Here is a 115103-nt window from a genome sequence, read left to right on the forward strand (position 1 = left end):
AAGCCCGACGGCTCGCCCGCGATCGCGGCGGTACGCGCCGCGCTCGAGGACGCCGGCGCCGATCCGTCCGACATCGGCTACATCAACGCGCACGGCACCTCGACGCCCGAGAACGACAAGATGGAGCATCTGTCGCTGACCGACGTGTTCGGCGAGGGCCTGGGCGGCGTGCCGATCTCGTCCAACAAGTCGATGATCGGCCATACGCTGACCGCCGCCGGCGCGATCGAGGCGGTCTTCTCGCTCCTGACGATCCGCACGGGCACATTGCCGCCGACCATCAATCACGACAATCCCGACCCCGCGCTCGACCTCGACTGCGTGCCCAACGTCAAGCGCGACCGGCAGGTCACGCGCGTCCTGTCGAACTCGTTCGGCTTCGGCGGCCAGAACACCTGCCTTGTCATCGCCGCCGAACCCGCTTAAGCGGACGCGATCTGCTCAAGCTTCAGGACACGACAATGCGCGCGCTTCAACTCGTTGAAGACAAGAGGCTCGAACGCGTCGAGATCGACCCGCCGCCCCCGCCGAGCCATGGCGAGGTCCGGCTGCGCGTCAAGGCGGTCGCGCTCAACCATATCGACGTGTGGGGCTGGCGCGGCATGGCGTTCGCCAAGCGCAAGCTGCCGCTCGTCATCGGTGCCGAGGCCAGCGCCGAGGTCGACGCGGTCGGCCCGGGCGTGGCGGGGCTCGTGCCCGGCCAGCTCGTCGCCATCTTCGGTGCGCGCACCTGCGGGCTGTGCCGCCCCTGCCGCGACGGCCGCGACAATCTGTGCGAACATGTCGGCGGCGTGCACGGCTTTCATCTGGACGGCTTTGCCGCCGAGATCGTCACGATGCCGGCGCGCAACTGCGTGCCCGCCCCGCCCGGCGTCGACGCGGTCGGCGCCGCTCTCGCGCCGATCACCTTCGGCACGGTCGAGCACATGCTGTTCGACAATGCCCGGCTCGAACCCGGCGAGACCATCCTCATTCATGCCGGCGGCTCGGGCATCGGTTCAGCCGCGATCCAGTTCGCCAAGGCGATCGGCTGCACCGTGATCACCACGGTCGGTTCGGACGCCAAGATCGAGCCGGCCCGCGCGCTCGGCGCCGACCATGTGATCAACTATCGCGAGGACCGCTTCGAGGGCGTCGTCCGCAAGCTGACCAGGAAGCGCGGCGTCGATGTCGTCTTCGAACATGTCGGTGCGGACACCTGGGCCGGCTCCATGCTGTGCCTGAAGCGCGGCGGGCGGTTGGTCACCTGCGGGTCGACCTCGGGCGTTTCGGCGCAGACCAACCTGATGATGCTGTTCCAGCAGCAGCTTCGCCTGATCGGCTCGTTCGGCTGCACCATGGCCAACATGGCCGATGCCATGGAGAAGATGGCGCGCGGCCTTGCCCGCCCCGTCATCGACACCGAGCTCGACTGGGACGGCATCGATGCCGCGCTTGCGCGGATGGAAACCCGCGACGTGTTCGGCAAGATCGTCCTCAGGCTCGACGGCTGATCGGCCATGTCGCCCGCCAAGCTATGGCTGCTGAAGCTGTCGCAGCGGGCCAAGCGAGCCCGTTACGCCGTCGAGGCGGCCTTCGCCTTTGGCGTTCTGGCGCTTTTGAAGCCGCTGCCGGCCGACGCGGCCATCTCGACGCTCGCCGCCGTCCTGCGCCGCATCGGTCCCTTCCTGCCGCGCCAGAAGGTGGTGCTCGACAACCTCGCCCACGCCATGCCCGAGCTGGACGAGGCCGAGCGCAGGGCGATCGCCCGCAGCATGTGGGAGAACCTTGGCCGGCAGGTCGCCGAGTATGTCTTTCTGGACCAGCTTTTCGACTACGATCCCGACGCCGAGACGGTCGGCCGCATCGAGGTCAGCGGCCGGGACCTGTTCCAGCGCATCCACGCAACCGGTGAGCCGGCGATCTTCTTCACCGGCCATACCGGCAATTTCGAACTGCTGCCGATCTGCGCGGCGACGTTCGATCTGGAGGTGACGGCGCTGTTCCGGCCGCCCAACAATCCCTATATCGCCCGGCGCGTGCTGGCCGCGCGCACCACCACCATGGGCGCGCTCGTACCGTCCAAGACGGGCGCCGCCGCCGGCCTCGCCAAGGCGCTTCAGGACGGCGCGTCGGTCGGCGTGCTGGTCGACCAGAAGTTCCGGCGCGGCCGGCTCGGCACCTTCTTCGGCCAGCCGGTGCGCACCAACCCGCTCCTGCCCAAGCTCGCCCGTCAGTTCGAATGCCCAGTCTATCCGGCGCGTTGCGTGCGGTTGCCCGGCAACCGGTTCCGGCTCGAACTGGAAGAGGCGGTGGAGCTGCCGCGCGGCGAGGACGGCCGCATCGACGTCGACGCGAGCTGCCAGATGCTCAACGACATCGTCGAGCGCTGGGTCCGGGACTATCCGGACCAGTGGATGTGGCTGCACCGGCGCTGGGACCCGACCTCGCTGGTCGACCCGCGCGCCGGCGCCGCGTCGCAGAAGGCTTGAGCCGGCGGGTAATTCGCCGACGTCAGTGCCGGATGCGCACCCGCATGTTGCCCGGACCGACCTGGCGGGTCAGGTCGAAGAGCCGCTTGGCGTTCGACGTGTGCAGACGCACGCATCCGGCCGAGGCCGGGCTGCCGAGCCGCGAGACCGCGCTGGTGCCGTGGATCGCATAGGGTCCGCGGAAAAAGATCGAGTACGGCATGTTCGAGCCGTAGATCGTCGAGCGCCACTTGCGATGCATGCGCTGCGGACGGAACGTGCCGACCGGCGTTACCTTGCCCGGCCGCGCGGTCGAGACCGGCCACCTGTAGAGCACCCGGCCGTCCTTCTTGACGGTCATGGTCTGGCTGGAGAGATCGACGTCTGCGATCAGCCTTGCGGCCATCGCTTCGCCAGCGGCAGGAAACGCGATGGCGACCGCCAGCGCAAGTGTCAGAAGATAGTGTCTCATCGGAAACGCCCCCCGATAGAACGCGGCACAATATGAGGACTTTCAGCGTACTGCCAAGTCTGACGGGCGTCAAAGTCCGCCCGCCATCGTCTTGCCGTTAGTCTTAACCGCGCGCTGTGCGTTCGGGCACGGACAGGGGCGCAGAACCGGTCCTTGAGGTGCGCGATATCGCTTGCAAATCGCAGTCGCCGGCGCACTATGGCGCCATGTCCGATCGATTGCGCAGGGCCGTCGAGGAGCGCCGGGACGAACTGGTTGCGCTGACGCGCGATCTCGTCCGGTTGCCGACCGTCAACCCGCCCGGCGATGCCTATGGCCCATGCGCGGAGTTCATCGCGCGGCGTCTCGCGCGGTCGGGCTTCGAAACGAGGCTGATCGTCGCCGAGGGCGAACCGGGCCACACCGACCGCTATCCGCGCGTCAACGTCGTCGCCCGGCGCGAGGGCAGGCATCCCGGCCGGACCGTGCACTTCAACTCCCATATCGACGTGGTCGAGGCCGGTCACGGCTGGACCGTCGATCCGTTCGAGGGCGTGGTGAAGGACGGCAGGGTCTACGGACGCGGCACCTGCGACATGAAGGGCGGGCTCGCCACCTCCATCGTCGCGGCCGACGCCTTCATCGAGGTCTGTCCCGATTTTCCCGGCGCGATCGAGATCTCCGGGACGGTCGACGAGGAATCGGGCGGCTATGCCGGCGTCGGCTATCTGGCCAAGCAGGGCCTGTTCTCGCGGCCGCGCGTCGACCACGTCATCATCCCCGAGCCGCTCAACAAGGACCGCATCTGCCTGGGCCATCGGGGCGTATGGTGGGCCGAGATAGAGACGCGCGGGCGCATCGCGCACGGCTCGATGCCGTTTCTGGGCGATTGCGCCATCCGCCACATGGGCGCCGTGCTCGAAGCCTTCGAGCGGGACCTTTTTCCGGCGCTCGCCGCCCGCCGCACGCAGATGCCGGTCGTTCCCGAAGGCGCCCGCGCCTCGACGCTCAACATCAACGCCATCCACGGCGGCCAGACCGACGATTTCACCGGCCTGCCCTCACCGAACGTGCCCGACCGCTGCGCGATGACCATCGACCGGCGGTTCCTGCTCGAGGAAAAGCTCGAGGAGGTCAAGAAGGAGGTCACCGACATTCTCGACGCGCTTGTCCGCGACCGGCCGAAATTCGCCTATGCGATCCGCGACGTGATGGAGGTGCTTCCGACCATGACCGACCGAGAAGCGCCGGTGGTCCGCGCGGTCGCCGCCGCGATCGAGGCCGAGTTCGGCCGCGCGCCGGACTATGTCATCTCGCCGGGCACCTATGACCAGAAGCACATCGCCCGGATCGGCCATCTGCACGACTGCATCGCCTACGGACCGGGCATCCTCGACCTCGCCCACCAGCCGGACGAATGGATCGGCATCGACGACATGGTGCAAAGCGCCCATGTGATGGCCGGCGCTATCGACGCCCTGCTGAAAGGGGCGGCCGAACCCGCCCGGCGCGACAGTCAGCTCTCCTGATCGAGCAGTTCGGCGGCGACCCTGGTCCGGAACTGGGCCGGCGCGACCTCGCGCATGCCGACCATGAACGAGCAGGCGATTACGTTGGCGTCGGTCGCGATCTCGTTGACCAGCAGGCGCGAGAACTCCCTGATGGAAGCGCCGGTCGGATCGAAAAGCCGTTGCCCCAGCGAAACGATCCGGAAGTCGCTGTCGCGCCTGGCCATCTCTTCGAGAATGCCCGGTGACTCCTCCACAAGGGCCAATTTGAAGGCATCACAGGGCCGCGCGGTCCCGTAGACGCTGTTCATGTAGAAGATCGAAAGTCCCGCAATCGCGACGATGACAATGATCTCGCGCATCAGGTTCCCTCCCCGCTTTTTTATTGAGGGCGAAGCATAAGCCAACGACGGCGACAAACAAGCAACCGGCGCAAATACATTCCCGGACAAGGAAAGGGATGTGCCGTCCCCGGGTCACTCGGGACAAAAGCGGACGCGATCGACGCCGTGCTGACAGAGGCGGCCGAACCTGCTTAATTGTGCCGGCAATCACGGGAGACCCAACACATGATCGCACGTTTCGCCCTGGCCGCCTCCGCCGCCTTCGCCATGACCGTCTCCGCCAGCGCCCAGCGCACCGATCTGACGCTCGGCATGGTGCTCGAACCGCCCCATCTCGACCCGACCGCGGGCGCGGCGGCGGCGATCGACGAGGTGGTCTACGCCAACGTGTTCGAAGGGCTCACCCGCATCGCCAGCGATGGCGCCGTGCAGCCGGGTCTGGCCGAGAACTGGGTGATCTCCGATGACGGTCTGACCTACACCTTCGAGCTGCGCGAGGGCGTGACCTTCCATGACGGCACCACGCTGGATGCGGGCGATGTGGTGTTCTCGCTCGACCGGGCGCGCGGCGAGGCATCCGTCAACGCCCAGAAGGCGCTGTTCGAGCCGATCGAGAACGTCGAGCAGATGGACGAATTGACCGTCGAGATCACGCTGTCGAGGCCAGCCGGCGACTTCCTCTACAATATGGGCTGGGGCGATGCCGTCATCGTTGCGCCCGAAAGCGCCGAGACCAACAAGGAGAACCCGGTCGGAACCGGCCCGTTCCGCTTCGCCGAATGGCAGAAGGGCGCCGCCGTCACGCTCGAACGCTTCGACGGCTACTGGGGCGAGGCGCCCGCGCTCGAGCAGGTGACGATCCGCTTCATCCCCGATCCGGCCGCCGCGACCGCCGCGCTGCTGGCCGGCGACGTGCAGGCCTTCCCCAACCTGCCCACACCCGAATCCATTCCCCAGTTCGAGGCCGATCCGCGCTTTGAGGTGGTGATCGGCTCGACCGAGGGCGAGACGATCCTGTCGACCAACAACGCCAAGGCGCCGTTCGACGACATCCGCGTGCGCCAGGCGATCGCGCACGCCATCGACCGGCAGGCGATCATCGACGGCGCGATGTTCGGCCTCGGCACGCCGATCGGCTCGCACTTCGCCCCGCACCACCCCGCCTACATGGAACTCGTCGAGACCTATCCCTACAATCCCGAACGGGCCCGCGAACTGCTGGCCGAAGCGGGCCATGGCGACGGCATCTCGGCGACGCTGAAGCTGCCGCCGCCCTCCTATGCGCGCCGCGGCGGCGAGGTGATCGCCGCGCAATTGCGCGAGGTCGGCATCGATCTGGAGATCATCCCGGTCGAATGGGCCCAGTGGCTCGAGCAGGTCTTCACCAACACCGACTACGACCTGACCATCGTCTCGCATACCGAGCCCAACGACATCGGCATCTATGCGCGCGAGGACTACTATTTCAATTACGACAATGACGACTTCGACGCGGTGATCGACGAACTGTCGGTGACCGCCGGCGAGGACGCGCGCTACGAACTGTTCCGCAAGGCCCAGCAGATCATCGCCGAGGACGCCGTCAACGGCTATCTGTTCCAGCTTCCCAAGAACGGCGTCTGGGACGCACGGCTCGAAGGCCTGTGGGAGAACTCGCCCGTGCAGGCCAACGATGTGACGGGCGTGAGGTGGACGCAGTGAGGGGCTTCAATCCCTGATCGAGCGCTAGGCGCGTGCGCTGGTAAAGCTGGTCGACGAACAAAACTCGCTCGGTCTTGGCGTCAGCGATGGGCGGATGGCGGAGTTTCGTTGCACACGCGAGATCGCGCTGCGTCTGTTGAGGAAGCAGACATTCAGGTGGCTTTTGGCGGTTTTCGGCTCTGAAGCCACAGGGAGGGCGAAAAGTGGCCGTTTGCCATCACATCAAACAATCTAGCAGGGTCCCGATTGCCGACGCTCGAAATTCATGGTCAGGCAGCACCATCCCTTTGAGTCAACGCTGACGACAACAATTCGCCGCCTTGGTTTGAAATTGTTCGGAACTTCATTCCAAATCGACATTGCTTTGATATTGCTTTCGTTTGCGCTCGTTGCAGAAGCTATTATGATTCCGTTTTGTGGAAAAAGAATACTTCGATCAACGGAGGTGATGTTGAATGCCAGATAGGAAGTCACTTACGGTTCACTATCGGCGAATGGAGGACCCTGTAGGCGCGCTCAACGGCGGGACACTGGAAACGCGTGTTCGCGGCGCGCTCAATCATGTTGTCGAAGGCGGCCTGCTATCGGAACACTGGAAACGCCGGGCATGGGTCGTTCCGCCCGAAAACGCCGACACGCTTCTGATGAATGTTTTTCACGACGACGGCGTGAGCTTCTTTGGCGACCTTACAGTGTACACTCGAGGTTTCATGCAGGCCCTTCTTCGGAATGAGCCTGATGTTGCTGTCCTTCCAGTTGAACAGAGGCCACCCCCTGAGGGTCGAGAGTACATCCACTCGATGATGTACTGGATGGTTCTCGGCAATCACGTCCTAACAATTCAGAGTCGCTCACTGAACACGAAGCACCTCGAACAATACCTAACTTGGCTACTGAAGGAACAGACTGCCCAGATGGCTAACAACGGCCAAGTACTGCTCACCGCCAAGTTTGACAGCGAGGAAGTCGGGGGCGACCTCGAAGACCTTCGCGAGATAATCGTCGGTGGGACCGGTGTCGTGGATGCTGCGCCGACACGGCTACCAGAGCAACCGGCGGAGCAGGTGCAAGAGGTAGCTGAGCACGTGGATGTAGGCGCGCGGCGTCCTTGGGGCGAGCGCGCACTGGATGTCCTTCGCGCGGTGATGAACAACGAGGCGGATGTTCAAGAGCTACTGGAGAGCATACCCGATGAGGCGGACTTGGATGTGTCTGTCCACATTGGCTACAAGGCCAAGAAGCGCCGTGTGACGCGTGCACCGATGCAACAGGCTCTTAGAAATCTCCCCGAGGGAGAAATCACCGCTATCGGCAAGCATGGTAGAATGACCGGAAAGGACATTCGGTTGAGCTTCCCGGTTCGGGTGCTCTGTGAGGGCAGCTTGTTGGAACCCAATGACGTGCGTGCGAAGCTCAAAGCAGCCTTTGATTACTTTGTTGAGAACGGAAAGATCGAGGCATAGGACTGCGCCTAATGCGAGCCATCTTGAGGAAATGGGACTTTGTTTTGGCTGCGGCTCTCGCAGCGGTCGGGGCCTATTTCCTGCCGGCTGACGCCGTTAAAGAAATAACAACGGAGTTAATCGCATTCTTCAGCATTCAGTCCGCAGTGATTTTGCCGGCAATGATTTTCACCGCTGGGATACTGAAACCCGATGGCTTGGAACTATCGGAAGCAGGGCGTTATTACAAGGCCTTGAAATCGCAGATGCTCTTTTGGGTAGTGCTGCTCGGGCTCGACTTTGTTGCGGTCACGGCCGTTATTGCGGGGAAAGCGATGCAGTGGACGTTAACGCTGCCAATCCCCGGCTCCCCAGACATTTTAGATGTGAGTTGGGTGTTTCCGGCGATCCTGTTTTTTGCTGGATCGCTGGCGATCCTCAGAACAATTCCCTTTGTTCGCGGTGTTCTAAGCCTTTTGGACCTCAACAGTGAAATGACCCAGAAAGCAATCGCTCGCCGCAATCGGATCGAAGCTGAGGCGAAGCGGGAGAAGGCGGATAGCAGCCCAATGGCGCTCCCAGAGGGCTACGGCGAAGTCGTTCAAGAAGAGTTTGACAGCAAATAGAGACGACCGAGAAAGAAGTGTAAAAGGAGAATACTCTCATGAAAATCACCCTTGATGTTTTTCAAACAGAAATCGAGGGAGACAGTGGGTATCCAGTTGATGGCCTTGAACTTCAATGTCCTCGATGCGGCCATGGCGTCGAAGTATTTGGGACTCACGATGGCTCTGCAAAAAGAGGTGCGGTAATGATGAGAGAGGAATGCCCTCGTGGGGAAAACAACTTCTACGAAACCGATTGGTAAAAAAGACAGCGATTCTTGGCGACATCCGCAGTCGGAATCGACTCGCTAGCTGAATGGCTGCTTTGAGGTTTTCAATTTGGTCTAATTCCAACGGCCGCTAAGGGCCGAAGGCCGCCCCGGCTGGCCAAAGACTTATCCAACCGCCTTTCGCCTCCCCCATACTCCTGCCACCGCGCCCTTCGGAACGTCGGATGGCCACCTACCTTCGGCGGGTGCGGCGGTGGACCGGTTGGGTGCGGCAGCGGTGTCGCGCCCGGGTGATGAGCCCCCAAGCCGGTGCGGAACGAAGGTGGGATGCGTGCGCGCGATCCGGTTTCGGCAATGGCCTGCCGCAGCCACGGGATCGCAAGCGGACCCGAACCGGCCGAGAGTCGGTGCGGCGGCCATGCCGTGCGGCAGATGAAGGTGCCACAACGGTTCGGGACAGCGGGCAGGGCGACTTGCTCCGGCGCGTTCCATGGCGATCACCGCAAGCCCACCGGACGGGCGGTTTGGCGACCGCAACTTACATGACTTCGGATCGCGGCTCACCAAACCGCCCGTTGTTCTGGCCTTCCTTGCGCTCACGCCAGTCCCGCTGGCGCGGGACGGCTGCGCGTGCGCGCCGAAAAGTCGGCGGGGACGGAGTCCCCGCCAGCGAGCGCGGCAGCGCGACGCTTAAGGGCGGGGCAGAGGAGATCGGCCTTGCGGATTGCGCCCGAGGTCAGAGGAAGGAAAGCCCGGCGCCAGCCCCGCACGCCGTCATCCCGGAACTTGATTCCGGGCTCCATGGTCCGGGTCCGCGCCGCTGGACTCCGGAATCAAGTTCCGGGATGACGCCCTCTGGAATGACGGTGAAGGAAACGAAAGGGCCCGGTGATGACGCCGCACGGACGAGCTTGGGCAAACCCCGAAGGTGCGCTAAGCCTTGCCCATGCTCGCCTACACCGCGCGTCGCCTGCTGATCGTCCTCGTCACGCTGCTTGCGGCCAGCGCCATCGTGTTCTTCGTGCTCGAGATCGTGCCCGGCGATCCGGCGCGGCTGATGCTCGGCCTGAACGCCTCCGAAGATGCCGTCGCCGCCCTGCGCGAGCAGATGGGGCTGAACCAGCCGGTCATCACCCGCTACCTCGCCTGGCTCGCCGGCATGGCGCGCGGCGATTTCGGCGAAAGCCTGACCTATTCGGTGCCGGTGATCGAACTGATCGCCGACCGCATCGTCGTCTCGCTGCCGCTGGCGCTGCTGGCGCTGGCATTGTCGACCGCGATCGCCATCCCCGTCGGCATCTTCACCGCCGCCCGGCGCGGCCGGCCGGCCGACACCGCCGCCATGGCCGGCACGCAGCTCGGCATCGCGATTCCCAATTTCTGGTTCGCGCTGCTGCTTGTCTACGTCTTCGCCGTCACGCTGCAATGGGTGCCCGCCGGCGGCTTTCCCGGCTGGGACGACGGGCTGTGGCCGGGCCTTCGGGCGCTGATCCTGCCGGCGATCGCGCTCGCCCTGCCGCAGGCGGCGATCCTGGCCCGCGTCGCCCGCTCCGCCCTGCTCGAGACGCTCGCCGAGGACTATATCCGCACCGCGCGCGCCAAGGGCCTGCCGGCCGAAAGGGTTCTCTGGCGCCACGCGCTGCGCAACGCGATGATCCCTGTGCTGACCATCATGGGCCTGCAGTTCGCCTTCCTGCTGGCCGGCACGATCATCATCGAGAACGTCTTCTACCTGCCCGGTCTCGGCCAGCTCATCTTCCAGGCGATCAACCAGCGCGACCTGATCGTCGTCGAGGGCGTCGTGGTCCTGCTGGTCGGCACGGTCGTGCTCGTCAACTTCCTGGTCGATCTGGCCTATGCCTGGGCCGATCCGAGGCTGCGCCGCCGATGAGCGATCATCTCGTCGCCGCCGAACATGAGGACTGGCAGCTTTTCCTGCGAAAGGCGCGCGCCAACCGCTCGTTCCAGGCCGGTGCGCTGATCACGCTTTTTATCGTCGCCATGGCCGCCGTCTCGCTTGTCTGGACGCCCTACGATGTCGGCAAGCTGTCGATCCCCGACCGGCTGCAGGGCCCGTCCTGGAGCCACTGGTTCGGCACCGACCATTTCGGCCGGGATATCGTCTCGATGATCATGGAAGGCAGCCGCAACTCGATCGCCGTGGCGCTGATCGCCGTCGGCATCGGCATCGTCATCGGCGTGCCGCTCGGTTGCTGGGCGGCGGCGAAACGCGGCTGGGTGGACGAGGTCTTCATGCGCACCTCCGACATCATCTTCGCCTTTCCCGCGCTCCTGTCGGCGGTGATGATCACCGCCATCTTCGGACCCGGCGCCGTCAACGCGATCATCGCCATCGGCATCTTCAACATTCCAGTCTTCGCCCGCGTCGCGCGCGGTGCGGCGCTGTCGCTTTGGCCGCGCGAGTTCATCCTCGCCGCGCGCGCGTCCGGCAAGGACCCGGCGCGGATCACGGCCGAGCACATACTGCCCAACATCGCCAACCTGCTGCTGGTGCAGGGCACGATCCAGTTCTCGCTGGGCATCCTCGCAGAAGCGGCGCTCAGCTATGTCGGCCTCGGCGCCCAGCCCCCGGCGACCAGCTGGGGACGCATGCTGTCCGAGGCGCAGACCATGATGGCGATCGCCCCGCAGATGGCGATCGCGCCGGGCATCGCCATCATCGTCACCGTGCTCGGGCTGAACCTGCTCGGCGACGGGCTGCGCGACGTGCTCGACCCCAGGCTGCGGCGCGAGCGATGAGCGCGCCGATCCTCACGATCGAAAAGCTCGATCTCGCCATCGGCGGCGCGCCGATCCTGCGCGGCATCGATCTGACGGTGGAGGCCGGCCAGGTGCATGCGCTCGTCGGCGAGAGCGGATCTGGCAAGTCGATGACCGCGCTGACGACGATGCGGCTCCTGCCGAACGGCGCGCGGGCGTCCGGCCTCATCCGGTTCGGCGACGAAAACCTGCTCACCGCGTCCGAAACCCGCATGTGCGCGCTGCGCGGCGACGAGATCGGCATGGTCTTCCAGGAACCGATGACCGCGCTCAACCCGGTCAAGACGATCGGCGAGCAGGTGGCCGAAGGCATCAGGTGGCACACAGGCGCAAACCGCGCCGATGCCGAAGCCCGCGCCGCGCGCATGCTCGAGCGGGTCGGCCTGCCGCGTGCGCGCTTTCCGCTCGACCGCTATCCGCACGAACTGTCCGGCGGACAACGCCAGCGCGTCGTCATCGCCATCGCCTGCGCCTTGCGGCCCAAACTCCTGATAGCCGACGAGCCGACCACCGCGCTCGACGTGGTGCTGCAGGCGCAGATCCTCGATCTGCTGCGCGAACTGGTCGCCGAGGACCGGATGGGCCTGATCCTGATCAGCCACGATCTGGGTGTTGTCGCCGGCATGGCCGACGAGATCACGATCCTGCGCAACGGGCAGGTGCAGGAGGCCGGGCCCGCCGTCGAGGTGCTGCGCGCGCAGAAGCACCCCTATACGCGCCAGCTTGCCGAAGCCTCCGCGCACGTGCCGATTTGGGAGACACGCGCCCGGCCCGCCGAGCACTGGGCGCTGCTGGAGGTGAAGAACCTCGTCAGGGACTATCCCGGCCCGCGCACCGGCCTTTTTGCGCGCGGCGCGCCGTTCCGCGCGGTCGACGATGTCAGCTTCACCGTGCCGCCGGGCCGCTCGGTCGGGCTCGTCGGCCAGTCCGGCTGCGGCAAGTCCACCCTTGCCCGCATCGTGCTGGCGCTCGACAAGCCGACCTCGGGCATCGTGTCCTTCGACGGCATGGAGACCTCGCTGCTAGACGACCGCGACCTGCGCCCCGCCCGCCGCGAAATGCAGGTGGTCTTTCAGGATCCCTATGGCTCGTTCGACCCGCGCCAGACGGTCGAGCGGCTGGTCGCCGAACCGCTGCATCTCGAAGACAGGCTGCTCGCCCGCTCCGAGCGCCGCGACCGCGTTGCCGCCGCGCTGACCGAGGTCGGCATGCCGACCGACGCCATGTTCCGCTATCCGCACGAATTCTCCGGCGGGCAGAGACAAAGGCTGGCCATCGCCCGCGCCATCATCACCCGGCCCAAACTCGTCGTCTGCGACGAGCCGGTCTCGGCGCTCGATGTGTCGATCCGCGCGCAGATCCTCGATCTGTTCGCCCGGCTCAACGACGAACTGGGCCTTGCCTACCTGTTCATCACGCACGATCTGACCGTCGCCCGCGCGATCACGCACGAGGTCATGGTGATGGATGCAGGACGGATCGTCGAACGCGGTGCGACGGCCGACGTGCTCGACGACCCGCAGACCGGGGCCGCGCAACGGCTGGTCGCCGCCGCTCCGGACTTAACCAGGGCGATCGAGAGGCGGCTGGGAAGCGCTGCGCCCCCTTCTCCCCGCGGGCGGGGAGAAGGTGCCCCGTCGTGATCCGAAGGATTAGGACGGGGCGGATGAGGGGCCGCGCCCCCTCACCCAACTGCGACCAGCGCCCGCTTCGCGCGCGCGGTCTCGTATCCCTCTCCCCGCGTGCGGGGAGAGGGATCAACCCGCCAACACAGCCAGAACACCGACCACCGCCGTCAGCGCCGTCATCGTCCGCCAGAAGGTGACGAGCGCCGCGTCGATATCGTCCGGCCCGGCGTCCTTGCGGCCCGCATCGTTCATGAACGGCTCGTCGGCGACGTCGTCGCGGTAGACGCGCGGACCGCCGAGCGAAAGGCCCGTGACCACCGCCATCGCGCTTTCCGGCCAGCCGGCGTTCGGCGACCGGTGCAGCTTCGCATCGCGCATGACGAGGTCCCAGCGTGTGCGAAACGCCGACCATCCGCCGGCGATGACGATCAGCAGCGCCGTTAGCCGCGCCGGCAGCCAGTTGCCGAGATCATCGAGCCGCGCCGAGGCCCGGCCGAAGGCGCGGTGGCGCTCGGTCCGGTGCCCGATCATCGAGTCGGCCGTGTTCAGCATCTTGTAGGCGAAAAGGCCCGGCAGGCCGAACACGGCATACCAGAACGCCGGTGCGACGACGCCGTCCGAGGCGTTCTCGGCCAGCGTCTCGATCGCCGCGCGGCTGACGCCGGCCTCGTCCAGCGTTTCGGGATCGCGCCCGACGATCTGCGCCACGGCGCGCCGGCCGCCTTCGAGCCCGCCGCCACGCAGGCCGCGCGCGACCGCGCCGACATGGTCGGCCAGCGATTTCTGGGCGAGGAAGACCGCGACGATCAGCGTTTCGGCCACCAGCCCGAGACCGCCCCAGCCCTCAAGCACATCGTCCATGAGCGAACCGAGTACCGCCGCGCCGACCAGCAGCGCCGCGATCGCGATGAACCCGTACTTCTCGCGCTGGCGCTCGGCGGTCGCGGGATCGTTGAACCGCGCGTCGGCCCAGCCGATCAGCCTGCCGAAACCGACGACCGGGTGCGGCACGCGCCGCCACAGCCAGTCCGGATCGCCGACCAGGCGGTCGACGACGAGCGCGGCAAACAGGATGATCAGCGTTTCGCCCATGGCGGCGTGATGGCCGGATCAGAAGGCCGCCGCAAGCGCCTTTTCGAGCCGCGCGAACCCGGCCTCGTCGCCGGGCAGGCCGAACCGCAGCCAGGAGGCGTCCTTGTCGAAAGCGCGCAGCCATATGTGCTGGCGGGCAAGCTCGGCGGCAATGGCCGGCGCGCGATCATGACTTGCCAGCACGAACAGATCGGTATGGCCGACGATGGAAAACCCGCTCCGTTCGAGCAGGCCGGTCAGCCGCTGCCGGTCGCGCGCAAGCCGGGTCCGCGTTTCGGCGACCCAGGCGATGTCGCGCATCGCACGGCCGCCGACAAAAAGCGCCGGTCCGGGCACCGCCCATGGCCCGAGCAGCCGCCGCAGCCGGGCCATGTCGGCCTTCGGGCCGATGGCGAAGCCCAGGCGGATGCCGGCCAGCCCGAAGAACTTTCCGAACGAGCGCAAGACGATCAGGCCATCGGCCCCGCATTGCGGCACGTAGGACGCTTCGGGCGCCACGTCGGCGAACGCCTCGTCGACGATCACCGTGCCATTGTGCGCAAGCAGCGCGTCGACGGCCTTGCGGTCGGCCTCGCCATCGTGCCGGGCGCCATCGGGATTGTTGGGATTGCCGAAGACGACGCCGTCATAGCCATCTTCGTAGGAGGGAATCGCGCGCACGGTGCCAACCACCCGGTCGGGCGTCGAAAGGCACCAGTCATATTCGCCGTAGGTCGGCGTGACGATGCCGATGCGGCGGTTCGTGCCGACCAGATCGCCCAGCCGCTGGATGATCGCCTGCGTGCCCGGCGCGGCGACGATGGCCGCGCCCTCCGGCACGCCATAATAGGCGCGGGCCGCGTCGAGGCAGTACTCCTCGAGGCTCGGCTCGGGCAACCGTTCCCAGGCCTCGGCCGGGATCGGCGGCACCGGCCACGGCACCGGGTTGATACCGGTCGACAGGTCGAGCCAGTCCGCGTGCGCGCCGCCATGTTCGGCGACGGCCCGGTCGAGCGATCCGCCATGGCGCGGTGGTGACACGATCAATCCGCCCTGTCGATCACATGGCACCATGATCCCGACACGGTGCCGACTCGCCGCCCATAATGCCCCAGATCGGCGCCGCGCGCATCGCGCGCCGCAAAAAGCGCGTCCCCCAGCCCCTCGCGCAACACCGTCGCATAGTGGAACTCGTGCGCGGTCAGCGGCATCGGCCATGGCGCGCCGGCGAGCGGGTCGAGCCGGCGATAGCCCAGATGGCGCGTGCGCGTCGCAAAGCTCGTCTCCACCGGCAGGAAACCCAGCATCGCATGGCGCGCGCCATCGGCGTCGACCAGCCCCTCGCCCAGCGCCATGTAGCCGCCGCACTCGCCATAGATCGCAGCGCCCCGGTCGCGCGCCGCCGCCATGCCGGCGCGAAACCCGTCGGCCGCCGCGAGCGCGCCCGCATGCAATTCCGGATAGCCGCCGGGCAGGAACACCGCATCGGCGGACGCATCGGGCGCTTCGTCGCCCAGCGGCGAGAAGAACGCCAGTTCGGCGCCTTGCGCCCGCCAGCCATCGAGCAGATGCGGATAGGCGAACGCGAAGGCGATGTCGCGCGCCACTGCGATGCGCTGGCCGAGCGGCGGGATGGGCGAGACGGGATGGTCTTCCTCGGCGTCCCGCCGATATCCCTCGTCCTTCGAGGCTCGCCCCACATCACCCTCATCCTGAGGAGCGAGCATAGCGAGCCTCGAAGGGTCAGGGTGATGTTGGCCTCGCGCCTCAGGATGAGGGATATCTACCGCCCCACCGTCCTCGACCAGAGCCACCCCGCTGCCCTCACCCTGAGCCTGTCGAAGGGCGAGGCCGGCGAGCGCCGGCAGGTCGCAGCACCGGGCCATCACCGCGCCGGCATGGGCGATGAACGCCTCGAGTTCTTCATGCTCGCCCGCCTGCACCAGCCCCAGATGGCGTGACGGAAGGGCCAAGGCAGCATCGTGCGGTACCACGCCGAGCACGGGAACGCCCAAGGGCGCGAGCGCGTCGCGCAGCATCGTCTCGTGCCGCGCGCTGCCGACCCGGTTGAGAATGATGCCGGCAAAGGCGACATCGGCGCGATGGAAGCGATAGCCCGAAACGAGCGCGGCGACCGATTGCGCCATGCGCGAGGCGTCGACGACGAAGACCACCGGCAGGCCGAGCAATGCGGCCAGATCGGCCGCCGAGCCGGTGCTGTCGGCGGCGCCGTCGAAAAGCCCCATCATCGCCTCGGTGACGAGCAGCCGCCCGGCCCCGTGCCCGGTGGCCAGTGCGCCCAGCAGCGCCGGCCGCATCGCCCAGGGATCGAGATTGACGCAGGACTGACCGCTTGCGGCGCGGTGAAAGGCCGGATCGATATAGTCGGGGCCTGCCTTGGCCGGCGCGATCGCATGGCCGGCATCGCGCAGCGCCCGCAGCAGGCCGAGCGTGACCACCGTCTTGCCGCTGCCCGAATGGGGCGCGGCGACGAGGAAACCGGTCATCCCGTCTCGTCCTGCCGGCGCAGTCCGAGCGGATCGGGATCGAGCGCGCGGCCCGCCGTCAGCGCTCCGAGCCAGTCGAGCCCGGCGCGCAGGCGGACGACCTCGCCGACCACGACGATCGCCGGTGGCTCGAGCGAAGAGGCGGCGACATCGGCTTCAGCGCGCGCGAGCGTGGTTTCGAGCACCTGCTGGCGGCCGGTCGCCGCGTTGCAGACGAAGGCGAGCGGCTCGTCCGGTCCCCGCCCCGCCTCGATCAGCCGGGCCGTGATCGCGCCGATATGCTTCATCGCCATGTACATGACGAGCACCGGCGAGCCTTTGGCCACATGGTGCCAGTCGATCGCATCGGGCACGACGCCGCTCGAATCGTGGCCGGTCAGAAACGTCACGGCGTGGTTGGTGTCGCGGTGCGTTGCCGGAATGCCCGCATAGGCAAGCCCGCCGATCCCCGCCGTCACGCCTGGCACGATGCGGAACGGGACGGTGTGGGCGACGAGCGTCAGCGCCTCCTCGCCGCCGCGCCCGAAGACGAACGGGTCGCCGCCCTTCAGCCGCAGCACCCGCTTGCCAGCGCGGGCGAGTTCGACCAGCCGCAACGAGATGTCGCGCTGTTTGGGCGAGGGCTTGCCGCCGCGTTTGCCCGCATATTCGAGCGTCGCGCCCGGCCGCGCCAGCGCCAGACAGGCCGGATCGACCAGCGCGTCGTGGACGATGACATCGGCATGGGCGAGCGCATGCGCCGCGTGCAGCGTCAGAAGGCCGGGATCGCCCGGCCCCGCACCGACGAGCCAGACATGGCCTGGCTCGAACGCCGGCAGGGCCGGCATGCGCGCGTTGGGGTCGGCGGAGAATTTGTCTGTTTCGTCGGCCATCACCGCTCCCCTATAAGACAGCGATGACCGCCGCGCCACATCAGGACGAACCCGATGCCGGCAGCCGCAAGCCGGGCGGCCCGCTCCGGCGCGGCTGGACCACGGGCGCCTGCGCGACGGCCGCCACCAGGGCCGCCCTCACTGCGCTTCTGGATGGTGATTTCCCCGATCCGGTGACGATCACCCTGCCGAAGGGCGAAACGCCCGCCTTCGCGCTCGCGCACGAAAAGCGCGGCGACGGCTTTGCGGAGGCCGGCATCGTCAAGGATGCCGGCGATGATCCGGACGTGACCCATGGCGCCATGGTGATCGCGCGCGTGGCGCGCGGCAAGCCGGAAAGCGGCACTGTCTTTCGCGCCGGCGACGGGGTCGGCACGGTGACGCGACCGGGCCTGCCGCTGGAGCCCGGCGAGGCGGCGATCAACCCCGTCCCACGCCGGATGATGACCGACGTGGTGAAGCAACTCTGTGCCGATAATCGCCTGCCACCGGACATCACGGTGACGATTTCGGTGCCCGGCGGCGCGGCGATCGCCGAAAAGACCTGGAACCCGCGTCTGGGGATCGTCGGCGGCATCTCGATCCTCGGCACCACGGGCATCGTCCACCCCTTCTCCTGCGCGGCGTGGATCCACTCCATCCATCGCGGCATCGATGTCGCCCGCGCCGCCGGCCTCGACCATGTGCTTGGCTCGACCGGCTCGACCTCGGAGACCGCTGTTCAGGCGCTCTACGGCCTGCCCGACATCGCCCTTCTCGACATGGGCGATTTCGCCGGCGGCCTGATGAAATATCTGCGCGCGCACCCGGTGCCGAGGCTGACCATCGCCGGCGGGTTCGCCAAGATCACCAAGCTCGCCCAGGGCGCCCTCGACCTTCATTCGGCACGCAGCCAGGTCGATATGGGTTTCCTTGCGGACCTGACCGGAGACCAGGTGAATCAGTTTCTCAGGGACCGGATTCTCAATGCCAACACCGCCGCGCAAGTGCTTGAATTATCTCGCGACGCCGGCCTCGACCTGCCGCTTCACGTGGCTCTCAGGGCGCGCGCCACCGCGCTGGAGACGCTGCGCGGCGCGCCCGTTTCGACCGAAGTGATCATCGTCGACCGGCAGGGCGCGATCCTTGCGCGCACGGGCTTTGCATGACCCGGACCGTCCTCATTCTGGGCGGCACGCGCGAGGCGGCGATGCTCGCCGCCGAAATCGTGGCGGCCCATCCGGACTGGCGCGTGATCACCTCCCTGGCCGGCCGCACGCAGGCGGCCGAACCGGTCGCGGGCGAAACGCGGACCGGCGGGTTCGGCGGCCCCGAGGGGCTTGCCGCCTATCTGCGCGCCGAAGGCGTCACCGATCTGATCGACACCACCCACCCCTATGCGCGCAGGATTTCGGCGAACGCCGAGAGGGCGGCCGCCATCGCCGGCGTGCCTCTGGAGGTGCGGACGAGACGGCCATGGGAACGCCAACCGGGCGATGACTGGATCGAGGTGTCGTCCGAGGCCGAGGCGGCCAGCGCCCTGCCGGCCGGCGCGCGTGCCTTGCTGGCGCTCGGCCGGCAGCATCTGAAGCCGTTCGCCGGCCGCGACGATGTCTTCTTCCTGGTGCGCATGGTCGACCAACCGGCCGCGCCGCTCCCGCTCAAACACCACGCGATCATCACGGGCAAGCCGGGACAGGCGGACGAAGAGGCCGCGCTCCTGCGCACCCATGCGATCGACCACATCGTCTGCCGCAACTCCGGCGGCGACCGGTCCCATGGCAAGATCGCCGCCGCCCGTACGCTCCGCATTCCGGTGATCATGATCGGGCGGTGAGCCTGCCGCCCGTCCTCTGCAAGCCACACCATTGCCCCGCACTCGATAGCCTTCGCCTCTCCCTCATCCTGAGGTGTGAGCGCAGCGAGCCTCGAAGGATCGGGAGGAAATTCGGACGACGGAGACGCGGCCATTGCACTTGTTTAGCATTCGTGTTAATTAACTCATATGCTAAATACATCTGACCCGCACATTCTCGACGCCACCTTCGCCGCCCTCGCCGATCCGACCCGACGTGCCGTTCTGGCGCAGCTTGCCGACAGGGGCGAGGCGACGGTCACCGAACTGGCCGAACCGTTCGACATGTCGCTGCCCGGCTTCTCGCGCCATCTGAAGGTGCTCGAGAAGGCCGGGCTGATCGAGCGTTCCCGCCAGGCCCAGTTCCGGCCCTGCAAAATCAATCCCGAGCCGCTGAAGGAAGCCTCGGACTGGCTCGCCGAATATCGCAGGCTCTGGGAGGCGCGGTTCGACCGGCTCGATGCGCTGCTCGCCGAACTGCAATCGGCACCCGAGGGGGTTCCGGGAAAGGACGAGGACGATGACCCATCGCACTGAACTGAGCCTGCCGGCGAACGAGCCGGTCATCCTCGTCAGACGCCGGTTCGACGCCCCGCCGGCGCTCGTCTTCCGCGCGTGGACGGACGCCGAACTGCTGCGCCAGTGGTGGCTCGGCCCACCCGGCATGGTGATGACGAGATGCACGATCGAGCCGCGCGAGGGCGGTGCATGGCGCATGGAGCAGATGGATCCGGGCGGCACCCGATACGCCTTCTTCGGCGAGTATCTGCGGTTCGACCCGCCACGCCTGCTCGAGCAGACCTTCCGCATGGACATGGAGGGCCTGCGCGACGAGCCCCCGATCGTCGAGACGATCACCTTCGAGGCGGCCGGGGACGGCACCCAGGTCACCGCCCGTTCGCAATGCCCGACCATCGAAACGCGCGATGCGATGGCGGCCTCGGGCATGGAGGAAGGCATGAACGCCAGCTTTGCCCGGCTGGTCGACCTGCTCGGCGAGGAACAATCGGCCACGAGCTTCACCATCGACCGCGTGTTCGACGCGCCAGTCGATCTCGTCTGGCGTTGCTTCACGCAGAAACGGCATGTCGATGTCTGGATGCTGCCCGAGCGCTTCACGCTGATCGAACAGGACGCGGACGTTTCGGTAGGCGGGCAATGGTGGTCGAAGATGCGCGATCAGGCCGACGGCGCCGAATGGCACGTCGGCGGCACCTATCGCGAGGTCGTCGAGAACGAACGGCTCGTCTTCACCCATCGCTGGACCCATTCGCCCTTCGGCACGAGCAGCGAGCATCTGATCACGGTGACCTTCGAAGACCGCCACGGCAAGACGCACATGCGCTTTGCGATGTCCGGCCTGCCCGACGCGCAAAGCCGCGACGGCCACCGCGAGGGATGGCAGCAGACGCTTGGTCACCTCGAACAGCATGTGGCAAGCCTCAGGGAGACCGCGTCATGACCGTCGCTCACGAGAAGATCGAGATCGAACGCAAATTCGACGCACCGGTTTCCCTGGTCTGGCGCGCCTGGACCGAGCCGGCGCTGCGCCAGCGCTGGCAGAACCCCTCCTCCACCTGGACCATGGTGTTCGACAATTACGACCTGCGTCCCGGCGGCACCGAGGTCTGCCATTGCGGACCGGGCGAGGAGATGACGGTCCACTTCACCGCGCACTATCCCGAAGTCGTGCCCGAACGGCGCATCGTCTTCACAACGATCACGGCCGATAACGAGAATGTCGCCTCGGTCGCCGCCACCAGCGTCGAGTTCGAGCCGGATGACGGCCGCACGACGATGCGGTTTGTCGAATCGATCGCCTTCATCGACGGGCGCGAGACGGTCGCCGACCGGACCATGGGCACCAAGACCTCGATCGACAAGCTCGCGGACGTCGTCGCCGCCGAAGCCGCGAAAAGATAGGCGATGACCGCCGGGACGTCCCCCACGACCGTCGAAACCCCCGATGCCGATTTCGTCATGATCCGCGAATTCGACGCGCCGCCGGAGCTGATCTGGCGCGCCTGGACCGATCCGGACCTGCTCGCCCGCTGGTGGGGCCCCGAAGGCTTCACCAATCATGGCTGCGTGGTCGACGCGCGCCCCGGCGGCCGCTGGCGCGTGATCATGCGCGGGCCGGCCGGCACGGACTTCGACCAGGACTATCCGGTCGATTCGACGATCGTCTCCATCGAGCCGCCGCGCCGGCTCGTCATGACCAGCGGCGGCGAGAACTATCCGGACGACTGGCTGGAGCAGTAAAACAGGTTCGTTTCCGAAGAGAGCGCGGACACGCAGGTCGAAACGGTGATGGAGATGACGCTCGAACCGCTGCCGGGCGATCGGACGCGACAGACCGTCCGGCAGACCTTCAAGTCCGCCGAGGCGCGAGACGCGATCCTGAAGATGGGCGCCGAGCAGGGCTGGACCGGCAGCTTCGCCAAGCTGGACGGGCTCGTTGCGGAGCTCGCGCGCTGAGCCTGAAGGGACTGGCCGCGCCTATCCCGCCTTCGCCTTCTTGCCCCGGTTCCGCAGCACATGGGCGAAATCGGCGTTATAAAGGTCGCTGTCGCGGAACTCGGCCTTTCCGAACACCGGCCCGACGAGCACGAGCGCGGTGCGCGTGATCTTGGCGGCGCGCACCTCATCCTTCATCCCGGCGAGCGTGGTTCGGATATAAAGTTCGTCCGGCCAGGTGGCCCGGTAGGCGATCACCACCGGACAGTCGGCGCCATAATAGGGCTCCAGCGCCCGGCGGATGTAATCGAGATTGCGGATCGACAGGTGGATGGCGAGCGTCGCGCCCGACCGGCCGAGCACTTCGAGCTGCTCGCCCTCGGGCATCGCCGACGCCTTCATGCCGGTGCGCGTGGCGATCACGGTCTGGGCGATTTCCGGCAGGGTCAGTTCCGTCTTGAGCGCGGCGGCGGCAGCGGCGAACGCCGGCACGCCCGGCACCACCTCGTACGGGATTTCCAGCGCGTCGAGCCGGCGCATCTGCTCGGCGATCGCCCCGTAGATCGACGGATCGCCCGAATGCACCCGCGCCACATCGTGGCCGGCCGCATGCGCCGCCTCGATCTCTGCGATGATCTGGTCCAGATGCATCGGCGCGGTGTCGAGCACGTGCGCGCCTTCCGGGGCCGCCGCGACGATTTCGGCGGGCACCAGCGAGCCGGCGTAAAGGCACACGGGGCATCGCTCTATCAGGCGAAGACCGCGCACGGTGATCAGATCGGGCGCGCCCGGCCCGGCGCCGATGAAGTGAACGGTCATGGTCTCAGGCGGCCTCGCCGGTTTCGTTGGAGACGGCGCTGATCTCGGCGGTGATCTTGTCCCAGGGCACGAACACCCTCTTCGCCGCGTTGCGTGTCACCAGATCGTATTCCATCAGCTTGACGACATCGGCATGCACGCCGCGATAGTCGCGCTCGAGCAGCTTGGCCAGCGCCCGGATCGATATCGGCCCGGCCTTGTGCAGCGTCTGGATCAGCTTCCACCGGTTCGGCGTCAGAACACCCAAGAGCTGGTCCATGGTGGCGAAACCCAGATGCGAGGGTTCGTCGGGATCGATGCCGGCATCGATCTTCCGGGCCGCCTCGCGGATCCTCTGCCATGCGATTTCAGGCTGTACCACCGCGATCTGAAGCTCGGATTCGGCTCTGCTCTTTCCTGACATCGGCATCGAAGTCCTCCAAAAGCCTGTCGAGCGACACGAAGAGAAATCGCTCTTCAATTGGGCCGTAGTGGCGGTGGTCGCCCTTGCCGCGCTCATTGTCGTAACCGACGATGCGTCTGCCCGGCCGACCGAAGAACAGCGAGTACTTCAGACCATGCGGCCGCTCCGCCGTAGGGGCAGGCAGACGCCAGACCCGAACTTCGCGAATGGTGCCATCGGCGAACGTGCTCTTTTCATCGAGCAGCAGCGTCGCCCTGCCTGATGCTTTCCTTATCATATGCGCATCATGGCATCAATTGCGATCACCGTTGCTTGCCCGCATAGCCGCGCGGCGTGTAGATCCACTCTCGGCCGTCGCCGGTTCGCACGGTGCGCGTGTCAGACGAGCCGACGATCACCACCGTCAGCATGTCGACATCGTCCACTTCGAGATCAGCCAGCGGCACGGTGCGCACCATCTCCCCGTCCCGGCCAAGATTGGTCGCAAGGATCACCGGCGTATCGGCCGGACGGTGGTTGAGAAGTTCGTCGCGCGCCCAGGCAAGCTGCGTGCGGCGCTTCCTCGAGACCGGATTGTAGAACGCGATGACGAAATCGCCCTCGCCGGCCGCGCGCACGCGCCGCTGGATGTCCTCCCATGGCGTCAGGAGGTCCGACAGCGAGATCGTGCAGAAATCGTGCCCGAGCGGCGCGCCGGCCCGCGCCGCCGCGCCCTGCAGAGCCGAAATGCCCGGCGCGACGGCAATCGCGATGCGCTGAGCGGCATCGCTCAGGCCACCCCTGTCGAGCAGTTCGAACACAAGCGTCGCCATCGCGTAGATACCCGCATCGCCCGAACAGACCAGCGCCACATCGCGGCCCTCGCCCGCCAGTTCCATGGCGTGCCGCACCCGGTCCTCCTCGCGACCGAGGTCGAAATCGTGTCGCGCCTTGCCGTCCGCGAGCGGCCCCAGCAGGTCCAGATAGAGCGAGTAACCGACCAGGTCGGTCGCGGCGCGCACCATGGCGGTGACCTCGGGCGACCGCCAGCCCTCACCGCCCGGCCCGATGCCGACCACCGACAGGCTGCCCCGCGCCCGGCCGGGCATGGTCCCGGCCGTGAACACGTCGGGCGCCCGCGCCACCCCGCAGGTCGCCCGGCCGCTCTTCTGCTTTTCGACGACGAGCGTCCCCGTTGCTCCCGTTGCCGCGAGCGCCGCCGCCTCACAGACGCCATGACAGCCCACTTCCCGGAAGACGACATCGGAAGGGTTGGGGAGGCGCGGCGTCTCGGCCTCGAGCGTCGTCGCATCGAAGAACCGGGCCGGCACGCCGAAATGCGCCGCCACCGCGTGCACGGCGGGCTCGTCGGCCTTCACGTCGAGCGAGACGACGCAGCCGACCGCCCCTTCGGCGAGACCGGCCGCATCGAGCGTCTGTCGGGCGAGCGCCAGCGTCTCGACCGGATCGCAGCCGCGTTCGCAGCCGAGCCCGAGCGCCAGCCGGCGCGGATGGTAGACCAGCGTGTCCGCCCCGCCCGGATGGGCCTTTTCGGTGACGATGATGTGATGGTCGGCATTGGCGGCGACCAGAAGCCGGGAGCCGGCGAGCCAGTCCGCCTCACCGTCGATCGCCACCGGCGCGCCGGCGACGAGATCGGCCATGAAGCGCGCTGCATTGGCCGGATTGCCGAGCGCGTAGCCGTCCGGCGGCGCATCGAGCGCCACGCCGAACCTCAGATCGCCGGCCGTCGTGATCGCTGGGATGGCGCCGATCGCGCCGGCGATGGTCCGCGCCAGATCGTTGCCGCCGCGATGACCGCCAAGAACCGGGACCACCACGCTGCCGTCCTCGGCGAGGGCGACGACCGGCGGTTCGCCCGCCTTGTCGGCGAGCAGCGGCGCGAGCAGTCGCACCAGCGCTCCGGTCGCCATCACCGCGACGATCGGCCGGCCGGCCTCAAACAGGCCATGAAGATGAGAACGCAGATCGTCGAACGTCGCATCGGCCCGGTCGGCGGCCACCCGGCTTGCCGCCGCATGCACCGCGCCGCCGACGGCCTCCCGCACAGCGCGCGCCACATCGAGCCCGCCCTCCGAAAGGACGACGATCGCGGGATCAACGTTGGCGGTCATCGCTTCGGCGCCGGCAGGGACCATCCCTCGCCGCCCCTGTAGACGAGGATCATCGAGAAGTAGGGCGCGGCATCGTCGTCGGTCATGGCGTCCAGCGGCACGAGCTTCTGCGTCTCCAGCGTAAGCCGCTCGGCATAGCAGCATTGCCCGGTCAGCCCAAGCTTACCGAGCAGCGCCCGGATGCGCCCGAAATGCCTGCCGACCTTGATGATCGCCGCACCCTCGCAGGCGTGAAGCTGGGCCTCGATGCGGTCATCGTCGAGCGGGGCGGGAATGACCGAGAAGACCTCGTTGCGGGCAGCCAGCGGCCGCGCGATCGCCGCCCCGCCCGCCATGACGGACGACACGCCCGGCACGATCTCGAACGGATAGCGGCCCGACAGGCGCTGAAACAGATACATGAACGAGCCGTAGAAGAACGGATCGCCCTCGCACAGGACGGCGACATCGCGCCCCGCGTCGAGATGTTCGGCGATTTCGCCCGCCGCCCGGTCATAGATTTCGGCTGCCGGAAAGCGCTCGGTGCGCATCGGCACGCGGATCGGGATCTCGACATGATCGGCGCGGATGCAGCCGGCGACGATCGAGCGGGCGAAGCTGTCGCCGCCCTCGGGCGCCGGCCAGGCGATCACAGGCGCCGCCGTCAGCAGCCGGTAGGCGCGCAGCGTGATCAGGTCAGGCGCGCCGGGGCCGACGCCGATGCCGTAGAGCGTCCCGCTCATGGCTTCTTCACCCAGGACCATTGCGTGACTGGCATCGCCGGCCGCCAGCCCTTGTAGGGACCGACCGGGGAGGCGCTTTCGACCGAGATGCGCTGCAACTCGCCGCCGAACTCGCCATAGGCGGCCTGCAGCACCGATTCGCTTTCCAGCGTCACCGCATGGGCGACGAGCCGGCCCAGCGGCTTGAGCGCGACCATGCACGCACCGATCACCGCCCGGTTCACGCCGCCGCCGACGAACACCGCGTCCGGCGCATCGAGCCCTTCGAGCGCCGCCGGCGCCTCGGCGTCGACGAGTTCGAGCTTCGGCGCACCAAGGACCAGCGCGTTCTGCGCGGCCATGGCGCGGCGTTCGGCGTTCGGCTCGATGCCGATCGCCCGCGCTTCGGGCGCCGCGCGCATCCATTCGATGCCGACCGAACCGCAGCCCGCGCCGACATCCCACAGCACCGCGCCGCGATGCGGCGCCAGCTTGGCGAGCGCCACCGCGCGCACGGTGCGCTTGGTCATCTTGCCGTCATGGGTGAACGCTTCGTCCGGCAGCCCTGTGCGCGGATGGATCACCGCCCCTGCCCCGCCGATGCACTCGATCGCGAGCGTGTGGAAATCGGGCACATTCTCGGGCGGCTGGTCGGCCGAGCCCGCAACGATCCTCTCGTCCGCCCCGCCCATCGCCGCAAGCGCCGTCATCGGCGAGGCGCCATAGCCCCGATCGCGCAGGAGCGCGGCGATCGTCGCCGGCGACGTGGCGTCCCTGGTGAGCACGAGCAGCCGCGCGCCCGGCGCAAAGAACGGCACGATCTGTTCGGCCGCGCGGCCATGGACGGTGAGCGTCTCCACATCGGGGATAGACCAGCCGAGCCGGCAGGCGGCGAGCTGGAACGCGGAAAGCTGCGGGTGGAAGACGATCTCGTGCGGGTCGAACCCCTTCAGAAGCCGCGCGCCGACCGAATACCAGAGCGGATCGCCGGTCACGAGCACCACGACGCGCTTGCCCTTCTGCGCGCGGATCGTGTCGATCATCGCATCGAACGGCGAGGGCCACGCCATGCGTTCGGCCATGGTGTTGACAATCAGATCGTGATGCCGGTCGCCGCCGACGATCACCTGCGCATCCTCGACCAGCCGCCGCGCGGCCGGCGCCAGACCGGCCATGCCGTCCTCGCCGATGCCGATCACGTGGAGCCAGGCGAGCGCCCTGTCCGGAACACTCATGTCGCAAGCCCTCCGGCGAGCGCGTTGACGGCCCCCTGCGCCATCGCCGTGCCGCCGCGCCGGCCAAGAACGGTGACATAGGCCATGCCGCGCGGATCGCGCACCAGTTCGGCCTTGCTTTCGGCCGCGCCGACGAAGCCCACGGGCAAGGCGATCACCGCGGCCGGCCGGCCGACGCGCCCCTCGTCGAGCAGTTCCAGGAGCCGGAACAGCGTCGTCGGCGCATTGCCGATCGCGAGGATCTGCCCGTCGAGCCGGTCGCCCCAGAGATCGACCTGGGCGGCCGCCCGCGTCATCCGGTGGGCCTTCGCATGGGCCGCTACGTCCGCATCGCCGATCGCGCAATGCAGCACGCATCCCTTCGGCAGCAGGTGCCGCATCACGCCGTGCCGCAGCGTCTCGACATCGCAGAAGATGTCCGCCCCGGCATCGAGCGCCGCCCGCGTCCGGCCCGCGATATCGGCACTGAACCGCAGATCGCCGACCACGTCGGGCATGCCGCAGGCATGGACGATCCGCGTCGCCAGCGGCCGGACCGGTTCCGGCAGCGCCTTGAGCGTATCGATCCGCGCGATCTCGGCGAACGATTGCGCATAGATCGCCTCGGGATCGCGGACATAATCGATCATCGCACCCATCACCCCCGGCACGGCGCGAACCGGTCAGGAACCGGTCTTGGCCATGCTCCTTGGTCCGAGCGGGTGGTCGGCCTGCGGATAGGGATGGTGATGATGCCCATGGCCGTGGCCGTGATCGTGACCGTGATGATGGCCATGCCCGTGATCGTGCGCATGATCGTGATGATGGTCGCCGTGGGCGTGGCTGTGCACCGGGGTCCATTCGAGCCCGTGTTCGCGGCAGAACGCCTCGTCACGGCAGCGCGCGTCGCAATCGCCGTTGCACGGGCAGTTCTCCGGCGCGCCGCCGACGCCCTCGACATGATGGTGATGGCTTTCCTGCGCCAGTCCCACCTCGGCCTCGAAGCCGAGCACCTGCTCGCGATATTTGCACATCTGGCAGTTCATGTTGTTGGTGCCCTCGACGATCTCGCGCACCCGTTCGGTGAGCGTATCGATGACCAGATCATGATCGTTCAGATAGCCCGCCTTGACGAAGTCGATCTCCGGATGGGCCTCGGCCACCTCGTCGGTGTGGGCATAGATGCGCTTGACCAGAACGCCGGTGAACAGGAAGTAGGGAAACACCACGATCCGCCGGTAGCCGAGCTTGGCTGCGTGTTCGAGCGCCGGCTTGACCAGCGGGAAGGTGACGCCCGAATAGGCCGTCTCGCCCCAGCCGAAGCCCATGCCCTCCCACAGCATGCGCATCACCTTGGCGACGTTGGAATTGGCATCGGGGTCCGAGGCACCGCGCCCGACGACGACGAGCATCGTGTCGTGCAGCGGGTCGCCCTTCTTCCAGCCCTGCGCGGCAAGCGCCTCCTCGATGCGCGCGCCGGCGGCCCGGATCATCCGCAGGTCGATGCCCAGTTCGCGGCCATAGTCGACCGTGATGTCGCGGTTCTGCGCCTGATAGGCGTTGAGCACCGAGGGGATGTCGTTCTTGGCGTGGCCGGCGGCGAACAGCATGCCCGGCACGGCGAGGATGTGATTGACCCCGCGCGCCTTGAGCGCATCGAGCCCCTTGTGAATCACCGGATTGGCGAATTCCAGATAGCCGTAATCGACCGGCACGTCCGGAAAGCGCTCGCGCATGCGCTCGGCGAGCCGCGCGAACTGGTCGACGGCGTTCCTGTTGCGGCTGCCATGGCCGCAGATCATTACGCCATAGCGGGTGCCGTTCGGGGCGTTGTCGAACATCACCGGTTACGCCGGCTTGCCGCGCGCCAGGCGAAAAGGCCCGCACCGGCGGCGATCAGCAGCGCGGCGCCGCCGGCGCCCCAGCTCAGCCAGTGCGTGTGGCCGGCCACTTCGTCGACATGGCCGGGATGGGCGATGGCGGCGGTGGTCAGAACGGAAAGGGCGGCGGCGAGAGGGAGGCGAAGAAAGTGCATCGGAGTGTCCTGCTGGTTCGAACGCGTGCGTCACCAACAGGTCCCGTCCGGCCGCAAGCGGCGGACGATCCACACGGCAGTTCCGGCCTTGCGCCCCCGGATTGGGTCGGCGTGGACGGACACCGCTTCGGCCATCCACGATGGCACTGCCGGCAACGGCGCGACGTTATGGGTTTGCGCGGTGCCGGTCAATCGCGGGCACGGCACCGTGCGCAACAAACGCGACATCAGCCGCCGCGCGTTTCGCGCAGGTCAAAGCCCAGCATGTCGGCGGTCCGTTCGATCAGCCGCAGTTCCTTGTCGTCGACCGCGTGATCGGATTCGGCGATCGCGATCATGTGGTCGAGCAGCGCCTTGCGCCGTTCGAGCGGCATTTCCAGGAAGACCGCCGAGGACTGGGCGTCGGTCGTCTCGTAGGCATAGTCCTGAAGATACTGGTAGACCCCGTCCATCGCCTCCGGATCGAGTCCGAAGGCCTCGGCGCAGATGCGCTTGAACATGGCCAGTTCCTCGCCGCGCACGTCGCCGTCGGCGAGAATGACCCGGAACAGCAGCAGCAGTTCGGCCGTCAGCGCCGGGTCGCTCGCCACCAGCCGCACATTGCGCTCCCGGTCCAGCATGGACCGGATCGTGTCGATGATGCCGCCGGCCATCCGCGCGCCCTCTTCCAGCCCCGTCCTGTCATTGGCGCTACACAAAAGAATGGAAAGGGACCGTCAGTCAATCTTGGGAGACCAGACCGATGAACCTTTCCGCTCCGACCCGGCTCGTGTTCATCCTCGCGGCGGTGATCGCGCTGGTCGCGCTGCTGATGGCGATGAACGTGATCGCCTTCGTTCCAGTCGCCTCGGTCTGGGTGGCGCTGCTTGCCTTCGTGGTCCTCGCCGCGGGCAACCTCCTCAAGGGCATCTGACCCGGTCACCCGGCGGCGAACCGCGCCGCGCGGAACGGCGCCGGATCGAACCGGCCGCCCTGCCCCAGCATCATCCTGGCGAGATGGTCGCCGGCGACCGGGCCAAGGGTGAAGCCCTGATGGCCATGGCCGAAATTCAGCCAGAGCCCTGCAAGGCCCGGCGCTTCGTCCATCACCGGGCGCATGTCGGGAAAGACCGGCCGCGCGCCCAGCCATGGCGTCTCTTCGACCGCCTCGCCCAGGGCGAACAGTTCGCGGGCACGCGGCATCGCGCGTTCGAGTTGCACCGGCGTCGGCGGCGCGTCGTGCCGGGCGAATTCGGCGCCCGAGGTCAATCGTATGCCCCGGCGCATCGGCGCCATCACATAGCCGTTGGCGTCGTCGATCACCGCGCGGGTGAGGAACGCGTTGCCGACCGGGGCGTGATGGCGATGATAGCCGCGCTTGATGCCCATCGGCAGGCGCAGCCCGAGCCCCTCCAGCAATGCCTTGGACCACGGCCCGGCGGCGAGCACGGCGCGGTCGGCAATGAGATCGGGCGCGTCGCGCAACGCGGCGCGCCAGCCGCCCGCCGCGCCCGAAAGGCCTACCACCTCGGCCTGGACGATCCGCCCGCCGAGCGATTCGAGCAGCGCCGCATAGGCCGAAACCAGCGCGCCCGGATCCTGGCAGGTCCACGGCTCCTCGTAGTGGACCGCTCCGGCCAGCGCGTCGGTGTTCAGATGCGGCTCCAGTTCCGAAAGAGCTTTGGCATCGGGTGTCGAGACCGCCATGCCGAGCCCGCGCAGATCGGCCAGTTCGCCTTCCAGCGCCCGCAGCGCGGCTTCGCTTCGAAGGACGCGCAGCAGTCCCTTCTTCGTCAGCAGGTGCGCGGCGTCGGCCTCCTCGGCCAGTGCCCCGTGCGCCTCCACGCAGCCGTCGAACAGCGTGATGTTCGCCTCGTAGGTGCGCCGCGCCCGGTCTGGCCGTGAGGACCGGAAATAGCGCCAAAGGAACGGGGCGACGTGGGCCAGCGAGGAAGGCTGGTAGTGCGCCTCCACCCGGCGATTGAGCGCATAGCCGATCAGCCTCGTCACGCTGCGCGGAAACATGTAGGGATGAACGCCCTCGGGCTGGATCACGCCGGCATTGCCGAAGCTCGTCTCGCGTCCCGGCGCGCGCCGGTCGACGAGCACCACGTCGGCGCCGGCCCGCACAAGCGCGATCGCCGTGCACACGCCGACCATCCCGCCGCCGACCACGGCAACATCATATCTGTGATCCAAGCCGACCCCCTATGCGCCGCATCCGGGGTTGGCCTTATCAGGCCCGTCTTCGGATCGTCCAGATGGTCGCTCTATGCGGCGCTTCGGATCGTACGGCGGCGCAGCCTTGCAAGGATGCCGCGCAGCAGGCCGGCCTGCCGGTCCGGATCGGCGAGCAGGTCGAAGGCGACCGGCTCGGCGTCGGGCACCACGGTCGCCGGCGGCTCGGCGATATCCGGAAGCTCGAAGGCGACCGGCTCGGCCTCGGGCAGGGTCGCGGCCGCGGCGTTCGGGGCGGAATCGCTTGCCGACGCGTCGGGTGCCGCCGGTCGGTCGTTGCCCGCATCGTCATCGGCCGGCACGGTCCGCTCGACACCGGTCCGCACGAAACGGGGCGGTTCGGCCGCCGGTGTCGACGTCGGCTGGCTCCGCTCGCGCGGCGACGGCATCGTCCCGCCATTGGCGATCCGACGCAATTCGGAAAGCGCGAGTGCCTGGCGTCGCGCCGGCGCGGTCTGAAGGTCCTCGGGTTCGGCTGCCCTGAAGGGCACCGGCGTTGCCGGCGCGCGCGCGACGACAGGCAACGGGTCGGGCGCAGCGGTTGGCGCGGCAGCCCCGGTGTCCGGCACGGGCGGCGTCCCGGCGGCCTTGTCCTGCGTCCCGTCGCGTCCGGAACGCTCGGCCAGCAGCGTCAGGATCGCCTGGTCGATCTCGTCGTCCGGGTCGAGTTCGGCGGCCGGGCGGCCCGCCAGCGCCTGGCCCGCCGGACCGGATCGCATCTCCGCCACCGCCTCACCGATGCCGTGGCGTTCCGACCGGACCGCGACGAGCCTGATCTGCCCGGCCGGCGCCTCGTCGGTCGGGGGCAGATGGTCGACGCGCACGAGTTCGGCATCCGCCGCGCCGACCGTCTCGCCGTCGGGCACGATCCCCCCGCGCTGATGGCAGGCAAAGACGAAGTCGACGGCCCGGTCCGCCATCCAGCCATAGGGCACGTCCTCGGGCGCGACCGAGACCGGAACGCCGACCAGATGCTCGGCGCCGGCCACCGCTATGCCCCTTGCGGCGTTCTTGTCGTCCTCCGCGTTGCGCAGAAGATGCGGCCGCACGAACAGGCCGTAGGGGGCCTGCGGCGCCTCGCCCTGGGCCGCCTCGCGCAGCACCGATTGCGACACCAGATGATCGCTTGGCCGCCAGTGCACGGCGCTCGCCCGGTTCTTGCCGGCGACATAGTCGGCAACCAGCAGGCACACCATCATCGCGCTGCGCGCCTGGCGCCAGTCCTCGAACGCCGGGGGCTCCGTCGCATCGCCCTGCGCGGCCTCGGTCTCCGCCGTATCCAGCCGTTCGGCGGAGATCAGCGTGCTCGCCACGTGCCGGCCGGCGATCGCCCTGGCCTCGGGCATCATCAGATGGGTGACCGGATAGTCGAGCGCGGCCGCCAGCGATTTCGGCGAAACCGGCTGGGCGGCCTGGCGCACCGTCACGCGCACCGCGCCGAAGCGTACGTCGAGGTCCTTTTCGGTGGATTCGGGGCCGGTGACGGCCCGCGCCGACAGACCGGCCCGGGCGGCCGCCAGACCGATGAAATCAAGAAGCTGCAGCCCGTCGACCGGGTCGTATCGGTCGTGCAGCAGCACACAGGTGACGGCTTGGATGGGTCTGATCTGCATCCGGCGACCTCGTCATCGTCGATCGCGCGGATTATGGAGAAGCAGGGTTAACGAACCTGAAAACGCGCCGGCGAGCCGCCAGGCTACCACTCGACCCCGATCTGCGCCTTGATGCCCGCCCGGAACGGGTGCTTGACCAGTTCCATCTCGGTGACCAGGTCGGCGAGATCGACGAGTTCGTCCTTGGCGTTTCGGCCGGTGACAACGACGTGCGTCATCGGTGGCTTCGCGTCGCGCAGGAAGGCGACCACCTCGCCGACGTCGACATAATCGTAGCGCAAGGCGATGTTGATCTCGTCGAGCAGCACCATCGTGTTGGACGGATCGGCGATCAGTTCCTTCGCCTTGGCCCAGGCGGCCTGCGCCATCTCCATGTCGCGCCTCTTGTCCTGGGTCTCCCAGGTGAAGCCCTCGCCCATCGTGTGAAACTCGCACAGATCGGCGAAATGGCGCTCGATCAGGTCGCGTTCGCCGGTCTGCATGCCGCCCTTGATGAACTGCACCACGGCGCATTTGCGGCCATGGGCGATGTGCCGGAAGATCATGCCGAAGGCGGCGGTCGACTTGCCCTTGCCCTTGCCGGTGTGGACGATAATCAGGCCCTTCTCGTCGGTCTTGGTGGCCATGATCTTGTCGCGCGCGGCCTTCTTCTTGGCCATCTTCTCGGCGTGGCGGTCATTGTCGTCAGGTTCGGCCATCGCCGTTCTCCCCGTCGTTTCCGGCGGCATCGAGCCGCTTGCAGTACCAGATGCGCTGCGGAGCATCGCCCACGGCCGGCAGCCGGCCGATCTCCGCATAGCCCATCCTGTCGTAGAAGCCGGGTGCCTGAAAGTCGAACGTGTCCAGATAGACCCCGGCAAGGCCGCGCTCGCGCGCGACCGTCTCGATCCGCGCCATCAGCGCGGCGCCGATGCCGCCCCCACGCGCGTCCGCGCTGACGCCGATATAGGCCACATAGACCCAGCCCTGCATGATCCGGCAGAACGCGCCGCCAAGGAACCGGCCGTCATTGCCGACCGCGCGCAGATGGAACGGCTCGATCTCGAAAGGCCGGCCGGCCGCCTCTGCCGCTTCGGACATCGGCGCCAGCGTTTCCTCGACCAGCGCGGGTTCTTCGCCGGCAACGAACACGATCTCACCGAGCATCGGCTTCTCCGGCAAGTTCACCCAGGCGCATCCGCGCAGAGTTCGATTTCGGCGTCCACAGGCCGCGTTCGATCGCTTCGCCGAGGCGTTCGGCGATTTCGGCCAGCGCGTCGGGGTTCTTGTCGGCGATGAACGCGCGCACGGTCTCGTCGACCAGATAGGCCTGATAGACTGCCTCGAAATGATGATCGCGCACCGCGCCCGTCGTCGCCGCGAAGGCGAACATGTAGTCGACCGTGGCGGCCATCTCGAAGGCGCCCTTGTAGCCGTGCCGCATGACGCCCTCGATCCATTTGGGATTGACGACGCGCGCCCGCACCACGCGCCCGATCTCGTCCTCGAGCGTGCGGATGACCGGGCGCTCGGGCCGCGAATGATCATTGTGATAGACCGCAGGGCGCGCGCCCCTGATCGTTTCGACCGCCGCGGTCATGCCCCCCTCGAACTGATAATAGTCGTCGGAGTCCAGAAGATCGTGCTCGCGATTGTCCTGGTTCTGGACGACCGCCTCGACGCTGGCGAGCCTGGTCTCGAACGCGGCGCGTTCGGCCCGGCCTTCGACGTTCGCCCCATAAGCGTATGAGCCCCAGACCATGTAGGCCTCGGCCAGGTCGGCGGCGCTGTCCCAGCCCTTCTCGTCGATCAGCGCCTGCAGTCCCGCGCCATAGGCGCCCGGCCTGGACCCGAAGACGCGAAAACCGGCCCGGCGCGCGGCCTCGTCCTCGGCCACGCCTGTAGATTCCAGCCGCGCCCGCTCGGCATTCATGCGCGCGGCGATCGGGTTGTCCGCCGCGTCCTCGTCGAGCGCGCCGATTGCCCGCACCGCCCTGTCGAACAGGGCGATCTGGTCGGGAAACGCATCGCGGAAGAAGCCGGAGATGCGCAGCGTGACGTCGACGCGCGGCCGGCCGAGCGCGGCCAGCGGGATGATCTCGTAGCCGGTCACCCGCCGCGAGGCGCCGTCCCAGACCGGCTTGGCCCCGATCAGCGCCATGGCCTGGGCGATATCGTCGCCGCCGGTGCGCATGTTGGAGGTGCCCCAGGCGGTCAGGCCGAGCGATGTGGGCCATTCGCCATGGTCCTGCACATGCCGCGTCACCAGAAGGTCGGCCGATTTGCGGCCCAGATCCCACGCCGTCTCGGTCGGCACCGCGCGGCTGTCGACGGAAAAGAAATTGCGCCCTGTCGGCAGCACGTCCGGCCGCCCGCGCGTCGGCGCGCCCGACGGCCCCGGCGCGACGAACCGCCCGTCGAGCGCGGTCAGCACGCCGTCGATCTCGGCGGGTCCGCAGGCGGCGACCGAAGGTTTCAGTTCGCCCTCGATCCGATCGAGCACGGCGCGCGTGCGGGTCCAGTCATCCGGGCACGCCATCTCGCCGCCGACCAGCCGCGCCGCCAGCAATTCGATCCGCTCGACCGTATCGCCATTTGTGCGCCAGGGATCGTCCGAGAGTTCTTGAAGGATGTCAGGCCTCGGCCCGCGCCAAGGCTCGGCCATGGCGCAGTCGAGGGGGTCGAAAGGTGAAACACCCCCCTCTGTCGGCTTCGCCGACATCTCCCCCGCAAGGGGGGAGAGTGGCCGGATGCCGTCAGCCCTAGCTCCCATTCTCCCCCCTTGCGGGGGAGATGTCCCGTCAGGGACAGAGGGGGGTACCCGATGCACGCGCGCATCATGCCCGCCAGGCAAACCCTCACCCCGAGCTTGTCGAAGGGGCGCGCTTTCCCCTCGTCCTTCCACGGGCTCAGGATGAGGGGAAAGCAAATCCGCCGAAATCGCCCGATGCAGGCTGTCCTGATTTGCCGAAGGAACCCGCGCCAGCGCCACGGTGAGATCGGTCAGCAGCCGGCCTTCCGGCGCTTTTCCGAACACGTGCAGCCCGTCGCGGATCTGCATTTCCTTCAGATCACACAGATAGGCGTCGAGCTTTTCGAGCGCCGTGTCATCGCCTTCGCCCTCACCGATGCCCGCGTCATGATCGAGCCCGATGTCGCGGACCAGATCGAGAATGCGCGTCTTCAGAAGCTTCAGCCGGCGCGGATCGTTGCCGGCCGCCTCGAAATATTCGTCGACCAGCGCTTCGAGATCCTTCAGCGGGCCATAGCTCTCCGCGCGCGTCAGCGGCGGCGTCAGATGATCGACGATCACCGCCGCGGCCCGGCGCTTGGCCTGCGTGCCCTCGCCCGGATCGTTGACGATGAACGGATAGACATGCGGCAGCGGGCCGAGCGCGGCTTCCGGCCAGCAGGTTTCGGCCAGCGCCAGCGCCTTGCCCGGCAACCATTCCAGATTGCCGTGCTTGCCCATATGGACGATCGCGTGCACGCCGACCTGCCCGCGCAGGAACGCGTAGAAGGCGAGATAACCATGCGGCGGAACAAGGTCCGGCGAGTGGTAACTCTCCTTGGGGTCGATGTTGTATCCGCGCGCCGGCTGGATGCCGACGAACACGTTGCCGAACCGCGTCAGCGGCAGCGCGAACCGGCTATCATCGAAGAACGGATCGGCCTCCGGCTCGCCCCAGCGTTCACGAACCTCGATCTGATTCTCAACCGGAAGCGATGCGAAGAACGCCTTGTATTGATTCAGCGAAATCGTCTCGCGCACTTCGCGCCCGTCGGTCGCCGCATTGGTCGGCCCGGCCTTGAGATGGTTGATGAGCGCATCGCCATCGGCGGGAAATTCGCCGACATCGTAGCCGGCCGCCTTCATCGCGCGCAGCACTTCGACGCTGCCCGCAGGCGTATCGAGCCCGACCCCGTTTGCGAGCCGCCCGTCGCGGTTGGGGTAGTTGGCGAGCACGAGCGCGATGCGCCGTTCGGCCGCCGCAGTCCGCCGCAGCCGCGCCCAGTTGGCGGCCAGATCGGCGACGAAGGCGATCCGGTCGGCGACCGGCCTGTGGGTGACGATGTTCGCCTCGGTCGCCGCGTCCCATGTCTCAGCCGCCTTGAAGGAGACGGCGCGCGACAGCACACGCCCGTCCACCTCGGGCAGCGCGACGTTCATCGCCAGATCGCGCGCGGTCAGCCCCTGCGTCGAAGCTTCCCACACCTCGTGCGGCGAACCGGCGAGCACCGCCTGCAGCACCGGCGCGCCGGTGGCTTCGAGCACGGTCGGCACGCGCGCCCCGCCCGGCGCGGAGACGGCAAAGCCTGTCATGTTGACGACCACGTCCGGCGGGGCCTTGTCGAACAGCCTTGCCACGGTCGCAGCCGACACATCGTCCTTCAGGCTCGACACATAGACCGGCGTCACCGCCATGCCGCGCGCGGCGAGCGCGTCTGCCAGCGCCTCGACCGGCGCGGTCTGGCCCGACTGCACCAGCGCCCGGTAGAACACGATGGCCGCCAAGCCCTCATCCTGAGGCGTGAGCACACACCCCTCTCCCTTCGAGGCTCGCTTCGCTCGCACCTCAGGATGAGGGCGTGCGTCGGCCCACACCCCCGCTTTCAGCAACGGGGAAGCCGTGCCCTCGATGGGCCGGCCCGCGATCAGATCATCGCAGGCGTCAAGGAACCCGCGCGCATTGTCCGCCCCGCCCTCGCGCAGGAACGCCCACAGCGCATCGCAGTCGCCCGGCGCGACCGTGCAGAACGGCGAAAGGCCGGGGTCCGGCCTGTCGTCGCCCGGAACCAGCGCCAGCGCGAAGCCGTGCGCATCGGCGGCCGACCTGAGCGCCTCGGTGACATAGCGCCAGTAGGACTGCCCGCCGAGCAGCCGCGCGACGACGAGCCTGGCATGCCGGCCCGTGCGCGCGATCCAGCTGTCGACGCTCATTTCGTGGCGAAGCTGCATCAGGTTGACGAGCCGCAGCGCGGTTTCGCCATCGCGCGCCCGGTGCGCGGCGGCGAGCGCGGCCAGTTCGGTGTCGGCCGCCGACAGCACGCACACATCGCCCGGCGTCTGGCCGAGATCGACCGCCTCGCCCTCGTCGCCGATGGAGCCCTTCTGTGCGAGCAGCAGGTGCATCAGCGCCCGCCGGCCCGGATGGTTCGCCGCGTTCCACGGAGCATCCGCCCCTCACCCTCACCCTTACCCTCTCCCCGCAGGCGGGGAGAGGGAGGCGCAGGCCACTCAACTGCCGATGCAACCATCCCGCCGGCCCGGTCGGGCATCGAAGTGGAAGTCCCCCTCTCCCCGCGTGCGGGGAGAGGGTAAGGGTGAGGGGCTACCATCGCGCTCACTCCGCCGCGATCACGGCCTCGGCGGTCGCCGCACGGACCGCCGCCTCGATCGCCGCCCGGTCCATGCCGTGCAGGCCGATGACGACGAGCCGCGTCGAGGGTTGCTCGCCCGCGCCCCAGGGCCGGTCGAAATAGGTGTCGATCCGCTGGCCGACCGCTTGGACGACCAGCCGCATCGGCTTGCCCGGCACGGCGCAAAAGCCCTTCAGGCGCAGCACGTCATGGTCGGCGATAATCCGTTTCAGTGCGGCGACGAACCCGTCCGGATCAGCCACCGCGCCGGCCGCGACGACGAAGCTGTCGAAATCGTCATGGTCGTGCTCGTGCCCGTCCTCATGGTGCAGCTCGTGATGCGACTTGCGCGCGCCGATCTGCTCCTCGGTCGCGGCACCGAGCCCCAGCAGCACCTCGATCGGCAGTTCGCCATGGCTGGCATGGATGACCTTGAGCGGCCGGTCGACCTGCCCGGCGACGTTGGCGCGCACCGCCTCAAGGCGCGCCTCGTCGAGGAGATCGGCCTTGTTCAGCACCACCATGTCGGCGGCCCGGATCTGGTCCTCGAAAAGCTCCTCCAGCGGGCTTTCATGGTCGAGACTGTCATCGGCCGCCCGCTGCGCGTCGAGCGCGTCATGGTCGGACGCGAACCGGCCGTCGGCCACCGCTGCCGCGTCGATCACCGTCACCACCCCGTCGACGGTCACCTGCGTCCTGATATCGGGCCAGTTGAAGGCGGCGACCAGCGGCTGCGGCAGCGCCAGCCCGGACGTCTCGATGACGATGTGATCGGGCCGGTTCTCGCGTTCGAGCAGCGCCGTCATGGTCGGCACGAAATCGTCGGCGACCGTGCAGCAGATGCAGCCATTGGTCAGTTCGACAATGTCGTCCTCGCTGCAGTTCTCGACGCCGCAGCCCTTGAGCACCTCGCCGTCGACGCCCAGATCGCCGAACTCGTTGATGATCAGCGCGATCCGGCGGCCGCCGGCATTGGCAAGCATGTTGCGGATCATCGTCGTCTTGCCCGCGCCGAGAAATCCGGTGATCACGGTGGCGGGGATCTTCGCGTTGAGCATGTCTCAGCCTTTCAGTTTCATCGGCAGGCCGGCGGCCATGAACACGACATGGTCGGCGTGCGCGGCCACTTCCTGGTTGAGACGGCCCGCATGATCGCGGAAATCGCGGGCCATCCTGTTGTCCGGCACGATGCCGAGCCCCACCTCGTTGGAGACCAGCACGACCGGGCTTTCGAGCGCGGCCAACGCATCGAGCAGAGCAAAGCTGCGAGCCTCGATGTCGGCTTCGGCCAGCATCAGGTTGGTCACCCACAGCGTCAGGCAGTCGACCAGCACCGCCCTGCCCCGGGACGCCTGACGCGCCAGCACGCCTTCGAGATCGTCGTGCTCCTCGACCAGCAGCCAGTCCGGCCCGCGCCGCGCCCGGTGGTGGGCGATGCGATCGCGCATCTCCTCGTCGAAGATCTGCGCGGTCGCCACATAGACCGGCGTCAGGCCCGATTCGGCGACCAGCTTTTCGGCAAAGGCCGACTTGCCGGACCGGGCCCCGCCAAGGACGAGGGTCACGCCTTCAAGCGGCGCCATCGCCTCTTGCCCGGCGTATCAGCCGAACATCGCCGCGATGGCCTGCTCGCCGACGATCAGGCAGCCGGCGCCGGCGACCATCGCGCCGCTCAGCCGCGCGGGCATGTTCTGGGCGCCCTTCAGGCCCTTGCCGATCATCTCGACGACGACATAGCCGGCGGCGATCGCGATCAGGTACTGGGTGACCGCGAAGCCGGCCAGGTAGGCCAGAACCGGTGTCGTCTCGGCGCCGAACACCGCTTCGCCATAGGCAAAGCCGTGGAACAGGCCGGCGACGGCGAACAGGGCGCCGAGCACGACCGGACCGACATCGCGGCCCGAAAGGATCACGAAGCCGATCGCGGCGACCGACAGCGCGATGACCGCTTCGGGAAACGGCAGGCTGACCGCGGCAAGATGGATCAGCGTGCCGGCGACCGTGGCGACGATGAAGGCCAGCGGCAGCACGAACCGCTGCGGCGTCAGCGCGGCGGCGATCCCGACAGCGACGATGAAGGCCAGATGGTCGAGCCCGATGATCGGGTGACCGACACCGGACAGAAGACCGTCCATGAAGGTGCCCGGCGTTTCGCCGCCCATCGGGTGGTGGGCGAGCGCCGGCGTGGCGATGACAAGGGCGGAAAGCCCGGTGAAGAGGCGAAGAAGGTTCATGTCGACAACTCCCGTGCGCGACGTTTCAATGAACGGGCATCGTCGATCGAACAGCCAGGACTTCCCCCCATATCCCGCCACGCGGACGCGCGGCTCGAAGTCCTTGACCGTTCGGGAACGCCCGTCCCGCAGGTTCAACACCGATCGGCAGGTCTCCTGGCTCGATGGCGTCGCGGGCCCTTCGGTCCGCATCGGATCATCCGCCTTCCCGGCTTGCGCCAGTGGCCGCCACCTTGGTGGCAATGGATGTCCGCGCCATTCTACAGTCGCGGGGTCGGCTGCGATTTGGACGCCCGGTTTGGGTCCGTCCGTCGCATTCCCTTTTCATCCGCCAGGGCTTGGCCGAGGCGGAACCAATCGGTGGCGGGCAGTTAGAAGCCGCCGACGACGCGTGTCAACGCAAATTAACGGCGCGTGCCTGTCATGTTAGCGGCACGTGCCTGTCACGCCTTGAACGCGCGCCCGGCCGCGAGCAGTCCGTCGATGTCCACAACGGCTTCCAGACCGTCGGCGAGTTCATCGAGCGCATCGACGATCCGGCTGCGATGATCGGCGGCATCGGCCGCGACACCGAACCGGGACAGAAAGGCCTGACGGAACGGTCCGCTGTCGAACAGACCGTGCAGATATGTGCCGAAGACGCGCCCGTCGGCCGAACTGGCCCCGTCGGGCCGGCCGTCGATCATCGCCACGGGTCGGGCGCAGTCGGGTCCGGTTGTCTCGCCCAGATGAATCTCGTAGCCGGTCAGCGGCACATCGAACGCCACCGACCGGGCCCGGCTGTTGCGCACCGTCTTTTCGGGCGCCATCACGGTCTCGATGTCGAGAAGCCCCAGCCCCTCCGCCTCGCCCGGCGCGCCCTCGATGCCGAGCGGGTCGCGCACGATCCGTCCCAGCATCTGGTAGCCGCCGCACAGCCCGACCACGGGACCGCCGCGCGCCGCATGGGCGACAATCGCCGTGCGCCAGCCATTGGCGTCGAGCGCGCGCAGGTCCGAGACCGTCGATTTCGAGCCCGGCAGCACGATCAGGTCGGCATCGGCGGGAATCGGCTCGCCCGGCGGGACCATCGCCACCGACACGTCCGGCTCGGCCGCCAGCGGATCGAGATCGTCGAAATTGGCGATCCGGCCGAGCAGCGGCACGGCGACCTTGAAATGCCCGGTGCCCGCGCTCCCGAAATTCTCGACCGCCACCGAATCCTCGGCCGGCAGCCGCCGCGCCGCTGCCAGCCACGGAACGACGCCGAAGGACGGCCAGCCGGTGAAGCCGGTGACCGCCGCAAGCCCGTCGTCGAACAGCGAAACGTCGCCGCGAAACTTGTTGATCAGATAGCCGACGATCATCGCCTGGTCTTCTGGCGGCAGGATCGCGTGCGTGCCGACCAGCGCCGCGATCACCCCGCCCCGGTCGATGTCGCCGACCAGCACGACAGGTACGCCCGCGCGCGTGGCAAAGCCCATGTTCGCGATATCGCCCTGCCGCAGATTGATCTCGGCGGGCGAACCGGCGCCCTCGACCAGCACCAGGTCCGCCTCGGCCCGCATCCGTTCGAAACTGTCCAGAACCGCCGTCATCAGGCGCGGCTTGTGTCGTTTGTAGTCGGCGCCGCGCGCGACGCCCGCCACCTTGCCGTGCACGACGATCTGGCTGCCGGTGTCGGTCTGCGGCTTGAGCAGGACGGGGTTCATGTGCACGGACGGCGCGACGCCGCAGGCCAGCGCCTGCAGCCACTGCGCCCGGCCGATCTCGCCGCCATCGTCGGCGACAACGGCATTGTTGGACATGTTCTGCGGCTTGAACGGCCGCACGGCGAGCCCGCGCCGCGCCATGAGCCGGCACAGGCCGGCGACCAGCACCGACTTGCCGACATCCGAACCCGTTCCCTGGAACATGATCGCCTGCGTCATGCGCCAACGGCTAGTGCGTGCGGAGAAAAAAGAAAAGCGCGGCGATCGATCGCCGCGCCTTGTGCGCAGAAGGCCGAGACCCGCCTGCGGTGTCCCTGCCCTCCGAACACGAGGGCTAGCGGGACAGGAACTCCGGTACGCAGTACCTGATCCGGAGGCCGCGAGGCATTCGGTCGCCTCGGGGACCATGATTAGCCCGACATCGTTACCGCGAGGTTGACGAGAGCTTAAGCAAGTCTGAATCGGAGCATTTTGTGGAGATAACAAGCGGTTGCGGCCGGTTGCGGAGTTGCGGCCGGCACCGGCGCAACAATGACGCCCCGTCTTGTTCGAGGCGCCGGGCCCGGCCGGCCAGAACCGCCGTGCATCGAGGCGCCAAACCGCTATAATGGTGGAACGGCACGAGCAAGGAACCCCGCCGATGCAACCTCGACGCACCCTGACGGCCCTGATGCTGGCGGTCGTGCTTGCCGCATGCACCAGCACGGCCTCGACGGTGACGACCGAATATTATCTGGTGTCCGGCGAGACCAGCGAGGCGCTCGACGCGGACCTGCGCCGCAAGGGCCCGATGCGCGGCCATGCGCTCGCGGTCGCCGCGATCCGCTTCGAGCCGGTGTCGGTGCAGCAGGAGGTGACCGAGGCCGGGTGCAGGTTCACGGAGGCGAAGTTCCGCGTGAAGGCCAACATCACCCTGCCGCGCTGGAAGGAACGCGCCACCAGCCGCGACCGGGAACTGCGCAACGCCTGGGACGCGCTGTCCTCCTATGCGAGGGCGCACGAGGACCAGCATGTGCGCATCGCCGAACGCTATGCCGGCGCGCTCGGCGAGGCGATCGAGGCGCTGCCGCCACGGCCGACCTGCGAGGCGCTCGATGCGTCCGCCAAGCGCGTGGTCGACCGGATCGGCCGCGAGCACGACGAGGCCCAACTGGCCTTCGACCGCGCCGAGCAGCGCCGGCTCGAACGCCTGCTGCGGCAGGCCGAAACGAGCTGACGCCGCCCTCGGGCCCGAACGAACTCAGCGCAACTCCCGCGCCGCCGCATCGAGCGCGCTCCTGATCCGGTCCACCGCCTCATCGATCGTCTGCCGCGTCCAGATCAGCGGCGGCGACAGGATCATCGTGTCCATCACCGCGCGCATCATGATGCCGTTGTCGATCGCGTGATCGCGGATCACCGTCGCCGCGTGGCCCCCCGGCTCGAACCGTTCGCGCGTCTCGCGGTCCCAGACGATCTCGATCGCCGCGACGAGGCCGAACGAACGCACCTCGCCGACCAGCGCATGATCGCCGATGCCGGCCGAAAGCGCTTCGCCCAGATAGGGGCCGGTGTCGTCGCGCACCCGCTCGATCAGCCCCTCGCGCTCGATGATCTCCAGATTGGCGAGCGCGACGGCACACGCCACCGGATGGCCCGAATAGGTGTAGCCGTGGAAGAACTCGCCGCCCTTGTCGACGAGCGTCTTCGCGATCCGGTCGCCGACCAGCAGCGCCGACAGCGGCTGATAGCCCGAGGTCAGCCCCTTGGCGGTGGTGATCGTGTCGGGGCTTATGTCCATCGACTGGGCGGCGAACCAGGCGCCGGTGCGGCCATAGCCGGTGATCACCTCGTCGAGCATCAGCAGCACGTCGTATTTCTCGCAGATGCGCTGGATCTCCGGCCAGTAGCTCGCCGGCGGGATCTTCACCCCGCCCGCGCCCTGGATCGGCTCGCCGATGAACGCAGCAACGTTTTCGGGTCCCGCTTCCAGGATCGCGTCCTCGACGGCCTTCGCCGCGCGCAGGCCGAAATCATGATCGCTCTCGCCCGGTTCGGCCAGTTCGAACGCATAGGGGCACATCACATGGCGGATGTTCGGCACGGCCCCGTAGAGTTGGCCGTGCATCGCCGCCATGCCGCCCAACGAGGTCGCCGCGATGGTCGAGCCGTGATAGGCCCAGTCGCGCGAGATCACGATGTTCTTTTCCGGCTTGCCCTCGAGCGCCCAGTAATGGCGCACCAGCCGCAGCGCGGTGTCGTTGGCCTCCGAGCCGGACGAGCCGTAGAACACCTGGTTGATGTGCTCGGGCGCGATCCGCGCCAGCCGGTCGGCGAGCAGCACCGGTGTCGGCGTCGTGCAGCGGAAGAAGGAATTGTAGTAGGGCAGTTCCTCCATCTGCGCGCGCGCGGCCTCGACCAGTTCGGTGCGGCCATAGCCGGCATTGACGCACCAGAGCCCGGCCATCGCATCGAGGATTTCGTTGCCGAGCGCGTCGTAGACGTAAGCCCCGTCGGCGCGCGTGATGATCCGGCTGCCGGCGGCGCGCAGATCGGCATGGTCGGTGAACGGGTGCAGATGGTGCGCGGCGTCCATCGCCTGCATCTGCGCGTTGGAAAAGTTCTGATAGCTCATCGTGTCGCTCCTGCCTGGGGCGCCCGAAGGCCGCCCGCTCGATCGTGCCCGCAAGCGGGCGGTGGGGATCAGGCGAGGGAACGCGGCGGCGAATAGCCGATGCGCGCGCACAGCATCAGAAGGTCGAAATGGCGTGTGTGCGAGGTTTCAAGAACGCGCATGCGCCGAAGATAGCGGCGCGGCGCGAAGGGCGCAATGCGGGCGCGCGTGATCGTCGCCGCGCCCGAAACCGGGCCGGGGCATGCAAGGCCGGAACGACGGGCGGTCACCGGATCGCGCATCGCAGAGTGTAGGTGCGGTCCGATGACCGCCCGTCCGGCGGGCTTGCGGTGATCGCCGTGCGCGGCGCCGGCCAGCGATGGCCGCTCACCCGGACGCGTTGGGACACCTTCATCTGCCGCGCGGCATGGCCGCCGCGCCGAATCTCGGCCGCATCCGGTCGGACGCCCCCGTCACGGCACCGGCTGGCCATCGCCGGCGCCGCAAGGGCGGCACGCCCCGCACCTTCATTCCGCCCTGCCGTGGGGATTCAGCATCCAGCGCCGCACTTCTGCGACACCCGGCAGGCCACCGTCCCCTTCCCCGGATGATCGGCAAACGACCCGAGGTCCCGCGAAAGGGATGGGAAGGAGGATAAAGGAGGATTGGGGCTGGGGGATAAGTTGTGGGCGCTTTCGGCCCATACCGGCGGTTCGTTTTGTTGGATAAGCCAGTCTACAGAGACGCCCTCGAGATTGAGGCCGACTGGACCGGGATGATCGCTTATGCGAGACGTGGGGAAAAAAGGGGTTCGGGAATGCCGACTGAACAGGAATTGGCGGATATCGGTCTGGACGTCGGCAAGACGACCAAAGTCCCTGTGCACTGGCTGGCCTTCGATCCAGAGAACCCGCGCTTCGTGCCCGGCAAAGAGCCCCAAGGCGTAAACCCAGTAGATGTGATTAGGAACCTTGTCCAGCAGGCGGAACTCGGCGAGTTACTTCAGTCGATCGCTCAGAACGGATACATCGGTATCGAGCCGATGATAGTCATGCATAAGGACGGCGCTCTTGTCGTTCTTGAGGGCAACCGGCGCCTCGCCGCAGTCCTCGCTCTCCGCGATCCGTCGATCGCTGCCGACGCCCGCATCGCCCTTCCCGATTTCATTGCGGACCGGGAGTCTCTTGAAATGATTAGCGTTCATCGCGTCACCGAGCGCGAGGACGCACAGGACATCATCGGGTTCAAGCACATCAATGGCCCTCGGCCTTGGGACGCCTATGCGAAGGCGAGGTTCGCTGCCGCTTGGCTCAATCGCGAAAAGAAAAAAGGCAAGCACGGCATGACACTGCGTGAGATTGCGCAGCGTATGGGCGACAGGCACAACACGCTTCGTCGCATGGTTCTCGCTGTCGAAGTGCTCGAGCAGGCCCGAAGGCATAGCCTTTGGGAGATCGACGACAGGACGTCAAAGAAGTTCGCGTTCTCTCATCTCTACACCGGCCTCAGCTACCAGCAATTCGTCGACTTCCTTGAGTTGGTAACGGAGGACGAACGGGGCGATCCTCCGAAGGACCCAGTTCCGCTCGACCGTCATGACAAGCTTGCTCGACTTCTGGGATGGTTGTTCGGCGACCGTAGGGAGGACGTAGAGCCAATCATCCAGACGCAGGCAAAGGACCTAAAACGGGTCCGCGATGTTTTGGGTAGCCCAAAGGCCACAATCGCACTCGAGACCGATCGAAATCTAGACGCGGCGTACGCGATCGCCGAAGTCAAGGGAGAGGCCCTCCGTAGAGGCGTGTATGCGGCGCGAGTGGGATTGCGCGAGGCTCTTGCCGATACGGGTTCTTATGACGCAGAAACCCACAAGGATGTGCTCGACACGGCCTTGGAGGTTCGCTCGTCCGCACGCGCTCTAGTGGCGGCCATTGAGACGCCCGAGCGCGACTGATGCGCTATGACGGCCCTGGGCCAAAGGCGCCTGCCACCGCCCAAGTGGATTATCTGGAGATGGAATCGTTCCTCGACCAATACGGCCGGGCCTCCGTCCTCGGCGTTATCGACGACGAAAAGCTCCAAACTGAAGAACCGGACGAAGACATTGTTGATGATGCAGTCCAAGAGAATGCTCGCGCCGTTGAGATAGAGAACGAAGTAAATGCCCGAAAGCACGCCCTTGGCGCACACTATCCATTCGATCTCGATGCGACGGGAGATAATCTCGAGTATCAAACTGCAACCACTCCAGCGCAGAACACCTATGTGGCCTGCTTAATCTGCGCGTTCCTTCGAGTACACGGAACCCGGGGATGGGACAAAGACCTTCGCCATTTGGAACTAAGATTTACCAAGAGGGTATTCCAAACCGTGGGAACCCTTGTACTTGCCGCACAGGCCGGAAGAGGTGCAATCAGCCTTGGATGGCCTCGCCTCGTGAACGAACCGATTATTGCTGCTCTAAAGCGAGGTTGGCAGCGTGGAAGCACCATCGAACCCCATGAGACCCCGACTTGGCTCGCGCCGCCCGCCGATAAGGACGGCGGGATCGACGTGATCGGCTGGTCGGACTGGCCCTACGGGAGCCAGATCGCTGAAAGCATCATCCTCGGACAACTCGCGAGCGGCATGAATTGGGAGGGGAAGTCTGTCCGCGACTTCATCGACACATTCCGTCAAAGCTATGTTCGAACCTGGCCCGAGAACCGTACGATGGCGACAGTCATCCCGTTTCGCAGGACCAACGGCCCGAAAGCGGCCTCGCTTGACATCCGCCATGGTGCGGTCTTCGACAGGCTCAGCCTACCCACAAAAGTCGCGGAGGCCGAAGCTCTTGCGGCACAAGGCCGGGTGTTCGACGAGATCGAAAACGTCGATTCAATCCGGCAATGGGTTGATGATTACCGAACGGCTGTACTCGCGCTTTAGGCAGCGCGGATTATCAGTTCGCGCGCTTTGCGGGTGCGTCGCAGGCTATAGTTCACCTCCAGCTGTCGCATGTCGCAACCTTCGTAAAGCGTACGTACGAATGGATCGTCGTCGTAGGTCAAGACCCAATGAGGCAGGGCGCCCGACCGCAGGAACTGCGCAAGCGCGCGATGCTGCGGCATGTCCATGGCATTGAGGTAAAGCTTTGAACCAGCCTCGATGTAGGGTGGATCAACGAAATAGAAAGAGACATCCGCCTTTCCCTGTGAGACCTCTCGACGAAGAAAGGCATCTGCTGGTTCACAGCTTGTCTCAATCTGCTCGCGGTGAGCCCCAATCCACGCAATTCGACGGATCATGCTGTCAGCATAGTACCGAACATCGATCTTCCATTTGCCAGACTGGTCGAACCCGCCGATGGGGCCGGAGCCAAGGACAATACCTGCCGTACTTGTCCGGTTGAGAAAGTAGACTGCGAAACCTAGGTCAAAGTCGTACTCGTGCCCCGCTTCTTCGACCAGTTGCCGCATGCGACGCCAAGTTGCGATCGTTGGATGAGTTTCCCGGATACTGGCGATGAAACGATCCGTTTCACGAACGATCGCGGTCCATGCCGAGTAGATGCGTATGTCGAAGTCGTTCAACGCGATACGCGCAACTGTTCCGTCTTTGAGCAAGTTGAGCGCTGCGCCGGCTCCGCCGCAGAACGGCTCGGCGTAGCGCCTTTCATCCCCCGTCAGCCTGGCTACAGTCTCATTAGCCAGCAAACCCGTCAGGAACCCCTTTCCGCCCGGATACCGGAACGGTGAGGCAGATGCCTGCATATGCCGCCGGGGATAATCAGCTAAGCCTATGACGCTGTCGTCGCTCATTAATCCCAGAATCGTTTTTTTTTGCGCGAGACGCAACCGGGTCGATGCTCGTTTCTGGCAGGTCTTGTGACTTGTCGCGCCACCGCGTAAGTCGGCTTCCCGCCCAAACCGGGCTTTCTACCTGCCCTTTGGTATAGTCTCAGCCGCTCGACTGAATCTGCACGCCATCACGGCGACTTACATGCGCGCTGGCCGGATCAGCTGGAATGGATCCCTGTGACGAGCACAGGGATGACGGCGCCGGGGAGGTCGCCGTGGCCGGGAGGCGCTTTCCCCCCCTCACCCCATCTTCCACACCTCGTCGTGGATGATCCGTCCCATCTTTCGCCGTGCGCCTGTCTCCCTGGCTGAGCCGGGTTCGTTTCAGCCGAAGGCGTCGGGCATCGAATCCTTCCTGCGCAGCATGAAAACCTGCAGCGCCTCGTCGATGGCCGGGTCCAGCGCCGGCGCCTCGTAGGCGCCAAGCCAGTCGCGGCACAGCCGGTTGGCCCGCTCCTCGACGCGTTTGCCGCCCTCGGCCAGCCACTGCTCGAACGAATTGTTGTCGGCAACCGTCGACCGGTAGAAGGCGGTCTGGAAGTTCTTCTGGGTGTGCGTGCAGCCCAGATAATGGCTGCCCGGGCCGACCTCGGCGATCGCGTCCATCGCCTGGCCGTTTTCGGAAAGGTCGATCCCCTGGCTCATCGCCTGCATCATGGCGAGCTGGTCGCAGTCGATCATGAACTTGTCGAACGAGGCGACGAGCCCGCCCTCCAGCCAGCCGGCCGAATGCAGCGCGAAATTGGTGCCCGCCAGCAGCGTCATGTTCAGCGTGTTGGCGCTCTCGTGGGCGGCCTGCGCGTCGGGCATCTTCGACCCGCACAGCGACCCGCCGGTGCGGAACGGAAGGCCGAGGCGCCGTGCGAGCTGCGCGGCGCCATAGGAGACGAGCGACGGCTCGGGCGTTCCGAAGGTGGGCGCGCCCGACTGCATCGAGATCGAGGCGGCGAAGGTGCCGAACAGCACCGGCGCGCCGGGCCGGCAGAGCTGGGTGAACGCGGCACCGGCCATCACCTCGGCGAGGATCTGCGCCAGCGTGCCGGCGACGGTGACCGGGCTCATCGCGCCGGACAGGATGAACGGCGAGATGATGCAGGCCTGGTTGGCCCGCGCATAGACCTTGGCCGCGCCGAGCATGGTGCCGTCGAACACCATCGGCGAGTTGGCGTTGATCAGGTTGATCAGCACGCAGTTCTCGTCGACGAACTGATCGCCGAAGACGAGCCTGGCCATGGCGACCGAATCCTCGGCCCGCTCGGGCGCGGTGACCGAGCCCATGAACGGCTTGTCGGAATAGCGGATGTGCGAATAGACCATGTCCAGATGGCGCTTGTTGACCGGCACGTCGACCGGCTCGCAGATCGTGCCGCCCGAATGGTGCATGGCCGGCGCCATGTAGGCGAGTTTGACGAGGTTGCGGAAATCCTCGATCGTCGCATAGCGGCGCTCGCCGTCGAGCCCGCGCACGAAGGGCGGCCCGTAGACCGGCGCGAACACGGTCGCGTCGCCCCCGATCTGCACCGATCTGGCCGGGTTGCGCGCATGCTGGGTGAAGACCGACGGCGCGGTCTCGAGCAATTGCCGGCACAGGCCCTTGGGAAAGCGCACGCGCTCGCCCTTGACGTCCGCGCCCGCCTTTTCCCACAGGTCGAGCGCCTCCTCGTCCTCGCGGAACTCGATGCCGATCTCCTGCAGGATGTGCTCGGCATTGGCCTCGATCAGCGCCAGGCCCTCCTCGCCGAGCACCTCGTAGAGCGGGATCTTGCGGGTGATGTAGGTCAGCTGCGGGCCGGCCGCGGTGCCCGAGCGCGCCGCCCGGCGGGCCGCGGCCCCTCCGCTGGCGCGCCGGCCGCGCCGTCCGCCCGTCTCCTCGCCCGCATCGTCCGCCCTTTGTCCGGCGGCCGAAAGATCCTGTTCCATGGTCGTCTCCGCATGCGCGAAAGGCGCGGGGGACTCCGCGCTGTCGGGGCGAGTGTCGCGCGGCGCCGGCCGGCCCACATTGCCGACAACGCCCTTGGCTTGCGCCGGTGCGACACGCAAGCGCGACGCGGGTCTTGCCATGCGGCGGGATAAGGATATAAGGATGTCGTTATGTGATCAATGGCGTGATCTGCGGATCGCCGGGCGGGCCGCGGCCGGATTTTGTCGTATTCAATTCAGCGCAGGTCGCACCCATCTTACTTGGCGCACATTGTTCGCGCATAGAATTGGCCTTTGAATCAAGCCGGTTGGGAGACCGCACATGGCGGACGAAGAAGACATCATCCTGTCGGAGCTGGCGGACGACGAACTCGTCCAGCAGATGCATGACGACCTTTACGACGGCCTCAAGGAGGAGATCGTCGAGGCCACGCAGATCCTGCTCGATCGCGGCTGGGCGCCCTACGACGTTCTGACCAAGGCGCTGGTCGAGGGCATGCGCATCGTCGGCGAGGATTTCCGCGACGGCATCCTGTTCGTGCCCGAGGTGCTCCTGTCGGCCAACGCGATGAAGGCGGGCATGAACATCCTGCGCCCGCTGCTCGCCGAGACCGGCGCGCCGAAGCTGGGCAAGATGGTGATCGGCACCGTCAAGGGCGACATCCACGACATCGGCAAGAACCTCGTCGGCATGATGATGGAGGGCGCCGGCTTCGACGTGGTCGATCTGGGCATCAACAACCCGGTCGAGAACTATCTGGAGGCGCTCGAGAAGGAGCAGCCCGACATTCTGGGCATGAGCGCGCTTCTGACCACCACCATGCCCTACATGAAGGTCGTCATCGACACGATGAAGGAAAAGGGCATCCGCGACGACTTCGTCGTCCTGGTCGGCGGCGCCCCGCTCAACGAGGAGTTCGGCCAGGCGATCGGCGCGGACGCCTATTGCCGCGACGCGGCCGTGGCCGTCGAGACCGCAAAGCTGTTCATGAAGCGCCGCCACAACCAGGTCGAGCACGCCTGAGGCGCACGGAGCCGAACCGATGATCGCGCGCCTGCGGGCCGTCCTGTCACGGGACTTCATGGCGGACACCACCGCGCTGGTGGTGTTCTTCACCATCGCGGGCATCGTCAACGAGCGCTTCATCGCCGGCATGAGCTGGGAGGAAGTCGCGCGGGCGCGGATCATCGGCGCGCCGCTGATGGTCCTGACGGCGCGACCCTACGGCATCTGGCGCGACTGGGTCATGACGCGCGCCGACCCCGGCCGGAGCACCAGCGCGCTGCTGCACGACATGTTCGCGCTGCTTGCTTTCCAGGTGCCGATCTACACCGCGATCATCTATGCGGGCGGGGCGACCGGCGACCAGCTCTGGCGCGGCGCGCTGGGCGCGGCGATCTACATGCTGGTGCTCGGCCGGCCCTACGGCCTGTGGCTCGATCTGGTGCGCCGCTGGTTCGGCATCAGCGGCCCGGGCCAGAAGCCGATGTCGCTGGGCGGCTGATCTCAGCCGTCGCGCCAGGTGACCAGCTTGGTCACCGCATAGTTGAACAGCGCGCTCATCACCGCGCCGGCAAGGCCCGCGATCCAGACCGGCGTGCCAAGCTCGAAGATGCGCTCGGCGACGGCCAGATTGCCCAGCGCGCCGATCGAGCAGATCGCGTAGAAGGTGACCAGCCCGCGCCAGAAGCGCAGGCCGACCAGCTTGCGGTGGGCGAAGGTGACCTGGTTGTTGAACGCGAAGTTGGTGGTCATCGCGATGTAGGTGGCGATCGTCTGCGACAGGGTGAAGTTCAGCCCGGCCGCCGACAGCCCGTAGAGCGAGGCCATGTGGACGACCAGACCCGACGTGCCGACCAGTGCGAACAGAAGGAACTGCGTCGGCAGCAGGCCGCCCGTGTAGCGCGACACAAGGAGCCCGAGAAATTGCACCGTCACCAGGAAACCGAGCTTGCTCTCGCCGGCGACCCGCTCGCGGAACTCGAACGGCACCTCGCGTATGTCGAGCTGCGCGCCGTAGCGGCTGACGATGTCGAACAGGATCTTGAAGCCTTCGCGCGACACCGCGCCGGCGACCTTGTCGGCAACATCGCGCCGCAACATGAAAAAGCCGCTCATCGGATCGGTCGTGTAGCGGCCGGTAATCCGGTTGGCGAGCCAGGTCGCCAGCTCGCTGCCCTTGGCGCGGGTCTTCTTGTGAAAGCCGCCACCGGCCCTGACGCCCTCGACGTAGCGCGATGCGATCACCAGATCCGCCCCCGCCTCGATCTCGGCCAGCATCACCGGCAGCCGCGTCTCGTCGTGCTGCATGTCGGCGTCCATGATCACCACGACCGGCGCGTTCGCCGCCATCATGCCCTCGACGCACGCGCCCGAGAGGCCGCGCCGGCCGACCCGGCGGATGCAGCGCACGTGCGGATGCTTGCGCGCGACCGCGCGCGTCACGCCGGCGGTTCCGTCCGGGCTGTCGTCGTCGACCACGATGATCTCGTGCGGCCGGCCGCCCATTGCCTCGCCGATCTTGCCGACGATGACCGGAATGTTCTCGGCCTCGTTGTAGGCCGGCAGCACGATCGACAGCGCCGGCGCCGCAAGCGCGGCGGCCGTAACCGGTTCGGCCCGGGCAGCTATGGTCTGGTGTTTCAAGGCACCCTTCCCGCTTGGCACGTCGAGGCGGCTCCCTATACCGCCCGGCGGCGCGAGGCAAACCGCCGCGACCGATCCCGAACGATGTTCTAGACTGGCCGATCATGACGAAAAGTAAACGCCAATCAGGTCCCGCCCCCGTCCGCGTCATCGGATGCGGCATGATCGCCCGGGAAATCCTCGACGTTTGCCGCGCAAACGGGCTCGATCACGTTTCGCTGACCTGCCTGCCGGCCGACTATCATCACCATCCCGAACGAATCGCGCCCGCCGTCGACAAGGCCATCGAACGCGCCCGCGCCGACGGGTTCGAGCATATCCTGGTCGGCTATGCCGACTGCGGCACGGGCGGCATGCTGGACCGCGTCTGCGAGCGCCATGGCGTCGAGCGCATCGCCGGACCGCACTGCTTTTCCTTCTATATCGGCAACGAGGCGTTCGCCGCCGCCGGCGACGACGAGTACCTGACCACCTTCTTCATGACCGACTTCCTCGCCCGGCACTTCGAGACGTTCCTGATCCGTCCGCTCGGGCTCGACCGGCATCCCGAGCTGCGCGATGCCTATTTCGGCCACTATACGCGGCTTCTGTACATCGCCCAGACCGACGATCCCGTGCTCACCGCGAACGCACGCGCCGCCGCCGGCCGCCTCGGCCTCGCCTTCGAGCGGCGGCTGACCGGCCATGGCGACCTCGCCGCGGCGCTGCGTTCGGCCGCCGCCGGCACGGACAAAACTCTGTAAACAAATCCGTGTCATAACGGCGCACGACAAACCGTGACGGAAAGGCTCGTCACCACCAGGGAACGATGAACCGCCCGATGTTCGACCAGCGCCACACTGAGGCCGACGCGCTGCCGGTCGACGATCCACGGCCCGCCCCGCCCCGCTCGCTGTCGCAGGTGATGCGCGAACTGGCCGCGCGCGAGAAGGGCGATGTCACGGTGCGCTGCATCCGCAATGCGCTGGCCGACCGGTCGTTCGCGACCTTCCTGGTCTTCACCTGCGTGATCAACATGCTGCCGTTCCCGCCCGGCTCGACGGTCGTGCTGGGCGTGCCGATCGTGCTGGTCGCGCTGCAGATGGTGGCCGGCCGCGACACGGTCTGGCTGCCCGAATTCTTCCTGCGCCGGTCGATGAGCCAGAAGGGCTTTGCCAGGATGACGCGCCGCGTCATCCCGCTGCTCGAGAAGCTGGAGACGCTGATCCGGCCGCGATACTGGCCGTTCGCCAACCACCGGACCGCCGAACGCGCGATCGGGCTCTACGCGCTCGTGCTCGGCGTCGCCGTGATCCTGCCGGTGCCATTCGGCAACTGGCTGCCGGCGTTTGCCTGCGCCATCTGCGGGCTCGCCCTGTCCGAACGCGACGGGGTCTGGCTGTGGATCGGCGTGGTCACCGGCCTGCTTTCGATCCTGATCATCTTCGGCGTGGTCCTCACGGCGGGCGCGTTCGCCCTGCACTGGATGGGCCATTGATGGCGCCGCGTCTGGCCGTGCTCACCGCGGGGGGATCGGCGCCGGCGATCATCGTCAACGCGCTGGCCGAGGCCTGGCCGGGCCTGACCGTCATCGCCGAGCCGCCCGAGGGAAAGGGCGAATTTCTCAGGCGCCGCGCCCGCCGTCTGGGCTGGCTTCAGGTCGCAGGTCAGTTGCCGGTCATGTTCGGCTCGCGCCTGTCAAAGCGCTTCCTCGACCGCCGCTTCGCCGAGATCGAGAAGACCCATGGCGTCTCGATGACATGGCCCCGGGACGTGACGGTCATCGACGTCCCCTCGGCCAACCACCCCGCCTTCATCGAGGCGCTGAAGCGGATCGAGCCGGACCTTCTGTTCGTCGTCGGCGCGCGCATGCTCTCGGCGGCGACACTCGAGGCGCTGCCCTGCCCGGCGATCAACTTCCACGCCGGCATCACCCCCTACTACCGCGGCGTCAACGGCGGCTACTGGGCGATGGCGCGCGGCGAACCCGACCTTTACGGCGGCACCGTCCATTTCGTCGACACCGGCGTCGACACCGGCAATGTGATCGCCCAGAAGGTCTGTATAAGCGATCCGCGCGACACCATATTCACCCATCATCATGCGATCACCGCGCAGTGCGCCGGACTGTGCGCGGCCGCCGTGCCCGAGGCGCTGGCCGGCAGGCTGATGGACCCGCAGCCGCAAGGGGCCTCGCAACAATATTTCCATCCGACCCTTTGGGGCTGGATCGCCACCGGGCTGCGCACCGGCGTGTGGTGACTGCGACATGCTGTCGCTTTTGGATTTGCGCGCGTCGCCCCGGAAGAAGCCGAGACGGCGCAACTCAAACATTGTCGAAAACGAAAGGAACAAACGTGGCTGACCGGATCATCGTCTACTGGCGCGACATTCCAGCCCAGGTGATCGTCAAGAAGCGGCGTCAGGCGGCCAAGCGCGAGCTGCCGCTGCGCTTCACCGAGGCGATCGACATGTGCGCGATGCGCGTGGGGCGAGAGACACCGACGCCTATCTCGCCGAATGGCGCAAGGGCGATCCGGAACCGGTCGGCGACGATCTGGAAGCAGAGGCGGACAAGGCGGCCGAACGCCTCGATGCCGAATACACTCAGGAGCGCCTGAAGGCCCTGATCCGGTCCGAAGGCTTCGACAAGGACGACGCCGCATAGCGATTGCGCGGGGCGGCACAACGGGACCTACGCCATGAACGACACACGCATCCCCGCCTCGATCGAGATCGCGCCCAAGCAGGCGCTGGAATCGGCCGATCTTCCCGGCCTGTTTCCGGCCGGCACCCGCGTCTACATCACCGATGTCGGCTCCGATTCTTCGCCGGTTCTGGTCCGCGCCGCCGCGCGCGTGCATGATCTCGGCTACCGCCCCGTGCCCCATTTCGCTTCGCGCCGGCTGACGACGCGCGCCGCGCTCGAGGATCGCATCAGGGCGATGACCGACGAAGCCGGCGTCACCGACGTGCTCGTCATCGGCGGCGGGCTGGAACGGCCGGCCGGCGAGTTCACCTCGACCATGGAAGTGCTCGAGACCGGCTTCTTCGACAAGTATGGCGTCACCGACATCGGGATCGCCGGCCATCCGGAGGGCTCGCCCGACTTCTCCGGGCAGGTCGCGCTCGAAGCGCTGCGCCTGAAGAAGAATTTCGGCGAGCGCACCGGCGCGCGCATGCGCATCGTCACCCAGTTCGGCTTCGACGGCGACAAGTTCGCCACATGGGCGCAGGGGCTGCGCGCGGCGGGCATCGACATGCCGGTCCATCTGGGTGTCGCCGGTCCGGCCAAGGTGACCACGCTGATCAAGTTCGCCGCCATGTGCGGCGTCGGCAACTCGCTGAGCTTCTTCAAGCGCAACACCCGCTCGATCGCAACGCTTGCCACCTCCCATTCGCCCGAGGGCGTCGTCGGCCCGATCGAGGCCGCCTGGCGCGCCAACCCGACCGGCAACGTCCGCCAGATCCATGTCTTCCCGTTCGGCGGCATCAAAAAGGCGGCCGAATGGCTTGCCCAACGCGGTTCATGGGATATAAAGACATCCACATATCCGCATGCCGAACAGGGCGCGCAGCAATAAAGCCGCGCGCGAACCGGGATTTTGAGACATGGCACGTACCGTCGTCGCTTCGGCGACCAAGGAAATCATTATCGGATTCGATCAGCCCTTCTGCGTGATCGGCGAACGCATCAACCCGACGGGCCGCAAGAAGCTGGCCGCCGAGATGGTCGAGGGCAATTTCGAGACCGTCAAGAAGGACGCGCTCGAACAGGTCGCCGCCGGCGCAACCATGCTCGACGTCAATGCGGGCGTGACCGCGGTCAATCCCAACGAGACCGAGCCGCCGCTTCTGGTCAAGACGCTGGAGATGGTCCAGGACCTGGTCGACGTGCCGCTGTCGATCGACTCCTCGGTGACACCGGCGATCGAGGCCGGGTTGAAGGTCGCCAAGGGCCGCCCGCTGGTCAATTCGGTGACCGGCGAGGAGGAGAAGCTCGAAGCGATCCTGCCGCTGATCAAGAAGTATGACGTGCCGGTCGTCGCCATCTCCAACGACGAGACCGGCATTTCCGAGGACCCGGACGTGCGCTTCGCGGTGGCCAAGAAGATCGTCGAGCGCGCCGCCGATTACGGCATTCCCGCGCACGACATCGTGGTCGATCCGCTGGTCATGCCGATCGGCGCGATGGGCACCGCCGGCCAGCAGGTGTTCCGCCTCCTGCGCCGCCTGCGCGAGGAACTGGGCGTCAACACGACCTGCGGTCTGTCCAATGTCTCCTTCGGCCTGCCGCACCGGCACGGCATCAACGCCGCCTTCATCCCGATGGTCATCGCCTCGGGCATGACGAGCGCGATCATGAACCCCTGCCGGCCGCAGGAAATGGAGATGGTGCGCGCCGCCAACGTGCTGGCCGGGAACGATGCCGACTGCACCAACTGGATCATGACCTATCGCGATCACGCACCCGCCGCCGCCAACGCCAATGCCGGCGCGGCCCCGGCGCCCCCCGCCGCATCCTCGGGCGGCCGCCGCAGAGGCGGCCGCGCCGCGCGGGCACGGGGATAGCGCCCCGGATTTCCCTCGTCCTTCGAGGCTCGTGGCTAACGCCACTCGCACCTCAGGATGAGGGAAACGAGATCGCTGTTTCACCGGCACGCCATCTTGAGGAACAAAGATCGACGTAGCAACACCATGCCTCGCGGGCGAGGGAAGTGAATCGGCGGCTGGCCCGCACCCTCATCCTGAGGTGCGAGCGTAGCGAGCCTCGAAGGACGAGGGGGCGGCGGCAGTCAGTCCGAGGTCAGATGCCCGCGCCGCGACAATTGGGGAAGGTCTTCGTAATGCAAACCGATCAGCGCCTCCTTCTTGCGCCGCGACCAGCCCTTGATCTGCTTTTCCCGCGCGATCCCATCCAGCAGACGGTCGTAGGTTTCGGTGAAGACGAGCGTGACGGGTCTTCGCTTGGCCGTATAGCTTCCAACATCTGGAAGGTTGTTATGTTCCCATACACGAGCCTCAATTGGCTGCCTGGTGAGGCCGGTGTAGTAGGAACCGTCCGAGCAGCGGACGATGTAGACCGTCGCTTGCATGCTCGTCTTTCCCCTCGCCCTTCGAGGCTCGCTGCGCTCGCACCTCAGGATGAGGGGAAAGACCGACAGCGGTCAATCCCGCCTCGTTTGCGGTCGGAATCTGCCATGTCGCACGGAGCGGCGGGTGCGCGCGCGCACCCTCATCCTGAGGTGCGAGCGCAGCGAGCCTGGACCCACCCCCATCCTCAGGTGCGGGCGGACCGTGCCTTGAGGAGCGAGGGAGATGAATCGGTGGCTGGCCCGCACCCTCATCCTGAGGTGCGAGCGCAGCGAGCTTCGAAGGGCGAGGGTGCGGCAAGGGAACCAGACGAATGAGCCAAAACCCCCTCGTCCTGTTCATGCCTTCGGGCCGGCGCGGACGGTTTCCGGTCGGAACGCCGGTGCTCGACGCCGCGCGCGAACTGGGCGTCTATGTCGAAAGCGTGTGCGGCGGGCGCGGCATTTGCGGGCGCTGCCAGGTGGAAGTGGCCGAAGGCCAATTCGCCAAGCACGGCATCACCTCGTCGAACGACCACATCTCCGCGTTCGGCCCAAAGGAACAGCGCTACGCCGAAAAGCGCGATCTGAAGCCCGGCCGGCGCCTGTCCTGCTCGGCGACGGTCCAGGGCGATCTGGTCATCGACGTGCCCGCCGACGCGCAGGTCAACACCCAGATCGTCCGCAAGGCCGCCGACACCAAGGTCTTCCCGCGCAATCCGGCGCTGAACATGTGCTATGTCGAGCTCGAAGAGCCCGACATGCACAAGCCGCTCGGCGATCTCGACCGGCTGTTCGCCGCGCTGCGCGCCGAATGGGGCTTTGGCGAACTGTCGGCCGATCCGCACCTTCTGCCGCAGGTGCAGGCGATCCTGCGCCAGGGCCAGTGGGCGGTCACGGCCGCGGTGCATCAGCCCGACACGGAAGGCCCCGCAACGCTCGTCGCGCTCTATCCGGGCCTGAAGAACGAGGCCTACGGCATCGCCTGCGACATCGGCTCGACGACCATCGCGCTGCATCTGGTCTCGCTCCTGTCCGGGCTGACGATCGCCTCGGCCGGCGCGTCCAACCCGCAGATCCGCTTCGGCGAGGATCTGATGAGCCGGGTCTCCTACGTGATGATGAACCCGGACGGTCGCGAAGGCATGACCGAAGCCGTGCGCGAGGCGATCAACTCGCTGATCGGCGAGGTCGCCGAAACCGCCGGCATCGACCGGCGCGACATTCTCGATGCCGTCTTCGTCGGCAATCCGATCATGCACCATCTGTTCCTCGGCATCGATCCGACCGAACTGGGCGGCGCGCCGTTCGCGCTCGCCGTCTCGGGCGCCGTCGCGATGCCGGCCCGGGCGAACGGGCTCGATCTGAACGAGGGCGCCCGGCTCTACATGCTGCCCTGCATCGCCGGCCATGTCGGCGCGGACGCGGCCGCCGCGACGCTTGCCGAAGGCCCGCACCGGTCGGACGACATCATGCTCCTGGTCGATGTCGGCACCAATGCCGAGATCGTGCTGGGCAACAAGGACCATGTCGTCGCCGCCTCCTCGCCCACAGGCCCCGCCTTCGAGGGTGCGGAAATCTCGTCCGGGCAGCGCGCAGCCAACGGCGCGATCGAGCGCGTGCGAATCGACCCGGTCACGCTCGAGCCGCGCTTCAAGGTGATCGGCATCGATGTGTGGTCAGACGAGCCGGGCTTCGCCGAAAAGGCCGAGACGGTCGGCGTCACCGGCATTTGCGGCTCGGGCATCATCGAGGTCGTCGCCGAGATGTTCCTCGCCCGCATCGCGTCCGAGGACGGCGTGATCGACGGCGCGCTGGCGGCGAAATCGCCGCGCATCATCGAAGATGGCCGCACCTTCTCCTACGTGCTGCACGAGGGCAAACAGACGATCACCGTCACCCAGAACGACATCCGCGCCATCCAGCTCGCCAAGGCCGCGCTCTATGCCGGCATCAAGCTCCTGATGGACAGGATGGGGCTGACGACCGTCGACCGGATCGGCTTTGCCGGCGCGTTCGGCAGCTTCATCGATCCCAAATACGCCATGGTGCTCGGTCTCATCCCCGACTGCGACCTCGAAAACGTCAAGGCGGTCGGCAACGCGGCCGGCACCGGCGCGCGCATGGCGCTGATCAACCGCGACTATCGCCGCGAGATCGAACGGACTGTGCGCCGGATCGAGAAGGTCGAAACGGCGCTCGAGGCGAAGTTCCAGGACCATTTCGTCGCCGCCATGGCCATGCCCAACAAGGAAGACGAATTTCCAAGGCTGGCAAAGGCCGTCAGCCTGCCGCCGCGCAAGCCGCGCCCGGCCAACGATGCCGGCGACGGAACCGCGCCCAGACGCCGCCGCGGGGGCCGGCGCGGCCGGGGGTGAAGGCGCATCTTTGCAGCGCGGTGCTTGCCGGCTAGGCTTTCACCTGCATGGCAAGGAAGCTGATCCGTTGGAGCCCGGAGAAAGACCGGAACTTGCGCAGTGATCCCGGCAGGCTCGGCATTGGTCTAAGAGATTGTGCCCGCGTCATCATTGCCGGGCAGATTCTGGCCGATATTCCGAATCCGAACTACCCCAACCAGCGCATGTTCGTCATCGCTATTCGTGACTATGCATTTGCGGTACCCTATATCGAGGAGAATGGGTCAATATTTCTGAAGACGGCCTTTCCGAGCCGAAAGCTGACGGCGATTTACCTTCGGAGGCAATGATGGGTAACAAACCCGAAGTGACCATTTTCGCGGACAAGGAAGAAGAAGAGCTCTATCGCCGGATCGAATCGGACGAGTTCGTACCTGGCCCGAGCCATCTGACCCCCGAACGCAAGGCCGAGCTGATGCAGGCGGCCCAGGCGACGTTCGACGAAAGCACGCAGATCACCATCGACATCCGGTTCGGCGATCTGCTCGAGTTGCGCGCGCGCGCCGAACGCGAGGGCGTCTCCGAACAGGAACTGATCAACGCCATCCTGCACAAGGCGGTCAGCGAATAACTCCGCGCGATCGGGCCGGACCGGTACCGGCCACCCTCACAGATCGGCGTGGAACTCCTCGATCAGGTGGCCGACGACGGCGCGGTTGATCGCGTCGGCATCGTCCGAACCGACCGCCTCGCGCACCGCGCGCTGGCGCGTCGCGCTGGTGCCACCGGCCACGATCTCGCGCAGCACGTCCAGTTCGCGCATCGAGCCGAGCACCGCCGCATCGGGCGTGACCAGTTCGAGCAGTTCGTCGAGCAGCGTGCCGAACGGCACCACCTCGCCGCGGCCATAATCGATCAGCCCTTCGGTGATGCCGTAGCGCTGGGCGCGCCATCGGTTCTCGGAGATCAGGAACCGGTCATAGATGCGCCAGCGCATATTCTGCGACCGCAGCCGCCACAGCATGCGCGTGATCGCCTGCACGAGCGCGGCGATCGCGATGGCATGACCAAGCCTCGGCGACATGTCGCAGATGCGCGTCTCGAGCGTCGGAAAGCGGGCCGATGGGCGCAGATCCCACCACACCTTTGTGGTGTCCTCGATGATCCCGGCATCGATCAGAACGCCGGTCGTGCGTTCATACTCGGCGAAACTGTCGAAATGCGGCGGCAGGCCGGTGCGCGGCAGATTGTCGAACACGCCCAGCCGATAGGAGGCCAGGCCCGTGTCGTTGCCCTGCCAGAAGGGCGATGACGTCGACAGCGCCAGAAGATGCGGCAGGAAATAGCATTGCTGCGCCATCAGATCGACGCGCAGCGCGTCGTCGTCGATGCCCACATGCACATGCATGCCGCAGATCAGAAGGCGCCGCGCCGCCGCCGCCATCTCCACGCGCAGATCGTTGTAGCGATCCTTGTTGGTGTGGTGCTGCTTGTTCCACTCCGCCGACGGATGGCAGGAGACCGCGATCGGCGCGAGGTTGAACTCGGCCGCCCGCTTCGCCACCGCGCTGCGCAGCCGCCTTAGGTCGTCGCGCGCCTCGGCAATGTCGCGGCAAACGCCCGTGCCCACCTCGATCTGGCATTGCAGATATTCGGGGCTGACCTGCGATTGCAGATCGTCCTGCAGCTTCTCCAGAAGCCCGTCCGGCGCTTCCTTGACGGTCAGCGCGTCGGCGTCGACCAGCAGATATTCTTCCTCGATCCCGAGCGTGAAGCCTGGCGTTGCCTGCACGGACGGCCCTCCCCTTCAGCGGCACGACAATAGCCGCGCTTTGCGCGTTCGCGAAAGCCCGTGCGGACCGCATCGCAATATTGAAGCCAACGTTCAGCGAAATTGCATTCCCGCCGCCGCGCCATTTGGCTAAACCGTGCCCGATGACCCGCCCGCCCGTGCCGCCCCTCGCTCTCGTCTTCGTCCTCTGGCTCGCCGGGCTGGGCGCGGCGGCGCAGTTCGCCAAGATGGCGGTCGTCCTGCCCGAACTGCAGGCCTTCTACGGCGAAACCGGCGCCGCCTCGGGCTTTCTGGTCTCGCTGATCTCGCTGATCGGCATCGTGTTCGGCATGATCGCCGGGCTGTTGGCCAACCGCATCGGCCTGCGCCGCCTCCTGCTGATCGGGCTCGGCCTCGGTGCGTTGGTCTCCTTCGTTCAGGCGTTGATGCCCGCCTTCCCGATGATGCTGACCGTGCGGTTTCTCGAAGGGCTGTCGCATCTGGCGATCGTCGTCGCCACGCCGACCCTGATCGCGCAGATCGCGCCGCCGCGGCACCAGGGCGCGGCGCTGACCCTTTGGGGCACGTTCTTCGGCGTCGCGTTCGGCGCGGTCGCTCTGATCGCGCCGGCCCTGCTCGGAGCGGCCGGCCTTTCGGCCCTGTTCGCCGCGCACGGGCTCTACATGCTCGTCTTCGCCCTGATCGTCGCGGCGCTGGTTCCGACACCGGCTCCGGCCAGACCCGAACAATCGCTGACCGGCTTTGCCGCGATCATCGAGCGGCACAGGGCGGCCTACTCGAACCCGGCGATCGCCGCCGCCCCGCTCGCCTGGGTCTGCTACACGCTGACCTTCGTGGCGCTGCTGGCCGTCCTGCCGCCGCTGCTCGACCCGCGCGAGCGGCTGATCGCGGCGACCTGGATGCCGCTGACCAGCATCATCGCCTCGATGACGCTCGGCGTCGCGCTGCTGCGGCACATCTCGGCGATCGCGGTCGTGGTCACCGGTTTCGGCTCGGCGCTTGCCGTGTCGGCCCTGTTCTTCCTCACCGGACCCAACCTGTGGGTCGGCATCGCGCTGTTTGCCTGTCTGGGCCTCGTTCAGGGCGCCAGCTTCGCCGCCGTCCCGCAGCTCAACCCGTCCGACGCCGACCGCGCGCTCGCCAATGGCGGGCTCGCCCAGATGGGCAATCTGGGCAACACGGTCGGCACGCCGCTGATGGTGGCGATCTTCGCGGCGACCGGCTTTGTTGGCCTGCCGGTGCTCTTGATGTGCTGCTACGTCGCCGCGATCGCGATCCACTTCGCCTTCGCCCGCATGCGCGCCGCATCGGTCTCCGCGCCAGCCGGTTAACCGTGCCTTAACCGTTCCCGCACGCCGCCGCGACCATGGCGCAAATTTCATAGCGCGAGGCGCTTTTATCATCGCATTTCGGCCACCAAGCACCCATATGCGGGATCATGAGCCGCCCTAACGGGGATCGGCGAATCGGATGATCCCAAGCGTCCGATAGCCGTCCTGATAATAGCCGGCGGGTTCCCGCCAAACGACGGGTCCAAACCGTCGTCGGAACCGACCGGTCGCGCAAAGGCTGCTCCGTGTGAAATGGCAAGCGCATGGAGTGATGATATGACCATTTTCGCTAAGTTCTTCACGGTTGGCACCAAGGCCGCCTACGCACCGACCAGCGGCGCGAACCTGACGACCGCGTTCGCTCGCGATCGCCTGTCGCGCACCATGCCCGGCGAAACCGGCGCCCGCGCCGGCTCGCGCTACGGCCTTTTCGTCTGAGGTCGGCTCGTTGGCCCGAAATGACCGGCCGCGTCCGGCTTGACGCGGCCGGCTTCGGCGTGCCCGCATGCGCCGATGGTCAAGGCGGCTCTCTTCGACGTGTACGGCACCTGCGTTGACTGGCACGGCGGCATGCGCCGCGCCGCCTCCGCGATGCTCGCCGAAAAACGGCTCGATCCGTCGCTCGGGACCGACATCGCCGAGGGCTGGCGGCATCGCTACCAGCCGGCCATGGAGCGCGTGCGCTCGGGCGCCGAACCCTATCGCCCGCTCGATTCGCTGCAACTCGAAACGCTCGCCGACGTGCTCGACGCGCTGGACCTTTCGCACCATTTTGGCGCGGCCGACCGCGCACGGCTGAACGCGGCGTGGGACGCCCTGCCCGCCTGGCCCGACACGACCGCAACCCTTCAATCGCTCAAAGCCGCCATGCCGGTCGCCGCCTGCTCGAACGGCTCGGTCGCGATGATGGAACGGCTTGCCGCCCACGCCGGCCTGCCCTGGACGATGCTCTGCGGCGCGGAACTGGCGCGCAATTTCAAGCCGGAGCCCGAGGTCTACCTCAAATCCTGCGCCGCGCTCGGCCAAATTCCGGCCGAAGTGATCATGATCGCCTGCCATCCCGACGATCTCGATGCGGCCGCCGCCTGCGGGCTCCGGACCGGCTACGTGCCCCGCCCGGACGAATGGGGCACGGCCTCGGTCGCGCCCGATCCCGATCCGCAGCGGTTCGACCTTCACGCCGCCACGCTCGGCGAACTGGTTGGGCAAATCGTTTCCCGCGCGCACTGAAATGCCTTGCGCCTCCGTCCGCGCGCTGATTGGGTGACAGCCCTGTGACATAGTCCAGGCGCGCTGCGGCGCGCGGCCTTGATGGGAGTTGGGGTATGGACGCAAAGACGGCCAGGGCGAAGGCGCCGATCCGGACCATCGTGTTCCTGATGGTGCCGGAGTTCACCATGATCGCCTTCACCTCGGCGATCGAGGCGCTGCGCTCGGCCAATCGGATGCTCGGTTTCGACGCCTACCGCTGGCGCCTGTGCAGCGAGACCGGCGCGCCCGTCACCGCGTCGAACGGCGTCGAGGTCACGGTCAGCACGACCATCGCCGACGAACGCCGGATGATCGGCACGCCCGACCGCGCCTCGCTGTTCCTGGTCTGCGGCGGCACCAATGTCGAGGATTTCACCACCAGGGCCGCGACCGGCATCGTGCGCGAACTGCACGCGCGCGGCATCGGCGTCGGGGGCCTTTGCACCGGCGCTCATGTCATCGCCACGGCCGGGCTCTTGAGCGGCCGGCGCTGCGCCATCCACTGGGAGAACCTGCCCGGCTTTTCCGAAAAGTTCCCCAAGGCCGACGTGTTCGCCGACCTGTTCGAGGTCGACGGCAACATCTACACCTGCGCCGGCGGCACCGCCGCGCTCGACATGATGCTGTCGCTGATCGCCGAGGATTTCGACGACGATCTGGTCAACCGCGTCTGCGAGCAGATGCTGACCGACCGGGTGCGCGCGGCGACCGACCGCCAGCGCCTGCCGCTCAGGGCGCGGCTCGGCGTGCAGAACGCACGCGTCCTGTCGATCATCGAACTGATGGAGGCGAACCTTTCCGAGCCCCTGTCGCTGCTGGAGATCGCCGATCATGTCGGCCTGTCGCGTCGCCAGATCGAGCGCCTCTTCAGGCAGGAGATGGGCCGGTCGCCGGCGCGCTACTATCTCGAGATCCGGCTCGACCGCGCCCGCCATCTGCTGATCCAGTCGACGATGCCGGTGGTCGAGGTGGCGATCGCGTGCGGCTTCGTGTCGGCGTCGCATTTCTCCAAGTGCTACCGCGAGCTTTATGCCAAGTCTCCCCAACAGGAGCGCGCCGAGCGCAAGCAGCTCATGGTCGCCTGATCGAACCGACGGAGGTCTTCATGCCCGCATTCAGCCGCCTTCTGGGCGCGCTTTTCATCGCGCTGCTCGCCGCGCTGCCGGCAAACGCCGACGACAAGCGCTTTCTTCTGGCGACCACCACATCGACCGAGAATTCCGGCCTGCTCGACGCGATCATCCCGCAATTCACCGAAGCGACCGGGATCGCAATCGACGTGGTCGCGGTCGGCACCGGTCAGGCGCTGGAGATGGGCCGGCGCGGCGATGCGGCGGCGATCCTCGTGCACGACCGGATCGGCGAGGAACGGTTCGTCGAGGAAGGCTACGGCACCGACCGGCGGGACGTGATGTACAATGACTTCGTCATCATCGGCCCCGAGGCCGACCCGGCCGGGCTTGGCGACGCCGCCGACACCGCCGAGGCGTTTACGCTGATCGCCGGAACGCAAAGCGTCTTCGTCTCGCGCGGCGACGACAGCGGCACGCACCGCAAGGAACTGCGGCTCTGGGACGAGGCCGGGCTCGACGCGGCCGGGTTCGGCGGCTGGTACCGCGAGGCCGGCGCCGGCATGGGCCAGACGATCATCACCACCACCCAGATGGACGGCTACACCATGACCGACCGCGCGACCTGGGTGAAGTTCAACCGCAAGGAGGGGCACCGGATCATCTTCGAGGAGGACCCGCCGCTGTTCAATCCCTATTCGTCGATCGTGGTCACCAATACCGTCATCCCGGCCGAGGAGAGCGACTGGGCGACCGCCTGGCACGAATGGCTGACCAGCGAGGAGGGTCGCGAGGCGATCCGCAGCTACCGGGTCGACGGCCAGCAGCTCTTCTTCATCGCCGGCGACGGCAAGCAGGGCTGACGGTCAGCCGGCACCCGCCGGGCGCGCGCGATCGCGCGTCACCCACCATGTCAGGACCGTCACGCCGAACGAGATCGCGACGAGGATGATGCCGAGCGCCACGGCGATGTTGAAGTTGCCCTGGCGCGTCTCCAGCGTGATCGCCGTGGTCATCACGCGCGTCGAACCGCGAATGTTGCCGCCGACGATCATCACCGCGCCGACTTCCGAGATCGCCCGGCCGAACGCGACCAGGAACGCGGTGACGAGCCCGGCCTTGGCCATCTTCAGCAGTTCGGCGATCTGGCGCCAGCGCGCCCTGATGTCGAGCCGCACCTGCTCGCCATAGTCGGCCCACGGGCCCGCGCAGGCCCGGTAGGAGAAGACGGTGATGACCGGCAGGGTGATGATCACCTGCGCGATGACGATCGCGGTCGGCGTGAACAGGATGCCGAGCCAGCCGAGCGGCCCCGACCGCGACAGCAGGATGTAGACGACAAGGCCCACCACGACCGTCGGCACGGCGAGCAGGGCCGAGAAGATCGCCAGCCAGACGCGCCGGGGCCGTTCGCGCAGCGTGCAGAACAGTCCCCCGAGCGGCGCGCCGATCGCCATGCCGATCAGCGACGCGGTCAGGCTCACCTGCACCGACAGCACAACGATGCCGAAAATCTCGCGACCGTCCACCATGGTCGGCACGCTCAGAGCGTTCCGTCACGACACTGAACCAGTGTGCCGGTGCGGGTTGGGTTCAAGATCAAGGGCTTTGGCGAGGGGCGTGACGGGATACGGTCGACCCGAAGCTCGCCGGAATTGGGCCAGAACGGCCCGGCGGAATGGTTCAATATCATGACGGAACGCTCTAGCCGGAATCGGCGGCCACGCAAATCGGCTTCGGAAGGCCGCCGCTCAGCGCACGTCCATGATGCCGCGCAGCTTTTCGCCGATCGTGCAGTCGATCGGTTGTTCCTGCGCCAACCGCACCGGTGGAGGCACGGCGCGCGCCGGCCCTGCGGGCTGCCCGCCGGCCAGTTCGAGCACGATCTTGCGCCGGACCGCCTCGGGGAACCCGTCCCAGTCCTCGACCGGCAGCAGGAACGCGCCCGGCCCGCCGATCACGCAATCGCGGTAGTAGACGTCCAGCCCCGAAATGTTGAAGCCCAGCCCGCCCATCCACGGTTCGGCCATGATCGGCAGCCCGTTGATGACGATGCCGCGATCGATCGCCTCGTCGCGCGCCACGTCCACGCGCCCGCCCTGGTTGTTGGGCCCGTCGCCGGAAATGTCGATCACCCGACGCAGTCCGTCGAACGCGTTCTCCTCGATCGAGGCGATGCCGTAGAGGATCGCGCCGCTGATCGAGGTGTTGCGCATGTTCGAGATCGGCGCCGATTCCAGCCGGCCGGCGAACGCCTCGGCGTCTTCGGCGCCGGCGATCAGGGTCCACGGCACGATCACCCGCTGCAGGTCGGCCCGCGCCCATTCGACATAGGTGACGGCCACTTCGCCGATCAGCCCGCCGGTGATCGCCTCGTGCACCGCGCGCGACCGGAACGCCTCGGCATAGCCGCGCCGCTGGATCTGCAATTCGTTGAAGCGCATCGAGCCGGACACGTCGACGGCGAGCACCAGTTCGACATCGACCTGCCGGGGCTGCGCCCAGGCCGGGGATGCGGCCAGCACGGCGATGGCGATCGCAAGAACAAGACGCAGCTTTGCTGTCATCGTGCAAGCATACGGCATCGGCGAGCGCTGAAAAGCGCAAGGCGGCGTACATATCGGCGCCCGGTTTCGCCCTTGTCACAAACCGGGCGGCCAGTGGTCGCAGATGCCGGCGCACCGCGAGATCGTTTCGGACGCGCGGCGCGACGACTATCCAACGCGGTTCGCGACGACTACAATGGCGATGCACGAGGTGTACTGACATGAATTGGATCATTCTGCCCCCCGATCTCGAGCGCCGTGTGGACGAACTCGCCAGACGCAGCGGCAAGCCGACCGAAGAGCTGGTGCGGCTGGCATTGATGCAGGGGATCGAGGATATCGAGGACGCGATCGCCGCCGAGGTGGTCCTCGACAGGATCGGGAAGGGCGAAGAGAGGACCGAAACCCTGTCGGACGTCGAGGCGAGGCTTGGTCTGGCGGATTGAACTGTCCGAGACGGCGGGCAGGCGACTGTCGAAACTGCCCAAGGCCGATGCGAAGCGGATCACCGGTTTTCTGCGCGACCGGCTCGCAAGTCGCGACGATCCCCGATCGATCGGTACGCCGCTCAAGGGAAACCGCTACGCGGACCTCTGGCGCTACCGTGTCGGCGACTACAGGCTGATCGCGCAGGTTCGGGACGCGACCCTGACCATCCTCATCGTCGACCTCGGCCATCGGAGCCGGATCTACCGACGTTGAGCCGATCCCTCCCCCGCCGACATCGGCCCGTCGCAGGCAGGACAGGGCATTGACGCCACCTTCGCGATAAGGCTCCCATGCACCGGGCGCGCCACGCCCGAACTGGCCTCTGGACGAGCGGAGACGAACCCATGGCAGCTCTTCCCGAACGCGCGAACGTCGTCATCATCGGCGTCGGCGGCATCGTCGGCGCTTCCGTCGCCCACCACCTGATCGAACGCGGCTGGGACGACATCGTGGGCATCGACAAGTCCGCGGTGCCCACCGACATCGGCTCGACCTCGCATGCATCGGACTTCTGCTATGCGACCGCGCACGACCAGCTCTCCTGCTGGACGACGGCTTATTCGATCGACTTCTACGAAGGGCGCGGCCGCTACGCCCGGGTCGGCGGGCTGGAGGTGGCGCGCGTCGGCGACGACGAGCGCATGGCCGAGCTCAAACGCAAAGTCGCCTCCGGCAAGGCCTTCGGCACCCGCGCGACGATGATCTCGGCGGCCGAGGCCAAGCAGAAATTCCCGCTGCTCGAGCAAGAGCTGATCCAGGGCGCGCTTTGGGACCCCGATGCGGGACTGGTCACGCCGCGCAGCCAGGTGGTCACCGGCGAACTGGTCGAGGAGGCCGAAAAGACCGGCAAGCTTAAGGTGTTCGCCAACCTGCCCGCGACCGACCTGATCGTTAAGGACGGCCGCATCGGCGGCGTCGTCACGGCGCGCGGCACCATCCGCGCCGACCACGTCATCGTCTGCGCGGGCCTGTGGGGCCGGCTGATCGCCGAGATGGTGGGCGAGGACCTGCCCGTCATGCCGATCGACCATCCGCTTTTGTGGTTCGGCCCGTACCGCGAGTTCGACGGCACCGGCAAGGACATCGGCTGGCCGCTGCTGCGCGACCAGGGCAACTCGGCCTACATGCGCGACACCGGCGACAGCGCCACGACCGAGGGCGGCATGATCGAGTGGGGCTACTACGAGGAGACCGAGCCGCGCCTGGTCCATCCGCGCGACATTCTCGAGAAGAGCGAGGCGCGCCTGTCCCCGTCGCAACGCGATCTCGACATGGAGCAGGTCATCGAGCCGCTCGAACGCGCCATGGAACTGACCCCGATCCTCGCCGAGCTGGGCTATGAGGAGAAGCGCTCCTTCAACGGCCTGTTGCAGGTGACGACCGACGGCGGCCCCTCGCTCGGCGAATCCACGAACGTGCGCGGCCTCTGGTACGCCGTTGCCGTCTGGGTCAAGGACGGGCCCGGCATGGGCAAGCTGATCGCCGACTGGATGACCGACGGGCGGACGCCGATCGACATCCACGCCGCCGACTATGCGCGCTTTTATCCCTTCCAGACCGGGGCGCAGTATATCCACGACCGCTGCACCGAAACGGCGATGAAGGTCTACAATCCGGCCGTGCATCCGCGCGAGCCCTTCTCCAAGGGGCGCGGGATCCGCAAGTCGCCCTTCTACGAGCGCGAGGTGGAACTGGGTGGCCATTTCATGGAGCTCGGCGGCTGGGAGCGCGCGCACGGCTATGCCGCCAACGAACACCTGCTCGAAAAGTGGGGCGAGAAGGTTCCGGTGCGCGAAAACGAGTGGGACAACCGCCATTTCTGGCGCGTCTCCAACGCCGAGCATCTGGAGATGAGCGAAGATGTCGGCATGGTGAACCTGTCGCATTTCGCCATCTACGATGTCGAGGGGCCCGACCACGTCGCATTCATGGAATGGCTGTGCGTCGCAAGGATCGGCGGCGAGCGCAATATCGGCCGCGGCATCTACACCCATTTCCTGGAAGACGATGGCGGCGTGCGCGCCGACCTGACCGTGCTGCGCATGGATGACCGCTGCCGCGTCGTCGACGGCGCCGATGCGGGCCCCCGCGACTTCACCTTCATGAAGCGCGTCGCCGCCGACAAGGGCCTCGACGTGACGATCACCGATGTGACCGAGGAATACACCACGATCGGCCTCTGGGGCCCGAACGCACGCGCCACGCTGTCAAGGCTCGTCGACCCCGAGACGCTCAGCCCCGAGAACTTCCCCTTCGCCACGCTCAAGCCGCTGACCATCGCCGGCAGGGACGTGACCGCCTTTCGCATCTCCTATGTCGGCGAACAGGGCTGGGAGTTGCACATGCGCTACGAGGACGGCCTTGCCGTCTGGGACGCGCTGCGCGATCTCGGCGTGATGGTCTTCGGGGTCGAGACTTACGCCAACTCGCGCCGCATGGAAAAGAGCCTGCGCCTGCAGAACGCGGACCTTCTGACCGACTACAATCTGCTCGAGGCCGATCTCGCGCGGCCGAAGGTCAAGGAGCCGGACTTCCGCGGCAAGGCCGCCTATCTCGAACACCGCGCCCGCAACCAGCAGGTGGCGACGCTGTGCACGCTGGTGATGACCGACAATGTGGATTCGCAGGGCGTCGCCCGCTATCCGGTCGGCACCTGCCCGGTGCTAGACGAGAAGACGGGCGAGGTGCTGGTCGACGAACTCGGCCGGCGCTCGTTCACCACCTCGATCGCCTACGGCCCCTCGGTCGGCAAGAACATCGCGCTCGCCTATCTGCCGCACGATCGCGCCAGAAAGGGCAACGGGCTGATGATCGAGTATTTCGGCGAACATTTCCCCGTCGAGGTCGCCGGCGTCGGCTACGAGCCGCTCTACGATCCCGAAAACCTCAGGCCGCGATCGTAACCGGGCAGGTCCGGGCGGCGCCGCCGCCCGTCAACCATAGGCACAGATTTACCATCGGGCTTAACCCGTCCGCGCGGCGCATCCGCTAGGGTGCGGCTGTTCTGCATGGCCGCGAGACCACCGATGAGTGCGACAACGCTCGACCAGTCCGTTCCCCTGCCCCGCATGGGGCTGACCGCGCTCGTCTGGGCGGTGATCGGCGCGCTGACGGCGCTGATCGTCGCCGGACTGGCGCTGCCGCTGCACGCGCCGATCGGCGCGATGTACTGGGACAGTTTCCTTTATCTGGACGCGGCCAACCGGATCGGCCAGGGCCAGGTGCCCAATGTCGACTTCTTCACGCCCGTCGGCCCGCTCGAATACTATCTGAGCACCTGGACGCTGAATCTCTTTCCGAACGCGCAGCCCATGTACGCGGCAAGCTGGTCGATCGCCTTCGTGACGATCCCGCTGATGGCGCTTGTGCTTTGGGACATCGCCCGGCGCGCGCCGCTGGTCGCGCTCGCGGTGGCCGTGCCGTTCGCGCTCTACACGCTGCTGCCGTTCAACACGACCGAATACTACAACTTCCCCGGCTCGGACGGTTTCGGCATCTACAACCGGCATGCCAGCCAGCTTGTCTACGTGCTCGCCGCCGCGCTCGTGTTCGTGCGGCGACAGTGGCTGCTGGCGGCGCTGATCGCCGCGCTGATGCTGGCCCTGTTTCTGGTCAAGGTGACGGGTTTCGTCGTCGCCGGCCTGTTGTGCGTCGTCGCGCTCGCGGCCGGCCGCGTCCAAGTGCTGAGCGCGATCGCCAGCGCCGTCGTCTTCGCGGCGACGCTGGCCGGGCTGGAACTGGCCACCGGCATGATCTCGGCCTACCTCGCCGACATCGCGGCGCTTTTCCAGATCAACGACACGAGCATGGCGCACCGGCTCGTCCAGGGCGCCTCGCGCACCGGCGGCACCGTCATCTTCGCCGGTCTGACCTGTCTTCTTCTCCTTTTCGCGATGCCCGTGCGCGCCCTGCCCGATCAGCCGCGCTGGCGGGCCGCCTGCGACCATCCCGTCGTCTGGATCGGCGCGGCGGTCGCCGGCGGCATCTTCTTCGAGAGCCAAAACACCGGCAGCCAGGAGATGATCGCGCTGTGGCCCGTCATCGTCCACGCGCTGGCCCGCATGCTGTCGGAGCCCGGCGCCCATGCCGCCAAGGCGGGCGTGGCGCTGCTTGCCGGCTGCACCGTGTTGCCGCCGCTCGTCCAGACGATCCAGCACGCCGCGCGCGCGAACCTTGCCATGGTGCGCCAGATCGCGCCCGAGCATGCGAACTGGGGCCGGGCCGGCCGGATCACGGTGCGTCCGCGCATGCTCGAACGGTTCGAGCGGATGCGCGCCCACTACATCGCCTGGCCCGAAGCAACCCGCGCGCTCGCCGAGCGCCGCGAACTTCCCGCCTACGTCCTTTATTCCGAGCACGACTTCCAGGTCGGCCTGATGCACGACGCCGACGAGGTCGCCGGCGAACTCGCCCGGCTCGAGGCCGAGGGCCTCAGCTACCGGACGATCATGACGCTCGACTTCGCCAATCCCTTCGCCTTCATGCTGGACAAGAGCGCCCCGCGCCACATCGCCATCGGCGCCGACCCCTATCGCGCCGTGCCGGAACCCGATGCGGCCGTTTTCGAGGCGGTTGCCGACACCGACATCGTGCTCGAACCGCTATGTCCCTACCGGGACAATTCAAGGGAACTGCGCGCCATCTACGCGCCCGCGCTGACCGGCCACGTCAGGGTGACGCTGACGGACTGCTATGCGGCCTATGTGCGCCCGGCGATCGCAGCTCAGCTGACCCGCTGACCGGACCGCGCCTCCGGCAGGAAGCGCAGATCACGCAAGGCGCAGATCAGCACCAGCCCGAACACGATGACATAGGCCAGATGGAACCGCGTCTCGTGCAGCGGGAAGATCACCATCTTGGCGGCCATGGCGAGCAGCGTCGTGACCAGGACCGTGGTCTCGCGGCGCGCGAGCGCGATGCCGCGCAGGCGCATCTGCCACCAGGCGAAGCAGCCGACGATCACGATCGCCAGCCAGGTCTCCTCGACCAGCGCGCGCACGATCACCCGGATGATCGCGTAAAGATAGACGCTGATCGAGAAGTCGGGGTCGAACCCTTCAAGCGTCGGCACGAACTCGACATGGGTGAACCAGAAATGCGTCCACCAGCCGGGATGACCGGCCGCCTGCGTGATCGGCACGTAGGCGATCAGCGCGGCGAAGAAGGCGACGAACGCGCCCCATGAAAAGGTGCGGGTGAACAGCGAGACGAACCACAGCACGCCGATGAAGGCGGCGTGGTCGGGACGCACGAGAAAGGCGCCGAACAACAGCGCCGCGACGAGCGCCTCGCGCCGCGCGACGAAGGCCAGCATGCCGGCGACGAAGAACATCGCCGACAGCATGTCGGGCGTGCCCTCGCGCGCGCTCTCCCCGAACGCGGCGACCAGCAGCAGCGCGATGGCGAGCGGCGCCAGATGCAGCGCGCGCTCGCGCGCCATCCACAACGTGACCAGCACGCCGGTCAGCGCCGCCGGCACCACCGACAGCAGCCGCAACGCCGTGTAGGGATCGGCGAGGGTCGACAGCCAGCCTATCGCTTCGACGTACAGGAGCTTGACCCGGTAGAAGCCGAGCATGGTGAAGAAGGCTTCGGGATCGTTGTACTGGCGCACGCGGTAGTCGCGGTCCTGGGTCAGGACGATGAAATCGCCGGCCGGCGCGTTCTGGCGCACGGCATCATAGGCATGCCGGTGCAGCGCCTCGACCGAAACGCCCGGCGCTTCGTGCGCGGCGGCCAGATAGGCGAACATGTCCCAGTTGAAGACCGGGAACGCCCATGCGGCGGCCGCGACCGTCGCCGTGAAAGCAATCAGCAGGACCAGGCCGACCGGACCGGCGAGCCGGCGCGTGCGCCGCGCCAGCCATTCGCCGACGGCGATAATCCTGATGTTGATGGCCTCGATCACCCGTGCCCTCCTGGCATCGGACGATCAAACACCAGACCCCTTGCGCCGGGCTGGCGACGCAAGGGGCCTTGAGGCGTTATCGCGGGCCGGTCAGCTCACCTGGCTCTTGACGAAGTCGCGCACGATCGCCGTGATGCCGCGGCCGAGCAGCGCGTCGAAGCCTTCGATGAACCGGTCGACATGGGCGCGCTCGCAGATCAGCGGCGGCTCCAGCCGGATGACGTTGCGGTTGTACTCGGTGAAGGCGACCAGGATATCGTGGTCGCGCAGCAGCAGCGCGCCGACAAAGCCCGACAGCGAGCCCTTGAGCTTGTCGTCGAGGACGGCGACCGCCGGGCGCAGCACCGCCGGCAGGGTCTGCGAGAAGTCGTGGAATTCGAGCCCCACCATGAAGCCCTGGCCGCGCACGTCCTTGATGATCTTGGGGTACTTGGCCTGAAGGCGCTTCAGCTCGGCGATCAGATAGGCGCCGGTCTCGGCCGCGTTGTCGATCAGCCCCTCCTCGTAGAGGATGTTGATCGTCTCGAGCGCGGTGACCGAGGCTTCGCCGATGCCGCCGAAGGTCGCCTGGGCGTGGATCATCGCGGTCTTGGGTGTGCCGTAGGCCTTCATGTAGATATCGCGTTTGGCGATCATCGCGGCCATGGCGCACTTACCCCCGCCCAGCGACTTGGCGAGCGCGGTCACGTCCGGCACGACGCCATGATGCTCGAAGGCGTAGAAGCGGCCGGTGCGGCCCAGCCCGCACTGCACCTCGTCGGCGACCCAGATCACGCCATATTCGTCGCAAAGGGCGCGAAGCTTCTGCCAGTATTCGGTCGGCGCCTCGATGATGCCGCCACCGCCCTGGATCGTCTCAAGGCAGATCACGCCGATCGACGGATGCGCCCGGAACGCGGCCTCGACGGCCTCGATATCGCCGAACGGCACCCTGATATTGTCGCCCAGCAGCTTGAACTCGCCGCGATAGAGCGGCCCGTCGGTGACCGACAGCACGCCCTTGGTCTTGCCGTGGAACGAATTCTCCGCATAGACCACCATCGGCCGGTCGGGCCCGGCGGCGCGCTCGGCGACCTTCAGCGCCGCTTCCATGGCTTCCGAGCCCGACGAGCCCAGGAACACCATGTCCAGATCGCCCGGCGAGCAGGCGGCGATGTTGTGCGCCAGCGCGGCCGCATATTGCGACATGAACGCCATGGCGATCTCGTGGCGCTTTTCGTCCTGAAACGCCTTGCGGGTCTCGAGGATGCGCGGATGGTTGTGGCCGAGCGCCAGCGAACCGAACCCGCCGAAGAAGTCGAGGATCCTGCGACCGTTCTGGTCGACATATTCCATGCCCTCGGCGCGCTCGATCTTGATCTTGTGAAAGCCCAGCAGCTTCATGAAGTGAAGCTGGCCCGGGTTCAGATGCGCCTTGAACAGTTCGGTCATGGTCGGCACGTCCATCGCCTTGGCATCGGCGACGGACATCAGGTCCGGCTTGTGAACCGGCGCCAGCGCGGGGCCCTCGGGCATCGGCGTGTCCATCGTCGGCGCGTCGACCACCGGTTTCTTCCTGGTCAGGAAATCGAGCATCATCTGTCCCCTATTCGGCCGGCACGGCGGCCATGGCGTTGGTGTCTGCCTTGTCGTCCCGGCCCCGGCGGTACTCGGCATAGGCGGCGACGAGCATGTCCTCGTCGCGATGTTTCGGCGTCCAGCCGAAGTCACGCTTGGCGGCGGTGGTGTCACGCACGCAATATTCGTCGGCGATCAGATATTGCTCGGGGTCCATCAGCGGCATGTTGAGCCGGTCGAGACCCGCGAGCGTCCACTTGACCGCGAAAGCCGGCGTCGGCACCAGGATCGATTTCGAGCCGGCCGACCGGATCAGGTCGCCGAGCAGCTTCCTGACGGGCGGCGGGTTGTCCGAGCCCAGATTGTAGGCCTTGTTCGGCACGCCCTTCTCCCAGGCCAGCCGGGCCACCTCGGCGCAGTCATAGACCGAGATGAACTGGTAGGGATTGCGGCCCGAGCCGATCATCGGCACCGGCAGGTTCATGTCGATCAGCCGGAACAGCTTGCCCAGGATCCCAAGGCGCCCCGGCCCGATGATCAGGCGCGGGCGCACGATGGTGATCTTCATGCCGCGCATGCGCCAGTCGTCGGCGATCGTCTCGGTGTCGGCCTTCGAGCCGCCATAATGGCCCAGCGGCGCGATCGGATGATCCTCGTCCTGCGGGGTCCTGACGGTTTTGCCGTAGACCATGTCGGTCGTGTACTGGACCATCTTCGAGGCGCCCGAAGCGGCCGTGTGCGCCATGATGTTGGCCGCACCGAACGTGTTGACCGGATAGAAGAACGGGTAGCGGTCGATGCGCTTCTGGATCGGCGAGAGCATCATCGCGCTCATGTTGTAGACCATGTCGTCGGCGCCGATCGGCACGCCGGCGACCGAGGCCGAATTGGTCACGTCGCAATGGATGTGCCCGACATCGCCATAGTGCGGCAGGTCCGACGTTGCGATGTCGGCGACCAGAACCTCCTCGCCGCGCTCGGCGAGATCCTTTGCCAGATAGCGGCCGACGAACCCGTCGCCGCCGAAGATGACATGTTTCATGATTGCGCCTTGTCCGTCATGGCTGTGGCAGGGGTTGAATGGGTGGCGTGCGGCCGGTCCGAAAGCGGCGAGCCCGATTGGGCGATCAGCACCGTGCCCACACAGATGAAGACGATGCCGGCGATCTTGTAGGCGCCCAGATCCTCGCCGAAGAGCTGCCAGGCGAGCACCGCGACCGCCACATAGGCGAGCGACAGGAACGGATAGGCAAAGCTCAGATCGACCTTGGACAGGACGAACATGTGCGAGGCCATCGAGATCACGAACGTCGCCAGACCGAAGAACACCCAGGGCTGGAACACGATCAGGATCGCCTTGAGCGCCATGTTGGGCTGCGCCATCACCGCCGGCGACAGCGTCATCATGCCCTGCTTGAGCATGAGCTGCGCCGCCGCGTTGGTCAGAACGGTGAACAGGATGAACGGAATGTATTTCATGGCGTGTGCCCCGGCCCTTTCAGTCTCGTCCTAGGACAGTTCCGTTGACTTTCGCTGAAGCGAACCGCCGGCATTTGAACCAACCGCCGCACCGGGCAGGCCGAGCGCCGTGCGCCGCCACAAATCCGAGCAGATGGCCGGATCGCGCAGCGCCTCCAGTTCGGCCCAGTGTGGGAACGAGGCCGCGAACGTCGCCGCGCTCATCCGCGCATCCTTGTAGGGATTGACCCGGCCGCCGGCCTCGACGGTGATCGCATCGAGCGTTTCCAGAAGCGCGCGCGTGGAACGGCCCCGGTTCGGAAAGTCGAGCGTCAGCGTGTAGCCGGGACGCGGAAAGCTCATCAGGCCCGGCGAAACGATCGTGCCGAACCGCTTCAGCACGGTCAGGAACGAGGCCTGCCCGGCCTTTTTCGACGCGGCGAGCATCGCCGGGATCGCCTCGCGCGCGGTCTCGAACGGGATCGCGCCCTGGTGCTGGAACAGGCCGGCCGGCCCGTAAAGGCGGTTCCAGTGACCGACCGCGTCGAGCGGGTAGAAGTAGCTCTGCCAGGATGTGCGCCGGTCGGCGCCGGCCTTGCTGACCTTGGCCGCATGGAAGGCCGCATTGAAGGCGCGCAGGCTGAGCCCGTTCAGCGCCGAAACGGGCAGTTCGAACGGCACCGACAGGCGCGGACGGTGCGACCCGGTGCCGAACCCGCCACCCTCGGCGTGGTTGGCCGCCATCAGGACACCGCGCCCGCCGTGCAACTGGTCGAGCCAGGCGACGGCATATTCGTTGGCCGCGTCGGCCGTCCCGGCACGGTCGAAATAGTCGCCGAGCGTGGCGAACGGCGTCAGGCGCTCGATCACGTCGAGCGCGCCGACCTTCATCATCTTCAGCCGCACCCGCGTGATGATGCCGGTCAGCCCCATCCCGCCGATCGTGGCGGCGAACAGCGCCGGGTTCTCGGTCCGCGACAGCCGGTGCCGGCCGTCCGAGCGGACCAGTTCGAGGCTCTCGACATGGCAGCCGAAGGTGCCGCGCGCGTGGTGGTTCTTGCCGTGCACATCGTTGGCGACCGCCCCGCCCAGCGTGACGAAGCGGGTGCCCGGCGTCACCGGCAGGAAGAAGCCGTGCGGCGCGCAATGATCGATGATCGCGTGCAGCATCACGCCGGCCTCGGCCTCGAGCAGGCCCGTGTCCGGATCGAAGGCGACGATCCGGTCGAGCCCGCGCATGTCGGCGAGCCGCCCGGCATCGTTGTGGCAGCTGTCGCCATAGGACCGGCCATTGCCGAACGGCAGCAGCGAGGCGGGCGCGGCTTCGGCGATGCCCGCAAGCGCATGGCGGCCCGCAAGTGCCGCCCGCGACTTCCGGTTCACCCGGCCGAAGCTTTCATGCTCAAAGGGCATTGAATTCGACCATCCCCGCCCCGAACATCAGCGCGGCGCCGAAGGCGATCATGATCTGGCTGCGCCAGTCGGTGGCGATGAAGACGACCGGATCGTCGTTGAACTCGCCGCGCCGCGCCAGGATCCAAATGCGCATGATCAGGTAGAGCACCAGCGGACAGATCGGCCAGATCATCCAGGGCTGGTCGTAGAGCGAGTAGACGGCGGCGCTGTCGAGATAAAGCGCCAGAACGACGATCGCCGAAAAGCCGGACGCCATGCCCGCCTGGGCGATCACTTCCTTGTCCTCGGGCCGGTAGCCGCGGCCGGTCAGGCGCTGCTTTTCCGAGATCGTCGCCTTGTCGAGTTCGACATAGCGTTTGACCAGCGCCAGCGACAGGAAGAAGAACACCGAAAAGGCCAGCAGCCAGTAGGACGGCTCGGCGCTGACCGCGGCCATGCCGGCGATGATGCGCACGGTGTAAAGGCCCGCCAGCGTCAGCACGTCGAGCAGCAGCCACCGCTTGATCTTCAGCGAATAGGCGCTGGTGACGACGAAGTAGAGGCCGAGGACCACGCCGAACTCCCACGGCAGCATCAGCGCCAGCAGCACCGAAAAGGAGATCAGCCCGAACGCGACCTTGATCGCCGTCGGCGGATCGATGCGGCCGGCCGCGAGCGGCCGGTGCCGCTTGGTCGGATGGGCACGGTCCATCGACAGGTCGAACAGATCGTTGAAGATGTAGACGGCCGAGGCGAGGAACGAAAACGCGAAGAAGGCGCCGGCAAGCTGCAGCATCGTGACCGGCGCGAAGATCGTGTGCGCCAGAACGGCGGGCACCGCGATCAGCACGTTCTTGGCCCACTGGTGCACGCGCAGCATGCGCGCCAGATCGCTCAGGCTCGTCTGGCCGTGATCGAACAGGATCGCGCCGCCATGGGCGTCGGCCCAGTTGCGCGCGTCGCGGTCCGGCGCGACCACATAGGCGCGCCGCGCCGCCTCGAAGATCGCCACATCGTCGCGGCTGTTGCCGACATAGTCGAACCCGGCATCGCCATGGTCGGCCAGAAGCCGCGCGCGCTTGGCGTCCGATTTCAGGTTGCGATCAACGGTCGAGCCGACGACGCGGTCGAACAGGCCAAGGTGCCGGGCGATCTGGTTGGCCTTGTCCTGGGCGCTCGCCGTCGCCAGCACGATCGTGCGGCCCTTGCGCTTTTCCTCCTCGAGGAAGGCGATCACCTCGGGACGGTAACCCAGGCACGCCGGATCGATCTCGACCCGGCTGAACACCTCGTGCTTGAAGCGCGCCTTGCCCGAGAGCAGCCAGACCGGCAGCATCAGCGCATAGAGCGGATTTGCGCGCACCAGCAGGAACACGCATTCCCAGAGCAGATCCCCCGAAATGAGCGTGCCGTCGAGATCGACGGCGAGCGCAATGGCTGTATCCTCGACCCGTGCGTCCATGCCTTCACCCTTCCAACAGGGGGTCAGACTAGCTGAGATGGGCGGGAAAAGCGGTGAACGGCGGCGGTTAACGGACGGTTTGCACGGCGCAATCGGCGGCGATGGTTAGCCGGTCGTGAATGCGGGCGGCGGCATTTGTCTCAAATGCCGCGCATGCGCGGCTTCACCGGTTGATGATCGCCCCGTCGCCGACCAGTTCGACGCTTTCGGGGCCCGCCAGGGCCGCCCGGTCGCCGTTCGGCAGGGTGATGAAGCAGCCCGTCAGGCAGAATGTCAGCGTTTCGCCGGCGCCGACGACGAGTTCGGATTTGACCCCGTCCTCGGTCACCGCCAGCGTGTGCGGCTCGCCGTTCTGGTTGGTCACCGAGGCGGCGTGCGCCGACGTTGCCTGCAGGCCCGCAAGAGAGCACAGGCCAACGAGGCCGATCAGCGAGGCCGTTCTGGCGCGCAACCCGGTCATGGCCCAGCCTAGAGCGTTCATGGCCCGCACTCAATCTTCCTCGATGCGCCGCGCGTCGCTGGTCTCGATCTCGCCGAAGCCCTCGGTCTGCGGCGTCACCGGCAGCGTGTCGGTTTCCGGATGGACCATGCGCAGATTGACGTCGCGCTGCGGGAACGGAATCTCGATCCCCGCCGCCCGGAACCGCTCGACGATCGCCATGCGCAGTTCGGTGCGCACCGTCAGGCCGAAGCCGATGTCGGCCAGATAGGCATAGAGCGTGAAGTCGAGCGAGGATGCGCCGAAATCGTCGAACGAGACGAACGGTTCGGGATTGCCCAGAATGCGCGGATGGTCGGCGGCGATCTCCAGCAGCATGTCGTGCACCTGTTGCGGATCGCTCGCATAGGAGACGCCGATCGGGATGATCACGCGGCCGAGCGTGTTGCGGTGCATCCAGTTGGAGACCGGCGAATTGATCAGGTCCGAATTGGGCAGGATCAGCGTCTTGCGGTCGAACAGCTGAATCTCGGTGGCGCGCACGGAGATGTTGGTGACCGTACCGGTGAAGCCGCCCGCCTCGATGATGTCGCCGGTCTTGAACGGCCGCTCGGCCAGCAGGATCAGGCCGGAGACGAAGTTGGACACGATGTTCTGCAGTCCGAAGCCAATGCCCAGCGACAGCGCGCCGGCGACCAGCGCGAGCTGGCTTAGATCGAAGCCGGCGGCCGAAATGCCGATCAGCGCGGCGATCGCGATTCCGAGATAGCCGATCGCGGTCTTGATCGAGTTGCGCAGCCCCTGCTCGACGCGGCTGCGCTCGAGCACCTTGCCGTCGAGCCAGTTCTGGAACCGGCGCGTCATGAAATAGCCGACAAAGAACAGCGCGATCCCCACGAAGATCGAGGTCAGCGAGATCGAGATCGAACCGACCGGAATGTCGGTGAACAGACGCTGGCCGACCGCGCGGATCTCGGGCCACTGGAAGCCCCACAGCAGCGCCAGCACCGGCAGGCCGATCAGGAACACGATGATCGTCAGCGCGATGCCGAGCGCCAGGCCGATCTGGTCGACCGCCGTTTCCGACAGCGACAGCCGGCTGGAAATGGCCGTTCCCATGCGCGATTCGGCGAATGCGTGGTCCGTGGCGATCGCCTGCGCGGTGCGATAGCCCAGATAGATCGTCGCCAGCACCGCGCCGGTGATGACGATCTGCTGCGCCGCGAACCGGGCAAAGCCGATATAGCCGGCGAGCGCGGCGAGGATCAGCATGGCGCCGAGCGCGACCAGCGGCCACTTGATCCAGCCCGGCCAGGGCCGCGGCGGGCCGAGCTCGGCGTTCTCCTCGTCATGTTCGGGCGGGCGCGGCCGGATGAACGCGATCACGATGAGCAGCACCCCGACCGCAAGGCTGACGATCAGGCTGCGGGCGATGGTGATCGGCAGCGACGTGCCGACGATGTCGCTGATCTGGGCGACGAGGATGTCGGCCACCGTGACGACGGCCATGGCGACCGCAAAGGCCTTAAGGGACCGCGCCGCCCCGTCGGTCACAACGATCAGCCGCCAGTTGGGCTTTGCCGGCGCGAGCACCGCTTCGGCCAGCCGCCACACCAGCAGGATCGCCGCGACGCCGAGCAGCAGCCGCGACAGGATGGCGAAGATGTCCGGTCGCAGCAGGCCGGCCGTGTCGAGCCCGCCCAGCGCGAACGCCAGGAACGCCCACAGCGCCAGCGTCGGGATCAGCGTGTACCAGAAGGCATTGGTGATCCGCGCGAACGCGGTCGGCGGTTCCTCTCCCTCGGGCCGGGCGATCCAGGTGGCCACCGTGCGGCGCAGGATCCACCAGAAGGCGATCGCCAGCGCGATCAGCGCGATCGCCGCGGCGAGCACGATCTGCGATTTGGTGCGCCAGGTGAAGCTCGCCCAGGAGACGATGCGCCGTTCCAGCGCGAGCGCCCGATCGGCCAGATCGTCGACCAGTTCGGGGCCGAACGCCTGGGTGATCTCGAAGCGGCGCGAAAGGGTCTCGGTGAAGAGCTCCCGACGCCGTTCGGTGATGCGCTCGATGGCGTTGCGGGCGGCGATCGATTCGCCCTCGAGCCGCGCGATCAGCGTGTTGATCAGAGCCCGCTCTTCGGTCAGCGCCTCGCGTTCGGCGATCAGCGTCTGCGGCTCGGGCGGCTCGCTTTCGGGCGGCACGGGGCCGATCTGGTCGAGCCGTGAGCGCACCGTGCCAAGGCGCGGCGTGATGTCGACGCCGGCGGCCAGCAACGCATCCTGCAGGGCAGCCAGTTCCGTGGCGATCTCGGCGAGCCGGGCGTCGTCGTCAAGGCTCTCGTCGATATCGTTGACCAGCCGCTCGACGTCGCGGGCCAGAAGCATCACGCGATTCTCGTCGTCCGGACCGATCTGCTGCGCCGCCGCCGGCACGGCACCAACACACAGGACCACGAGCAGAAGAATGAGGCGGACGACCAGCATGGCGATGCCATAGCATATTCGACGCCCTGCGAAAGACGGCTTGACGCCGATCGCGCGTCGCGGAAACGTCCATCCGCGCCGGTTTTGAGTCATGCCGGCGGTCGCGGGCGGTGCAATCTGTGCCGGCAACAGAGAGGGATCATGGCGGACTATTCTGCCCTTGCGATCGTCAGGAACGCCCTGACGGGCAACGAGAACTGGAAGCCGGCCTGGCGCAAGCCCGAACCGAAGACGCGCTACGACGTCGTCATCATCGGCGGCGGCGGCCACGGGCTGGCGACCGCCTACTATCTGGCCAGCGAGTTCGGCATCCGCAACGTGGCCGTGCTGGAGAAGGGCTGGCTCGGCTCGGGCAACATCGGCCGCAACACCACCATCGTGCGCTCCAACTACATGCTGACCGGCAACGTGCCCTTCTACGAGCACTCGATGAAGCTGTGGGAGAACCTCAGCCACGAACTCAACTACAATGTGATGTTCTCCCAGCGCGGCATCATCAACCTGTTCCACACCCCGGGCCAGGAGGACGAGGCCGCGCGGCGCGGCAACTCGATGATCCTTCAGGGCGTCGACGCGCGCTTCGTCCGTCCGCCCGAACTCAGGCGCCGCGTGCCGGCGCTGAACGTGTCGGGCAACACGCGCTTTCCGGTGCTCGGCGGACTCGAGCAGCCGCGCGCCGGCACCGCCCGGCACGATGCGGTCGCCTGGGGCTATGCGCGCGGCGCCGACCGGCGCGGCGTCGACATCATCGAGAACTGCGAGGTGACCGGCTTCGTGCGCGACGGCGATCAGGTCACCGGCGTTGAGACGACGCGCGGGCGGATCAGCGCCGGCAAGATCGGCGTCGCCGTCGCCGGCTCGACCAACCGCGTGATGGCGCTGGCCGGCATCGAGCGGCTGCCGATCGAAAGCCACGTGCTGCAGGCCTTCGTCACCGAAAGCGTCAAGCCGTGCCTCGACACGGTCGTCACCTTCGGCGGCGGCCATCTCTACATTTCCCAGTCCGACAAGGGTTCGCTCGTCTTCGGCGGCGATATCGACGGCTACAATTCCTATGCCCAGCGCGGCAACCTGCCGATCGTCGAGGACGTGATGAGCGAGGTGCTGGAACTTTTCCCCGCCTTCGCCAAGCTGCGCCTCCTGCGCTCATGGGGCGGGATCATGGACATGTCGATGGACGGCTCGCCGATCATCACGAAAGGGCCGGTGCCCGGGCTCTATCTGAACGCGGGCTGGTGTTATGGCGGCTTCAAGGCGACGCCGGCGTCGGGCTGGTGCTTCGCCCACACGATCGCAAGGGACGAGCCGCACGAGCACAATGCCGCCTTCACGCTCGACCGGTTCCACCGCGGCTATGTCATCGACGAAAAGGGCCAGGGAGCGACGCCGTGGAAGCATTGAGGATTTGGTCTGGCTCCGCCCCTCACCCTTACCCTCTCCCCGCGCGCGGGGAGAGGGTGGCGCAGACTGCTATGCCTTACGGGACAGAAATCGGGATGAAGTTCTGTCTCCGGGACGCGATCTCCAACTCTCCCTCTCCCCGCATGCGGGGAGAGGGTAAGGGTGAGGGGCCGCTGCCATCGGGACAAATGGGGCGCGAAAGATGATCATCCCCTGCCCGTTCTGCGGCCCGCGCGATCTATCCGAATTTGCCTATTGCGGCGATGCCGACAATCTCGCCGCCCGTCCCGATCCTGCCTCGACCGATCAGGCGGCATGGAACGCCTATGCCTATGACCGCGCCAACCCGGCCGGCGAGCATGCCGAGATCTGGCAGCATGCCGGCGGCTGCCGCCGGCACCTGCGCGTCGTCCGCAACACGGTGACCCACGCGATCGGCGCGGTGGAGATGGTGGGGAGCAAGTCATGACGGGTACAGCAACAGGTGCCCCCACCCGTCACCCCTCCCCCGAACGCGTGGGAGGGGGGACCTCCACATGGCGCGCCTCCTGCAATGCTCGGGCCAGGCACGAGAACCGACGACCGGCGATGGCGCCCAGGTCCCCCTTCCCACGCGTGCGGGGGAGGGGTATGGGGTGGGGGTGCACCCGCCGGGCCCGACCATGCAAACCACCTTCGACCCCGGCGAACGGAGCCACCCGATGACCGGCTATCGCCTCCCGCACGGCGGCGCCCGCATCGACCGCTCAGACACGGTCGCCTTCACGGTCGACGGGCGCCAGCATTTCGGGCTCGCCGGCGACACGCTCGCCTCGGCGCTTCTGGCCAATGGCGTGCGCGTCATGGGCCGGTCGTTCAAGTATCACCGCCCGCGCGGTCTGATGGCGTTCGGCGTCGACGAACCGTCCGCGCTGTTCACGGTCACGACCGACGGCGTGCGCGAGCCGAACGTGCGCGCCACCGAGATCGAGATCTTCGACGGGCTGGCCGTCGAGAGCCAGAACCGCTGGCCGTCGCTCGACACCGACCTGATGGCGGTCAACCAGCTCGGCGGCAAGGCGCTGGCGGCGGGGTTCTACTACAAGACCTTCATGGGCCCGGTGATCGGCCCGCTGAAGGGCACACGGTTCTGGATGGTCTGCGAACGCTTCATCCGCCGCGCGGCCGGTCTCGGCCGCCCCGGCACCGCGCCCGACCAGAGCCGCTACGAGCGGATGAACGCCTTCTGCGACGTCCTCGTCGTCGGCGGCGGCATGGCCGGACTTCACAAGGCCGTTGAACAGGCCGAAGCCGGCAAGCGCGTCATCGTCTGCGAGATCGAGCCGCACTGGGGCGGCGGCGCGGACGCCAAAAACGAATCCGAAATCAGGCGGATGGTCGATCTGCTTCAATCGCATCCGCAGGTAACCTTGCTGCCGCGCACCACCGTCTGGGGCTTCTATGACGGCAACACGCTGGCCGCCACCGAGCGCGTGACCGACCATCTGCGCACCGCGCCCGAAGGCGCCGCGCGCCAGCGGACATGGACCATCCGGGCGGGCCATGTCGCGCTCGCCACGGGCGCGCTGGAACGGCCGATCGTCTTTGCCGGCAACGACCGGCCGGGCGTCATGCTCGCCGACGCCGCCCGACGCTATGCGGCCGCTTTCGGCGTGCTGCCGGGCCGGCACCTGACGGTCTTCACCAACAATGACAGCGCCTATGCGACAGCTCTCGCGCTGCGCGAGGCCGGCGCCAACATCCGCGCGATCGTCGACCTGCGCGCCGAGATCGGCGACGCCGCCCGCGCGCTGGCCGACAGGGCCGGCGGCCGGCTCCTGACCGGGTACGCCGTGATCGGCACCAAGGGCGCCAGGGGGCTGACCTCGGTGTCGGTCGCCCGCTACCGGCACGACACGCAGAGCTTTTCGGGCAGCGCCGAACAGATCGAGACCGATGCCCTGCTCGTCTCGGGCGGCTGGTCGCCGGTGGTCCATCTGGCCAGCCAGGCCGGTGCGAAGCCGGTCTGGGACGATGATCTTCAGGCCTTCCTGCCGCCCGAAAGCCGCGGTCCTTGGTCGGCGCACGGCGCGGCGGCGGGCGATCTCGACTTCGGCGCCGGGCTGTCGCCTTCCCCGGCCCCCGTCTTCGAGATCAGGCACCCCGGCAAGGCGTTCGTCGATTTCCAGCACGATGTGACGGCCGACGATGTGCGCCTTGCCCATCGCGAGGGCTTCCGGTCGGTCGAACATCTCAAGCGCTACACCACCCTCGGCATGGCGACCGATCAGGGCAAGACATCGAACGTGCCGGGCCTTGCCATCATGGCCGACGCGCTCGGCAAGCCCATCCCCGAGGTCGGCACGACGCGCTTCCGGCCGCCCTACACCGCCGCCTCGCTCGGCTCCATCGCCGCCGAGCGGTTCGGCGACCTGTTCCCGCATCGCCTGACGCCGATGCATGACTGGCACGCCCAAAACGGCGCGCGCATGTATGCCGCCGGCCACTGGGACCGGCCCGAGAGCTACAACCGGCCCGGCGAGACGGTCGAACAGGCCTATTTCCGCGAGGCGAGGACCGTGCGCACCGGCGTCGGCCTTGTCGATGTGTCGACGCTCGGCAAGATCGACATACAGGGACCGGACGCGGGCGAGTTCCTCAACCGGGTCTACACGAACGGTTTCGCCAAGCTCGCGGTCGGCAAGGCGCGCTACGGGCTGATGCTGCGCGAGGACGGGTTCGCGATGGACGACGGCACCACCTGGCGCCTTGCCGAAGACCGCTTCCTGATGACGACGACGACGGCGAACGCCGGCAGGGTGATGAGCCATCTCGAACTGTGTCTCGACGTGCACTGGCCCGAACTGCGCGTCCACGTCACCTCCGTGACCGACCAGTGGGCCGGCGCGGCGATCGCCGGGCCGAGATCGCGCGATGTGCTCGCCGCCTGCGTCACCGGCACGGCGGTCGACAATGACGCCCTGCCCTTCATGGGCATCGTTCACGGCGCGATTTCGGGCGTGCCGGTGATGATCTGCCGGCTGTCTTTTTCCGGCGAGATGGCGTTCGAGGTCTATTGCGGCGCCCATCACGGCACCCATGTCTGGGAGGCGCTGCTCGAGGCCGGCAAGCCGTTCGCCATCGCGCCCTACGGGCTCGAGGCGCTCGGCACGCTGCGCATCGAAAAGGGCCATGTCACCGGCGCCGAGATCGACGGGCGCACCACCGCGCGCGATCTGCATCTGGACTGGATGCTGTCGTCGAAGAAACCGTTCGTCGGCTCGGCGATGATGGACCGCGAGGGCCTGACCGACGATGCCCGCTGGACGCTGGTCGGCGTCGTCTCGCGCTCGGGCGAAAAGCTCAAGGGCGGCAGCCATGTCGTCGCCGGCGACAGGGACGATCCGGGCCCGAGCCTTGGCCATCTCACCGCCATGGCGTTCTCGCCGGAGATGAACGCCTATGTCGGCCTGGCGCTGGTCGAGGGCGGCGCGAACCGCATCGGCCAGCACCTTTTTGCGACCGATCCGGTGCGCACCGGCACGCACATCCCCATCGAGATCGTCAGCCACCACATGGTCGACCCCAAGGGAGAGCGGATGCATGGCTGAACCGTTCGTCGCAACGCCGGTGATCCTGGAGGCCGCCGAGAGCCCGCTCGCCGGGCACTACGACAATGGCGCGTTCGGCAATCTCGATCATGGCCCGCAGGTCACGCTGACCGAACGCTTTGCGCTTGCCATTTGCGACGTGCACGCCTGGCCGGGCGCCGAGACGAAGACCGCCAACGCCATCAAGCGCGCCTCCGGCGCGGCCGTGACGAAGACGAAGGATGCGGTGGCCGAGACGGCGCAGGCCTTTCAGCACGCGCCGGGCCGCTGGACGGTGATCGCCGGGGACGTCGCCCTGCCCGAAGCGCTCACCAAGGCCGTCGGCGACAATGGCACGGTGGTCGATCTGAGCCACGGCCGCACGGTGCTGCGCGTCGACGGCGAGCAGTCGCGCCGGGTTCTGTCGAAGCTGTTCGCCATCGACTTCCACCCCGACGCCTTCCCGCCGCAAAAGGGCCTTGCGACAAAGCATCACGAAATCTTCGCGCAGATCCAGCGCGTCGGCGAAGATGGCTTCGACGTGATCGTCTTCCGCTCCTACGCCCGCGCCTTCTGGCACGCCTTGACGCGAGCGAGCGAGGAAGTCGGCTACGCGGTGGAGTGACGGGCGCGCCACTCCCTCTCCCCGCCTGCGGGGAGAGGGATGCGAGACCGCGCGAGCAAGGCGAGCGCTGGTCGCAGTTGGGTGAGGGGCGAATGTGCCCAGCCGATCATGACGTCCTCACGCGCGGCCCCTCATCCGAGCGCTCGCTGCGCTCGCGCCCACCTTCTCCCCGCCTGCGGGGAGAAGGACACCGCGCCGACCACTGGGGCCAATGGCCTCGCCACTCCGGCAACAGCCTCAAGATCTCTCTATCGGAGTGAACCCTGATGATGTCAGGCGCTTACGCAGGGATCGCGCACTAGTGGCAATGAACGGTGCCGGTCCGATTGTCCATGTGGCAGCATTGGCCGGGCGGCGAGTTCTTTCGGCATCCGCCGCCATGCGCATTCGCCAGCGAAGGCAGCAGCAGCCCTGCCATCGCGAGACCAAGGATCAAGCTCTTCATCGGAACCCCCTTCTTCTACCTCCGGAAGAGTATCTTCAGTATATACACGCTTTTGGTGTATCAATCAGACTATCGGCTATGGCCTTGGGCTCCTACGCACGCGAAAAGACGACCGCCTTGCGATGGGTGCGATCCCGATCCACACCACCGGGTTGATTCCACCCCCGACGTCCGTGCTAGCCCGGTCACCAACCGATGTCCTGGCAACCGCTTCTCGACCAGCCCTTCATCGTCACCTGGCACGCCTTCGCCGCCATCGCCGCGATCGTGCTGGGCGCGATACAGCTTGCCGGACCCAAGGGCACGCTGGCGCACCGGGTGGTCGGCTATGGCTGGGTCGCGCTGATGCTGTTCATCGCGATCGGCAGTTTCTGGATCCACTCCATGCAGGTCTGGGGGCCGTTCAGCCCCATCCACCTGCTGTCGATCCTGGTCATCGTCACGGCACCGCTCGGCGCCTGGTATGCGCACCGGCATCGGGTGAAGGCCCACCGCGCGACGATGATCCAGCTCTACGCGCTCGCCCTGATCGTCACCGGCCTGTTCACGCTCTGGCCGGGCCGGGTGATGCACGAGGTGGTCTTCGGCTGAACGCGCCGCCTACCGGTAACGCAGCGCGAACGCCTCATAGGGCGCAAGGTTGAGCCGCGGCTCGATCGCGGTGCGCGGGGCGACGTTCGTGATCAGGCATTCGCCCTCGCCCACCAGTTCGTCCGGCGTCTCGAAACCGGTCGCCTCGGCGCTGAAATTGGCGATCACGACGAGCCGTTCACCGTCCAGTTCGCGCGTGTAGGCGAACACGCGCTGATCGTCCTCGGCGACCGGCGCGAAATGCCCCTCGACGATCACCGGCATCCGGCGCCGCAGGCCGGCCAGCGTCCGGTAGTTGGCAGACACCCCGTCCGGGTCGGCGCGGTCGGCGGCGACGTTGATCTCGGCATGGTTCGGGTTCACCTCGATCCACGGCGTGCCGGTGGTGAAGCCGGCCTGCGGCCCGTCCGTCCACTGCATCGGAACGCGCGCATTGTCCCGCCCGCTCAGATTGGCGCCGGCGAGAAAATCCTCCATCGCCAGCCCCTGCGCCATCATTTCGGCGTAGCGGCCCTCGATCTCCAGATCGCGGAACTGGTCGAGCCGCTCGAAGGCGACATTGGTCATGCCGATCTCCTCGCCCTGATAGATGAAGGGCGTTCCCTTCATCAGATGCATGACGATCGCCAGCATCTTCGCCGAGCGCACCCGCCAGCGGCCGTCATCGCCGTAGATCGACACCTGCCGGGGCAAATCGTGGTTGGACAGGAACAGCGAGTTCCAGCCATCGTCGGCGAGCGCCCGCTGCCAGTCGAACAGCACGCGCTTGAAGCGCACCAGATCGAACGGTTTGGGCTTCCACTTGCCGAAAGTCTCGTCCCAGCCCTGGCTGACATGGTTGAACTGGAAGACCATGTCGAGTTCGCCCCGGTCGCGCCCGCAATAGAGCGGCGCGGTCCGCGGCGTCACCGCCCAGCTCTCGCCGACCGAGACCACGTCGCGGCCAGCCAGCGTCTGACGGTGCATCTCCTGAAGATACTCGTGCAGATAGGGGCCCTCCTCCAGCCGGTCCGTATCGACGTCCTTGCCCAGCAGCGAGACGACATCCATCCGGAAGCCGGCGATGCCCCGATCGAGCCACCAGTTCATCATGTCGTGGATTTCGGCGCGCAGGTCCGGGTTCTGCCAGTCGAGGTCCGGCTGATGCGCGCTGAAATAGGCGAAATAGTACTGCCCGACCGCCTCGACCCAGTGCCAGGCCGGCCCGCCGAAGATCGCCGTCCGGTCGTCCGGCGGCCCGCCATCCGGGCCCGGGTCGCGCCAGATGTAGTACGCGTGCTCGGGCGCCTGCCGGCTCGCGCAGGCGCGCCGGAACCAGTCGTGCTCGTTCGAGGTGTGATTGACCACCAGATCCATGACGATGCCGATGCCGCGCGCCCTGGCTTCGGCGACCAGCCGGTCGAAATCATCCAGCGTGCCGAATTCGGGAGCGATGTCCCGATAGTCCGCGATATCGTAGCCATTGTCGCGCATCGGCGAGCGGTAGACCGGCGACAGCCAGATGAAACCGATGCCCAGTTCGGCCAGATAGTCGAGCTTGGAGATGATGCCCGGAATGTCGCCGATCCCGTCGCCATCGGAATCGCAGAAGCTGCGCGGATAGACCTGGTATCCGGTCGCCGACTTCCACCATGGCAGATCGTCGCGTTGCATGGGCCTTGTCCTCCGCTGTCGTGCTGACCGTCCGGCGGCCCGCTAACGCGACACGGCGCGCGGATGCAAGAGGATTATGGCAAAGCGTCCGCCATCGCCTCGGCGCCGGCGACATACGCGGCCTTGACGGCGCGGTCGTCGCCGAGCGTCTGCAGCACGAACAGTTCCTCGGCCAGCGTCTCGGCGCGCTCCATACGCAGCGCCATCGCATCGGTCGCGTGCGCGTCGAGCACGACGAAATCGGCCTCGGTGCCCGCGTCGAGCGTGCCGATTCGGTCCGCCATGCCGATCGCCTCGGCATTGCCGCGCGTGGCCTGCCAGAAGGCGCGGAAAGGATGAAAACGATGCCCCTGAAGATTGAGCACCTTGTAGCCCTCGTCGAGCGTCTTCAGGAGCGACCATGAGGTGCCGCCGCCGATGTCGGTGGCGATGGCATGGCGCACGCCACCGCCCTTGATCCGGTCCAGATCGAAAAGCCCGCTGCCCAGAAAAAGGTTCGAGGTGGGACAGAACACCGCCACCGCCCCGGTCTCGGCCATGCGCCCGATCTCCCGGTCCGACAGATGGATGCAGTGGCCCATCAGGCTTTTCGACGTCAGGAGCCCGAACCGTTCATAGACATCGGTATAGTCGACCGCGTCCGGAAACAGCGCCTCGACCGCTTCGATCTCGCCATGGTTCTCCGACAGGTGGGTCTGGATCAGGCAGTCCGGATGCTCGCGCGCCAGCGCGCCGGCCGCCTCCATCTGCGCGTCGGTCGAGGTCAGCGCGAAGCGCGGGCTGATCGCCACCTCGAGCCGCCCTGCCCCGTGCCATTCGTCGATCAGCGCCTTCGTGTCGTCATGGCCGGTCTGGGCCGTGTCGGTCAGCGCCTCGGGCGCGTTGCGGTCCATCATCACCTTGCCGGTGACAAGCCGCATGTTGCGCGCGGCCGCCTCGGCCAGCAACGCCTGCGCCGAGGCCTTGTGCACCGAACCGAACGCCACCGCCGTCGTGGTGCCGTGCGCCAGCAGCATGTCGCAGAAGCGTTTGGCCATCGCCGCGGCAAACGGCGGGTCGCCATAGCGCTGCTCCTCGATGAAGGTGTAGCTGTTCAGCCATTCGAGCAGCGATCCGGCGTAGGAGGCGACGACCTGGCCTTGCGGGAAATGGATGTGCGGGTCGATGAAGCCGGGCACGATCAGGTGCGGCCGGTGGTCGGTCACCGCGGCGCCGCGATGGTCGGCCGGCAGGTCCGCCCAGTCGCCGGCCCATGAGAGCAGCCCGCCCATGCAGACGAGCGCGCCGTCCTCGATGTAGGTGAACGATGAAAGGTCGTCGGCGCCAAGCGGCTCCCGGTGAAACCACAGGAGCCGCCCGCGCACGATCGAAACCTTCTGCTGCGGCCCTGCGGCCATGCCCCGATCTCCCCCGGTCAAACGGCCGGACTATGGGGGAGATCGAAGGGCATTGAAAGGCCCGTGACCGTCAGCTCCGCACGAGGCTGTCGGTGAAGATCACGTTGACCGGATTGAACCGGATGCGCCGGATCGAGGTGTCGCCGTGCGGGTTGTTGTCGGTCGAGATGTCGTCGCCCAGCGTGTCGCCCAGAAGGCGGATGTCGCGCACCGGCCCGTTGCCGTTGACCGTGACGATCAGCCCGCCATCCTCGGCGGCGCCGATCAGCGCGCAGCCGATCGGCGCGCAGCCCGGCCCGGAACGGAACCGGACGGTCGAGATCGTCGGCGAGGTGATCTCGCGCACGAAGCGGGCGCCGTCGCTGGGCTGCCAGCGCCAGACCTCGAAGGTCAGCGGCCCGATCGAGGTGCGGCTGCCGTCGCCACCGTCCTCGCGGGCCGACATCAGCACCTCGGCGAACACGGCCCGGCCGTTGCGGCCGACGAACAGGCGGGTGCCCACGGTGATGATCGGGCCCTTTCCGTCGAAGTCGCGATCGCCGCGCTCGACATTGGTGGGCACAATCGCCCGGTCGATCGTGCGCGGCTCGATCTGGCCGCGCTCGTCGGCGAGCGTCGGCGAAAGCGTCGCGCCGGCGGCGGCGAGACCGGCCAGACCGGTGAACGCGAGGCGGCGCAGGCGTGCGAAGACAGTGCGGATGCAGGGCGGGCGGTGAACTGTGCTAGTGATGGTCATGGTCGTCTCCTGGGGTCGTTCGGCGACGCGCGACGCGCCGCCTTCATTGACCGCCATGATGGGCCGCGCCCGCCCGGATCGCTGTGCGGACGGTCACAGGCGGAAGCTCCGGCCATGGCAAGAGCGGAAAACCGGCCTATCTGCCGGGTCGATGGCACGAACCGGACGCAAGCAAGCGATGACGCGCGGAAACAAGTCGCACCTGCCGCAGAAGCCGTGCGTCGTGTGCGGACGGCCCTTTACGCGGCGGCGCAAATGGGCGCGCGACTGGGACCGCGTGCGCTACTGCTCGGAACGGTGTCGCCGCGCCCGCGGCAGCCGGAAAGAGGCAGACTGACCTGCCACGCGGCACCGCTGCGGACGCGAGCGCCGCAAGCGACCGTGGCTAGTCTTCCGTCTCGGGCCTGCGGCGCAGCTTCAGCACGCGCGGCACGCGGAACATCAGCGGATGGTCCTTCGCTCCGGCCCGCCCCTCCTTCGGCTCCTCGGCCAGCGCCGGCAGGAAATCGCCGCGCCGGGCCATCTCGAAGGTGTTTTCGACGAGCGGGGCGAACCCGCCGCGATGCAGCGCCGACAGAAAGCCCAGCGTCACCGCGGCACTGCCGGTGAAGACCCAGTTGCAATCCTCGAAATGGCAGTTCACCAGTTCCGGTGGCGGCCCGCCGGCATAGACCAGTTCGCATCGCGCGAACCGGCAGTTGCGGAAACCGGCGCCGTCGAGTTCGATCCGCTCGTCGGCGAACGATTGTCCGTCATGGCGGGTCACGGCCGGTCCTCCTCGTGCGCGGTGAGCGCCTCCGCCGCCGCGGTGAAGCCGGCGAGCGAGACCCCGAGCGTGATCACCTCGCCTTTCACCGAGCGCATGCTGACATTTAGCGTGCGGCCCGCGCGCATCGCGGCGACCATCTGTGCGTCGAGCGGCAGCTGCGCGTAGACGCCGGCCGCATCGCTGGTCCCGATCGCCGCACGCAGCGGCGTGCCGCGCTCGTCCACATCGAGCGCGATACCGGCCGGCAGATCGAGCCCGTGCGGCAGGCGTACCAGGCCGGTCAGCCCGGCGCCTTCGTCGGCCACCCGCAGCACGACCGTCATGACATGGTCGCCGGTGCCCTCGGCGGTCAGGATCTGGGACATCTGGCAGCGGTCCTCGTCGCCGGCGTCGGTCGCGCACTGCACGACCCAGTCGCCATGCACGCCCGGCTCGGCCGCGCCGGCGCGCGTGCCAGGACCGGCGACCGACGCCACCAGCACAAGGCCTGCCGCGACCCGTCGCCGCCGCGCCCTGGTCGATATGCCGCGAATCCCGTTCACCCGCATGTGCCCTGCCCTGCAACCCCGAAGGACGCCAATGGCCGGCACCATGGCGCAAGCCGGCGGCAGCGGCAACGATCCGCCGGTGACATGCATCCAGAGAAAAAGGCACAGGCGACCGGGTGCCGCATCAAGAACGACCCGTATGCTGGCAGCAATCGGTTCCCGTCCATGTCTTCCCCATGTGCCGGCGGGCTTTATCATGTGCCAATTCTGCAACATGCGCGATGATAGAAAGAAAAACCGCTGCATCCACTGGCGCGTAACATGCGGTTAATCTAGCGTCTCTGTGATCCGCAGCGCGATTCCACGGGATTCCGACGTCGTCACGGCCGAAATGGCTCCACGACGCACGAAGACCGAAGCGGGCGATCGCTTGGCGGACGGGTGAGAGCGGCACGATCGATCTCGATGTGGACGCCTTGCCGTCAGGGGGTGAGGCGTGTTGAATTTCGAGGCGTGCATGCGATCGGACGGCTGCGGTCAGGCGGCCGACGCGCGGCCGCTCGATCATCACGTCCGGCGACCGGCCGACCCCAGGATCCGCGCCACGCTGCCACGCCTGACCACCACGGCCTCGCTGACCGCCATCGCGTTCGCCACCGGCACGATCTCCGGCCGGGCGAACGATGCGATCACGGGTATCCTTCCCATCTCCGCCGACGATGATCCGCATCTGGCCGCGCCGGGCAGCACCGTCACGATGGTCGCGGTCGGCGCCGACGACACGCACGACTATCTGCTCGACCTGGGCGGCAGCGGACCGGACACGATCGACAGGCGCATCGCCGCCGCATTCGGCGACGGTGACGAAGCCACCCGCCTGCCGCCACCGCCCGCCGAACGGCCGGTCAGGCAGGACACCGCTCCGGGGGCGGACGCGACACCTGCGCAGGACGGCGCGCCCCGGCAATCGACCTACGCGCTACAGAGCCAAGCCCGCATCGTCAGCGCCTTCTCGCCCGATCGCGGCCCGCTCGCGATCGAGCCCAAATGGGGGCCGTTCATCGATTTCATCGCCCGGCCCGGCTCGCCCTATTCGTCCGGGACGATCGACGTCTTCGCGCCGCTGTTTCAGGCCGATGACTGGCTGCTCTACATCAATGCGGGCGGCACGCTGTCGACGCTCCCCTCCCAGCAGGGCAGCATCGGCGGCGGCTACCGGCAGATCGTGCCGGACTTCCTGTTCGGCCAGGACACGATCCTGGGGGTCTACGGTTTCGTCGACTTCCTCAACACGAAGAACAACAACAGCTTCGTGCAGGGCACGATCGGCGCCGAACTGCTGACCGAGAACTTCGAGTTCCGCATCAATGGCTACCTGCCCGGATCGCGCACCTACGATGTGGGCGGCGTCAGCGCCGGGGCTGTGGCGCTGCAGGGCACCAACGTCATCCTGTCGGGCACGCAGCGGCGCGAGCAGGCCCTGCCTGGCTTCGATGTCGATGTCGGCCTGCGCTTCGAACTCGACCCGGACACCGCCTTCCGCGTTGGTGGCGGCTACTATCGCTTCGAACGCGGCGCCAGCAAGGTGGAGGGCGGGCGCCTGCGCGCCGAGGTGGCGTTCGACGACCCGTTCGGCTTCGACGGGGCGACGCTTGCGGTCGGCGGCGAACTGACCCACGACAACCAGTACGGCACCCAGGGCAACGCGACCATACGCTTCCGCATGCCGCTGGGATCGAACCGCACCTATGGCGACGAGGGCGGCGCATCGGACGGCATCGACGGGCTGATGGTGCGCCCGGTCAACCGCTTCCAGAACATCGTGGCGCCCGAGTTCGACGTGCCGGTCGAGAACGCCGGCCCCCTGACCGACGCGGCGACCGGCCAGACGCTGCAGGTCTATCACGTCGCGCAGACAGCCCAGGGCACCGGCGACTGCTCGAGCGCCCAGAACGCCTGTACCTTCACGGTCGCCCAGGGGCTCGCCGGGGCGGGCGACACGTTCCTTGCCGTCGATATCGCCGGCGACATTGCAGACGTCTTCGCGCTGACCGCCGACCGGCAGCGGGTCGTCGGCGCCGGCGATGCGGGCACGGTTTCGGTGCCGCTGACCGACGCGCTCAACTCGGTTCTGACGCTCGGCGGCCTGGGCGGCCGTCCCACCGTCGCCGGCGTCAATTTCGGGGCAACCGACAGCCCCTATCTGGCCGGCATCGCCACGAACGGCGCCGCCGGGATCGGCGGCAACGGCTTCACCGGCACAGCGACGATCATGGACGTGCGCACCACAGGCGGCGGGCTGGCGCTCCAGAACAGCGCCGCGACCGTCAACGTGTCCGGATCGCGGTTCGATGGCGGAGCGGGGTTCGGCGTGTCGCTGACCAATCTGGGCGGCGCCTTCACGATGACCGGCAGCACGGTCACCGGCAGCGGCGGCAGCGTCCGCATCGAGGGCGGTAACGGCGCGATCAGCCATGATGGCGCGATCACCCAGACCGGCGCGGCGAGCGCCGTCGACATCCGCAACCGCACCGGCGGCGCGGTGACCTTCGGCGGGCCGGTCACCGCCAACACCGGCGCGGCGACGGCCATCAATCTGCAGAACAATGCCGGCACCATCGCCTTCGGCGGCAATCTCGACATCGATACGACCACCGGCACCGGCATCCACCTGAACGGCAACACGGGGCCGGTCAACTTCGGCGCGATGACGCAGATCGACGTCGCCGGCGCCGGCACCGGCGTCGATTTCCAGGGCACCACGGGCGGCGCGGTCGGTTTCGCCGATCTCGACATCGCGCTGTCGGGCGCCAACGTCACGGCGTTCGACCTTGCCGGCGCCATGATCAATGCCAATGTGACCGCGACCGATTTCGACGTGTCCTCGACGACCAATGTCGGCACGACGGGCATCGATCTGTCGGGGACCACGGGTCCGGGCACGATCCGGCTCGGCGACATGAACGTCGCCGGCCAGAGCGCCTCGATCGCCGGCGTCGATGTCGGCGTCCGGTTCAGCGCCGCATCGAACGCCACCTTCGTCTTCGGCGACGGCGAGAGCCCGACGGACCGGGGCTCGACCATTTCGGGCACGACCGCGATCGCCAACGGCTCGGCGGCGACGAACGGCTCCTATGATTTCGACGATGTCGCCTTCACCGGCACGCTCGATTTCACCGCCGCCGGCGGCGGCGATCTGGTCTTCGTGGCCGCCACGGCGACGGGCGACGGTTCGGGCTCGGACGTCGACAACCGCGCCAATGTCATCACCGCCGACGCGATCGTCGCCGCAAACACGACGTTCGTCCTGATCAATGACGGCGCGGCGATCGACGATGTCGACGGCTTCACCCTGTCGAACGACCAGACCATGGCCTCGTTCGGCAACGGCCGCACGTTCGCCAGCGCGGGCCTGATCATCCCGGCCAGTTTCTCCGGCGTGCCGGGCGGCGGCGCGGCGATCACCGATCCGACCGGCAACGGCGCGGCGGTGCTCACCAACACCGGCGCCGGCGACACGCTGACAGCGCTCGGCGCGGTGACGACGCAGGACTTCATCATCGAGAATGCGGCCGGCGGCGACGGTCTGGCGGGAACGGGCGCCATCGGCATCACCTCGACCGGGCTGACGATCCGCAACATCACGGCCGGTCAGGGCATCGATCTGGACAATGTCACCGGTACGGTGACGCTCGATGACACGACGGTCGCAACGACGGTCAGCAACGGCGTCGACATCGCCAATTCCACCGTTTCCTTCACCGGCGATCTCGACATCGATACGACCACCGGCACCGGCCTGAACGTCACCGGCGGTTCGACGGTCGGCGTCGCGGCGGCCGGCATGCAGACCATCGATTCGACGGCGGGCGTGGCGCTCGACATGGCGATCGCGACGATCGGCGCCGGCGGTGTCAATCTCGACACCGTGTCCGGCACCGGCGGAACGCGGGCGATCAACCTGACCGGTGTCACGACCAGCGCCGGCAACGGGATCAACATCGGCCGGGCAAATGCGCTCAATAACACCGTGCAGGGCATCGCGATCGACGACGTGACCGGCGCCGGCGGGGTGACGATCGTCGCCGCCGACATCGACAATCCGACCGGCCGCGGCATTGCGATCACGGGCACCAACACCGGCGCGACGTTCAGCATCGGCACCGGCACGTCCGGCGGCCTGACGGGTCTGAGCATCGATGGCGGCACGATCGGCGTGTTCCTCAACCAGAACGGCGGCAATATCAACGTCGGCACCGGGACGGGCTTCGTCCGGATCGGTGAAACGACGGCCCCGACCGTCGCCGGCGTCGACAATGATGTCTCCAACGCCGGCGAGGCGCTGAACGTCGGCAACGCCACCAACGCGTCACGGATCAATTCCGGTGGTCGCGGACTGGATCTGTTCGGCCGCCCGACGCTGACGGTCACCAACCTCGACATCACCAATGCCGGCACCGAGGGTGTCCATCTCGCCAATTTCGGCGGGACCGCGACGTTCGACGATCTGACCATCCAGGGGATCGGCGGCGCGAGCAATGCCGTCAACATCGTTCAGGTCAACGACACGAGCACGCTGACGTTCAACGATCTGGTGATCGGCGGTTTCGACGGCGGCGCGACCGGCGGCGGCATCGTCGCCAATGTCAGCGGCGCCGGATCGACCAGGATCGCCTTTGGCGGGACGACGAACACGATCACCGCGCCCGGCGCGGCCATCGACGTCGACAACACGTCCGGCAACGCCGCCTCGGTGGTCCTGGGGCTCGACAATCTCGCCCTGACGCGCGCGACGGCCGGCTTCACGCTCGACGTGGACGGCGGGGCGACAGACGGCGCAACCGTCGTAACGTCTCTGAACGGCCTGACCATCATCGGCAACGGCACCAGCGGCGGCGCCCTGTTCGACCGGGTCACCTTCGATGCCGATACCGGCACAGCCGGCATCCAGCAGGTGACGGGCACCGGCACCACGCAGATCGGTCAGGGCGTCGGCGCGCGGGTCGTCGGCGATGGCCTGTCCCTTCTGGTGCCGACCGGGGATCTGGCGCTCGGCACGGTCGATATCTTCAACACCGGCGGCACGGGCCTCGAGGTCGACACCAAGACCGGCGGTCCGACCGTTTTCACGCTGGGCACGACCGGCGGAACGGTCGACACGGCCGGTGGACCGGCGCTGTTCCTCGATCCGCTGACCACGGCCATGACCCTCAACGCGGTCACGTCGACCAACAGCGCCGCAGCCCTTGGCGCAACGGGCGCAGGCGCCAGCGGCAACGGCACGGGCATCACGCTCGACCAGGTCTCGGGCACCTTCACCGTGACGGGCACGACGACGATCACGGGTGCGGCGGACGACGCCATCCTGCTGACGGGCAATGCCGGCTCCATCGGCTTCGGCACGGTGGCGATCGCCATGGACACCGGCGCGGGCACGGCGGGCATCGACGTCGAGGGCGCGAACGGCGCCATCACCTTCGGCACGACCACGATCACAGCCGTCGGCGGGGCCGCAAACCAGACCGGCATCGATCTTTCCGGCGCGATGCTGAACGGAACCGTCGCGTTCCAGTCGGCGGCGATCAGCGGACCGGACACATCGACCACCTCGATCGGCATCGACCTGACCGGCGTGACCGGCAACCAGCTGGTCAACATCGGCAGCCAGCTGAACCCGGACACGGGGCCGTCCAGTTCGATCACCGACCTGCATCGCGGCGTGGTGATCGACAACACGGCGGCGGTGCAGTTCACCTTCGGCGACGGCGAGAGCGCCGACGATACGGGCTCGTCGATCAGCGTCAACGGTCAGGCCGGCGCCTTCACCGTCGATGTCGCCGGCGGCACGCTGCCCGCCTCCAGCTTCGATTTCAACGATGTCGTCTTCACCGGCAACGCGAACCTGCCGGCTGCCGCGGGCGCGGTCACTTTCGTGTCCGAGACCGGTGGCAACATTGCCGCGAACACGCACAATCTCAGCCAGTCGCTGAACACCATCACGGTCGCCGATGCGGAAGCCTTGGCCAACACCGGACAGACCTTCGTCTTCGTCGCCCACACGGGCGCCGGCACGATCGATGTGGGTGTCGCGGTCAATGGCGGCGGCGCGGACGGCTTCACGCTGAAGGACGGTCAGTCGCTCGACGGGTTCGACGATGGCCGCCAGATCGCGTTCGGCACGATCCAGCCGGCCAATGTCGAGGGCAATCTGGGCGCTGTCGGCGGGCTCGTCACCCAGGACACGGTGATCGCCAGCAACTCGGCCGGCGGTGCGACCTCGATCGTGGCGACGGCGGCCGGCGCCGGCAATTCGACCATTCGCAACACCGTGTTCGACGGCACGGGCCTTGGCGCGGGCGACGCGGCGATCTCGGTCAGCGGCGCGGCCAACGCGGTCACGGTCAACAATGTCGAGATCACCAATGTCGGCGCCGGCGCGACGGCGGTCCTGCTCGACAACAATGCCGGCGGCGTCGCCCTCACCGATGTCGACCTGGTCGGACCCAATGCCGGCGCTGCGCTCGGCATCGACGCGGGCACGGGTTCGACGGCGGCGATCACGGTCGATGCCGCTTCCGACATCGACGGCACGACCGGGACCGTCGTCTCGATCGGCGCGGGCGGGCGGAACGTCACCATTGGCGGCGCCATCGCCGCCGCCGGCAACACCGACAACGTCATCGATATCGCCGGCCAGTCCGCGGGGACGATCCAGTTCGGCGCGGTGACGTCGTCGACGGCGACGGGCGACAGCGTCATCGAGGTGACAGGCCAGACCGGCGGCACGCTTTCGTTCGGCAACGTGGCGATCACCGGCTACGGCAACGCGGGCACCGACACCGCGATCGAGCTTGCCGGGTCGGGCGGCACGGCGACCTTCACCGATGTCGACATCACGACGACCAACGGCGCCGGCTTCTCGGCGACGGGCGCCGGCCTGACCGTGGCGGCGAATTCGGGCGACATCAACGCGGCGGGCGGCGCGGCGGTCAACCTGACCGGCGTGCGGGCGCTCAACTTCGCGCTGACATCGGTCACCGGCAATGGCGGCGGCGCCGTCGGCAACGGTCTGGTGCTCAACAATCTCGGCGCGAACTCGGGCTTCTCGGTCGCCGGCGCGACGACGCTCGACAACTATACCGGGTTCGGGCTCAGCATCGCCAACCTGGCGCAGAACGGACAGACCCTCGCCTTCGGCGCCGTCAACATCAACACGACCGTCGGTCAGGTTGACCCCGGCGGAGACGGCATCGGCATCGACACGATTTCGGCGACGGGCACCGATATCGACTTCGGCGCGGTCACGATCGGCAATGCCACCAACGGCTCCGGCACGGGCATCGCGATCGAGGACATCACCAACGCGGCGACCGGCTTCGATCTCGACTTCGGCTCGCTGTCGCTGAACAACCTGTTGCTGGGGCTTGTCGTCGACGATTTCGACGCGCCGGGCGCATCGACGATAACGGTGGCCGGGACGACCAACATCACCGCCAACCAGTTCGACGCGATCCGGATCATCAATTCGGACGGCGACATAACCTTCGGCGGGCGCACGACCATCATCAACGGCGGTGCGGCCGCAGGTGCCGATGGCATCGATCTGGGCACCAGCGCCGGCGGCGCCAACACCGGCGCCTACACGTTCAACGGCCTCGACGTCACGGTCAATGGCGCCGGGGCGTTCGGCTTCCGGGCCACCGATTCGGGCACGGTCACGATCAACGATCCGGGCGGCAACAACCAGATCACCTCCAACAACGGCACGGCGGTGTTCATCAACCCGACGGTCGCCAACATCACGCTGCAGAACGTCACGTCGACGAACGCCACCGGATCGGGCGTCGACCTGACGCTGGCGGCGGGATCGAACTTCACCGTCAACGGCACAACGGCCGTCACCGGCTCGGACGAGGCCGGCGTGGAGATCACCAATTCGGGCGGCTCGACCGTTTCGCTCGGCACGCTCACCATCGACAATGACGGCGCCGCCGCGGACGGAGCCGGCCTGTTCGTCAATCAGGCCGGCACCGGGACGCTCAATCTCAACGTGACGACGGGCACGATCGCCAGCGGTAATGACGAAGCGATCAATCTGTTCAACACGTCCACCGGCGGCATCGCCCTCGGCGTCACGCTGACCAGCGTTTCAGTGAACGGGGCCGCCGAAGGCATCAACATCGTCCGTACGAACGGAACGATGTCCGGCTCGCTGAACACCGGGGCCGGCGGATCGATCACCGGCACGACAACCCGCGCGATCAACGTCAACGGCGGGACGGAAACGGTGACGATCGGCCAGTCCGTGACCACGGCGGGCGGGGAAGCCGTACGCGTCTCCAACAAGACAGGGGGTTCATTCACCCTCTCGGGCAACATCAACCACGCCGGCGGCGGCCAGGGCGTCGTCGTCAGCAATACGTCCGGCGGAACCGTCACAACCTTTTCGGGAACGTCGAAGGTCATCAACGCCGGCACCGCCAACGGCGTCAACCTCACCGGCAACACCGGCGCGACGATCAACTTCACCAATGGCGGGCTCGACCTGGACACCACGTCCGGTACCGGCTTCGGCGCGTCGGGCGGTGGCACGGTCAATGTGTCCGGCGCCAACAACACGATCCAGACGACCAGCGGCAGCGCCCTGGTCCTGGACAATGTAACGATGGGCGCCACCTTCGCCAGCGTCGGAGCCAGCGCGCTCGCCGGCGCCAACGGCATCGACCTTCAGAACACGTCCGGCACTCTGACGGTCCAGGGCGGCACGATCACGAACACGGCGGCCTCCACCGCAATCAGGATCGGCGCCGTGGGGACGAATGCCAGCGGCGGCAACGCGACGACCAATATCGCCACCAACGTCAATTCGTCCGGGGCGACGGGCGTGGCGGCCGACATCAGCGAACTTACCGGCGGCTCGGTCACGCTTTCGGGCAATTTCACCGACGACAACGCCTCGGGCGGCGCGTTCCGCGTCCGCCAGATCAACAACGGCACGGCGGCGACCGTGACCTTCTCCGGTGCAACCAAACAGGTCAGCACGGCCAACATCCTGGCTGTTCAGGTCGCCGCCAACACCAATGGAACGGTCAATTTCACCAATGGCGGGCTCGACATCGACACCACGTCCGGCACCGGCTTCGGCGCGTCGGGCGGTGGCACGGTCACGGTCCAGGGCGCCGGCAACACGGTGACCTCGACGACCGGCACCGCTGTCACCATCACCGACACGACGATCGGCGCGGCAGACGTGACGTTCCAGAGCGTGTCGGCCAACGGTGCGGCCAACGGCATCCTGCTCGAAAACACCGGCACGACGGGTGCATTCACCGTAACCGGCGACGGCACGACCACCGGCGGCGTTCTCAACCGGAACGGGACCGGCGGCACCATCCAGAACACCACGGGAGACGCGGTGTCGCTGCTCAACGCGTCGAACGTCACCCTGCGTCAGATGAACATCATCAATGCCGGCGATGCCGGGATCGAATCCTCCGGCGGCGGCACCTTCACGCTCTCGGCGCTTTTGATCCAGAATCCGGCCGCAGACGGCATCCGCGCGGTCAACCTGACGGGCGTCAACCGGCTCGACAATGACAGCTTGATCACCCAGTTCAACGGCGCGAACGCCAATGGCCTGGAGGTCGACAACAACAACACCAACCTGACCTCGTTCACGGTCGACGACAGCACCTTCTCGAACGCCACCAGCGCGGCTGCGGCCCTGTTCTTCCGCTCGCGCGGCACCTCCAACATGGCGCTGACGGTCCGGAACCAGAGCAGCTTCACCGGCCTGTTCAGCACCGCAATCCAGAGCGTCGCCGGCGATCTTCCAGGTTCGACGGGCACGCTGACGACCACGATCCAGAACTCGGCCTTCACCAATGCGGCCGCCAACGGCACGGGCAACATCTTCCTGACGTCGAGCGCCGGCGCCACGCACATTTTCACGATCAGCGGCAACACGCTCGACGATCTCACCAAGACGGCGATCACAAGTGCCGGCGTGATCCAGCTCAACCTCAGCGGGGTGACGAACGGCGCCACGCTCGCCGGCACGGTCGACAACAACGACATCGTCGACACCAACGGTCGCGGCGCGATCTTCGCCATTCACGATCCCGCAAACACGTCGACAACCGCCGCGAACACGCTTGACGTCGCGATCACCAACAACCGCATCGACAATGTGACGAGCAGCGTCGACGCGATCAGCATGAACATCCAGAACCCCGTTGCGGCCGCGACGCCCGGTACGCACAGCCTGACGATCAGCAACAACCAGATCGGCCAGGGCAACAATGGCGGCACGGCCGGCAATGTGAGCCCCTCGCGCCAGGTGATCGAAGTCGTGGTCTCCGAGGGCGAACGGCTCGATGCGCTGGTCCAGAACAACACGATCACCACCACCGCCGCGGCCGACCTGTTCAGGGCGGCGGGCATCGAGATTGGCGGGCGGTCCGGCACCCTCAATCTGACGGTCACCAACAACACCTTCACCCAGAACAACGGCGCCGGCGACAACATGGTGATCGAGAGCCTCAACGCCGCCGGCGGAACGGTCTGCGCCAACATTTCCGGCAACGCGCTGGCCGGAACTGCGACGAACATCGATCTCGACATCGTGACCGCCGGCGCCCTGAACGTGCCCCAGGCGAACGCCGCCGCCGTCAGCGCGGCGAACGGAGGTGCCACCGTCAACGCCTCGGCCGGCGTCAGTTTCAACCAGCCCGTCTGCCCGACGCCGTGATCGCCGCCCGATACTGACCAGGCCAGCGGCGGAAATGCCCGCTCCAAGCATTGACTCCGGCAAGGATAGCTGCGTTACTGATCAGATCACACCGATCGATGTCATGCGATTGTAATACATCGGATCTTGACTTGCATTGCGCAGTAATCCGGAGGCCCGATGTCGGAACCGTTTCTTGCCGAAGTCCGGATCGTCGGGTTCAACTTCGCGCCGCGCGGCTGGGCTTTCTGTGACGGCCAGATCCTGCCGATAAACCAGAACCAGTCGCTCTATTCCCTGCTCGGCACCACCTATGGCGGCGACGGCCGCACGTCCTTCGCGCTTCCCGACCTCAGGGGCCGCACGCCGATCCATGTCGGCCGCTCCAATGGCGGTCAGTTCCACACCGAAGGCCAGAAGAGCGGCGAGGAAACCCACACGCTTTCGGCCAACGAGATGCCGCAGCACACGCACACGCTCGAGGGCACCAACCAGACCGGCTCGGCGATCGACCCCGGCGGGCATCTTCTGGCCGAAAGCCCGGTCCTCGCCTACGGCGCCTATTCCGCCGCCTCGGCCACCGCGATGGGGCCGGGCACGGTCACCAATGTCGGCGGCGGCCAGGCGCACGAGAACATGCAGCCCTGGCTCGCCCTGAATTTCTGCATCGCGTTGCAGGGGCTTTTTCCCTCGCGCAACTGACCGCCCAGGAGGCCAAGGCCATGTCCGAACCGTTCGTCGGCGAAATCCGGATGTTCGCGGGCAACTTCGCGCCGCGCGGCTGGGCATTCTGCGACGGGCAACTGCTCGCGGTCAGCCAGAACGACGCGCTGTTCTCGCTGCTCGGCACCATCTATGGCGGCGACGGGCGCACGACCTTCGGCCTGCCGGACCTGCGCGGCCGCCTTCCGATCCATGCCGGGCACGGACCCGGCCTTTCCGAACGCCGGCTCGGCGCCAAGAGCGGCGCCGAAAAGGTCACCCTCACCGTCAACCAGCTGCCCAGCCACACCCATCCGTTGCAGGCCTCGACCGGCGCGGCGGTATCCCGGCAACCGGCCGGGCAGACGATGGCCACGGCGGAAGGGTCGATCTATTCGCGCACCACCGCCCCCGAGATGCTGTCGAGCGATTCCATCACCAACACCGGCGGCAGCCGATCGCACACCAATCTGATGCCGTTCCTGTGCGTCCATTTCATCGTGGCGCTGTTCGGCATCTATCCGAGCCGGCATTGAGGAGAGGCCCATGTCCGAACCCTTCGTCGCCGAAATCCGCATCTTCGCCGGCAACTTCGCCCCGCGCGGCTGGGCGTTCTGCAACGGCCAGCTGTTGCCGATCGCGCAGAACACGGCCCTGTTCTCGCTGATCGGCACGACCTATGGCGGTGACGGGCGCTCCACCACGGCGCTGCCGAACATGGAGGGCCGCGCGCCGATGCATCCGGGCCGCGGACCGGGCCTGACCACGCGCCGGCTGGGCGAGCGCGGGGGCGCCGAGACGGTGACGCTGACCGAGGCGCAAATGCCGCAGCACCACCACACGCTGACCGGATCGGCCGACGACCGGGTGCTGTCGGTCAATCCGGGCGGCAATTATCTGGGCGCGGGAACCGCCCTTTATGCGCCGTCGAGCGCCCAGCGCGCGCCGATGGCGGCGCAGGCGCTGCCCGAGACCGGCGGATCGCAGGCGCACAACAACATGCAGCCCTACCTGACGATAAACTTCATCATCGCGCTGGTCGGGCTCTACCCGTCGCGCAGCTAGCGCATACCGAGGAGCGCGACCATGAGCAGCGCCGAACGCACCGAGATCGCCATCCAGGACGAGGCTTTCCTGCCTGACGGCGAGACCGACCACACCGAAACCCCGTTCGCCGAACTGTCGCGCCTGATGGTGGTCGCGATCGATTCCGGCCAGGCCGACAAGCTCGTCTGGACCGCGCAGACCGGCCCGAACGCGCCGTGGAGCGGCACGTGGACCGCGATATCCGACACCGCCTATCTGGTCATGGCCACCGGGGTGACGACCGACGGCCGCGTCGCCATCGCCGCCCAGACCGCAACCGATCCGGCGGTCCACTACATCGACGAGGCGCCGCAGGGGCCGGGCGGCGCCGAACGCTGGAACGCCGCCGTCGATCTGGGCCTGCCGGACGGTGTCGACGGGCTGGTGCAGCTGGTCATGACCCGCGATGCGGGCGGCCGGATCGAGATTTTCGGCGTCGACGGAACCACCGGCACCGTCTGGTTCATCTACCAGAATCCCGACAGGATCGTCGACAAGACCGAACAGATCACCCCGCCCGGCCAGAGCGAACCGGTCACTGTGCACGTCAAGGTGCCCGAACCGCCGGAGCAGCCCTGGAGCGCCTGGCAGGCGCTGACCGGCGACGGCATCGGGCGGCTGACGATCGTCAACAATGCCGACGGCCGGATCATGCTCGTCGCGACCGGCACGAACCCGGACGCCACGCCGGTCTATGTCAACCAGCAGATGCGGCCGGTCGCGCTCACCGCCGCCCAGTGGTCCGGCTGGACCCGGATCGACGATGCCGCCAGCGGAACCGCCGGCTCGCAGCCGGCCGCCGTGCTCGACCGCGAAGGCGCGGTCAACATCTTCATGGTCGGCGATCTGGCGCAGGTCGTCCAGATCCGCCAGGACCCGCCGGGCGGCAAGGAGTGGTCGGCCTGGGCCCGGCCGGGCATGACCAGGACCGTGATGTTCAACGTCACCGCCGCCTTCGACGGCAACGGGCTGCTCGTGCTGGCCGGGATCGGCGAACATGGCGAACTGTTCACCAACCTGCAGGTGGACGCGCTGCGCCAGCAGTGGCTCGGCTGGCAGCAGGTCGGCAAGGTGCCCGGCTTCGGCCTGTTCATGATGGACTACAACGCCGACGGCCGGCTCGCCCTGTTCCAGAGCGACAGCCGCGCCCGCAGCCTGTCCTTCGTCGATCAGTACACGGTCGATTCGACGAGCTGGAACGCCGCCTTCACGCAACTGGCCGCCGAAGGCATCGTCACCTACGGCGTCGTGCGCGACCTGACGCCGCCGGGCGCGGGCTGAATGGCCGGTCGTGGCGGTGCCAAGGCGACGGCGCACGGCCTCGAACGGCCGCTTCCGGCGATGCCGCGAGCGACGGCGCGCGGCCTGAACTTTCGCCCGATCGCGACTTCCGACATGAGGTTTCTCGCCGACCTCTACGCCGCCGGTCGCGCCGGGGAAGTCGCCCCCCTGCCCTGGAGCGCCGAGCAGAAGGCCGCATTCCTGCGCATGCAGTTCGAGGCGCAGCACGCCTACTACATGGCTCACTATCCGGACGCGCACTGGCTGATCGCCACGATCGCCGAACGGCCGGTCGGGCGGCTCTATCTGGAATGCTGGCCGTCCGAGGTGCGGATCATCGACATCGCGCTGCTGCCGGACGCGCGCGGCATGGGGCTCGGCACGGCGATGCTGGAGGATGTGATGGCCCTCGCCGCCGACGCGGCCAAGGGCGTCGGCATCCATGTCGAGCACGCCAACCGCGCCCGGCGGCTCTACGAGCGGCTCGGGTTCCGCCAGGTGGCCGATCAGGGCGTCTACGCGCTGATGCGGTGGGAGCCGCCCCCCGTCAGGTGAACACGGCCTCGTAAAGCATGCCGTCGCCATCCGGGCCGAGCGGCACGAGAAAGATGTCGGCGCGCTCGTCGGCGCCGAAGGTCAGCCGGTGGATCGCCTGTTCGACCACCGGTTCCCGCGGGCCGCGAAACACCACCGAAAAGGCGCCGCCCTCGCGCGACGAGGTGCCCATCGCGTTGATCTCCGCGATGGTCAGCGCCATCGTCTCGCCGCCCGCCTCGAGCGTGACGGGACCGTTGCGGCGCGCCTCGAAGTGTTCGCTCGTCAGCCTGTCGATCTCGGACATCTCCGCCATGCCGGTCCCTCCCCGTCTTCTTTCCGTTCAAAGATACAGTCCGGGCAGCCGCGACGCACGCCCTTTCCGGCCCCTCAGCGCACGAGGATGGCGCGGAAATCGTTGACGTTGGTGCCGGTCGGACCGGGCGCGAACAGATCGCCGAGCCGTTCGAACGCCGCATAGGCATCATTGCGCGCAAGGAAGGCCCGCGGGTCGCCGCCCGCCGCGCGCAGCCGGGCGATGCTCCCACCATCGGCAAACGCGCCCGCATTGTTCTCGGACCCGTCGATCCCGTCCGTGTCGGCCGCCAGCGCATCGACGCCCTTGAGCCCGTCGATCACCGTCGCCAGCGCCAGCAGGAACTCGCTGTTGCGCCCGCCCCGGCCCTCACCGCGCACGGTCACGGTGGTCTCGCCGCCCGACAGGATCACCACCGGCCTGCGGAACGGCCGGTCGCGCAGCGCCACCTCGCGGGCCAGCGCCCCGTGCATCAGCCCGATGTCGCGCGCCTCCCCCTCGATCGCATCGGACAGGATCGCCGCCTGAAGACCGCGCGCCCGCGCCGCTTCCGCCGCCGCCTGAAGCGACAGCCCCGCCGAGGCGATGACATCGACATGATGGCCGGCGAGGCGCGGATCGTCCGGCGTCGGGCAATCGTCGGGACCTTCGGCGATGTGCCTGGCGATCGCTTCGGGCAGGTCGAGCCCGTAGGCCTCGATCATGGCCAGCGTCTCGGCGCGGCTCGTCGCATCGGCCACGGTCGGCCCCGAGGCGACCTGCGCGGGATCGTCGCCCGGAATGTCCGAGACGATCAGGCTGACGACCCTCGCCGGATGGGCCGCGACGGCGAGCCGGCCGCCCTTGATGCGCGAGAAGCGCTTGCGCACCGCGTTCATCACCGAGATCGGCGCGCCCGAGGCGAGCAGCACCTCGTTCAGCGCGATCTCGTCGGCGAGCGCGAACCCGGCCGGCGGCGCCGGCAGCAGCGCCGAGCCGCCCCCGCAGACGAGCGCCACGACCAGATCGTTCTCGGTCAGCCCCTCGACCGCCTCCAGCAGGCGTTGCGCGGCGACAAGCCCCGCCTCGTCCGGCACGGGATGGTTCGCCTCGATCACCTCGATCGTCTCGCAAGCAACCGCATAGCCATAACGCGTGACGACGACGCCCTCGACCGGCCCGTCCCAGGCGCGCTCGAAGGCGCGGGCCATCTGGGCCGCCCCCTTGCCGGCGCCGACGACCACGGTGCGGCCGCGCGGCCGGTCCGGCAGATGGGCCGGGATGCGCAGCTCCGGATCGGCGGCCGCGACCGCCGCCTCGAACAGGTGCGTCAAAACGCTGCGCGGTTCATCGACACTCGTCATCTATTTCCTTCCGGCAGGTCCCCGGCCGGGGGCCCACGAAAAATTGCGGTGAACAATCGTAAACTTATCCCATTATCGTGTAATGGGCTTGCGAACGCGGCGTCCAGCCGCTTGTGTGGGACAGAGTATGGCGTTGCCAGGATCGGCAGGACGGAAAAGGGCGATCGCGAGGCGTGCGGCAGCGGTCGCCGTCGGCGCCCTGACGCTCGCCGTCCCGGCGCGTCCGGCCGCCGCGCTCGAACTGTTCGGCCTGTGCCTGATCGGCTCCTGCCGCGCCGAGGAGCCCGGCAACGGCCTGATCGACCCCAAGCCCTACGACGCCGAACTGACCGTCACGGTCGACGATCCCGACCTCGAGAGCGCGCTGCGCGGCGCCTCGGCGCTGATCGGCGGCAGCGGCGAGCCGGCCGCCGGCTCGGCCGGGCTGCTGTCGCGCGCCCAGGGCGACTACCGCCGGCTTCTGGCCGCGCTCTACAACGAGGCGCGCTATGGCGGCGAAATCTCGATCCGCGTCGACGGCCTCGAAGTGGCCGACCTGCCCGTCGGCTATGAATTTGACGACGGGGCCCTGTTTTCGATCTCGGTGGCGCCGGTGTCGCCGTTCACCTTCTCGCAGACCGCAATAGACAATCCGCCGCCCCCGACTTCCGATCCGCGCGACGCCGTCGAGGACCCGGCCGACATCGGTTTCGCCCCCGGCCTTCCCGCACGCGCCAGTGTCGTTCGCCAGGCCGGCGAACTGACCGTTCAGGGCTGGCGCCAGCAGGGCCACCCCAAGGCGGCGGTCGTCGACAGGAGCGCGGTCGCCAACCATCCCGAACGCACGCTGGCCGTCGCGCTCGGCGTCGAACCGGGCCCGCGCGCGGTCTACGGGCCGGTCAGCGTGACCGGCGCGGAGCGCATGAAGCCCGGCTTCATCGCCGCCCAGACCGGCATCGATCCCGGCCGCGAGTTCGACCCGGACGATCTGGAGCGGGCGCGCGAGCGGCTGCGGCGGCTCGGCGTGTTCAGCTCCGCCGCCGTCAACGAGGGCGAGAGCGTCGGCCCGGACGGCACGCTGCCGATCGAGGTCGCCGTCGACGAGCGCAAGCTTCGCCGCATCGGCATCGGCGCCGAATACTCCACCGTCGAGGGGTTCGGTGCGAGCGCCTACTGGCTGCATCGCAACCTGTTCGGTCGCGCCGAACGGCTCAGGATCGAGGGCGAGGTCGGCGGCATCGAAGGGGTCGACCCGACCGACTACGACTATCGCCTCGGCGCGACGCTCGGCCTGCCGGGCCGCTTCACGCCCGACACCGATCTCGAACTGTCGGCGGTGGCCGAACGGCAGGTTCTGGACGCCTACACCCGCACCGGCGGCGACGTCGAAGCGGGCGTGACCCACTACGCCTCGCCGATCCTGACCTACACCGGCTCGCTGTTTGCCGGCTACGCCGAGTTCGAGGACGGGTTCGGCACGCGTCGCTTCGGCCTGATCGGCGCATCGGCCGGCTTTGAGCGCGACACGCGCGATGACGAACTCGACCCGACCTCCGGCACGTTCCTGTCGGCCACCGCGACCCCGTTCTACGAGTGGGAGTTCGGCAATTCCGGCATCAAGCTGGAGGGCGAGGCCCGCGCCTATCTCGGCCTCGGCGCCGATTCAGGAACCGTGCTCGCCGGGCGGGCGCGCGTCGGTTCGATCCTCGGTCCGGGCGCCAGCCAGCTTCCGCCCGACCTTCTGTTCTTCGCCGGCGGCGGCTCGTCGGTGCGCGGCTACGCCTTCCGGTCGATCGGCGCGGGCGGCCAGATGACGGTCGGCGGTCGCTCCCTGCTGGAGGCCAACGCGGAAATCCGCCAGGACATCACCGAGCGCATCGGCATCGTCGGTTTCGCCGACGCGGCCATAGTCGGTTCCGGCAGCACGCCGGGCAGCGGCGGCAGCCCACTCGTCGGCGTCGGCATCGGCGCGCGCTACGACACCGGGCTCGGCCCGATCCGCGTCGATGTCGCGCTGCCGCTGAACAAGCGCCCGCAGGACGGCGACTTCGCCCTTTACGCCGGCATCGGACAGGCGTTCTGAGATGAAGCGGTTCGTCTGCATATCGCTCGCGCTTTTGAGCCTCTTCGCGCCCGCCGGCGCTGCCATTGCACAGCAGGACGAGGAGGCCGAGCGCTCGCGCTTTGTCCGTTTCGTCGAGGACCAGATCTCATCGCCCAACATGCAGATCCGGCTGATCGGCCTCGAAGGCACGCTGTCGCGCGATGTCAGCCTCGAACGCATCACCATCTCCGACGAGGAAGGCGTGTGGCTGACTATCGAGGCGCCGCGCTTCCGCTGGAACCGGTCGGCGCTTCTGCGGCGCAACCTCGTCATCAACGAACTGTCGGCCGAATCGCTGACCTTCCCGCGCCGGCCGGTCGCCGACGAGGCCCTGCCGTCGCCCGAGGCGACCAGCTTCGCCCTGCCCGAACTGCCGGTCTCGATCCGCATCGACGAACTGGACCTGCCGCGCGCCGAATTCGGCGAGCCCGTCTTCGGCCTTGCCGCCGCGCTCTCGCTCGACGGCAGCCTTCTACTCGACGACGGCACGCTCGACGCCGATCTCGACATCGTCCGCCTCGATGCGACCGGCGGCGAACTGGGACTCGACATCGCCCTCGCCGACGACCGCCTCGACCTGGACGTCAGCCTGCAGGAACCCGCCGACGGCGTGGTCGCCAATCTGATCGGCATCCCCGAGCGCCCGCCCGTGTCGCTGTCGCTGACCGGTGGCGGCCCGCTCGACGCGCTCGACGTGGACCTTGCCTTCAACGTCGACGGCGCGCCGATCCTGTCGGGCAATGTCGAGACCTCGCGCGGCCTGCTCGGCGGAGCGACGCGCGCACGGTTCGATCTTTCCGGCCCGCTCGCCGACATCCTGCCGCCGCGCGAACGCGCCTTCTTCGGCGATGACACCGCGCTGCGCGGCGAGCTCGTGTTCGGCGACGACGGCACGGTGATCGAGCAGATCGCGATCGACAGCGGCGCGCTTTCGGCCGAGGCGAGCGGACGCCTGCTGCCCGGCGGCTTTCCGGCCAATCTCGATCTTCAGGCCGCGCTCGAAACGTCCGACGGCGATCCGGTGGCGCTGCCCGGCGCCGACCGCGCGACCCTTGCCGGCGCGCGCCTGACGCTCGCCTATGGCGGCGCCGACTGGCGCCTCGAAGCGGTGCTCGACGAGCTGCGCACGCCCGATCTCACCCTTGCCGGAGCGACGATCACCGGCAACGGAACCGTCGAGAACCTGCGCGACCCCGAAAGCCGGGCCGTCAGCTTCGATCTCGCCGCGGCCGGCGAAGGTTATGCGCCCGCCGACGCCGATCTTGCCGAAGCGGTCGGCACCGAACCCTCGCTGACCGCAACCGGGCAGTGGCAGGCGGGCCGCCCCGTCGCGATCGACGCGCTCGAAGCGCGCATCGCCGCAGCGACCGTCACCGGCCAGGGCATCTTTCGCGGACTTGCGTTCGCGGGCCGGCTCGACGCGGCGGTTCCCGACCTTGCGCGCCTGTCCGGGCTTGTCGGCCGCGAACTTTCCGGCAGCGCCGAAGCCCGCCTGACCGGCCGC

Annotated in this window: 102 protein-coding genes, 2 pseudogenes and 1 riboswitch (2 of these 105 cut by a window edge); of the genes and pseudogenes, 55 read left to right on the forward strand and 49 right to left on the reverse strand. The window is 67.5% G+C overall.

Translation table 11 applies throughout. From position 1 onward, the window contains the following. The 3 genes in view from E0E05_RS12330 to E0E05_RS12340 are tightly spaced (at most 35 nt apart) and all read left to right on the forward strand, a layout consistent with a single transcriptional unit that may run on beyond the window. A protein-coding gene (locus E0E05_RS12330; protein WP_131616984.1) for a beta-ketoacyl-ACP synthase crosses the window boundary here: on the forward strand, nt 1-426 show its final stretch. It extends 858 nt beyond the left edge of the window; 426 of the gene's 1284 nt are visible here — the last part of the coding sequence; its start codon lies beyond the left edge, outside the window; the stop codon is at nt 424-426. A 35-nt stretch (nt 427-461) separates the two neighbouring features. Continuing rightward, entirely contained in the window at nt 462-1493 is a 1032-nt protein-coding gene (locus E0E05_RS12335) for a zinc-binding dehydrogenase (protein WP_131616985.1), read from the forward strand. Nucleotides 1494-1499: 6 nt separating this feature from the next. Beyond that, a complete protein-coding gene (locus E0E05_RS12340) occupies nt 1500-2471 on the forward strand; it encodes a lipid A biosynthesis lauroyl acyltransferase (RefSeq protein ID WP_131616986.1) in 972 nt (323 codons plus the stop codon). A 22-nt stretch (nt 2472-2493) separates the two neighbouring features. On the opposite strand, the gene E0E05_RS12345 is transcribed toward E0E05_RS12340, so the two are convergent. After that, nucleotides 2494-2922, reverse strand: coding sequence for a L,D-transpeptidase (locus tag E0E05_RS12345; protein ID WP_131616987.1), 429 nt, complete (start codon nt 2920-2922; stop codon nt 2494-2496). A gap of 206 nt (nt 2923-3128) precedes the next feature. Between E0E05_RS12345 and E0E05_RS12350 the strand changes: the two genes are divergently transcribed. Then, nucleotides 3129-4430, forward strand: coding sequence for an acetylornithine deacetylase/succinyl-diaminopimelate desuccinylase family protein (locus tag E0E05_RS12350; RefSeq protein WP_131616988.1), 1302 nt, complete (start codon nt 3129-3131; stop codon nt 4428-4430). Here E0E05_RS12350 and E0E05_RS12355 read toward each other — a convergent pair. After that, on the reverse strand, nt 4418-4771 hold the full coding sequence (locus tag E0E05_RS12355) for a hypothetical protein (protein ID WP_131616989.1): 354 nt from the start codon (nt 4769-4771) through the stop codon (nt 4418-4420). The two genes, E0E05_RS12350 and E0E05_RS12355, sit on opposite strands and share 13 nt — an antisense overlap. Nucleotides 4772-4978: 207 nt before the next feature. On the opposite strand from E0E05_RS12355, the gene E0E05_RS12360 reads away from it, so the two are divergent. The 7 genes from E0E05_RS12360 (at nt 4979) to E0E05_RS12390 (ending at nt 13155) form a co-directional block, all read left to right on the forward strand. Beyond that, nucleotides 4979-6454, forward strand: coding sequence for an ABC transporter substrate-binding protein (locus E0E05_RS12360; RefSeq protein WP_131616990.1), 1476 nt, complete (start codon nt 4979-4981; stop codon nt 6452-6454). 455 nt (nt 6455-6909) lie between these two features. Then, a complete protein-coding gene (locus tag E0E05_RS12365) occupies nt 6910-7917 on the forward strand; it encodes a hypothetical protein (RefSeq protein WP_131616991.1) in 1008 nt (335 codons plus the stop codon). 11 nt (nt 7918-7928) lie between these two features. Continuing rightward, entirely contained in the window at nt 7929-8522 is a 594-nt protein-coding gene (locus E0E05_RS12370) for a hypothetical protein (protein WP_131616992.1), read from the forward strand. A gap of 38 nt (nt 8523-8560) precedes the next feature. Then, entirely contained in the window at nt 8561-8764 is a 204-nt protein-coding gene (locus tag E0E05_RS12375; RefSeq protein ID WP_131616993.1) for a hypothetical protein, read from the forward strand. A gap of 913 nt (nt 8765-9677) precedes the next feature. Beyond that, entirely contained in the window at nt 9678-10622 is a 945-nt protein-coding gene (locus E0E05_RS12380; protein WP_131616994.1) for an ABC transporter permease, read from the forward strand. After that, complete coding sequence (locus E0E05_RS12385) at nt 10619-11491, forward strand: ABC transporter permease (RefSeq protein WP_131616995.1); 873 nt, start codon at nt 10619-10621, stop codon at nt 11489-11491. The genes E0E05_RS12380 and E0E05_RS12385 overlap by 4 nt, the downstream gene beginning before the upstream one ends. Further along, a complete protein-coding gene (locus E0E05_RS12390; protein ID WP_131616996.1) occupies nt 11488-13155 on the forward strand; it encodes an ABC transporter ATP-binding protein in 1668 nt (555 codons plus the stop codon). The genes E0E05_RS12385 and E0E05_RS12390 overlap by 4 nt, the downstream gene beginning before the upstream one ends. A gap of 114 nt (nt 13156-13269) precedes the next feature. Here the strand turns inward: E0E05_RS12390 and cbiB are convergent, their stop codons facing one another. From cbiB to cobA, 4 genes are read right to left on the reverse strand one after another with little or no spacing between them, the layout of a single operon-like run. Continuing rightward, on the reverse strand, nt 13270-14232 hold the full coding sequence (gene cbiB / locus E0E05_RS12395; RefSeq protein WP_131616997.1) for an adenosylcobinamide-phosphate synthase CbiB: 963 nt from the start codon (nt 14230-14232) through the stop codon (nt 13270-13272). Between the two features lie 18 nt (nt 14233-14250). Further along, nucleotides 14251-15252 (reverse strand): threonine-phosphate decarboxylase CobD, encoded by a 1002-nt coding sequence (gene cobD, locus E0E05_RS12400; protein ID WP_210215707.1) that lies wholly within the window; start codon nt 15250-15252, stop codon nt 14251-14253. 2 nt (nt 15253-15254) lie between these two features. Next, nucleotides 15255-16718: a cobyrinic acid a,c-diamide synthase CobB gene (locus E0E05_RS12405; protein ID WP_131616999.1), complete on the reverse strand. Its 1464-nt coding sequence runs from the start codon at nt 16716-16718 to the stop codon at nt 15255-15257. Continuing rightward, nucleotides 16715-17545: a uroporphyrinogen-III C-methyltransferase gene (cobA, locus tag E0E05_RS12410; protein ID WP_131618024.1), complete on the reverse strand. Its 831-nt coding sequence runs from the start codon at nt 17543-17545 to the stop codon at nt 16715-16717. The genes E0E05_RS12405 and cobA overlap by 4 nt, the downstream gene beginning before the upstream one ends. 68 nt (nt 17546-17613) lie before the next feature. Here cobA and E0E05_RS12415 point away from each other — a divergent pair, with 68 nt between their 5' ends. The 6 genes and pseudogenes from E0E05_RS12415 (at nt 17614) to E0E05_RS17710 (ending at nt 21902) form a co-directional block, all read left to right on the forward strand. Beyond that, the gene (locus E0E05_RS12415) at nt 17614-18738 is read left to right on the forward strand and encodes a cobalt-precorrin-5B (C(1))-methyltransferase (RefSeq protein WP_131617000.1); all 1125 of its coding nucleotides are present in this window, start codon (nt 17614-17616) and stop codon (nt 18736-18738) included. Beyond that, a complete protein-coding gene (locus E0E05_RS12420) occupies nt 18735-19406 on the forward strand; it encodes a cobalt-precorrin-6A reductase (RefSeq protein ID WP_131617001.1) in 672 nt (223 codons plus the stop codon). Before E0E05_RS12415 ends, E0E05_RS12420 begins: the two co-directional genes overlap by 4 nt. Before the next feature lie 168 nt (nt 19407-19574). After that, nucleotides 19575-19961 carry an ArsR/SmtB family transcription factor gene (locus tag E0E05_RS12425; protein ID WP_131617002.1) on the forward strand — a complete coding sequence of 129 codons (387 nt, stop codon included), beginning with the start codon at nt 19575-19577 and terminating at the stop codon, nt 19959-19961. Further along, entirely contained in the window at nt 19945-20886 is a 942-nt protein-coding gene (locus E0E05_RS12430; RefSeq protein ID WP_158629359.1) for an SRPBCC domain-containing protein, read from the forward strand. Before E0E05_RS12425 ends, E0E05_RS12430 begins: the two co-directional genes overlap by 17 nt. Further along, on the forward strand, nt 20883-21347 hold the full coding sequence (locus tag E0E05_RS12435; protein ID WP_158629360.1) for an SRPBCC domain-containing protein: 465 nt from the start codon (nt 20883-20885) through the stop codon (nt 21345-21347). Before E0E05_RS12430 ends, E0E05_RS12435 begins: the two co-directional genes overlap by 4 nt. Before the next feature lie 57 nt (nt 21348-21404). After that, a pseudogene (locus E0E05_RS17710) lies at nt 21405-21902 on the forward strand (SRPBCC family protein). Nucleotides 21903-21923: 21 nt separating this feature from the next. Here E0E05_RS17710 and cobM read toward each other — a convergent pair. The 10 genes from cobM to E0E05_RS12495 all read right to left on the reverse strand — a co-directional run bounded on the left by cobM (nt 21924) and on the right by E0E05_RS12495 (nt 29820). Further along, nucleotides 21924-22700, reverse strand: coding sequence for a precorrin-4 C(11)-methyltransferase (gene cobM, locus E0E05_RS12450; RefSeq protein WP_131617006.1), 777 nt, complete (start codon nt 22698-22700; stop codon nt 21924-21926). 4 nt (nt 22701-22704) lie between these two features. After that, a complete protein-coding gene (locus tag E0E05_RS12455) occupies nt 22705-23061 on the reverse strand; it encodes an HVO_A0114 family putative DNA-binding protein (RefSeq protein ID WP_131617007.1) in 357 nt (118 codons plus the stop codon). Beyond that, entirely contained in the window at nt 23048-23380 is a 333-nt protein-coding gene (locus E0E05_RS12460; RefSeq protein WP_131617008.1) for a toxin-antitoxin system TumE family protein, read from the reverse strand. Before E0E05_RS12460 ends, E0E05_RS12455 begins: the two co-directional genes overlap by 14 nt. A 25-nt stretch (nt 23381-23405) precedes the next feature. Then, a complete protein-coding gene (gene cobJ, locus E0E05_RS12465; protein WP_131617009.1) occupies nt 23406-25217 on the reverse strand; it encodes a precorrin-3B C(17)-methyltransferase in 1812 nt (603 codons plus the stop codon). After that, nucleotides 25214-25939 (reverse strand): precorrin-2 C(20)-methyltransferase, encoded by a 726-nt coding sequence (cobI, locus tag E0E05_RS12470; RefSeq protein ID WP_131617010.1) that lies wholly within the window; start codon nt 25937-25939, stop codon nt 25214-25216. The genes cobJ and cobI overlap by 4 nt, the downstream gene beginning before the upstream one ends. Next, nucleotides 25936-27153: a precorrin-6y C5,15-methyltransferase (decarboxylating) subunit CbiE gene (gene cbiE / locus E0E05_RS12475; protein ID WP_131617011.1), complete on the reverse strand. Its 1218-nt coding sequence runs from the start codon at nt 27151-27153 to the stop codon at nt 25936-25938. Before cbiE ends, cobI begins: the two co-directional genes overlap by 4 nt. Further along, the gene (locus tag E0E05_RS12480; protein ID WP_131617012.1) at nt 27150-27782 is read right to left on the reverse strand and encodes a precorrin-8X methylmutase; all 633 of its coding nucleotides are present in this window, start codon (nt 27780-27782) and stop codon (nt 27150-27152) included. The genes cbiE and E0E05_RS12480 overlap by 4 nt, the downstream gene beginning before the upstream one ends. Nucleotides 27783-27815: 33 nt before the next feature. Next, nucleotides 27816-28973, reverse strand: a complete 1158-nt coding sequence (locus E0E05_RS12485; protein WP_131617013.1) for a sirohydrochlorin chelatase — start codon at nt 28971-28973, stop codon at nt 27816-27818. After that, a complete protein-coding gene (locus E0E05_RS12490; RefSeq protein ID WP_131617014.1) occupies nt 28973-29167 on the reverse strand; it encodes a DUF6732 family protein in 195 nt (64 codons plus the stop codon). Before E0E05_RS12490 ends, E0E05_RS12485 begins: the two co-directional genes overlap by 1 nt. A 227-nt stretch (nt 29168-29394) precedes the next feature. Continuing rightward, the gene (locus E0E05_RS12495; protein ID WP_039722656.1) at nt 29395-29820 is read right to left on the reverse strand and encodes a tellurite resistance TerB family protein; all 426 of its coding nucleotides are present in this window, start codon (nt 29818-29820) and stop codon (nt 29395-29397) included. Nucleotides 29821-29909: 89 nt separating this feature from the next. Between E0E05_RS12495 and E0E05_RS17500 the strand changes: the two genes are divergently transcribed. Next, complete coding sequence (locus tag E0E05_RS17500; protein ID WP_192900409.1) at nt 29910-30080, forward strand: hypothetical protein; 171 nt, start codon at nt 29910-29912, stop codon at nt 30078-30080. A gap of 5 nt (nt 30081-30085) precedes the next feature. Here E0E05_RS17500 and E0E05_RS12500 read toward each other — a convergent pair whose 3' ends face one another. The 9 genes from E0E05_RS12500 to E0E05_RS12540 form a co-directional block, all read right to left on the reverse strand. After that, entirely contained in the window at nt 30086-31345 is a 1260-nt protein-coding gene (locus E0E05_RS12500; RefSeq protein ID WP_210215709.1) for an NAD(P)/FAD-dependent oxidoreductase, read from the reverse strand. Between the two features lie 71 nt (nt 31346-31416). Next, entirely contained in the window at nt 31417-32997 is a 1581-nt protein-coding gene (locus E0E05_RS12505; RefSeq protein WP_131617015.1) for a hypothetical protein, read from the reverse strand. An 83-nt stretch (nt 32998-33080) separates the two neighbouring features. Then, entirely contained in the window at nt 33081-33695 is a 615-nt protein-coding gene (gene cobO, locus E0E05_RS12510; RefSeq protein ID WP_131617016.1) for a cob(I)yrinic acid a,c-diamide adenosyltransferase, read from the reverse strand. Then, nucleotides 33682-34143: a GNAT family N-acetyltransferase gene (locus E0E05_RS12515; RefSeq protein WP_131617017.1), complete on the reverse strand. Its 462-nt coding sequence runs from the start codon at nt 34141-34143 to the stop codon at nt 33682-33684. The genes cobO and E0E05_RS12515 overlap by 14 nt, the downstream gene beginning before the upstream one ends. After that, a complete protein-coding gene (gene cobN, locus E0E05_RS12520) occupies nt 34133-38110 on the reverse strand; it encodes a cobaltochelatase subunit CobN (RefSeq protein WP_131617018.1) in 3978 nt (1325 codons plus the stop codon). The genes E0E05_RS12515 and cobN overlap by 11 nt, the downstream gene beginning before the upstream one ends. Nucleotides 38111-38321: 211 nt before the next feature. Beyond that, entirely contained in the window at nt 38322-39395 is a 1074-nt protein-coding gene (gene cobW / locus E0E05_RS12525) for a cobalamin biosynthesis protein CobW (protein ID WP_131617019.1), read from the reverse strand. A 3-nt stretch (nt 39396-39398) separates the two neighbouring features. Then, entirely contained in the window at nt 39399-39920 is a 522-nt protein-coding gene (gene cobU, locus E0E05_RS12530) for a bifunctional adenosylcobinamide kinase/adenosylcobinamide-phosphate guanylyltransferase (protein WP_131617020.1), read from the reverse strand. A gap of 18 nt (nt 39921-39938) precedes the next feature. Continuing rightward, nucleotides 39939-40571, reverse strand: a complete 633-nt coding sequence (locus tag E0E05_RS12535) for a HupE/UreJ family protein (protein WP_131617021.1) — start codon at nt 40569-40571, stop codon at nt 39939-39941. Nucleotides 40572-40700: 129 nt separating this feature from the next. Beyond that, a riboswitch (cobalamin riboswitch) is annotated at nt 40701-40944 on the reverse strand. A gap of 70 nt (nt 40945-41014) precedes the next feature. Continuing rightward, nucleotides 41015-42481 carry a cobyric acid synthase gene (locus E0E05_RS12540; protein ID WP_131617022.1) on the reverse strand — a complete coding sequence of 489 codons (1467 nt, stop codon included), beginning with the start codon at nt 42479-42481 and terminating at the stop codon, nt 41015-41017. Between the two features lie 421 nt (nt 42482-42902). Here E0E05_RS12540 and E0E05_RS12545 point away from each other — a divergent pair, with 421 nt between their 5' ends. Then, nucleotides 42903-43478 carry a DUF922 domain-containing protein gene (locus E0E05_RS12545; protein ID WP_158629362.1) on the forward strand — a complete coding sequence of 192 codons (576 nt, stop codon included), beginning with the start codon at nt 42903-42905 and terminating at the stop codon, nt 43476-43478. Nucleotides 43479-43502: 24 nt separating this feature from the next. Here the strand turns inward: E0E05_RS12545 and E0E05_RS12550 are convergent, their stop codons facing one another. Continuing rightward, nucleotides 43503-44876: an aspartate aminotransferase family protein gene (locus E0E05_RS12550; protein ID WP_131617024.1), complete on the reverse strand. Its 1374-nt coding sequence runs from the start codon at nt 44874-44876 to the stop codon at nt 43503-43505. A 68-nt stretch (nt 44877-44944) separates the two neighbouring features. After that, nucleotides 44945-45145 carry a hypothetical protein gene (locus E0E05_RS12555; protein ID WP_131617025.1) on the reverse strand — a complete coding sequence of 67 codons (201 nt, stop codon included), beginning with the start codon at nt 45143-45145 and terminating at the stop codon, nt 44945-44947. Between the two features lie 527 nt (nt 45146-45672). Here E0E05_RS12555 and E0E05_RS12560 point away from each other — a divergent pair. After that, nucleotides 45673-46809: a ParB N-terminal domain-containing protein gene (locus E0E05_RS12560; RefSeq protein ID WP_131617026.1), complete on the forward strand. Its 1137-nt coding sequence runs from the start codon at nt 45673-45675 to the stop codon at nt 46807-46809. Next, a complete protein-coding gene (locus E0E05_RS12565; RefSeq protein WP_131617027.1) occupies nt 46809-47783 on the forward strand; it encodes a hypothetical protein in 975 nt (324 codons plus the stop codon). Before E0E05_RS12560 ends, E0E05_RS12565 begins: the two co-directional genes overlap by 1 nt. Here E0E05_RS12565 and E0E05_RS12570 read toward each other — a convergent pair. Then, entirely contained in the window at nt 47780-48655 is an 876-nt protein-coding gene (locus E0E05_RS12570) for a DNA adenine methylase (protein ID WP_244597717.1), read from the reverse strand. The two genes, E0E05_RS12565 and E0E05_RS12570, sit on opposite strands and share 4 nt — an antisense overlap. 363 nt (nt 48656-49018) lie before the next feature. After that, nucleotides 49019-50614, reverse strand: coding sequence for a trimethylamine methyltransferase family protein (locus tag E0E05_RS12575; RefSeq protein ID WP_131617028.1), 1596 nt, complete (start codon nt 50612-50614; stop codon nt 49019-49021). A gap of 322 nt (nt 50615-50936) precedes the next feature. On the opposite strand from E0E05_RS12575, the gene E0E05_RS12580 reads away from it, so the two are divergent. Both E0E05_RS12580 and alaE read left to right on the forward strand, forming a co-directional pair. After that, nucleotides 50937-51638, forward strand: a complete 702-nt coding sequence (locus tag E0E05_RS12580) for a corrinoid protein (protein ID WP_131617029.1) — start codon at nt 50937-50939, stop codon at nt 51636-51638. Nucleotides 51639-51657: 19 nt separating this feature from the next. Continuing rightward, a complete protein-coding gene (gene alaE, locus E0E05_RS12585) occupies nt 51658-52119 on the forward strand; it encodes an L-alanine exporter AlaE (RefSeq protein ID WP_131617030.1) in 462 nt (153 codons plus the stop codon). A 2-nt stretch (nt 52120-52121) separates the two neighbouring features. Here the strand turns inward: alaE and E0E05_RS12590 are convergent, their stop codons facing one another. Continuing rightward, the gene (locus tag E0E05_RS12590) at nt 52122-53261 is read right to left on the reverse strand and encodes a glycosyltransferase (RefSeq protein WP_210215711.1); all 1140 of its coding nucleotides are present in this window, start codon (nt 53259-53261) and stop codon (nt 52122-52124) included. Nucleotides 53262-53422: 161 nt separating this feature from the next. Here E0E05_RS12590 and E0E05_RS12595 point away from each other — a divergent pair, with 161 nt between their 5' ends. From E0E05_RS12595 to E0E05_RS12620, 6 genes and pseudogenes are all read left to right on the forward strand, one after another. Further along, nucleotides 53423-54004 carry a DUF1638 domain-containing protein gene (locus tag E0E05_RS12595; protein WP_244597718.1) on the forward strand — a complete coding sequence of 194 codons (582 nt, stop codon included), beginning with the start codon at nt 53423-53425 and terminating at the stop codon, nt 54002-54004. A 65-nt stretch (nt 54005-54069) separates the two neighbouring features. After that, the gene (locus E0E05_RS12600) at nt 54070-54738 is read left to right on the forward strand and encodes an exopolysaccharide biosynthesis protein (protein ID WP_244597719.1); all 669 of its coding nucleotides are present in this window, start codon (nt 54070-54072) and stop codon (nt 54736-54738) included. Next, the gene (locus tag E0E05_RS12605; RefSeq protein WP_131617032.1) at nt 54738-55502 is read left to right on the forward strand and encodes a formyl transferase; all 765 of its coding nucleotides are present in this window, start codon (nt 54738-54740) and stop codon (nt 55500-55502) included. Before E0E05_RS12600 ends, E0E05_RS12605 begins: the two co-directional genes overlap by 1 nt. Nucleotides 55503-55597: 95 nt before the next feature. Then, nucleotides 55598-55908 (forward strand): annotated as a pseudogene (locus E0E05_RS12610) (virulence factor). A 34-nt stretch (nt 55909-55942) separates the two neighbouring features. Then, complete coding sequence (locus E0E05_RS12615) at nt 55943-56824, forward strand: methylenetetrahydrofolate reductase (RefSeq protein ID WP_131617033.1); 882 nt, start codon at nt 55943-55945, stop codon at nt 56822-56824. A gap of 28 nt (nt 56825-56852) precedes the next feature. Then, complete coding sequence (locus E0E05_RS12620) at nt 56853-57812, forward strand: methyltetrahydrofolate cobalamin methyltransferase (protein ID WP_131617034.1); 960 nt, start codon at nt 56853-56855, stop codon at nt 57810-57812. Between the two features lie 224 nt (nt 57813-58036). On the opposite strand, the gene E0E05_RS12625 is transcribed toward E0E05_RS12620, so the two are convergent. After that, on the reverse strand, nt 58037-58336 hold the full coding sequence (locus E0E05_RS12625; RefSeq protein ID WP_131617035.1) for a GIY-YIG nuclease family protein: 300 nt from the start codon (nt 58334-58336) through the stop codon (nt 58037-58039). Nucleotides 58337-58647: 311 nt separating this feature from the next. Between E0E05_RS12625 and E0E05_RS12630 the strand changes: the two genes are divergently transcribed. Genes E0E05_RS12630 through E0E05_RS12640 form a run of 3 tightly spaced genes read left to right on the forward strand, consistent with a single transcriptional unit; the run spans nt 58648 to nt 61300 of the window. Further along, nucleotides 58648-60690 (forward strand): ASKHA domain-containing protein, encoded by a 2043-nt coding sequence (locus E0E05_RS12630; RefSeq protein ID WP_131617036.1) that lies wholly within the window; start codon nt 58648-58650, stop codon nt 60688-60690. Nucleotides 60691-60737: 47 nt separating this feature from the next. Continuing rightward, the gene (locus E0E05_RS12635; protein WP_131617037.1) at nt 60738-61019 is read left to right on the forward strand and encodes a toxin; all 282 of its coding nucleotides are present in this window, start codon (nt 60738-60740) and stop codon (nt 61017-61019) included. Further along, nucleotides 61019-61300, forward strand: coding sequence for a hypothetical protein (locus tag E0E05_RS12640; RefSeq protein ID WP_131617038.1), 282 nt, complete (start codon nt 61019-61021; stop codon nt 61298-61300). Before E0E05_RS12635 ends, E0E05_RS12640 begins: the two co-directional genes overlap by 1 nt. A 36-nt stretch (nt 61301-61336) precedes the next feature. Here the strand turns inward: E0E05_RS12640 and E0E05_RS12645 are convergent, their stop codons facing one another. After that, nucleotides 61337-62461 carry a carboxylate-amine ligase gene (locus E0E05_RS12645; RefSeq protein WP_131617039.1) on the reverse strand — a complete coding sequence of 375 codons (1125 nt, stop codon included), beginning with the start codon at nt 62459-62461 and terminating at the stop codon, nt 61337-61339. 143 nt (nt 62462-62604) lie between these two features. Between E0E05_RS12645 and E0E05_RS12650 the strand changes: the two genes are divergently transcribed. The 5 genes from E0E05_RS12650 to E0E05_RS12665 all read left to right on the forward strand — a co-directional run bounded on the left by E0E05_RS12650 (nt 62605) and on the right by E0E05_RS12665 (nt 66976). Continuing rightward, nucleotides 62605-63792, forward strand: coding sequence for an MFS transporter (locus E0E05_RS12650; protein WP_131617040.1), 1188 nt, complete (start codon nt 62605-62607; stop codon nt 63790-63792). 276 nt (nt 63793-64068) lie between these two features. Then, complete coding sequence (locus E0E05_RS17385) at nt 64069-64230, forward strand: hypothetical protein (RefSeq protein ID WP_158629363.1); 162 nt, start codon at nt 64069-64071, stop codon at nt 64228-64230. Nucleotides 64231-64305: 75 nt separating this feature from the next. Then, nucleotides 64306-65022 (forward strand): haloacid dehalogenase type II, encoded by a 717-nt coding sequence (locus E0E05_RS12655; RefSeq protein ID WP_131617041.1) that lies wholly within the window; start codon nt 64306-64308, stop codon nt 65020-65022. Nucleotides 65023-65117: 95 nt separating this feature from the next. After that, nucleotides 65118-66128 carry a GlxA family transcriptional regulator gene (locus E0E05_RS12660; RefSeq protein ID WP_131617042.1) on the forward strand — a complete coding sequence of 337 codons (1011 nt, stop codon included), beginning with the start codon at nt 65118-65120 and terminating at the stop codon, nt 66126-66128. A gap of 20 nt (nt 66129-66148) precedes the next feature. Continuing rightward, on the forward strand, nt 66149-66976 hold the full coding sequence (locus tag E0E05_RS12665) for an ABC transporter substrate-binding protein (protein WP_131617043.1): 828 nt from the start codon (nt 66149-66151) through the stop codon (nt 66974-66976). 3 nt (nt 66977-66979) lie between these two features. Here E0E05_RS12665 and E0E05_RS12670 read toward each other — a convergent pair whose 3' ends face one another. Together E0E05_RS12670 and E0E05_RS12675 are read right to left on the reverse strand one after the other, a co-directional pair. Then, the gene (locus E0E05_RS12670; RefSeq protein ID WP_131618030.1) at nt 66980-67645 is read right to left on the reverse strand and encodes an ABC transporter permease; all 666 of its coding nucleotides are present in this window, start codon (nt 67643-67645) and stop codon (nt 66980-66982) included. Between the two features lie 219 nt (nt 67646-67864). Beyond that, nucleotides 67865-68680: a DUF1194 domain-containing protein gene (locus E0E05_RS12675; RefSeq protein ID WP_244597720.1), complete on the reverse strand. Its 816-nt coding sequence runs from the start codon at nt 68678-68680 to the stop codon at nt 67865-67867. 200 nt (nt 68681-68880) lie between these two features. Between E0E05_RS12675 and relB the strand changes: the two genes are divergently transcribed. The 4 genes from relB to E0E05_RS12695 all read left to right on the forward strand — a co-directional run bounded on the left by relB (nt 68881) and on the right by E0E05_RS12695 (nt 73887). Further along, complete coding sequence (relB, locus tag E0E05_RS12680; RefSeq protein WP_131617045.1) at nt 68881-69105, forward strand: type II toxin-antitoxin system RelB family antitoxin; 225 nt, start codon at nt 68881-68883, stop codon at nt 69103-69105. Then, nucleotides 69089-69361 carry a type II toxin-antitoxin system RelE family toxin gene (locus tag E0E05_RS12685; protein WP_131617046.1) on the forward strand — a complete coding sequence of 91 codons (273 nt, stop codon included), beginning with the start codon at nt 69089-69091 and terminating at the stop codon, nt 69359-69361. Before relB ends, E0E05_RS12685 begins: the two co-directional genes overlap by 17 nt. A gap of 131 nt (nt 69362-69492) precedes the next feature. Next, the gene (locus E0E05_RS12690; RefSeq protein WP_131617047.1) at nt 69493-72051 is read left to right on the forward strand and encodes a GcvT family protein; all 2559 of its coding nucleotides are present in this window, start codon (nt 69493-69495) and stop codon (nt 72049-72051) included. A 123-nt stretch (nt 72052-72174) separates the two neighbouring features. Continuing rightward, a complete protein-coding gene (locus E0E05_RS12695; RefSeq protein ID WP_131617048.1) occupies nt 72175-73887 on the forward strand; it encodes a hypothetical protein in 1713 nt (570 codons plus the stop codon). On the opposite strand, the gene E0E05_RS12700 is transcribed toward E0E05_RS12695, so the two are convergent. The 8 genes from E0E05_RS12700 to E0E05_RS12735 form a co-directional block, all read right to left on the reverse strand. Then, nucleotides 73872-75056 (reverse strand): hypothetical protein, encoded by a 1185-nt coding sequence (locus E0E05_RS12700; protein ID WP_131617049.1) that lies wholly within the window; start codon nt 75054-75056, stop codon nt 73872-73874. The genes E0E05_RS12695 and E0E05_RS12700 overlap by 16 nt on opposite strands. A 90-nt stretch (nt 75057-75146) precedes the next feature. Next, on the reverse strand, nt 75147-76583 hold the full coding sequence (locus E0E05_RS12705; RefSeq protein ID WP_131618031.1) for an aspartate aminotransferase family protein: 1437 nt from the start codon (nt 76581-76583) through the stop codon (nt 75147-75149). A gap of 58 nt (nt 76584-76641) precedes the next feature. After that, complete coding sequence (locus tag E0E05_RS12710) at nt 76642-77655, reverse strand: NAD-dependent epimerase/dehydratase family protein (protein WP_131617050.1); 1014 nt, start codon at nt 77653-77655, stop codon at nt 76642-76644. Beyond that, the gene (locus E0E05_RS12715) at nt 77652-78092 is read right to left on the reverse strand and encodes a DMT family transporter (RefSeq protein ID WP_131617051.1); all 441 of its coding nucleotides are present in this window, start codon (nt 78090-78092) and stop codon (nt 77652-77654) included. The genes E0E05_RS12710 and E0E05_RS12715 overlap by 4 nt, the downstream gene beginning before the upstream one ends. 30 nt (nt 78093-78122) lie before the next feature. Then, complete coding sequence (locus tag E0E05_RS12720; RefSeq protein WP_131617052.1) at nt 78123-79484, reverse strand: FAD-binding oxidoreductase; 1362 nt, start codon at nt 79482-79484, stop codon at nt 78123-78125. After that, the gene (locus tag E0E05_RS12725) at nt 79474-80928 is read right to left on the reverse strand and encodes a UbiA family prenyltransferase (protein WP_131617053.1); all 1455 of its coding nucleotides are present in this window, start codon (nt 80926-80928) and stop codon (nt 79474-79476) included. The genes E0E05_RS12720 and E0E05_RS12725 overlap by 11 nt, the downstream gene beginning before the upstream one ends. A gap of 163 nt (nt 80929-81091) precedes the next feature. Then, entirely contained in the window at nt 81092-81388 is a 297-nt protein-coding gene (locus E0E05_RS12730; protein ID WP_244597721.1) for a hypothetical protein, read from the reverse strand. Between the two features lie 30 nt (nt 81389-81418). Beyond that, complete coding sequence (locus tag E0E05_RS12735; protein WP_158629364.1) at nt 81419-83851, reverse strand: mechanosensitive ion channel family protein; 2433 nt, start codon at nt 83849-83851, stop codon at nt 81419-81421. Nucleotides 83852-83992: 141 nt separating this feature from the next. Between E0E05_RS12735 and E0E05_RS12740 the strand changes: the two genes are divergently transcribed. The 5 genes from E0E05_RS12740 to E0E05_RS12760 all read left to right on the forward strand — a co-directional run bounded on the left by E0E05_RS12740 (nt 83993) and on the right by E0E05_RS12760 (nt 90482). Continuing rightward, a complete protein-coding gene (locus E0E05_RS12740) occupies nt 83993-85252 on the forward strand; it encodes a sarcosine oxidase subunit beta family protein (RefSeq protein WP_131617055.1) in 1260 nt (419 codons plus the stop codon). Between the two features lie 202 nt (nt 85253-85454). Beyond that, complete coding sequence (locus E0E05_RS12745; RefSeq protein ID WP_131617056.1) at nt 85455-85721, forward strand: sarcosine oxidase subunit delta; 267 nt, start codon at nt 85455-85457, stop codon at nt 85719-85721. Nucleotides 85722-85953: 232 nt separating this feature from the next. Continuing rightward, entirely contained in the window at nt 85954-88842 is a 2889-nt protein-coding gene (locus E0E05_RS12750; RefSeq protein ID WP_131617057.1) for a 2Fe-2S iron-sulfur cluster-binding protein, read from the forward strand. Further along, entirely contained in the window at nt 88835-89446 is a 612-nt protein-coding gene (locus E0E05_RS12755; protein WP_131617058.1) for a sarcosine oxidase subunit gamma, read from the forward strand. Before E0E05_RS12750 ends, E0E05_RS12755 begins: the two co-directional genes overlap by 8 nt. A gap of 640 nt (nt 89447-90086) precedes the next feature. Continuing rightward, nucleotides 90087-90482 (forward strand): DUF2306 domain-containing protein, encoded by a 396-nt coding sequence (locus E0E05_RS12760; protein ID WP_131617059.1) that lies wholly within the window; start codon nt 90087-90089, stop codon nt 90480-90482. A 9-nt stretch (nt 90483-90491) separates the two neighbouring features. On the opposite strand, the gene E0E05_RS12765 is transcribed toward E0E05_RS12760, so the two are convergent. The 3 genes from E0E05_RS12765 to E0E05_RS12775 form a co-directional block, all read right to left on the reverse strand. After that, nucleotides 90492-92135 carry a glycoside hydrolase family 13 protein gene (locus tag E0E05_RS12765; RefSeq protein WP_131617060.1) on the reverse strand — a complete coding sequence of 548 codons (1644 nt, stop codon included), beginning with the start codon at nt 92133-92135 and terminating at the stop codon, nt 90492-90494. 74 nt (nt 92136-92209) lie between these two features. Further along, nucleotides 92210-93532, reverse strand: a complete 1323-nt coding sequence (gene guaD, locus E0E05_RS12770) for a guanine deaminase (protein ID WP_131617061.1) — start codon at nt 93530-93532, stop codon at nt 92210-92212. Between the two features lie 70 nt (nt 93533-93602). After that, a complete protein-coding gene (locus E0E05_RS12775; RefSeq protein WP_131617062.1) occupies nt 93603-94325 on the reverse strand; it encodes a hypothetical protein in 723 nt (240 codons plus the stop codon). A gap of 121 nt (nt 94326-94446) precedes the next feature. Between E0E05_RS12775 and E0E05_RS12780 the strand changes: the two genes are divergently transcribed. After that, nucleotides 94447-94605, forward strand: coding sequence for a DUF2256 domain-containing protein (locus tag E0E05_RS12780; protein WP_131617063.1), 159 nt, complete (start codon nt 94447-94449; stop codon nt 94603-94605). A 48-nt stretch (nt 94606-94653) separates the two neighbouring features. Here E0E05_RS12780 and E0E05_RS12785 read toward each other — a convergent pair whose 3' ends face one another. Together E0E05_RS12785 and E0E05_RS12790 are read right to left on the reverse strand one after the other, a co-directional pair. Next, nucleotides 94654-95034, reverse strand: coding sequence for a hypothetical protein (locus E0E05_RS12785; RefSeq protein ID WP_131617064.1), 381 nt, complete (start codon nt 95032-95034; stop codon nt 94654-94656). Next, complete coding sequence (locus tag E0E05_RS12790; RefSeq protein WP_158629365.1) at nt 95031-95579, reverse strand: invasion associated locus B family protein; 549 nt, start codon at nt 95577-95579, stop codon at nt 95031-95033. Before E0E05_RS12790 ends, E0E05_RS12785 begins: the two co-directional genes overlap by 4 nt. Before the next feature lie 463 nt (nt 95580-96042). Here E0E05_RS12790 and E0E05_RS12795 point away from each other — a divergent pair, with 463 nt between their 5' ends. The 6 genes from E0E05_RS12795 (at nt 96043) to E0E05_RS12820 (ending at nt 109878) form a co-directional block, all read left to right on the forward strand. Then, the gene (locus tag E0E05_RS12795) at nt 96043-106275 is read left to right on the forward strand and encodes a beta strand repeat-containing protein (protein WP_131617066.1); all 10233 of its coding nucleotides are present in this window, start codon (nt 96043-96045) and stop codon (nt 106273-106275) included. 159 nt (nt 106276-106434) lie between these two features. Beyond that, the gene (locus E0E05_RS12800) at nt 106435-106956 is read left to right on the forward strand and encodes a phage tail protein (RefSeq protein WP_131617067.1); all 522 of its coding nucleotides are present in this window, start codon (nt 106435-106437) and stop codon (nt 106954-106956) included. A gap of 20 nt (nt 106957-106976) precedes the next feature. Beyond that, nucleotides 106977-107492 (forward strand): phage tail protein, encoded by a 516-nt coding sequence (locus tag E0E05_RS12805; RefSeq protein WP_131617068.1) that lies wholly within the window; start codon nt 106977-106979, stop codon nt 107490-107492. Between the two features lie 10 nt (nt 107493-107502). Continuing rightward, the gene (locus E0E05_RS12810) at nt 107503-108021 is read left to right on the forward strand and encodes a phage tail protein (RefSeq protein ID WP_131617069.1); all 519 of its coding nucleotides are present in this window, start codon (nt 107503-107505) and stop codon (nt 108019-108021) included. 21 nt (nt 108022-108042) lie between these two features. Then, nucleotides 108043-109323 carry a DUF8189 domain-containing protein gene (locus tag E0E05_RS12815; protein ID WP_131617070.1) on the forward strand — a complete coding sequence of 427 codons (1281 nt, stop codon included), beginning with the start codon at nt 108043-108045 and terminating at the stop codon, nt 109321-109323. Then, nucleotides 109324-109878 carry a GNAT family N-acetyltransferase gene (locus E0E05_RS12820; RefSeq protein ID WP_244597722.1) on the forward strand — a complete coding sequence of 185 codons (555 nt, stop codon included), beginning with the start codon at nt 109324-109326 and terminating at the stop codon, nt 109876-109878. Here the strand turns inward: E0E05_RS12820 and E0E05_RS12825 are convergent. Beyond that, on the reverse strand, nt 109871-110173 hold the full coding sequence (locus E0E05_RS12825) for a DUF6916 family protein (RefSeq protein ID WP_052287964.1): 303 nt from the start codon (nt 110171-110173) through the stop codon (nt 109871-109873). The two genes, E0E05_RS12820 and E0E05_RS12825, sit on opposite strands and share 8 nt — an antisense overlap. Nucleotides 110174-110247: 74 nt before the next feature. Continuing rightward, complete coding sequence (locus E0E05_RS12830) at nt 110248-111516, reverse strand: glycerate kinase type-2 family protein (RefSeq protein ID WP_131617071.1); 1269 nt, start codon at nt 111514-111516, stop codon at nt 110248-110250. Nucleotides 111517-111643: 127 nt separating this feature from the next. On the opposite strand from E0E05_RS12830, the gene E0E05_RS12835 reads away from it, so the two are divergent. Then, the gene (locus E0E05_RS12835) at nt 111644-113578 is read left to right on the forward strand and encodes an autotransporter assembly complex protein TamA (RefSeq protein ID WP_131617072.1); all 1935 of its coding nucleotides are present in this window, start codon (nt 111644-111646) and stop codon (nt 113576-113578) included. Between the two features lies 1 nt (nt 113579). Continuing rightward, on the forward strand, nt 113580-115103 hold the 5' portion of the coding sequence (locus E0E05_RS12840; RefSeq protein ID WP_131617073.1) for a translocation/assembly module TamB domain-containing protein. Its footprint extends 2784 nt past the window's final position; only the first 1524 of its 4308 coding nucleotides appear in the window; the start codon lies at nt 113580-113582; its stop codon lies off the right edge, out of view.

It is taken from the genome of Roseitalea porphyridii (genome assembly GCF_004331955.1).
In the GTDB taxonomy this organism is placed as follows: Bacteria; Pseudomonadota; Alphaproteobacteria; order Rhizobiales; family Rhizobiaceae; genus Roseitalea; species Roseitalea porphyridii.

Coding starts and splice junctions, on each gene's coding strand:
- E0E05_RS12335 (WP_131616985.1), top strand. CDS start 462: ATGCGCGCGCTTCAACTCGTTGAAGACAAGAGGCTCGAACGCGTCGAG.
- E0E05_RS12340 (WP_131616986.1), top strand. CDS start 1,500: ATGTCGCCCGCCAAGCTATGGCTGCTGAAGCTGTCGCAGCGGGCCAAG.
- E0E05_RS12345 (WP_131616987.1), bottom strand. CDS start 2,922: ATGAGACACTATCTTCTGACACTTGCGCTGGCGGTCGCCATCGCGTTT.
- E0E05_RS12350 (WP_131616988.1), top strand. CDS start 3,129: ATGTCCGATCGATTGCGCAGGGCCGTCGAGGAGCGCCGGGACGAACTG.
- E0E05_RS12355 (WP_131616989.1), bottom strand. CDS start 4,771: ATGCGCGAGATCATTGTCATCGTCGCGATTGCGGGACTTTCGATCTTC.
- E0E05_RS12360 (WP_131616990.1), top strand. CDS start 4,979: ATGATCGCACGTTTCGCCCTGGCCGCCTCCGCCGCCTTCGCCATGACC.
- E0E05_RS12365 (WP_131616991.1), top strand. CDS start 6,910: ATGCCAGATAGGAAGTCACTTACGGTTCACTATCGGCGAATGGAGGAC.
- E0E05_RS12370 (WP_131616992.1), top strand. CDS start 7,929: ATGCGAGCCATCTTGAGGAAATGGGACTTTGTTTTGGCTGCGGCTCTC.
- E0E05_RS12375 (WP_131616993.1), top strand. CDS start 8,561: ATGAAAATCACCCTTGATGTTTTTCAAACAGAAATCGAGGGAGACAGT.
- E0E05_RS12380 (WP_131616994.1), top strand. CDS start 9,678: ATGCTCGCCTACACCGCGCGTCGCCTGCTGATCGTCCTCGTCACGCTG.
- E0E05_RS12385 (WP_131616995.1), top strand. CDS start 10,619: ATGAGCGATCATCTCGTCGCCGCCGAACATGAGGACTGGCAGCTTTTC.
- E0E05_RS12390 (WP_131616996.1), top strand. CDS start 11,488: ATGAGCGCGCCGATCCTCACGATCGAAAAGCTCGATCTCGCCATCGGC.
- cbiB (WP_131616997.1), bottom strand. CDS start 14,232: ATGGGCGAAACGCTGATCATCCTGTTTGCCGCGCTCGTCGTCGACCGC.
- E0E05_RS12405 (WP_131616999.1), bottom strand. CDS start 16,718: ATGACCGGTTTCCTCGTCGCCGCGCCCCATTCGGGCAGCGGCAAGACG.
- cobA (WP_131618024.1), bottom strand. CDS start 17,545: ATGCCGGCCCTGCCGGCGTTCGAGCCAGGCCATGTCTGGCTCGTCGGT.
- E0E05_RS12415 (WP_131617000.1), top strand. CDS start 17,614: ATGACCGCCGCGCCACATCAGGACGAACCCGATGCCGGCAGCCGCAAG.
- E0E05_RS12420 (WP_131617001.1), top strand. CDS start 18,735: ATGACCCGGACCGTCCTCATTCTGGGCGGCACGCGCGAGGCGGCGATG.
- E0E05_RS12425 (WP_131617002.1), top strand. CDS start 19,575: ATGCTAAATACATCTGACCCGCACATTCTCGACGCCACCTTCGCCGCC.
- E0E05_RS12430 (WP_158629359.1), top strand. CDS start 19,945: ATGACCCATCGCACTGAACTGAGCCTGCCGGCGAACGAGCCGGTCATC.
- E0E05_RS12435 (WP_158629360.1), top strand. CDS start 20,883: ATGACCGTCGCTCACGAGAAGATCGAGATCGAACGCAAATTCGACGCA.
- cobM (WP_131617006.1), bottom strand. CDS start 22,700: ATGACCGTTCACTTCATCGGCGCCGGGCCGGGCGCGCCCGATCTGATC.
- E0E05_RS12460 (WP_131617008.1), bottom strand. CDS start 23,380: ATGATAAGGAAAGCATCAGGCAGGGCGACGCTGCTGCTCGATGAAAAG.
- cobJ (WP_131617009.1), bottom strand. CDS start 25,217: ATGACCGCCAACGTTGATCCCGCGATCGTCGTCCTTTCGGAGGGCGGG.
- cobI (WP_131617010.1), bottom strand. CDS start 25,939: ATGAGCGGGACGCTCTACGGCATCGGCGTCGGCCCCGGCGCGCCTGAC.
- cbiE (WP_131617011.1), bottom strand. CDS start 27,153: ATGAGTGTTCCGGACAGGGCGCTCGCCTGGCTCCACGTGATCGGCATC.
- E0E05_RS12480 (WP_131617012.1), bottom strand. CDS start 27,782: ATGATCGATTATGTCCGCGATCCCGAGGCGATCTATGCGCAATCGTTC.
- E0E05_RS12485 (WP_131617013.1), bottom strand. CDS start 28,973: ATGTTCGACAACGCCCCGAACGGCACCCGCTATGGCGTAATGATCTGC.
- E0E05_RS12490 (WP_131617014.1), bottom strand. CDS start 29,167: ATGCACTTTCTTCGCCTCCCTCTCGCCGCCGCCCTTTCCGTTCTGACC.
- E0E05_RS12495 (WP_039722656.1), bottom strand. CDS start 29,820: ATGGCCGGCGGCATCATCGACACGATCCGGTCCATGCTGGACCGGGAG.
- E0E05_RS17500 (WP_192900409.1), top strand. CDS start 29,910: ATGAACCTTTCCGCTCCGACCCGGCTCGTGTTCATCCTCGCGGCGGTG.
- E0E05_RS12505 (WP_131617015.1), bottom strand. CDS start 32,997: ATGCAGATCAGACCCATCCAAGCCGTCACCTGTGTGCTGCTGCACGAC.
- cobO (WP_131617016.1), bottom strand. CDS start 33,695: ATGGCCGAACCTGACGACAATGACCGCCACGCCGAGAAGATGGCCAAG.
- E0E05_RS12515 (WP_131617017.1), bottom strand. CDS start 34,143: ATGCTCGGTGAGATCGTGTTCGTTGCCGGCGAAGAACCCGCGCTGGTC.
- cobN (WP_131617018.1), bottom strand. CDS start 38,110: ATGCACCTGCTGCTCGCACAGAAGGGCTCCATCGGCGACGAGGGCGAG.
- cobW (WP_131617019.1), bottom strand. CDS start 39,395: ATGCTCAACGCGAAGATCCCCGCCACCGTGATCACCGGATTTCTCGGC.
- cobU (WP_131617020.1), bottom strand. CDS start 39,920: ATGGCGCCGCTTGAAGGCGTGACCCTCGTCCTTGGCGGGGCCCGGTCC.
- E0E05_RS12535 (WP_131617021.1), bottom strand. CDS start 40,571: ATGAACCTTCTTCGCCTCTTCACCGGGCTTTCCGCCCTTGTCATCGCC.
- E0E05_RS12540 (WP_131617022.1), bottom strand. CDS start 42,481: ATGACGCAGGCGATCATGTTCCAGGGAACGGGTTCGGATGTCGGCAAG.
- E0E05_RS12545 (WP_158629362.1), top strand. CDS start 42,903: ATGCAACCTCGACGCACCCTGACGGCCCTGATGCTGGCGGTCGTGCTT.
- E0E05_RS12550 (WP_131617024.1), bottom strand. CDS start 44,876: ATGAGCTATCAGAACTTTTCCAACGCGCAGATGCAGGCGATGGACGCC.
- E0E05_RS12560 (WP_131617026.1), top strand. CDS start 45,673: ATGCCGACTGAACAGGAATTGGCGGATATCGGTCTGGACGTCGGCAAG.
- E0E05_RS12565 (WP_131617027.1), top strand. CDS start 46,809: ATGCGCTATGACGGCCCTGGGCCAAAGGCGCCTGCCACCGCCCAAGTG.
- E0E05_RS12570 (WP_244597717.1), bottom strand. CDS start 48,655: ATGAGCGACGACAGCGTCATAGGCTTAGCTGATTATCCCCGGCGGCAT.
- E0E05_RS12575 (WP_131617028.1), bottom strand. CDS start 50,614: ATGGAACAGGATCTTTCGGCCGCCGGACAAAGGGCGGACGATGCGGGC.
- E0E05_RS12580 (WP_131617029.1), top strand. CDS start 50,937: ATGGCGGACGAAGAAGACATCATCCTGTCGGAGCTGGCGGACGACGAA.
- alaE (WP_131617030.1), top strand. CDS start 51,658: ATGATCGCGCGCCTGCGGGCCGTCCTGTCACGGGACTTCATGGCGGAC.
- E0E05_RS12595 (WP_244597718.1), top strand. CDS start 53,423: ATGATCGCCCGGGAAATCCTCGACGTTTGCCGCGCAAACGGGCTCGAT.
- E0E05_RS12600 (WP_244597719.1), top strand. CDS start 54,070: ATGAACCGCCCGATGTTCGACCAGCGCCACACTGAGGCCGACGCGCTG.
- E0E05_RS12605 (WP_131617032.1), top strand. CDS start 54,738: ATGGCGCCGCGTCTGGCCGTGCTCACCGCGGGGGGATCGGCGCCGGCG.
- E0E05_RS12615 (WP_131617033.1), top strand. CDS start 55,943: ATGAACGACACACGCATCCCCGCCTCGATCGAGATCGCGCCCAAGCAG.
- E0E05_RS12620 (WP_131617034.1), top strand. CDS start 56,853: ATGGCACGTACCGTCGTCGCTTCGGCGACCAAGGAAATCATTATCGGA.
- E0E05_RS12625 (WP_131617035.1), bottom strand. CDS start 58,336: ATGCAAGCGACGGTCTACATCGTCCGCTGCTCGGACGGTTCCTACTAC.
- E0E05_RS12630 (WP_131617036.1), top strand. CDS start 58,648: ATGAGCCAAAACCCCCTCGTCCTGTTCATGCCTTCGGGCCGGCGCGGA.
- E0E05_RS12635 (WP_131617037.1), top strand. CDS start 60,738: ATGGCAAGGAAGCTGATCCGTTGGAGCCCGGAGAAAGACCGGAACTTG.
- E0E05_RS12640 (WP_131617038.1), top strand. CDS start 61,019: ATGGGTAACAAACCCGAAGTGACCATTTTCGCGGACAAGGAAGAAGAA.
- E0E05_RS12650 (WP_131617040.1), top strand. CDS start 62,605: ATGACCCGCCCGCCCGTGCCGCCCCTCGCTCTCGTCTTCGTCCTCTGG.
- E0E05_RS17385 (WP_158629363.1), top strand. CDS start 64,069: ATGACCATTTTCGCTAAGTTCTTCACGGTTGGCACCAAGGCCGCCTAC.
- E0E05_RS12655 (WP_131617041.1), top strand. CDS start 64,306: ATGGTCAAGGCGGCTCTCTTCGACGTGTACGGCACCTGCGTTGACTGG.
- E0E05_RS12660 (WP_131617042.1), top strand. CDS start 65,118: ATGGACGCAAAGACGGCCAGGGCGAAGGCGCCGATCCGGACCATCGTG.
- E0E05_RS12665 (WP_131617043.1), top strand. CDS start 66,149: ATGCCCGCATTCAGCCGCCTTCTGGGCGCGCTTTTCATCGCGCTGCTC.
- E0E05_RS12670 (WP_131618030.1), bottom strand. CDS start 67,645: ATGGTGGACGGTCGCGAGATTTTCGGCATCGTTGTGCTGTCGGTGCAG.
- E0E05_RS12675 (WP_244597720.1), bottom strand. CDS start 68,680: ATGACAGCAAAGCTGCGTCTTGTTCTTGCGATCGCCATCGCCGTGCTG.
- relB (WP_131617045.1), top strand. CDS start 68,881: ATGAATTGGATCATTCTGCCCCCCGATCTCGAGCGCCGTGTGGACGAA.
- E0E05_RS12690 (WP_131617047.1), top strand. CDS start 69,493: ATGGCAGCTCTTCCCGAACGCGCGAACGTCGTCATCATCGGCGTCGGC.
- E0E05_RS12695 (WP_131617048.1), top strand. CDS start 72,175: ATGAGTGCGACAACGCTCGACCAGTCCGTTCCCCTGCCCCGCATGGGG.
- E0E05_RS12705 (WP_131618031.1), bottom strand. CDS start 76,583: ATGGACACGCCGATGCCCGAGGGCCCCGCGCTGGCGCCGGTTCACAAG.
- E0E05_RS12710 (WP_131617050.1), bottom strand. CDS start 77,655: ATGAAACATGTCATCTTCGGCGGCGACGGGTTCGTCGGCCGCTATCTG.
- E0E05_RS12715 (WP_131617051.1), bottom strand. CDS start 78,092: ATGAAATACATTCCGTTCATCCTGTTCACCGTTCTGACCAACGCGGCG.
- E0E05_RS12720 (WP_131617052.1), bottom strand. CDS start 79,484: ATGCCCTTTGAGCATGAAAGCTTCGGCCGGGTGAACCGGAAGTCGCGG.
- E0E05_RS12725 (WP_131617053.1), bottom strand. CDS start 80,928: ATGGACGCACGGGTCGAGGATACAGCCATTGCGCTCGCCGTCGATCTC.
- E0E05_RS12730 (WP_244597721.1), bottom strand. CDS start 81,388: ATGACCGGGTTGCGCGCCAGAACGGCCTCGCTGATCGGCCTCGTTGGC.
- E0E05_RS12735 (WP_158629364.1), bottom strand. CDS start 83,851: ATGCTGGTCGTCCGCCTCATTCTTCTGCTCGTGGTCCTGTGTGTTGGT.
- E0E05_RS12740 (WP_131617055.1), top strand. CDS start 83,993: ATGGCGGACTATTCTGCCCTTGCGATCGTCAGGAACGCCCTGACGGGC.
- E0E05_RS12745 (WP_131617056.1), top strand. CDS start 85,455: ATGATCATCCCCTGCCCGTTCTGCGGCCCGCGCGATCTATCCGAATTT.
- E0E05_RS12750 (WP_131617057.1), top strand. CDS start 85,954: ATGACCGGCTATCGCCTCCCGCACGGCGGCGCCCGCATCGACCGCTCA.
- E0E05_RS12755 (WP_131617058.1), top strand. CDS start 88,835: ATGGCTGAACCGTTCGTCGCAACGCCGGTGATCCTGGAGGCCGCCGAG.
- E0E05_RS12760 (WP_131617059.1), top strand. CDS start 90,087: ATGTCCTGGCAACCGCTTCTCGACCAGCCCTTCATCGTCACCTGGCAC.
- E0E05_RS12765 (WP_131617060.1), bottom strand. CDS start 92,135: ATGCAACGCGACGATCTGCCATGGTGGAAGTCGGCGACCGGATACCAG.
- guaD (WP_131617061.1), bottom strand. CDS start 93,532: ATGGCCGCAGGGCCGCAGCAGAAGGTTTCGATCGTGCGCGGGCGGCTC.
- E0E05_RS12775 (WP_131617062.1), bottom strand. CDS start 94,325: ATGGCGGTCAATGAAGGCGGCGCGTCGCGCGTCGCCGAACGACCCCAG.
- E0E05_RS12780 (WP_131617063.1), top strand. CDS start 94,447: ATGACGCGCGGAAACAAGTCGCACCTGCCGCAGAAGCCGTGCGTCGTG.
- E0E05_RS12795 (WP_131617066.1), top strand. CDS start 96,043: ATGCGATCGGACGGCTGCGGTCAGGCGGCCGACGCGCGGCCGCTCGAT.
- E0E05_RS12800 (WP_131617067.1), top strand. CDS start 106,435: ATGTCGGAACCGTTTCTTGCCGAAGTCCGGATCGTCGGGTTCAACTTC.
- E0E05_RS12805 (WP_131617068.1), top strand. CDS start 106,977: ATGTCCGAACCGTTCGTCGGCGAAATCCGGATGTTCGCGGGCAACTTC.
- E0E05_RS12810 (WP_131617069.1), top strand. CDS start 107,503: ATGTCCGAACCCTTCGTCGCCGAAATCCGCATCTTCGCCGGCAACTTC.
- E0E05_RS12815 (WP_131617070.1), top strand. CDS start 108,043: ATGAGCAGCGCCGAACGCACCGAGATCGCCATCCAGGACGAGGCTTTC.
- E0E05_RS12820 (WP_244597722.1), top strand. CDS start 109,324: ATGGCCGGTCGTGGCGGTGCCAAGGCGACGGCGCACGGCCTCGAACGG.
- E0E05_RS12825 (WP_052287964.1), bottom strand. CDS start 110,173: ATGGCGGAGATGTCCGAGATCGACAGGCTGACGAGCGAACACTTCGAG.
- E0E05_RS12830 (WP_131617071.1), bottom strand. CDS start 111,516: ATGACGAGTGTCGATGAACCGCGCAGCGTTTTGACGCACCTGTTCGAG.
- E0E05_RS12835 (WP_131617072.1), top strand. CDS start 111,644: ATGGCGTTGCCAGGATCGGCAGGACGGAAAAGGGCGATCGCGAGGCGT.